The sequence below is a fragment of the Citrobacter sp. S-77 genome (assembly GCF_963864895.1).
Lineage (GTDB): Bacteria > Pseudomonadota > Gammaproteobacteria > Enterobacterales > Enterobacteriaceae > Citrobacter > Citrobacter murliniae.
On the sequence record NZ_CAWLWU010000002.1, the window covers coordinates 4,719,376 to 4,834,718 of the forward strand.

At 51.0% G+C, this 115,343-nt stretch carries 98 protein-coding genes, 1 tRNA gene, 2 pseudogenes and 1 other annotated feature (2 of these 102 only partly in view); of the genes and pseudogenes, 41 read left to right on the forward strand and 60 right to left on the reverse strand.

All coding sequences use genetic code 11. The features are described 5' to 3' along the window. The 3 genes in view from spoT to recG are tightly spaced (at most 5 nt apart) and all read left to right on the forward strand, a layout consistent with a single transcriptional unit that may run on beyond the window. A protein-coding gene (gene spoT, locus AACS05_RS23105) for a bifunctional GTP diphosphokinase/guanosine-3',5'-bis pyrophosphate 3'-pyrophosphohydrolase (protein ID WP_045448838.1) crosses the window boundary here: on the forward strand, positions 1-824 show its end. It extends 1,288 nt beyond the left edge of the window; only the last 824 of its 2,112 coding nucleotides appear in the window; its start codon lies off the left edge, out of view; its stop codon occupies positions 822-824. Positions 825-828: 4 nt separating this feature from the next. Beyond that, complete coding sequence (trmH, locus tag AACS05_RS23110) at positions 829-1,518, forward strand: tRNA (guanosine(18)-2'-O)-methyltransferase TrmH (RefSeq protein WP_045448840.1); 690 nt, start codon at positions 829-831, stop codon at positions 1,516-1,518. A gap of 5 nt (positions 1,519-1,523) precedes the next feature. Continuing rightward, positions 1,524-3,605: an ATP-dependent DNA helicase RecG gene (recG, locus tag AACS05_RS23115; RefSeq protein ID WP_045448841.1), complete on the forward strand. Its 2,082-nt coding sequence runs from the start codon at positions 1,524-1,526 to the stop codon at positions 3,603-3,605. Positions 3,606-3,653: 48 nt separating this feature from the next. On the opposite strand, the gene gltS is transcribed toward recG, so the two are convergent. Next, positions 3,654-4,859: a sodium/glutamate symporter gene (gene gltS / locus AACS05_RS23120; RefSeq protein WP_045448843.1), complete on the reverse strand. Its 1,206-nt coding sequence runs from the start codon at positions 4,857-4,859 to the stop codon at positions 3,654-3,656. Positions 4,860-5,084: 225 nt separating this feature from the next. On the opposite strand from gltS, the gene xanP reads away from it, so the two are divergent. Both xanP and AACS05_RS23130 read left to right on the forward strand, forming a co-directional pair. After that, a complete protein-coding gene (gene xanP / locus AACS05_RS23125) occupies positions 5,085-6,476 on the forward strand; it encodes a xanthine/proton symporter XanP (RefSeq protein WP_045448845.1) in 1,392 nt (463 codons plus the stop codon). Positions 6,477-6,597: 121 nt separating this feature from the next. Then, entirely contained in the window at positions 6,598-8,307 is a 1,710-nt protein-coding gene (locus AACS05_RS23130; protein WP_045448846.1) for an AsmA family protein, read from the forward strand. A gap of 92 nt (positions 8,308-8,399) precedes the next feature. Here AACS05_RS23130 and AACS05_RS23135 read toward each other — a convergent pair whose 3' ends face one another. The 9 genes from AACS05_RS23135 to AACS05_RS23175 all read right to left on the reverse strand — a co-directional run bounded on the left by AACS05_RS23135 (position 8,400) and on the right by AACS05_RS23175 (position 18,412). Beyond that, entirely contained in the window at positions 8,400-9,083 is a 684-nt protein-coding gene (locus tag AACS05_RS23135; protein ID WP_045448848.1) for a D-lyxose/D-mannose family sugar isomerase, read from the reverse strand. A 49-nt stretch (positions 9,084-9,132) separates the two neighbouring features. After that, entirely contained in the window at positions 9,133-9,993 is an 861-nt protein-coding gene (locus AACS05_RS23140) for a ketose-bisphosphate aldolase (protein ID WP_045448850.1), read from the reverse strand. Between the two features lie 80 nt (positions 9,994-10,073). Then, a complete protein-coding gene (locus AACS05_RS23145; protein WP_045448851.1) occupies positions 10,074-10,925 on the reverse strand; it encodes a class II fructose-bisphosphate aldolase in 852 nt (283 codons plus the stop codon). 11 nt (positions 10,926-10,936) lie between these two features. Then, positions 10,937-12,028 carry a PTS fructose transporter subunit IIC gene (locus tag AACS05_RS23150; protein WP_045448853.1) on the reverse strand — a complete coding sequence of 364 codons (1,092 nt, stop codon included), beginning with the start codon at positions 12,026-12,028 and terminating at the stop codon, positions 10,937-10,939. Between the two features lie 26 nt (positions 12,029-12,054). Beyond that, positions 12,055-12,375 (reverse strand): PTS fructose transporter subunit IIB, encoded by a 321-nt coding sequence (locus AACS05_RS23155; protein ID WP_045448856.1) that lies wholly within the window; start codon positions 12,373-12,375, stop codon positions 12,055-12,057. A 19-nt stretch (positions 12,376-12,394) separates the two neighbouring features. After that, on the reverse strand, positions 12,395-12,865 hold the full coding sequence (locus AACS05_RS23160) for a PTS sugar transporter subunit IIA (RefSeq protein ID WP_045448857.1): 471 nt from the start codon (positions 12,863-12,865) through the stop codon (positions 12,395-12,397). A 26-nt stretch (positions 12,866-12,891) separates the two neighbouring features. After that, the gene (locus AACS05_RS23165; RefSeq protein ID WP_045448858.1) at positions 12,892-14,445 is read right to left on the reverse strand and encodes a BglG family transcription antiterminator; all 1,554 of its coding nucleotides are present in this window, start codon (positions 14,443-14,445) and stop codon (positions 12,892-12,894) included. A 254-nt stretch (positions 14,446-14,699) separates the two neighbouring features. Then, on the reverse strand, positions 14,700-17,018 hold the full coding sequence (gene yicI / locus AACS05_RS23170; protein ID WP_045448859.1) for an alpha-xylosidase: 2,319 nt from the start codon (positions 17,016-17,018) through the stop codon (positions 14,700-14,702). A gap of 11 nt (positions 17,019-17,029) precedes the next feature. Beyond that, the gene (locus tag AACS05_RS23175; protein WP_045448861.1) at positions 17,030-18,412 is read right to left on the reverse strand and encodes a glycoside-pentoside-hexuronide family transporter; all 1,383 of its coding nucleotides are present in this window, start codon (positions 18,410-18,412) and stop codon (positions 17,030-17,032) included. Positions 18,413-18,701: 289 nt separating this feature from the next. On the opposite strand from AACS05_RS23175, the gene AACS05_RS23180 reads away from it, so the two are divergent. Then, positions 18,702-18,796, forward strand: a tRNA-Sec gene (locus AACS05_RS23180). A gap of 694 nt (positions 18,797-19,490) precedes the next feature. Here the strand turns inward: AACS05_RS23180 and AACS05_RS23185 are convergent. Together AACS05_RS23185 and AACS05_RS23190 are read right to left on the reverse strand one after the other, a co-directional pair. Continuing rightward, positions 19,491-20,108 (reverse strand): helix-turn-helix domain-containing protein, encoded by a 618-nt coding sequence (locus tag AACS05_RS23185; protein WP_045448863.1) that lies wholly within the window; start codon positions 20,106-20,108, stop codon positions 19,491-19,493. A 222-nt stretch (positions 20,109-20,330) separates the two neighbouring features. Continuing rightward, a complete protein-coding gene (locus AACS05_RS23190) occupies positions 20,331-26,054 on the reverse strand; it encodes an Ig-like domain-containing protein (protein WP_081918227.1) in 5,724 nt (1,907 codons plus the stop codon). A 1,521-nt stretch (positions 26,055-27,575) separates the two neighbouring features. Between AACS05_RS23190 and AACS05_RS23195 the strand changes: the two genes are divergently transcribed. The 3 genes from AACS05_RS23195 (at position 27,576) to AACS05_RS23205 (ending at position 32,902) form a co-directional block, all read left to right on the forward strand. Beyond that, on the forward strand, positions 27,576-30,308 hold the full coding sequence (locus AACS05_RS23195; protein WP_045448865.1) for an autotransporter outer membrane beta-barrel domain-containing protein: 2,733 nt from the start codon (positions 27,576-27,578) through the stop codon (positions 30,306-30,308). 224 nt (positions 30,309-30,532) lie between these two features. Next, entirely contained in the window at positions 30,533-30,910 is a 378-nt protein-coding gene (locus AACS05_RS23200; protein WP_052369297.1) for a hypothetical protein, read from the forward strand. A 495-nt stretch (positions 30,911-31,405) separates the two neighbouring features. Continuing rightward, on the forward strand, positions 31,406-32,902 hold the full coding sequence (locus AACS05_RS23205; protein ID WP_045448866.1) for a C69 family dipeptidase: 1,497 nt from the start codon (positions 31,406-31,408) through the stop codon (positions 32,900-32,902). A 60-nt stretch (positions 32,903-32,962) separates the two neighbouring features. Here AACS05_RS23205 and AACS05_RS23210 read toward each other — a convergent pair whose 3' ends face one another. After that, positions 32,963-33,865, reverse strand: a complete 903-nt coding sequence (locus AACS05_RS23210) for a LysR family transcriptional regulator (protein WP_045448868.1) — start codon at positions 33,863-33,865, stop codon at positions 32,963-32,965. Between the two features lie 237 nt (positions 33,866-34,102). Here AACS05_RS23210 and AACS05_RS23215 point away from each other — a divergent pair, with 237 nt between their 5' ends. From AACS05_RS23215 to AACS05_RS23225, 3 genes are all read left to right on the forward strand, one after another. Continuing rightward, positions 34,103-35,110: a zinc-binding alcohol dehydrogenase family protein gene (locus AACS05_RS23215; protein WP_045448870.1), complete on the forward strand. Its 1,008-nt coding sequence runs from the start codon at positions 34,103-34,105 to the stop codon at positions 35,108-35,110. After that, positions 35,111-35,416, forward strand: coding sequence for a putative quinol monooxygenase (locus AACS05_RS23220; RefSeq protein WP_045448872.1), 306 nt, complete (start codon positions 35,111-35,113; stop codon positions 35,414-35,416). Between the two features lie 127 nt (positions 35,417-35,543). After that, on the forward strand, positions 35,544-36,446 hold the full coding sequence (locus AACS05_RS23225; RefSeq protein ID WP_045448874.1) for a carboxylate/amino acid/amine transporter: 903 nt from the start codon (positions 35,544-35,546) through the stop codon (positions 36,444-36,446). A 28-nt stretch (positions 36,447-36,474) separates the two neighbouring features. On the opposite strand, the gene nlpA is transcribed toward AACS05_RS23225, so the two are convergent. Further along, a complete protein-coding gene (gene nlpA / locus AACS05_RS23230) occupies positions 36,475-37,293 on the reverse strand; it encodes a lipoprotein NlpA (RefSeq protein WP_045448875.1) in 819 nt (272 codons plus the stop codon). A 207-nt stretch (positions 37,294-37,500) separates the two neighbouring features. Next, positions 37,501-37,917 carry a GNAT family N-acetyltransferase gene (locus AACS05_RS23235; protein WP_045448877.1) on the reverse strand — a complete coding sequence of 139 codons (417 nt, stop codon included), beginning with the start codon at positions 37,915-37,917 and terminating at the stop codon, positions 37,501-37,503. Between the two features lie 129 nt (positions 37,918-38,046). On the opposite strand from AACS05_RS23235, the gene AACS05_RS23240 reads away from it, so the two are divergent. Next, on the forward strand, positions 38,047-38,340 hold the full coding sequence (locus tag AACS05_RS23240) for a YicS family protein (protein WP_045448878.1): 294 nt from the start codon (positions 38,047-38,049) through the stop codon (positions 38,338-38,340). 36 nt (positions 38,341-38,376) lie between these two features. On the opposite strand, the gene AACS05_RS23245 is transcribed toward AACS05_RS23240, so the two are convergent. Then, complete coding sequence (locus tag AACS05_RS23245) at positions 38,377-39,324, reverse strand: LacI family DNA-binding transcriptional regulator (RefSeq protein WP_045448881.1); 948 nt, start codon at positions 39,322-39,324, stop codon at positions 38,377-38,379. A gap of 292 nt (positions 39,325-39,616) precedes the next feature. Here AACS05_RS23245 and AACS05_RS23250 point away from each other — a divergent pair, with 292 nt between their 5' ends. The 5 genes from AACS05_RS23250 (at position 39,617) to AACS05_RS23270 (ending at position 44,578) form a co-directional block, all read left to right on the forward strand. Then, positions 39,617-39,931 (forward strand): PTS sugar transporter subunit IIB, encoded by a 315-nt coding sequence (locus AACS05_RS23250; RefSeq protein ID WP_045448882.1) that lies wholly within the window; start codon positions 39,617-39,619, stop codon positions 39,929-39,931. Positions 39,932-39,943: 12 nt separating this feature from the next. Further along, positions 39,944-41,275 carry a PTS sugar transporter subunit IIC gene (locus tag AACS05_RS23255; RefSeq protein WP_045448884.1) on the forward strand — a complete coding sequence of 444 codons (1,332 nt, stop codon included), beginning with the start codon at positions 39,944-39,946 and terminating at the stop codon, positions 41,273-41,275. A gap of 20 nt (positions 41,276-41,295) precedes the next feature. Continuing rightward, entirely contained in the window at positions 41,296-42,678 is a 1,383-nt protein-coding gene (locus AACS05_RS23260; RefSeq protein WP_045448886.1) for a glycoside hydrolase family 1 protein, read from the forward strand. Positions 42,679-42,690: 12 nt separating this feature from the next. Next, positions 42,691-42,993 carry a PTS lactose/cellobiose transporter subunit IIA gene (locus tag AACS05_RS23265; RefSeq protein WP_008786514.1) on the forward strand — a complete coding sequence of 101 codons (303 nt, stop codon included), beginning with the start codon at positions 42,691-42,693 and terminating at the stop codon, positions 42,991-42,993. Between the two features lie 205 nt (positions 42,994-43,198). Continuing rightward, positions 43,199-44,578: a carbohydrate porin gene (locus AACS05_RS23270; protein WP_045448888.1), complete on the forward strand. Its 1,380-nt coding sequence runs from the start codon at positions 43,199-43,201 to the stop codon at positions 44,576-44,578. Positions 44,579-44,684: 106 nt separating this feature from the next. Here AACS05_RS23270 and nepI read toward each other — a convergent pair whose 3' ends face one another. After that, the gene (nepI, locus tag AACS05_RS23275) at positions 44,685-45,878 is read right to left on the reverse strand and encodes a purine ribonucleoside efflux pump NepI (RefSeq protein WP_045449839.1); all 1,194 of its coding nucleotides are present in this window, start codon (positions 45,876-45,878) and stop codon (positions 44,685-44,687) included. Positions 45,879-46,016: 138 nt separating this feature from the next. Between nepI and AACS05_RS23280 the strand changes: the two are divergent. Beyond that, a pseudogene (locus AACS05_RS23280) lies at positions 46,017-46,172 on the forward strand (hypothetical protein); the annotation flags it as partial. 126 nt (positions 46,173-46,298) lie between these two features. On the opposite strand, the gene AACS05_RS23290 reads toward AACS05_RS23280, so the two are convergent. Beyond that, complete coding sequence (locus AACS05_RS23290) at positions 46,299-46,751, reverse strand: DUF1198 family protein (RefSeq protein WP_045448890.1); 453 nt, start codon at positions 46,749-46,751, stop codon at positions 46,299-46,301. Positions 46,752-46,803: 52 nt separating this feature from the next. Further along, positions 46,804-48,138, reverse strand: a complete 1,335-nt coding sequence (locus AACS05_RS23295) for an NCS2 family permease (RefSeq protein WP_045448892.1) — start codon at positions 48,136-48,138, stop codon at positions 46,804-46,806. A 176-nt stretch (positions 48,139-48,314) separates the two neighbouring features. Between AACS05_RS23295 and adeD the strand changes: the two genes are divergently transcribed. Continuing rightward, the gene (gene adeD, locus AACS05_RS23300; protein WP_045448894.1) at positions 48,315-50,087 is read left to right on the forward strand and encodes an adenine deaminase; all 1,773 of its coding nucleotides are present in this window, start codon (positions 48,315-48,317) and stop codon (positions 50,085-50,087) included. Positions 50,088-50,300: 213 nt separating this feature from the next. On the opposite strand, the gene uhpT is transcribed toward adeD, so the two are convergent. From uhpT to rbsK, 7 genes are all read right to left on the reverse strand, one after another. Next, a complete protein-coding gene (gene uhpT / locus AACS05_RS23305; protein WP_045448895.1) occupies positions 50,301-51,692 on the reverse strand; it encodes a hexose-6-phosphate:phosphate antiporter in 1,392 nt (463 codons plus the stop codon). Positions 51,693-51,834: 142 nt separating this feature from the next. Then, complete coding sequence (locus AACS05_RS23310; RefSeq protein WP_045448900.1) at positions 51,835-53,163, reverse strand: MFS transporter; 1,329 nt, start codon at positions 53,161-53,163, stop codon at positions 51,835-51,837. A 9-nt stretch (positions 53,164-53,172) separates the two neighbouring features. Then, complete coding sequence (gene uhpB / locus AACS05_RS23315) at positions 53,173-54,675, reverse strand: signal transduction histidine-protein kinase/phosphatase UhpB (RefSeq protein ID WP_045448902.1); 1,503 nt, start codon at positions 54,673-54,675, stop codon at positions 53,173-53,175. After that, the gene (uhpA, locus tag AACS05_RS23320; RefSeq protein WP_045448904.1) at positions 54,672-55,265 is read right to left on the reverse strand and encodes a transcriptional regulator UhpA; all 594 of its coding nucleotides are present in this window, start codon (positions 55,263-55,265) and stop codon (positions 54,672-54,674) included. Before uhpA ends, uhpB begins: the two co-directional genes overlap by 4 nt. A gap of 183 nt (positions 55,266-55,448) precedes the next feature. Continuing rightward, positions 55,449-56,462: an aldose 1-epimerase family protein gene (locus AACS05_RS23325; RefSeq protein WP_045448905.1), complete on the reverse strand. Its 1,014-nt coding sequence runs from the start codon at positions 56,460-56,462 to the stop codon at positions 55,449-55,451. 11 nt (positions 56,463-56,473) lie between these two features. Further along, positions 56,474-57,787, reverse strand: a complete 1,314-nt coding sequence (gene fucP / locus AACS05_RS23330; protein WP_045448907.1) for an L-fucose:H+ symporter permease — start codon at positions 57,785-57,787, stop codon at positions 56,474-56,476. A 27-nt stretch (positions 57,788-57,814) separates the two neighbouring features. Then, entirely contained in the window at positions 57,815-58,735 is a 921-nt protein-coding gene (gene rbsK, locus AACS05_RS23335; protein WP_045448909.1) for a ribokinase, read from the reverse strand. 326 nt (positions 58,736-59,061) lie between these two features. On the opposite strand from rbsK, the gene AACS05_RS23340 reads away from it, so the two are divergent. Further along, a complete protein-coding gene (locus AACS05_RS23340; protein WP_045448915.1) occupies positions 59,062-59,847 on the forward strand; it encodes a DeoR family transcriptional regulator in 786 nt (261 codons plus the stop codon). Between the two features lies 1 nt (position 59,848). Here AACS05_RS23340 and ilvN read toward each other — a convergent pair whose 3' ends face one another. The 3 genes from ilvN to ivbL form a co-directional block, all read right to left on the reverse strand. Further along, a complete protein-coding gene (gene ilvN / locus AACS05_RS23345) occupies positions 59,849-60,139 on the reverse strand; it encodes an acetolactate synthase small subunit (protein WP_045448917.1) in 291 nt (96 codons plus the stop codon). A gap of 3 nt (positions 60,140-60,142) precedes the next feature. After that, the gene (gene ilvB / locus AACS05_RS23350) at positions 60,143-61,831 is read right to left on the reverse strand and encodes an acetolactate synthase large subunit (protein ID WP_045448919.1); all 1,689 of its coding nucleotides are present in this window, start codon (positions 61,829-61,831) and stop codon (positions 60,143-60,145) included. Between the two features lie 231 nt (positions 61,832-62,062). After that, on the reverse strand, positions 62,063-62,161 hold the full coding sequence (gene ivbL / locus AACS05_RS23355) for an ilvB operon leader peptide IvbL (RefSeq protein WP_003827118.1): 99 nt from the start codon (positions 62,159-62,161) through the stop codon (positions 62,063-62,065). A 522-nt stretch (positions 62,162-62,683) separates the two neighbouring features. Here ivbL and tisB point away from each other — a divergent pair. From tisB to emrD, 3 genes are all read left to right on the forward strand, one after another. Beyond that, positions 62,684-62,773 carry a type I toxin-antitoxin system toxin TisB gene (gene tisB / locus AACS05_RS23360; RefSeq protein WP_003840643.1) on the forward strand — a complete coding sequence of 30 codons (90 nt, stop codon included), beginning with the start codon at positions 62,684-62,686 and terminating at the stop codon, positions 62,771-62,773. A 118-nt stretch (positions 62,774-62,891) separates the two neighbouring features. Further along, the gene (locus AACS05_RS23365) at positions 62,892-63,725 is read left to right on the forward strand and encodes a DMT family transporter (protein ID WP_045448924.1); all 834 of its coding nucleotides are present in this window, start codon (positions 62,892-62,894) and stop codon (positions 63,723-63,725) included. A gap of 224 nt (positions 63,726-63,949) precedes the next feature. Then, positions 63,950-65,134, forward strand: coding sequence for a multidrug efflux MFS transporter EmrD (gene emrD / locus AACS05_RS23370; protein ID WP_045448926.1), 1,185 nt, complete (start codon positions 63,950-63,952; stop codon positions 65,132-65,134). Here the strand turns inward: emrD and AACS05_RS23375 are convergent. Next, entirely contained in the window at positions 65,061-66,122 is a 1,062-nt protein-coding gene (locus tag AACS05_RS23375; RefSeq protein ID WP_045448928.1) for a cellulase family glycosylhydrolase, read from the reverse strand. The genes emrD and AACS05_RS23375 overlap by 74 nt on opposite strands. Before the next feature lie 89 nt (positions 66,123-66,211). Continuing rightward, positions 66,212-67,135 (reverse strand): DNA-binding transcriptional regulator DsdC, encoded by a 924-nt coding sequence (gene dsdC / locus AACS05_RS23380; RefSeq protein ID WP_045448930.1) that lies wholly within the window; start codon positions 67,133-67,135, stop codon positions 66,212-66,214. Between the two features lie 229 nt (positions 67,136-67,364). Between dsdC and dsdX the strand changes: the two genes are divergently transcribed. After that, entirely contained in the window at positions 67,365-68,702 is a 1,338-nt protein-coding gene (gene dsdX / locus AACS05_RS23385; RefSeq protein ID WP_045448933.1) for a D-serine transporter DsdX, read from the forward strand. 17 nt (positions 68,703-68,719) lie between these two features. Continuing rightward, positions 68,720-70,042, forward strand: a complete 1,323-nt coding sequence (gene dsdA / locus AACS05_RS23390) for a D-serine ammonia-lyase (RefSeq protein WP_045448935.1) — start codon at positions 68,720-68,722, stop codon at positions 70,040-70,042. Positions 70,043-70,054: 12 nt separating this feature from the next. On the opposite strand, the gene AACS05_RS23395 is transcribed toward dsdA, so the two are convergent. The 6 genes from AACS05_RS23395 to ibpA all read right to left on the reverse strand — a co-directional run bounded on the left by AACS05_RS23395 (position 70,055) and on the right by ibpA (position 74,187). Then, positions 70,055-70,585: a radical SAM protein gene (locus AACS05_RS23395; RefSeq protein ID WP_045448936.1), complete on the reverse strand. Its 531-nt coding sequence runs from the start codon at positions 70,583-70,585 to the stop codon at positions 70,055-70,057. Then, on the reverse strand, positions 70,582-70,944 hold the full coding sequence (locus tag AACS05_RS23400) for a DUF202 domain-containing protein (RefSeq protein WP_045448937.1): 363 nt from the start codon (positions 70,942-70,944) through the stop codon (positions 70,582-70,584). The genes AACS05_RS23395 and AACS05_RS23400 overlap by 4 nt, the downstream gene beginning before the upstream one ends. Next, on the reverse strand, positions 70,934-71,281 hold the full coding sequence (locus AACS05_RS23405; protein WP_045448938.1) for a YidH family protein: 348 nt from the start codon (positions 71,279-71,281) through the stop codon (positions 70,934-70,936). Before AACS05_RS23405 ends, AACS05_RS23400 begins: the two co-directional genes overlap by 11 nt. 166 nt (positions 71,282-71,447) lie before the next feature. Continuing rightward, positions 71,448-73,109, reverse strand: coding sequence for a putative transporter (locus AACS05_RS23410; protein WP_045448941.1), 1,662 nt, complete (start codon positions 73,107-73,109; stop codon positions 71,448-71,450). A gap of 125 nt (positions 73,110-73,234) precedes the next feature. After that, positions 73,235-73,663, reverse strand: a complete 429-nt coding sequence (ibpB, locus tag AACS05_RS23415; RefSeq protein ID WP_045448943.1) for a small heat shock chaperone IbpB — start codon at positions 73,661-73,663, stop codon at positions 73,235-73,237. Positions 73,664-73,773: 110 nt separating this feature from the next. Further along, complete coding sequence (ibpA, locus tag AACS05_RS23420) at positions 73,774-74,187, reverse strand: small heat shock chaperone IbpA (protein WP_045448945.1); 414 nt, start codon at positions 74,185-74,187, stop codon at positions 73,774-73,776. Continuing rightward, positions 74,181-74,253: a sequence feature (ROSE (Repression Of Heat Shock gene Expression) occurs in the 5'-region of heat shock genes and acts as an RNA thermometer to modulate expression.), on the reverse strand. Its footprint overlaps the gene before it by 7 nt. 240 nt (positions 74,254-74,493) lie before the next feature. Between ibpA and AACS05_RS23425 the strand changes: the two genes are divergently transcribed. Beyond that, a complete protein-coding gene (locus tag AACS05_RS23425; RefSeq protein ID WP_190284582.1) occupies positions 74,494-74,826 on the forward strand; it encodes a YceK/YidQ family lipoprotein in 333 nt (110 codons plus the stop codon). Between the two features lies 1 nt (position 74,827). Here AACS05_RS23425 and AACS05_RS23430 read toward each other — a convergent pair whose 3' ends face one another. After that, positions 74,828-76,054: a DUF3748 domain-containing protein gene (locus AACS05_RS23430; RefSeq protein WP_045448949.1), complete on the reverse strand. Its 1,227-nt coding sequence runs from the start codon at positions 76,052-76,054 to the stop codon at positions 74,828-74,830. A gap of 99 nt (positions 76,055-76,153) precedes the next feature. Between AACS05_RS23430 and cbrA the strand changes: the two genes are divergently transcribed. Beyond that, positions 76,154-77,260, forward strand: a complete 1,107-nt coding sequence (gene cbrA, locus AACS05_RS23435) for a colicin M resistance lipid reductase CbrA (protein ID WP_045448951.1) — start codon at positions 76,154-76,156, stop codon at positions 77,258-77,260. Here cbrA and AACS05_RS23440 read toward each other — a convergent pair. The 6 genes and pseudogenes from AACS05_RS23440 to dnaA form a co-directional block, all read right to left on the reverse strand. Further along, a pseudogene (locus tag AACS05_RS23440) lies at positions 77,257-77,343 on the reverse strand (hypothetical protein); the annotation flags it as partial. The gene cbrA and the pseudogene AACS05_RS23440 sit on opposite strands and share 4 nt — an antisense overlap. 21 nt (positions 77,344-77,364) lie before the next feature. After that, positions 77,365-78,177 carry a sugar-phosphatase gene (yidA, locus tag AACS05_RS23445; RefSeq protein ID WP_045448953.1) on the reverse strand — a complete coding sequence of 271 codons (813 nt, stop codon included), beginning with the start codon at positions 78,175-78,177 and terminating at the stop codon, positions 77,365-77,367. A 160-nt stretch (positions 78,178-78,337) separates the two neighbouring features. Then, positions 78,338-80,752, reverse strand: coding sequence for a DNA topoisomerase (ATP-hydrolyzing) subunit B (gene gyrB, locus AACS05_RS23450; RefSeq protein ID WP_045448955.1), 2,415 nt, complete (start codon positions 80,750-80,752; stop codon positions 78,338-78,340). A gap of 28 nt (positions 80,753-80,780) precedes the next feature. Then, complete coding sequence (gene recF / locus AACS05_RS23455; protein ID WP_045448956.1) at positions 80,781-81,854, reverse strand: DNA replication/repair protein RecF; 1,074 nt, start codon at positions 81,852-81,854, stop codon at positions 80,781-80,783. A gap of 145 nt (positions 81,855-81,999) precedes the next feature. Further along, positions 82,000-83,100: a DNA polymerase III subunit beta gene (gene dnaN / locus AACS05_RS23460; protein ID WP_045448958.1), complete on the reverse strand. Its 1,101-nt coding sequence runs from the start codon at positions 83,098-83,100 to the stop codon at positions 82,000-82,002. A gap of 4 nt (positions 83,101-83,104) precedes the next feature. After that, on the reverse strand, positions 83,105-84,508 hold the full coding sequence (dnaA, locus tag AACS05_RS23465) for a chromosomal replication initiator protein DnaA (RefSeq protein ID WP_045448960.1): 1,404 nt from the start codon (positions 84,506-84,508) through the stop codon (positions 83,105-83,107). A 297-nt stretch (positions 84,509-84,805) separates the two neighbouring features. Between dnaA and AACS05_RS25040 the strand changes: the two genes are divergently transcribed. The 6 genes from AACS05_RS25040 (at position 84,806) to mnmE (ending at position 88,939) form a co-directional block, all read left to right on the forward strand. Further along, positions 84,806-84,886: a hypothetical protein gene (locus AACS05_RS25040; RefSeq protein WP_442854990.1), complete on the forward strand. Its 81-nt coding sequence runs from the start codon at positions 84,806-84,808 to the stop codon at positions 84,884-84,886. A 228-nt stretch (positions 84,887-85,114) separates the two neighbouring features. Continuing rightward, complete coding sequence (gene rpmH, locus AACS05_RS23470; RefSeq protein ID WP_003023858.1) at positions 85,115-85,255, forward strand: 50S ribosomal protein L34; 141 nt, start codon at positions 85,115-85,117, stop codon at positions 85,253-85,255. Between the two features lie 17 nt (positions 85,256-85,272). Next, positions 85,273-85,632 carry a ribonuclease P protein component gene (gene rnpA / locus AACS05_RS23475; RefSeq protein WP_045448963.1) on the forward strand — a complete coding sequence of 120 codons (360 nt, stop codon included), beginning with the start codon at positions 85,273-85,275 and terminating at the stop codon, positions 85,630-85,632. Continuing rightward, positions 85,596-85,853 carry a membrane protein insertion efficiency factor YidD gene (gene yidD, locus AACS05_RS23480; protein WP_003023846.1) on the forward strand — a complete coding sequence of 86 codons (258 nt, stop codon included), beginning with the start codon at positions 85,596-85,598 and terminating at the stop codon, positions 85,851-85,853. Before rnpA ends, yidD begins: the two co-directional genes overlap by 37 nt. Before the next feature lie 2 nt (positions 85,854-85,855). Next, positions 85,856-87,502, forward strand: coding sequence for a membrane protein insertase YidC (gene yidC, locus AACS05_RS23485; protein ID WP_045448966.1), 1,647 nt, complete (start codon positions 85,856-85,858; stop codon positions 87,500-87,502). 72 nt (positions 87,503-87,574) lie between these two features. Next, positions 87,575-88,939, forward strand: coding sequence for a tRNA uridine-5-carboxymethylaminomethyl(34) synthesis GTPase MnmE (gene mnmE / locus AACS05_RS23490; protein WP_045448968.1), 1,365 nt, complete (start codon positions 87,575-87,577; stop codon positions 88,937-88,939). A gap of 110 nt (positions 88,940-89,049) precedes the next feature. On the opposite strand, the gene AACS05_RS23495 is transcribed toward mnmE, so the two are convergent. Next, a complete protein-coding gene (locus AACS05_RS23495; RefSeq protein WP_045448970.1) occupies positions 89,050-89,316 on the reverse strand; it encodes a hypothetical protein in 267 nt (88 codons plus the stop codon). A gap of 23 nt (positions 89,317-89,339) precedes the next feature. Next, on the reverse strand, positions 89,340-89,663 hold the full coding sequence (locus tag AACS05_RS23500; protein ID WP_052369298.1) for a hypothetical protein: 324 nt from the start codon (positions 89,661-89,663) through the stop codon (positions 89,340-89,342). 348 nt (positions 89,664-90,011) lie between these two features. Between AACS05_RS23500 and AACS05_RS23505 the strand changes: the two genes are divergently transcribed. The 6 genes from AACS05_RS23505 to AACS05_RS23530 all read left to right on the forward strand — a co-directional run bounded on the left by AACS05_RS23505 (position 90,012) and on the right by AACS05_RS23530 (position 97,098). Continuing rightward, positions 90,012-91,649: a hypothetical protein gene (locus AACS05_RS23505; protein WP_045448972.1), complete on the forward strand. Its 1,638-nt coding sequence runs from the start codon at positions 90,012-90,014 to the stop codon at positions 91,647-91,649. A 111-nt stretch (positions 91,650-91,760) separates the two neighbouring features. Continuing rightward, entirely contained in the window at positions 91,761-92,942 is a 1,182-nt protein-coding gene (locus tag AACS05_RS23510; RefSeq protein ID WP_045448974.1) for an MFS transporter, read from the forward strand. Continuing rightward, entirely contained in the window at positions 92,911-93,870 is a 960-nt protein-coding gene (gene yidZ / locus AACS05_RS23515) for an HTH-type transcriptional regulator YidZ (RefSeq protein WP_045448976.1), read from the forward strand. Before AACS05_RS23510 ends, yidZ begins: the two co-directional genes overlap by 32 nt. A 167-nt stretch (positions 93,871-94,037) precedes the next feature. Further along, positions 94,038-94,787, forward strand: a complete 750-nt coding sequence (locus tag AACS05_RS23520) for a 4'-phosphopantetheinyl transferase family protein (RefSeq protein ID WP_045448977.1) — start codon at positions 94,038-94,040, stop codon at positions 94,785-94,787. A gap of 30 nt (positions 94,788-94,817) precedes the next feature. Further along, the gene (locus AACS05_RS23525; protein WP_045448979.1) at positions 94,818-95,384 is read left to right on the forward strand and encodes an NADPH-dependent FMN reductase; all 567 of its coding nucleotides are present in this window, start codon (positions 94,818-94,820) and stop codon (positions 95,382-95,384) included. Positions 95,385-95,685: 301 nt separating this feature from the next. Further along, positions 95,686-97,098, forward strand: coding sequence for a helix-turn-helix domain-containing protein (locus AACS05_RS23530; protein WP_045448980.1), 1,413 nt, complete (start codon positions 95,686-95,688; stop codon positions 97,096-97,098). 42 nt (positions 97,099-97,140) lie between these two features. On the opposite strand, the gene phsC is transcribed toward AACS05_RS23530, so the two are convergent. The 5 genes from phsC to adeP form a co-directional block, all read right to left on the reverse strand. Next, a complete protein-coding gene (phsC, locus tag AACS05_RS23535; RefSeq protein WP_052369299.1) occupies positions 97,141-98,748 on the reverse strand; it encodes a thiosulfate reductase cytochrome B subunit in 1,608 nt (535 codons plus the stop codon). A gap of 8 nt (positions 98,749-98,756) precedes the next feature. After that, the gene (locus AACS05_RS23540) at positions 98,757-99,158 is read right to left on the reverse strand and encodes a cytochrome c3 family protein (protein WP_223307020.1); all 402 of its coding nucleotides are present in this window, start codon (positions 99,156-99,158) and stop codon (positions 98,757-98,759) included. 16 nt (positions 99,159-99,174) lie between these two features. Further along, a complete protein-coding gene (locus AACS05_RS23545; protein ID WP_223307021.1) occupies positions 99,175-100,755 on the reverse strand; it encodes a flavocytochrome c in 1,581 nt (526 codons plus the stop codon). Further along, positions 100,752-102,455 carry an HAL/PAL/TAL family ammonia-lyase gene (locus AACS05_RS23550; protein ID WP_045448982.1) on the reverse strand — a complete coding sequence of 568 codons (1,704 nt, stop codon included), beginning with the start codon at positions 102,453-102,455 and terminating at the stop codon, positions 100,752-100,754. Before AACS05_RS23550 ends, AACS05_RS23545 begins: the two co-directional genes overlap by 4 nt. Positions 102,456-102,863: 408 nt before the next feature. Then, entirely contained in the window at positions 102,864-104,201 is a 1,338-nt protein-coding gene (gene adeP / locus AACS05_RS23555; RefSeq protein ID WP_045448984.1) for an adenine permease AdeP, read from the reverse strand. Between the two features lie 167 nt (positions 104,202-104,368). On the opposite strand from adeP, the gene yieH reads away from it, so the two are divergent. After that, positions 104,369-105,034 (forward strand): 6-phosphogluconate phosphatase, encoded by a 666-nt coding sequence (yieH, locus tag AACS05_RS23560; protein ID WP_045448986.1) that lies wholly within the window; start codon positions 104,369-104,371, stop codon positions 105,032-105,034. A 103-nt stretch (positions 105,035-105,137) separates the two neighbouring features. On the opposite strand, the gene phoU is transcribed toward yieH, so the two are convergent. The 9 genes from phoU to atpD form a co-directional block, all read right to left on the reverse strand. After that, entirely contained in the window at positions 105,138-105,863 is a 726-nt protein-coding gene (gene phoU, locus AACS05_RS23565) for a phosphate signaling complex protein PhoU (protein WP_003023824.1), read from the reverse strand. 137 nt (positions 105,864-106,000) lie between these two features. After that, entirely contained in the window at positions 106,001-106,774 is a 774-nt protein-coding gene (gene pstB, locus AACS05_RS23570; RefSeq protein WP_045448988.1) for a phosphate ABC transporter ATP-binding protein PstB, read from the reverse strand. Positions 106,775-106,825: 51 nt separating this feature from the next. Continuing rightward, a complete protein-coding gene (gene pstA, locus AACS05_RS23575) occupies positions 106,826-107,716 on the reverse strand; it encodes a phosphate ABC transporter permease PstA (protein ID WP_045448990.1) in 891 nt (296 codons plus the stop codon). Next, entirely contained in the window at positions 107,716-108,675 is a 960-nt protein-coding gene (pstC, locus tag AACS05_RS23580) for a phosphate ABC transporter permease PstC (RefSeq protein ID WP_045448992.1), read from the reverse strand. The genes pstA and pstC overlap by 1 nt, the downstream gene beginning before the upstream one ends. Positions 108,676-108,820: 145 nt before the next feature. Next, the gene (gene pstS / locus AACS05_RS23585) at positions 108,821-109,861 is read right to left on the reverse strand and encodes a phosphate ABC transporter substrate-binding protein PstS (RefSeq protein ID WP_045449847.1); all 1,041 of its coding nucleotides are present in this window, start codon (positions 109,859-109,861) and stop codon (positions 108,821-108,823) included. A 327-nt stretch (positions 109,862-110,188) separates the two neighbouring features. Beyond that, positions 110,189-112,018 (reverse strand): glutamine--fructose-6-phosphate transaminase (isomerizing), encoded by a 1,830-nt coding sequence (glmS, locus tag AACS05_RS23590; protein WP_045448994.1) that lies wholly within the window; start codon positions 112,016-112,018, stop codon positions 110,189-110,191. Between the two features lie 322 nt (positions 112,019-112,340). Then, entirely contained in the window at positions 112,341-113,711 is a 1,371-nt protein-coding gene (gene glmU, locus AACS05_RS23595; protein ID WP_045448996.1) for a bifunctional UDP-N-acetylglucosamine diphosphorylase/glucosamine-1-phosphate N-acetyltransferase GlmU, read from the reverse strand. A 714-nt stretch (positions 113,712-114,425) separates the two neighbouring features. Continuing rightward, positions 114,426-114,845, reverse strand: coding sequence for a F0F1 ATP synthase subunit epsilon (locus AACS05_RS23600; protein WP_005121460.1), 420 nt, complete (start codon positions 114,843-114,845; stop codon positions 114,426-114,428). Positions 114,846-114,865: 20 nt separating this feature from the next. Further along, on the reverse strand, positions 114,866-115,343 hold the end of the coding sequence (gene atpD / locus AACS05_RS23605; RefSeq protein WP_045448998.1) for a F0F1 ATP synthase subunit beta. The gene runs 905 nt beyond the window's last position; only the last 478 of its 1,383 coding nucleotides appear in the window; the start codon falls outside the window, past its right edge; it ends in the stop codon at positions 114,866-114,868.

Genomic DNA, 115,343 nt, shown 5'->3' on the forward strand with positions numbered 1-115,343 from the left:
CATACCCGCTTTCACAGCCACTCTTTAGCGGTCAGACCGTTGAAATCATCACTGCACCGGGCGCACGTCCCAATGCGGCGTGGCTCAACTTTGTTGTCAGTTCGAAAGCACGCGCCAAAATTCGCCAGTTGCTGAAAAACCTCAAACGCGATGATTCCGTCAGTCTTGGGCGTCGTCTGCTCAACCATGCCTTAGGCGGTAGCCGTAAGCTGGCTGAGATCCCGCAAGAAAGTATCCAGCGTGAGCTTGAGCGTATGAAGCTCGCCACACTTGACGATCTGTTAGCGGAAATCGGACTGGGGAACGCCATGAGCGTTGTGGTGGCAAAAAACCTTCAGCAAGGTGAAGTACCGGCGAACGCTCCCGCACAATCCGGTCATGGGCATCTGCCAATTAAAGGCGCAGATGGCGTGCTGATTACCTTCGCGAAATGCTGTCGCCCGATTCCTGGCGATCCGATCATTGCCCACGTCAGCCCGGGTAAAGGTCTGGTTATCCACCATGAATCCTGCCGTAACATCCGTGGCTACCAGAAAGAGCCAGAGAAGTTTATGGCGGTGGAATGGGATAAAGAGACAGAGCAGGAATTCATCACCGAAATTAAGGTGGACATGTTTAACCACCAGGGTGCACTGGCTAACCTGACGGCGGCAATCAACACAACCACCTCTAATATTCAGAGTCTGAATACCGAAGAGAAAGATGGTCGCGTCTACAGCGCCTTTATTCGCCTGACCGCACGCGATCGTGTGCACCTGGCAAATATCATGCGCAAAATCCGTGTTATGCCGGACGTGATAAAAGTCACCCGTAACCGAAACTAGTTTTATGAATAAACAACGTTATGCTCGAATCTGCGAGATGCTCGCCAGGCGTCAGCCTGATCTGACCGTCTGCATGGAGCAGGTCCATAAACCTCATAACGTTTCTGCGATCATTCGAACCGCAGATGCAGTCGGCGTACATGAAGTTCACGCTGTTTGGCCAGGGAGCCGTATGCGCACCATGGCCTCTTCTGCCGCAGGTAGCAACAGTTGGGTACAGGTTAAGACCCACCGCACGATTGGCGATGCGGTAACGCATTTAAAAAGCCAGGGCATGCAGGTTCTGGCGACGCACCTCTCTGATAAAGCCGTCGATTTCCGCGAGATTGATTACACGCGTCCTACCTGCATCCTGATGGGTCAGGAGAAAACCGGTATTACTCAGGAAGCGCTGGCTCTGGCGGATCAGGACATCATCATTCCTATGACCGGCATGGTACAGTCGCTGAATGTCTCAGTCGCCTCCGCGCTTATTCTGTACGAAGCACAGCGCCAGCGACAAAACGCCGGGATGTACCTGCGAGAGAACAGCATGCTGCCGGAAGATGAACAGCAGCGGTTGCTGTTTGAAGGCGGCTATCCGGTGCTGGCAAACGTTGCTAAGCGCAAAGGTCTTCCCTATCCCCACGTCAATTCGCAGGGCGAAATTGAAGCCGATGCAACGTGGTGGGCCACTATGCAATCTGCGAGATAAACGCGATGAAAGGCCGTTTACTGGATGCTATTCCACTCAACTCTCTGACGGGCGTTGGCGCAGCGCAAAGCAGTAAACTGGCGAAAATCGGCCTGCACACCGTGCAGGATCTTCTCTTACACCTTCCCCTGCGCTACGAAGACCGCACGCATCTGCATCCAATTGGCGAACTGCTGCCTGGCGTATATGCGACCGTAGAAGGCGAAGTGCTGAACTGCAACATCACCTTTGGCGGCCGCCGAATGATGACCTGCCAGATAAGCGATGGCTCCGGCATTCTGACAATGCGCTTTTTCAACTTCAGCGCAGCAATGAAAAACAGCCTTGCGACAGGAAGACGGGTGCTGGCCTATGGCGAAGCCAGGCGCGGGAAATACGGCGCAGAGATGATCCACCCGGAATATCGCGTGCAGGGAGATCTCAGCACACCGGAACTCCAGGAAACACTCACGCCTGTTTATCCGACCACTGAAGGTGTAAAACAGGCAACACTGCGCAAACTGACCGATCAGGCTCTGGATTTGCTTGATACCTGTGCCATTGCCGAACTGCTGCCGCCAGATTTATTACAGGGTTTGATGAGCCTGCCAGAAGCTTTACGCACGCTGCACCGCCCGCCGCCATCACTACAGCTCAGCGACCTTGAAACGGGGCAACACCCGGCGCAGCGACGTCTGATCCTTGAAGAGCTACTAGCGCATAACCTCAGCATGCTGGCATTACGCGCAGGCGCTCAGCGCTTTCATGCTCAGCCTCTCAGTGCCAATGATACCCTGAAAAACCAGCTACTGGCCGCGCTGCCATTTAAACCTACCGGCGCACAGGCTCGCGTAGTGGCTGAGATCGAACGCGACATGGCGCTGGATGTCCCGATGATGCGTCTGGTTCAGGGCGATGTCGGTTCCGGTAAAACTCTTGTCGCCGCACTCGCGGCGCTAAGGGCTATCGCACATGGCAAGCAGGTAGCGCTCATGGCACCAACCGAACTTCTGGCCGAACAGCACGCGAATAACTTCCGTAACTGGTTTGCGCCATTGGGTGTTGAGGTGGGCTGGCTGGCGGGTAAGCAGAAAGGTAAAGCGCGTCTTGCGCAACAGGAAGCTATCGCCAGCGGACAGGTGCAGATGATTGTCGGCACTCATGCGATTTTCCAGGAGCAGGTGCAGTTCAACGGTCTGGCGCTGGTTATCATCGACGAACAACACCGCTTTGGCGTTCACCAGCGTCTGGCGCTGTGGGAAAAAGGTCAACAGCAGGGTTTTCACCCGCACCAGTTGATCATGACCGCTACCCCGATCCCCCGTACGCTGGCAATGACCGCCTATGCCGATCTCGATACCTCGGTGATTGACGAACTGCCTCCGGGCCGTACACCAGTCACTACTGTCGCCATCCCGGATACCCGTCGCAGCGACATTATTGACCGCGTGCGTAACGCCTGCACTCACGAAGGGCGTCAGGCATACTGGGTCTGCACGCTCATTGAAGAGTCTGATTTACTGGAAGCACAGGCTGCGGAAGCCACGTGGGAAGAACTTAAACTCGCCCTGCCAGAACTCAATATTGGCCTGGTGCATGGGCGAATGAAACCTGCAGAGAAACAATCGGTGATGGCCGCCTTCAAACAGGGTGAACTGCATCTGCTGGTCGCCACCACGGTGATTGAAGTTGGCGTGGACGTGCCAAACGCCAGCCTGATGATTATCGAAAACCCGGAGCGCTTAGGCCTGGCCCAGTTGCACCAGCTTCGTGGCCGCGTAGGCCGTGGCGCGGTGGCCTCTCACTGTGTGCTGCTCTACAAATTGCCGCTTTCAAAAACTGCTCAGAAGCGTCTGCAAGTGTTGCGGGACAGCAACGACGGATTCGTTATTGCGCAAAAAGATTTGGAGATCCGCGGCCCGGGCGAATTGTTAGGTACGCGTCAGACCGGAACTGCAGAATTCAAAGTGGCGGATTTGCTGCGCGATCAGGCGATTATTCCGGAAGTTCAGCGCATTGCCCGTCACATTCATGAACGTTACCCACAACAGGCGATGGCGCTGATAGAGCGCTGGATGCCGGAAACAGAGCGCTACTCCAACGCATAACAGATCAAGATCAATAGCGGCGGCGGTTATCACACCGCCGCACAGCCTTTATTGCGCAAAAATCGGCAACAGTAGATACAGCTTAATCACCAGCGCGTTGACAATATCGATAAAGAACGCCCCCACCATTGGCACCACCAAAAATGCCATATGCGACGGACCAAAACGCTCAGTAATTGCCTGCATATTAGCAATCGCCGTCGGCGTCGCGCCAAGACCAAAACCACAGTGTCCTGCCGCCAGCACCGCTGCATCATAGTTCTTACCCATCATGCGCCAGGTCACGAATACAGCGTACAGCGCCATGAAAATGGTCTGTACAACGAGGATAGCCAGCATCGGCAGTGCCAGTGAAGCCAGCTCCCACAGTTTCAGGCTCATCAACGCCATCGCGAGGAATAGCGACAGGCTAACGTTACCCAACACCGAAACCGCACGCTCAAATACCCGATAAAAGCCCATTAACGCCAGGCCATTGCTGAGGATCACCCCCACAAACAGCACGCAAACAAAAGTCGGAAGTTCCAGTACCGTTCCCACCAGCAATTGCGCAACGATTTTTCCGACCGTCAGACAGATAGCAATCAGCGCGATGGTTTCAATCAGCACCAGAGAGGTGATTATGCGCCCGACATCCGGTTTTTCAAACGCGGTCGGAACCGCCTGATCGTCCGGCATACCGTCCGGCGTCGTGGAGTGCTTTACCAGATAGCGCGCCACCGGACCACCAATCAGTCCGCCCAACACCAGGCCAAACGTTGCGCACGCCATCGCCACTTCGGTGGCATTGGTGAAACCATAGCGTTCAATAAACAGTTTGCTCCACGCAGCTCCGGTGCCGTGGCCGCCAGAGAGCGTTATCGAACCGGCAATCAGCCCCATCAGCGGGTCAAGGCCGAGCAGACTTGCCATCCCAATACCAATGGCGTTCTGCATCAATAGCAAACCTACCACCACAATCAGAAATATTCCCACCACGCGCCCACCGGCTCGCAGGCTGGCGATATTGGCGTTCAGGCCGATAGTCGCAAAGAACGCCAGCATCAGCGGATCGCGCAGCGTCATATCAAAATTGACTTCCCAGCCCATACTTTTTTTCAGTACCAACAGCGCGATCGCCACCAGCAATCCACCCGCTACAGGTTCGGGAATGGTGTATTTCTTCAGGAAGGGAACAGACTGGACGAGCTTGCGCCCCAGCAGCAACACCAGGGTTGCAGCAACCAGTGTTGATAAAGTATCGAGGTAAAACATATACAGCTCCATTAGTGCGTTTAGCACAGTCACGCACGATGCATTCCAGATCGATTTTTAGCTCTTAATGAGTTATCGGGGTGGATTTTAAGCAGAAAATGATGAAAAGTTATATAAAAATGTTTGTTTATCCGTTTTAAATATTAGCAATAGTTACTGGCAAACGTTTGCTTTTACGCCCTGGTCAGATAAAATCACCGCTTTTCCACCATGGGATTGCCTCTGATGTCCGTTAACGCCGTAGAGTCAGCAAATGCGCAACCGGTTGCGCAGACTCACAACAGTGAACTGATTTACCGTCTTGAAGATCGCCCTCCGCTAGCCCAGACCCTGTTTGCCGCCTGTCAGCACCTGCTGGCGATGTTCGTCGCGGTTATCACGCCTGCCCTGCTCATCTGCCAGGCGCTCGGTTTACCGGCTCAGGATACTCAACACATTATCAGTATGTCGCTGTTCGCATCCGGCGTAGCTTCCATCATTCAGATTAAAGCCTGGGGGCCAGTTGGCTCGGGGCTGTTATCCATTCAGGGCACCAGCTTTAACTTTGTTGCGCCGCTGATTATGGGCGGCACGGCGCTGAAAACCGGTGGTGCCGATGTCCCTACTATGATGGCTGCGCTGTTTGGCACTTTAATGCTGGCAAGCTGCACTGAAATGGTTATCTCTCGTGTACTGCATCTGGCGCGCCGTATTATTACCCCGCTGGTCTCAGGCGTGGTGGTGATGATCATCGGCTTGTCGCTGATTCAGGTCGGCCTGACATCGATTGGTGGCGGCTACGCGGCGATGAGTGATAACACCTTTGGCGCACCGAAGAATTTGATGCTGGCAGGTGTCGTACTGGCACTCATTATCATTCTGAATCGCCAGCGCAACCCATACCTGCGCGTTGCGTCACTGGTGATTGCGATGGCCGCGGGCTACCTGCTGGCCTGGTTTATGGACATGCTGCCGCAAAATACCGCACCGGTAAGCCAGGACCTCATCATGGTGCCAACACCGCTGTACTATGGTCTGGGTATCGACTGGAACCTACTGCTGCCGCTGATGCTGGTCTTTATGATCACTTCGCTGGAAACCATCGGTGATATTACGGCCACGTCCGATGTCTCCGAACAACCCGTCTCCGGCCCGCTGTATATGAAGCGTCTGAAAGGTGGCGTACTGGCTAACGGTCTGAACTCATTTGTCTCCGCCGTATTCAACACCTTCCCGAACTCCTGCTTCGGGCAGAACAACGGGGTCATCCAGTTAACCGGCGTCGCCAGCCGCTATGTCGGCTTTGTAGTCGCGCTGATGCTGATCGCACTGGGCCTGTTCCCGGCGGTAAGTGGTTTTGTGCAGCACATTCCAGAACCCGTTTTGGGCGGCGCTACGCTGGTCATGTTTGGTACCATCGCAGCATCCGGGGTACGCATTGTTTCACGCGAGCCGTTGAATCGCCGCGCCATTCTGATTATCGCGTTGTCGCTGGCGGTCGGTCTTGGCGTCTCCCAGCAGCCGCTGATCCTGCAGTTTGCTCCTGACTGGGTGAAAAACTTACTCTCCTCCGGCATTGCCGCTGGCGGTATTACCGCTATCGTCCTGAACCTGATTTTCCCGCCAGAGAAAGCCTAAGCGAAGTGCGGCGTTGATTCAGAATCAACGCCGCTGTAACGCTCTTTCACCATTCCCGCCTTGAGCATTGCGCATAAATCGTGCATAACTTGACTATGTGCACTTCGCGGGATGGAAGACCATGAAATTTATTGGAAAGCTGCTTCTTTACGTGCTGATCGCTTTTGCAGTGGTGATCCTCGGCCTTTATTTTCTACTGCAAACCCGCTGGGGCGCAGAGCATGTCAGCGCCTGGGTATCGGAGAATAGCAGCTACCACCTGACTTTTGATGCCATCGATCACCGGTTTTCCGCACCCTCCCACATTCTGTTGGAAAACGTCACCTTTGGCCGGGACGGGCAGCCTTCCACTCTGGTCGCAAAAATGGTCGATATTGGGCTGAGTAGCCGTCAAATCACCGATCCATTGCACGTTGACACCATTCTTTTGCAAAACGGTACGCTCAATCTTTCCCAGCAAACTGCGCCGCTTCCATTTCAGGCCGATCGCCTGCAATTGCAGGATATGGCGCTTAACAGCCCCGGCAGTGCGTGGAACCTGAGCGCCCAGCGCGTGAACGGTGGCGTTATCCCCTGGAGTCCTGAGGCAGGTAAAATTCTCGGCAACAAGGCGCAAATCCAGCTCAGCGCCAGCTCGTTGACGCTGAACGATGTTCCCACCACTAACGTGCTGATTGAAGGCAGTATCGACCATGAACGGGTGACGTTAAGCAACATTGGTGCAGATGTGGCACGCGGTGCATTAACCGGTGTGGCACAGCGGAATGCCGACGGCAGTTGGGTAGTGGAGAATCTGCGTCTGAATGATATCCGACTACAGAGCGATAAATCACTGGCCGATTTTTTCGCGCCGTTAACCACCATTCCTTCTCTGCAAATAGGTCGCCTTGAGGTGACGGATGCCCGTCTGCAGGGCCCTGACTGGGCGGTAACGGATCTCGACCTTAGCTTGCGCAACATGACCTTCAGCAAGGACGACTGGCAGACACAGGAAGGTAAACTGTCGATGAACGCCAGTGAGTTCATCTACGGTTCACTGCACTTCTACGATCCTATTCTGAACGCCGAGTTCTCACCGCAAGGCATTGCACTTCGCCAGTTCACAACCCGCTGGGAAGGCGGCATGGTCAGAACGTCCGGCAACTGGCTGCGCAACAACAAAGCGCTGATCCTCGACGATGCCGCGATTGCCGGGCTGGAATACACGCTTCCGGAAAACTGGAAGCAGCAGTGGATGAAGCCGCTGCCAGCCTGGTTGAACAGCCTGACCCTGAAGAAATTCAGCGCCAGCCGTAACCTCGTGATTGATATCGATCCAGCGTTCCCGTGGCAACTTACCGCGCTGGATGGCTACGGCGCTAACCTGGGGCTGGTGCAAAACAATCAATGGGGGATCTGGAGCGGTAATGCCACGCTCAATGCCGCTGCTGCTACATTCAACCGCACCGACGTTCGCCGTCCTTCGCTGGCACTCACAGCGAACAGCAGCACGGTTAACATCAGCGAGCTAAGCGCGTATACCGAGAAAGGGCTGCTGGAAGCCACCGCCAGCATCTCGCAGCTACCACAGCGCCAGACAAAAGTCAGCCTGAACGGGCGCGGTGTGCCAATGACTATCCTGCAACAGTGGGGTTGGCCTGCACTGCCGCTTTCCGGTGACGGCAACATCCAGCTTATCGCCAGCGGTAACATTCTGGCAGATGCACCGTTGAAGCCAACAGTGAACGGTCAGTTGCATGCGGTGAATGCGCAACAACAACAGATGACGCAAACCATGCAGGCAGGCGTCGTGTCTGGCGGGGAAGTCACGTCCCCGTCGCCTGCGCAATAAAACCAGATTGCCCGGTGGCGTTTGCGCTTACCGGGCCTGCGATTTTGCCTCCTTGCCAGCCGAATAAGACCAAGCCACCATCCGGTGACGGGCTATTCCCGTAAACCATCATATTCACTGCATAACAACCATTTTACTGGCTCATCCTCAGCTATCGCCGGGAAGCGCCCGCCTGGCTCAAGGAAGTGGTTATCCTGCAGGTCGTCATTCACCATCGAAATTTCCCAACCCAGCACAAACGCTTTCTCAGCCCAGAAGCGATGGTACAAACGCGGCGGCAGGCAGACACTCTGCCCCGGCTTCAGCACCAGAGTGTCGCCGGGCTTGAAAGTACGCCGTTGACCATCCACGCTGACATCAACTATTCGCTGACCGTCGTACTGTGCATCGGGCGTAGCCCACGCCAGCTGCATGCATAAATCACCACCGCCGCGATTCACGATATCTTCCATTTTATGCGTATGAAAATGCCACGGAGTTTGCTGATCCTGCTGAATTTGCAGCATCTTTTCGGCATACGGTTTGGGGTAGTTGGCTGAACCCAGCAAGCCATTGCGCAACGTCAACAACGTCAGCCCCGTTTGCGAAAAATCCCCGCGACCAAAGTCGGTAATATCCCAGCCCAACCTGAGATCGAGTACTTCACACCACTCCGCTCTATCCTGCTGTCGCCAGACATCGGCGGTAAAATAGGCAAAATCAGGCAGACACACCCGAAAGGTCTCGGCGATGGCATGCGCTTTATCAACGGCATAATTTATTTGAGAACGCTTCATTCCACTTTTCCTTGTTGCGAAAGAGGCGGGTCACCCCGCCTGCATGCGGTTAGTAAAGTGACGCTTTTCCGGTGGAGCCGAACAGTTTCATTTTGTGACGGATCACATCCCGTGCGGCGCTGATCGCTTCCGGATAGATTACATTTGGGTCCCACCAGGTCTCTTTTGCCAGGATTTCACGGACTTTCTGGAAATAGGCGTATTTCATATCACTGGAAATATTGATTTTTCCGACCCCCAGCGTGACGGATTCGGCAATTTCCGCATCCGGATTCGCTGAGCCGCCGTGCAGAACCAGCGGAATATCCAGCCGTCCAGCGATGTCGCGCAGGATGTTCATTTGCAGTTCAGGCTGCATACCTTTCGGGTAGATCCCGTGTGCGGTACCAATCGCCACCGCCAGCGTGTCGGCACCCGTACGGGCAATAAAATCCTCTGCCTGAGCAGGATCGGTATAGGTAACTTGCGAGACACCGCCTTCTACTGACGTCCCGGTCTGACCAATCGTTCCCAACTCACCTTCAACAGAAACACCTACCGCGTGCGCCAGTCTGACCACTTCCTTCGTCAGTGCCACATTCTCCTCATACGGCAGCAGCGAGCCGTCAATCATCACGGAGGTAAACCCGCATTGAATTGCGCGCAGGACATGCTCTACCGAGGCACCGTGATCCAGATGCAGAGTGAACGGTACCGGGCTGCGCATCGTGATATCACGAACATAGCTAAAAAACTCATCACCGAGGAAATCATGCTCGCTAGGGTGGATGGAGATAATCGCAGGTGTGTTGGTCGCTTCCGCTTCTTCCACCACAGCACGCACAAAACAGCTATCTGCAACGTTAAAGGCGCCAATGGCAAAACCGTGCTGACGGGTAGGTTGCAGTAATTCTTTCATCGAAACTAACATGGTAATTCTCCAGTTTCAGGGTGTAGAAAGCCCTGCCAGTGCGTTATCGCAGAGGCATAGAGGGCGTTACAGAAAACGAATCAGGCTTTGTCGATAGCGCCGCTGGCCTGCAGGTACGGAATTATGGCTTCCTCGCTGGCCTGCTCCATCACCGCCAGAGCATCAACCAGTTCACAGGATTTGTCCCGACAGAGGGTATGCAGCAATGCCGCTTTTCCTGCCTCAAAGACAGCCGCCCCAACGTTGATCTTGGCAACGCCAAAGGCCGGGCAACGCTGGAGCTGGTCAAACGGCGTACCGCTACCGCCATGCAGAGCAAGCGGCACGGTCGACATACGGGCGATCTCCTCAAGACGCTGGAAATCAATGGCAGGGGTAATGCCAGGCGCGTACATGCCGTGCGCCGTTCCGACTGAAACGGCCAGTAAGTCGATACCTGTCTGCTGGATAAACGGCGCAACATCTGCGACCTGAGTCATCAAATCGACGTTCGTCGCATGGTCATAGCGCGGCGCATCGGCCAGATGGCCCAGTTCCCCCTCAACGCAAAGTTTTGCGCTGGCGGCCAGTTCCACCACTGCCCTGGTCTGGCGAATATTCTCTTCCAGCGCAAACGCAGAGGCGTCGATCATCAAACCGCTAAATCCGGCGCGGAAAGCCTGGCGAATGCGTACAGGATCCTTTCCATGGTCAAGTGCTAACGCGACAGGTACAGAGGCCTCTTCTGCCAGTGTTTTAACGACCGCTGCCGCCAGTGAGGCAGGGAAATGATCCAGATGTCCCTGGTACAGATTCAGAATGATGGGCGCACGGTGTTTCTCAGCAACCCGCACCGCAGCTCTGGCACTTTCCAGGTTCATACAATTGATCGCCAGCAGTGCGTACTGTCCACGCCAGGCTTTCGTCACCATGCTTTTCATATCGGCAAACATACGGCCTCCGGTTATTCCAGGGTGAAGGTGATATCTTCGTCTTTCAGTTTTTGATCGCTAAGTTCGTCAAACTCTTCGTCACGCTCGGTCACTGGTTTCTTCCACAGCGACAGCATGACGCCACAGATAACCGTCCCGATGCCCAACGCCAGGCAAAACAGCAGTGGATGTGTGAAGAGTGGGACAACAAACATGCCGCCGTGCGGGACAGGACTTTCTACGCCCCACACCATAATCAGGCCGCCCGCCACCGCGGAGGCCACCACACAGGACCCCACCACGCGCAGCAGGTCGCGCGCCGCAATCGGAATGACCCCTTCGGTGATCATGCAAATCCCCATCGGGAACGCCGCTTTCAGCGCTTCGCGTTCAGCACGGGTGTACTTGTGACGCGTCAGCAGGAAGGAGAGCGTAATGCCGAACGGCGGGATAATCGAACCGACAAACTTCACGGCTTCCGGGCCGTATACGCCACTTACCAGCATGCCATCGGCGAACAGTGACATGGTTTTATTCACCGGGCCGCCAAAGTCGAATGTCGCCATTGCGCCGAGGATTGCGCCCATCAGAAAGCGCGAGCCGCCCTGCATAGACTCCAGCAAATGAATCAGCGCTTCCTGAAGCCAGGCAATTGGCTTGCCAATCAGCGTCATCATCAACAGACCGCCAATCACGGTGCTCAATACCGGCAACACCATAATGGGCATCAACCCCTGCATCGACTGCGGCAACCGGATATAACGCTTAAGCAGCAACACGGTGTAGCCGACAAGAAATCCGCCCAGCATCCCGCCAATAAAACCGGTATGAATTTCACCGCAGACAAAACCGACAATCAGACCCGGCGCGAATCCGGGGCGGTCGGCGATAGAGTAAGCAATTGCCGCACTAATCAGCGGAACAATTAATCCCATCCCCCAACCGCCAATCTGGTTAAGCATCCACGGTATTGTCCCGGTTTTTTCACCAACATTTGTGCCACCGAGTATTTGCCCAAGGGCAATACAAATCCCTGCGGCAACAATTAGCGGGATCATCCACGAAATTCCCGTTAATAAATGTTTTTTTATTTCCTGAGATAGCGGTATTTTATTTTCATTCATGTGAGATCCCTCCAGAATGAGGATCGCTACTGGTTCAAATTAACCAATGATTTTTCGACCTTTTCAAGAAACTGAATTGGCGACTTTATCACTATTTCTGTTTTCACTCGCACAATACGTTTATTTATAAAGCGTTCCTCCCCTTTTATTTTGACATCCACAGCCAGAATGACGACATCAGCGGCAGAAATATCACCTGCCAACAGTTCGTTTTCCGTGCCGATGGTGCCCTGGGTTTCAACTTTGATATTATGGCCAAGCGCTTTTGCGCCTTTTATTAACTTTTCACGGGCGATATAAGTGTGCGCAATACCCGCCGTACAAGCGGCAACACAAACAATATTCATAAGATGCTCCACATTTTATTTAGCAGACATTCGACTCAGCATATTGGCTAAACAACTCAATAATTTTTTGTGGACTGCGCTCGATCAGCAACTGCTCAATAATCTCGTCATCTGCTAACGCCCCGGCAACCTGAGAGAGCAGACGAATATGTGTTGTGTTTTGATCTTCAAGACGAACGGCAAATAAAATAATGCACCGCACGTTGCTGCCATCAAGCGTTTCCCACGGAATATCATGACGAGTACGCCCGATAGCCAGAGTAGTATTGACCACCGCCGAAGATTTACCATGCGGGATAGCAATATGATTTTCAAAACCAGTCGAGCCTTCAGACTCACGCTGCCAGACGTCCTGAATAAACGTATCCCGGCAGCTAATCGCACCATCTTTTTGCAGCAGGTCAGTCAGTTCCTCAATGGCCTCCGTTTTATTTGTAGCCTTCATGTCCAAAATAACGCGATTTGTATTGAGTATTTTCGTTATGTCCATCAATCATACCTCATGGAGTTCAGACATTAATTTTCAACGACCAGCGACGTCGCACGATGTAATTTTTCAGTAATAACCGTTTCAGTAACTCGTTTAATATCAGCATCATTGAAGAACGCGGTAACATACACGACAGGCATCGCAATGGTGGGTAAATTTATTGTTGAAACCACCAGTTCAATATCTTCCGTCAGTACGGAGGGCAAACTTCCTGCCGACACCACACCCACTATGGTCCAGTCCGGAAAGGCGCGTAAAATGCGGCTTTTGAGTAAGTGAGATGTACCGATACCCGTTGAGCAGACCAGTAGCACCCGCTTGCGGGCAATCTGGCGTTCCATTGCGGCCTGAAAATGCACAGTTAAGTACCCGACTTCATCTTCCGATACAGCCCGGTCGCCCCAGCCGCTAAACACCCGATTCACCGCGCACTGTGTTAAACGCCAGACATCCTCCAGCTCTCCTTTGATGTCATCCAACAGCGGGTTACGAATACGAATATGGTAGTTCAGCCGGTTAATCAACGGCTTAATATGAATCAGTAACCCGTCATACAGCGCAACGTCCTGACTGAGGTCGCTGTCGACCATCTCCGCAAATGTCGCTATCAGCCGCCAGGTAATCAACCGCGCCTCATCGCTGGAGTGCATATGGCCAATTACGCTCACATCGTTATGTTCTTCAATCATCACGCCAGAAGAGATAATGTACTGATAAATAAACCAGACTTCGTCTTGCGGCAGCGGGTGCGCAATACGTTTTTCGATATGCTGGATCATGCGGCTGGCAATGGAAAAGATGCTCTCGTCAAATGAGGTAATATTTTCATCTTTTCTCGGTAACGCATTCCCCCGTGTGATGCGGTACATCATGATCAGAATATGAGTAAAAATATTGACGTAATAAGGCTCACCCAACGACCAACACAGATCATTCTCCATTTCCTGCAAAAGCGTTTGTACAAATAAAACGTCTTCTTCACCGAAGTAATGCACTAGCGCTTTATAGCTACCTGAATCAAGGCGAGAATAAACGACGCTACCGGGTTCATTATGGTTAATCACACCGTTAATCAGCGAGGCCATCGCCTGACGCACACCACTCTCGCTGCCTTCAATGTGCGTTCCGCTTTGGCTACGAATCAAAGATAATCCCAGCGGGGTTATCCATGATTCAATGACTTTCAGATCGTTAACAATCGATGCGCTACTGATAAAATAACGTTCAGATAATTTGCTGATAGATGTTTCATGCGGCGTTTCGCTTAATAATTGTGATGCTATCTTTACGCGCCGTGAATTATTCATCATTCCATCAACATCATCGCCCTCGGCACCTAATAACTGATCCAAATATAAAATATCAGTAATATTATCGGCAATCAGCATCACGCCTGCGCCAGTACGTTTATCAATGGATATTTTCCATTCCGATAACCACTGCTCCAGCATCCGCAGATCGCGTTGCACAGTTTTTTCTGAAACAGCTAAGTATTCAGCGATTTTCAGCAGCGTGACATATTCCTTCCGGGGCAGAAGAAATTTTAATAATCTGTTTTGTCGCGAGGTAATCATTTGCATTATTTACCCTTATCACACACCAGATTAAATATCTAACGAAGCACTGACGCTCCACTTGCAATCCGTGATGATAAATATAAAAGGCCTACGATGTTGCAACAATACTAAATCGTGTCCTGTATTCCGGACAGAAATAAGACAAAAAAGGGAAATAGTGAGATATTTACAGCGCAGATCACATTTTTTGCCAGAGTTATAGTGATAACGCTCGCAAAAACCCTCCCTCTTTATCAGAGAGAGGGAGGATAAAAAATTTATAACGTGATGGTTAATTCATTGCTGTCAGGCGTCACAACCACGCCCCATTCGCTGCCCGCAGATGAACCGCCCTTCACGCCACTAATCTGCAGGATATTTCGCAGGCACAGCGTCCAGTTACGCGCTTCGCCGACACCTTGCACAGTAATGGTGTTAGCCGCGCGCGTGGCCTTCAGCGTGAAGATAACCGAGCCGTCAGCCGCCGGGACTTCACAGATGGCTTCCCGGCCCTCCTCCAGTTGGAATAACTGGAATGCCGTCCCTTCGTGCCAGGCATAGTCAGGCTTCTGGCTATTGCAGCCTAGCGCCAGCAGGGTGTTGTCTCGCACATAGACCGGCAGGCTCAGGAAGCCATGCTGTTGCTTATGCCACCGGTTGCCCTGCACGTCGTCATTATGCCACAGGTGTGTCCAGCGTCCTTCCGGCAGGTAAAACTGTACATCCCCTGCCTGCGAGAACACCGGTGCGACCATGATGCTATCGCCCAGCATGTACTGACGGTCGAGATAATCACACGCCGGATCGTCCGGGAACTCCAGCATCATCGCGCGCATCATCGGCGTACCCTGTTCACTGGCGCGGGCCGCTTCACGGTACAGATACGGCATCATGCGGCATTTCTGTTCGGTGAAGTAACGCACCACATCACAGGACTCGTCGTCATATGCCCACGGCACACGGTAGGATTTACTGCCGTGCAGGCGGCTGTGGCTGGAAAGCAGTCCAAACGCGCACCAGCGTTTATAGACGTGCGCGGGCGCTGTATTTTCGAAACCGCCGATATCGTGGCTCCAGAAACCAAAGCCGGAAAGGCCGATAGACAATCCACCGCGCAGGCTTTCCGCCATGGATTCGTAGTTGGCGTAGCAGTCACCCCCCCAGTGCACCGGGAATTGTTGCGCGCCCACGGAGGCGGAACGGGCAAACAGCACCGCTTCTTTCTCACCCACGGTTTCTTTCAGCACGTTCCACACCAGTTCGTTGTAGATGAAAGCGTAGTGATTGTGCATTTTCTGCGGATCGGCACCGTCGAACCACTGTACATCCGTGGGGATCCGTTCGCCAAAATCGGTCTTGAAGCAATCCACACCAATATCCACCAGACCTTTTAGCTTGCTGGCGTACCACTCGCAGGCTGCGGGATTGGTAAAATCATAAATCGCCAGGCCGGGCTGCCATTTATCCCACTGCCACAGAGAACCGTCAGGCCGCTTGAGCAGATAACCTTTCTCTTTCAGCTCATTGAAGAGAGGGGATTTTTGACCAATGTACGGGTTAATCCATACGCAGACCTTCAACCCTTTTTCTTTCAGGCGGCGGATCATCCCTTCCGGGTCCGGGAACGTCACCGGGTCCCATTCGAAATCACACCACTGGAATGCTTTCATCCAGAAACAGTCGAAGTGGAAAACGTGCAGTGGCAGGTTACGCTCCGCCATACCGTCAATAAAGCTGTTTACTGTCGCTTCATCATAGTTGGTCGTGAACGAGGTGGTGAGCCACAGGCCGAATGACCAGGCTGGAGGCAGCGCCGGACGGCCAGTAAAGCGGGTATATCGCTCCAGTACCGCTTTAGGCGTTGGCCCGTCGATCACAAAGTATTCCAGATACTCACTCTCCACGCTGAACTGCACTTTTGAGACTTTCTCGGAGCCGATTTCAAACGATACGCACTGCGGATGGTTCACCAGTACGCCGTAGCCACGGTTGGTGATATAAAACGGGATGTTCTTATAAGACTGCTCAGTGCTGGTACCGCCATCGCGGTTCCAGGTATCTACAGTCTGACCATTACGCACCAGCGCGGTAAAGCGCTCGCCCAACCCGTAGACCGTTTCACCGACGCCCAGATCCAGACGCTCAAACATATAGTTGCGCCCGCTGTTGGTATCCTGCACATAGCCATTATTTTTCAACTGGCTGCCGGTAATACGCACGCCGTTACGTAAAAAATCGAGTGACCAGAACTCCCCTTTGGTAACGCGCACGCTCAAATTACCGCTCTTCAGTTCGGCAAATTCGGCATTGTTCTGCATTACTACCGGCACATCCTGCTGCACATGCAACGGATAATGCGGACCTTTATCCAGCGCGCCCTGGAAGTGCTCCATACGCACGCCTACAACCCCTTCCTGCGGCGAGAAGAAGCGCAGGGTAAACAGTGGAGTATCGAGTTGCCAGGTGCGCTCACGTACATCGCGCGGCGCAACGTAGACCACCATCTCACTTCCCTGCTGCTCAACGTCGAATACCTGAATCGGGTTTATCAAATTTAGCCCAGGCTGAATCAGCCAGTTTCCATCGCTAATTTTCATCGTCTGTTCCTTTAGTTCTGAAATTCTTTGGTCGTAAAGTCCTGCTGATTGCGACGTGCCCCCTGAGCCAACTGGCTCATAATTTCAGTCAGATACGGGGTTTTCAGGGTATAGAAGCGTTTGGCAATGACGGCACTCAACAGGTAGCAGATCGCTGGGGCGATGGTGAACAACGCAATAATGATGCTGATGGTGGCGCTGTTCTGGGTTTTCGCTGCGGCATCGTAGCCACCGCCAGCCAGCATCCAGCCAATAAGCGCCCCACCGAGTGCGAGGCCCAGCTTGAGCACAAACAACGTCCCTGCGAAGCTGATACCCGTCAGGCGCTTACCGTTGCACCACTCGCCGTAGTCAACGGTGTCAGACATCATTACCCACTGGATAGGCGTCACCAACTGGTGCAACACACCAATCGCAAAGATAAAGATGAACATGGTGATAGTGGCGTGCATCGGCACAAAGAACATCGCCAGGCTGATAACCGCCAACAGGGCGTTGGTCCACCAGAAGACGCTCACTTTGCATTTCCAGTCGGTAAGTGGTTTTGCCAGCGCAGAGCCGATCAGATTTCCGACACAATAGGTGGTGAGGAAGGCGACAAACACCTCCGGCGTGCCCAGGATCCAGGTGACGTAATACATCATTGCCCCGCCACGTACGCAGACAGCCAGGATATTGAGAATGGTGAGCAATCCGACGATGCGCCATTGATCGTTCTTCCAGATATCGCGCAGATCTTCCCGCATTGAGTTATTACCCGGAGGTGCTGCAACACGTTCTTTGGTAGTAAAGAAGCAAAAGGTCAGCATCAGGAATGCAATGACCGAGAGCACAGCAATCCCGCCCTGGAAACCCAATGCTTTGTTTTCGCCGCCAATCAGGTTTACCAACGGCATCATCAGCACCGTGGAGAGCATGCCGCCCGCCGTCGCCAGCACAAAGCGCCAGGACTGCAGTGAGATACGTTGAGTCGGGTCTTTGGTAATAACGCCGCCCAGCGCGCAGTAAGGGATGTTAACCACGGTGTAGAGCAGGGTCAGCAGCGTATAGGTGACGGCGGCGTAAATCATTTTGCCATTCAGACTGAAGTCCGGCGTGGTGTATGCCAGCACGCAAACGAGGCCAAACGGAATCGCGCCAAACAGGATCCACGGGCGGAACTTACCCCAGCGCGATTGGGTACGGTCGGCAATCAGTCCCATGCACGGGTCTGAGATAGCATCCAGTGCGCGCGCCAGCAAAAACATAGTGCCGACAAAACCGGCGGGGATACCGAAGATATCAGTGTAAAAAAACATCATATACAACATAACGTTATCAAAAATAATATGACTGGCGGCATCACCCATTCCATAGCCAATCTTCTCTGTGACGGACAATATCTCGCTCTTCATTGTTTTATCCTTTAACACCGTAAGGTAGCTGAAACCGGTTACAGACGTTGTAAACCATCCTTGTGAGCGCGAACATTCCGATATTTTGTAATCAATTTACGATTCTTGCTTTCTGTGATCGGAGTAGCGTCGAAAAAATATGTCTAAATGTAAGTATTGGATTTTGTAGAGGTTTATTTGAAAACGGTCATGGTAAAGAGAAAGGGAAGTTAAAAAAGTGAGTGGGGGGGTGTGGAAACTCCTGGAAGTAGCTATAATGCGCCCCGCCTCCATGTAGCAATCGAGGCGCGGAAGATCGTCATCTCCGGTGAGGTGGCTGGACTTCAAATCCAGTTGGGGCCGCCAGCGGTCCCGGGCAGGTTCGACTCCTGTGATCTTCCGCCAAAATGCCTCAAGTAAGCACGTCTTTAATCACATCTCTTTTAAGCTGTCTTTATCCCGTATTGAACTCTGGCCAACCTGTAAGTCTTACTTACAAGTTCCACAGGAAGGGAATTGTCAGGTAATCCGTAATATTCGCGCCAGCCAGCCGGAATACAGTCAGTTTGCCGGGCAACAATGACGCTTAAAAGAAGCCGAAGGCGAGTAGGATATTGCCGGTTTACTACAGTGGAAAAAAGAGCCGAAAAAGTAGCTCAGAATGCCCCCACATCCCACAAGCAGAATCATTTGAGGGGGATTATGGGGGTTACTCATTTATCCAATACAAAACATCAATATTAAATCAAAAGACCAGAGGTATTTCATCCACGCTGTGCACAATCATTAATTACGTCATTTTGTGCCATTGTTTATCTGTAAGAAGTGAAGTACAACAGATTGCAGAGTGATATAAATTTATAATATTCCGTTTTCAACTGGCTATGCACCATCCTCAACGAATTCCACCATGTCCGTAGTCTTCCATTCCTGATACAAAATGCGCCTACCACCCCTTCAGTTGTGATGATCGGCTAAAAAACAACGTTTCTTTAACAGTTGATAATTTCTCTTTCAACTGCTTATCACTGACTGTGTCAATGCTAATTCCATTTACCTAACACATATTTATCTAATAATTCACTCTCCAGTACTGAATTTAAAAACTTTCTGGTAAGAATTTTATACTCTTAAGATGCCCTTTACTGATATCTATGTACTCTCCTTTTTTTAACTCACTAATGATTAATGAAATCATGCTTTTAGACAGCTTTGTATGCTTATGCAGATAATACAACGCACTCAATCTCTCTTTTACTTCCGGGCATTCAGAATTCAGAATATTGAGATAGTGACAGATAATCTTGTACGCATTACTGGACGATAGCAGCACCTCACGCGCCAACAACCTTCGGATAATATAGCTCAGGATAACAGAGACGTCGTACCACAAGTCATTCTCAGAGATGAGCTGACCCACTTTCTCGGCAGAAAGATAGAACCCTGATGTTTCCGTCTCCGTAAAAAAACGCCCGGCGTATTCATTCGGATAGTAATAATCTACAAAGCCTAAGACCATGGGCGCTCTGACGGAAGACAACCAATAATCATCAGATAACTCATAACGCACCTGTCCCTTTACAAGATAAAAGAATAAAGGTTCGCCATCTGGTGATGTTCTTATTAATTCATTGCCTTCTGCAAGATGGAATGAATAACCATATTGAATAATCATATCGCCAAGTCGTTTAATTGACTCACGAGGGATTTCTAACATAAAGCACGTTACTCCGGTTATTAGCTAATTAAAATAAACAAAGTTAAGGCGCCGACAGCCTCACTGCGACAAATCGGCTGTAAAGTGTTTCAGTTTTGCCATTTCCAGTGTGGTAGTAATACTATGTCGTCTGTCTGCGTGCTGATATACTAATACCCGCAACAATAGTCCCTCCATACTCCTGTTCTTACCACTACCAGGCATCACTGACTGCTGCGGTATCTAATCTGCAACAAATTCTATCTGCTTTGTCTGGCTACTGTTACCGACCGTAGCCGTTACCTGCACTGGTTCCGCAACGGTATCAGCGATATATACAGTGAATGTTCCTCCATTATTAGTTGTGAACTGCTCCTCACTTGCCGCTGCTGTCGATGCGAATCCGTCGCCTCCCATTGCAAATGTCACTGTACTCTTATCTGCGCTCATGGTGACCACGGCTCCGCCTACCGGGTTACTGTTGGCATCTACCACGGTGACTATCGCTCCTACCGTAGTCTTACCAGCCACACCACTGCTATTACTGATCTCCATCTCTACCCTGGCCGTAGCGATATCACCCACAAATCTCGACGGACTGGTCTGGCTGGAACCACCCAGCGTGGCGGTGATTTGAACCGTTTGCGCCACCGTGTCGGTGAAGGTCACACTCACATGTCCATTCGCATCCGTGGTACCTTGCGTGCCAAAATTTACCGTACCTTTGTCTGCACTCCAGGTCACCACAGCCCCGGAGACCGGGTGATTGTTTGCATCCAGCACCGTGGCTGTTGCGACATTCGCGGTTGAACCATTCGCCGCGCTGCCGTCAGTATCGATGGTCAGTGTGCTAACGACTGCCGATGTGATGTCTCCGTTAAATCTTGACGGACTGGTCTGGCTGGAACCGCCCAGCGTGGCGGTAATCTGTGCCGTTTCCGCCACCGTGTCGGTGAAGGTCACACTCACATGCCCGTTCGCATCCGTGGTGCCTTGCGTGCCGAAATTTACCGTGCCTTTGTCTGCACTCCAGGTGACCGTCACCCCAGCCACCGGATTGTTGTGTGTATCCAGCACAGTCGCCGTAGCACTATTGGCCGCAACTCCGTTCGCCACACTGCCGTTCTTATCGATGGTCAACGAACTCACCGTCGCGGTCGTCGGATCTCCTACAAACACTACTGTTGCATTCATACGGCTGCCATTCTCCAGAACAGCTCCAACGGGAGAACTCCGGGACATCGTATCAGTGATTCTGACTGTCAGCTTTCCATCAATTCCGGTATATCCGGAGGCCTGACTGAAATGCATCGTTCCATCGAATGCAGGAGTCCAGCTCACATTTATTCCTGAGACTGGGTTGTTGTGCGCATCCAGCACTGTGGCCGTTGCAACATTGGCGGTTACACCATCCGCCACGCTGCCGTTCGGATCGATGACCAACGAACTGACCACCGCCGTTGCCGCATCCGCTATAAAGAGCGACGGTTCGGTCTGGCTGCTGCCGCCCAGCGTGGCGGTAATCTGTGCCGTTTCCGCCACCGTGTCGGTGAAAGTTACACTCACATGCCCGTTCGCATCCGTCGTGCCTTGCGTGCCGAACCTTACCGTGCCTTTGTCTGCGCTCCAGGCCACCGCGGCTCCGGCGACCGGGTTATTGTTCGCGTCCAGCACTGTGGCTGTCGCCGTGTTCGCCGTCGAACCATTCGCCACACTATTGTTAGTATTGATGGTCAGCGTACTGACCACCGCCGTTGCCGCATCTGCCACAAATTTCGACGGTTCGGTCTGGCTGCTGCCGCCCAGTGTGGCGGTAATCTGTGCTGTTTCCGCCACCGTGTCGGTGAAAGTGGCGCTCGCCACACCACTCTGATTAGTGCTGGTAAATTTCGAGGAGAATTCCACCGTATTACTACTCGCACTGAGAGCAACTCTTAATCCACCAACCGGATTACCATTCGCATCCACTACCGTCACAGCAACACCATTTTTCGAAGCGCCATTAGCTGGACTATTATCGGGATCAATAACAATAGAGCCGATCCTGGCGGTACTTGCATCTGCAACAAATGTGCTGCCCTGCACCTTACTACTGCCGTTTTCCAGAGTAGCCGTGATCTCTACATGCTCTGCTACAGTGTCCGTATAGGTCAGGCTCGTCTTACCACTACTATCGGTCACTCCTGAAGAGACACTGAGTTTCGCCGTGCTCTTATCTACCGTCCACGTCACAATCGCCCCGGCAATTGGGTTATTGAGAGCATCGACGACCATTGCCGTTACACCATTAGTAGCAATGCCATCTGCAATACTACCGCTATGATCGGGTAGCAAAGTGAGTGTTGCCGTCGCCGCATCCCCCACAAATTTCGACGGTTCAGTCTGACTGCTGCCGCCCAGCGTGGCGGTAATCTGTGCTGTTTCCGCGACGGTGTCGGTGAAGGTCACGCTCACATGCCCGTTCGCATCCGTGGTACCTTGCGTGCCAAAATTTACCGTGCCTTTGTCTGCGCTCCAGACCACCGCGGCTCCGGCGACCGGATTATTGTTCGCGTCCAGCACCGTGGCTGTCGCCGTATTCGCCGCCGAACCGTTCGCCACGCTGCCGTCCTGGTTGATAACCAGCGTACTGACCACTGCCGTTGTCGCATCCGCCACAAATTTCGATGGTTCAGTCTGACTGCTGCCGCCCAGTGTGGCGGTAATCTGTGCCGTTTCCGCCACCGTGTCGGTGAAGGTCACACTCACATGACCATTTGCATCCGTGGTGTCCTGCGTGCCGAAATTTACCGTGCCTTTGTCTGCGCTCCAGACCACCGCAGCTCCGGCGACCGGGTTATTGTTCGCGTCCAGCACCGTGGCTGTCGCCGTGTTCGCCGCCGAACCGTTCGCCACGCTGCCGTCCTGGTTGATGACCAGCGTACTGACCACCGCCGTTGCCGCATCCGCCACAAATTTCGACGGTTCAGTCTGACTGCTGCTGCCCAGTGTGGCGGTAATCTGTGCCGTTTCCGCCACCGTGTCGGTGAAGGTCACACTCACATGACCATTTGCATCCGTGGTGTCCTGCGTGCCGAACCTTACTGTGCCTTTGTCTGCGCTCCAGACCACCGCAGCTCCGGCGACCGGGTTATTGTTCGCGTCCAGCACCGTGGCTGTCGCCGTGTTCGCCGCCGAACCGTTCGCCACGCTGCCGTCCTGATTGATGACCAGCGTACTGACCACCGCTGTATCCGTATCGGCAACAAAGGTGGTGGTTTTTGTTTGCGTCGCACCACTGACACTTACCGTCACTGTTACGTTCACCGTTTCGGCTTTCGCATCCGTCAGCGTCATCACCGCCTGGCCCGAAGTATCCGTCGTGGATGTTGGCCCCGCCAGGGAGGCTGTTCCATCCACCGTCCAGTTCACTACAACATTCGCCTGCGGGGTATTTGCGGCATCTACGACAATAACCGTGGCGGTACTGACGGTACGCCCGTCGGCTTTTATCTGTTGCGCGACATCAAAACGGCTGATCTTCAAAGCGGTCAGATCAACAGAGAAATGACTGGGCTGCGACTGGCTGCTACCGTTCGCCAGTACCGCAGTGATGTTGGTACTTTCAGCCACAGTATCTGTAAATTGCACACTGACTTTGCCGTCTGCCCCGGTATTGCTCGAGCCGGAACTGAATTTCACCGTTCCTTTATCCGCCTGCCATGCCACAGCAATCCCCGGTACCGGATGCCCCTGCGCGTCTAGTACTGTCACCGTCGCCGTATTGGTTGTCTTACCATCTGCCGGGCTGCTGTCCTGGTCCACCGTCAGGCTACTGATAAACGCCGTCGCCACATCCGCTGTAAACGTTGTATTTACACTACGGGACACATTATTCGCCGTCGCGGTCACGACAGTCGTGCCCATAGAAAGATTCGTCAGCGTGGTCGACGCCAGCCCTTTGGCATCCGTTACTACCGAGGTATTTTCCAGCACCGCACCGTTCCCGGCACTGAATGCCACTGTGATCCCCGCTACCGCATTGCCCCGCGCATCGGTCACGCTGGCCTGTACCACGTTAGTCGCTTTCCCATCTGCCGCGGCATTGTCTTTCGTTATTTTTAGATCGCTGAGGGTGGCTGCCTCATCTGGCAAAAACGTGACGCTGACATCTGCCGCATTGCCGTTCTCCAGCGTCGCGGTGATTTTCGCTTCTCCGGCAACCACACTGGTGATCTCCGTGGTCGCCATTCCCTGTGCATCCGTCGTCGCACTTGCCGCCAACAGAGTTCCGGCACTGGTTGCAAATTTGACCGCCAACCCAGGTACCGGCTGGTTTGTCTGCGTATCAATTACCGTCAGACGTACCGTGTTTCGGGTATTACCGTCCGCCAGTGCGTTATCGTTTACCACCACAAATGACGAGATGTCGTTTCGCGCTTTGTGAACCATTACCACCGTTTCCGCGCTGTTTGATTTGTTATGGCGAGAGTCATACGCCACTGCGCTAATACGATAGGTATTCACACTGGCCTGCTCCGCTTTCCAGGCCGGCAGTGTGATAAGCAGTGATTCACGGGATTGTTGTGTAACGCTGCCTCCCGCATTGACAATACTGCTGTAGTCCCAGTCCACACTCTCTGTACCGTATTTTGCCCGCACGTCCGCGGTTAGCGACACGGTACTGTTCGCATCCGCAGATACTGTCGCTGGCAGCGACAAGGTAATAAGATCCTGTTTTTTATACTGCATAACGATGGTGTTATTACGTTCAACCATATCGTAACGACTGCCTGCCAGCGTCCGGGCCAACCCGACCATATCCGGATCGGTCTGATCGGCCATTGATACGCCCAGACGATAGTTGAAGTTCAAAAACACTCGTGAATCATTCGTATTGCTGCCGCTACGATGCTCCGCTCCTAACGTAACCAGCGGGATCGGCGTGTAGTTCAACCCAACCGTCACCGCCGAAGGTGAGTCCGCCAGATCCGTGTGGTCATCAAGAGCGACATTCTTGCCAAAATATTTCTCATACGTTGCGTTCATGCCAACATTTGGATATGAAGGCAACCAGCCGGCCAGACGCACGTCATATCCGTTGGCTGGCCGCTCATCGTAATCTTCCATATCTTCAACGCCAGACTGGTGCCAGTCGGTAATGCGCTGGTAAAGGTTGGCGGACAGTTTGAGGTAATCCGTCCAGGCTTCAGTGCCAATACCGTAGCGACTGTTTTCTCCGGTGATGTCGTAGTCATAGAAACTGTTCACGCCAAGCATCCAGTTACCCGTGAAGCCGCGCACTCCAAGGCCGATATTGGAGGTCGTGCGTTTATCATCCGTATCCCGGCGGATCCCGCCCTGGGTAAAAATCAGGTAATCAGCGGTATCAAGCATCGGGAATAACAGATCGAGATCGCCACCGCCCGGAAAGGATAAATTTACCCGCGCATGCCCGTACTGATTCAGCCAGGTTTCCATACGCTGGTTGGCAATCCCGGCGGCAATTCCGGCGGCGGCACTACGTCCCTGAGCTGCAGGATCATCACTGCCCAAAACCTGCCACAGGCGCGTAGCTGCGGTCTTACCTGAATCAATCATCTGCAACTCAGGATCGGCGACAGAGGAGGTTTTCCCCGCTTCTGGTTCTGAAGCTAAGGCAGGCAATTCCGCAGATTTAGTCGGCTGTGAGGAGAAAAAACCGGATGATTCCTGAGACGTCTTTTTGACATTTAGCTCAACAGAAGAGGAAGACCATATTTTATCTTTCTCTTCCGGAGGGGAGTCGGGGACAGCAGAGAGAAGCGCTGAGTTACGCATGGTGGTCATGGACTGACTGAATTGCTGTTCTGACGGTGAAGCGGCCACAGCCACAGAAACCCATGAGAATGAAAGCAGGACAGGCATGACAATTTGCAGAAATATATTCAGTAACGCAATTGTCTGAATTAAACGTGCGCTAAAGCGCCTGTCCGGCCTGGCATGCATGTTATTAGATACTCGGTAGATTTAGCATTAATAATTCGCCCTATAATATTTTATTTTTAAGGCAAGAAAAATTACTGTGTTAGTCCAAAAATGGAATATTCTATTTATGCAATGGAAAACAGGTATCTATTATTATATTTACAGGGAATCGATAATAAAAATCATTTACTAAAATAAGGCCGCCATTATCTAAAACGGTTCATAGTTTATGCTGTTCACCTGCATTTTTATTAATTATTGCCTTCCTGATGCTCCTTAGGAGGTAATCGCTTCGTTTGTTCTGGCAAAACTTTGAGCGATATCCTCACCTTGCAAAGATGATCGAGTAAGCCAAATCTGGCAATGTAATAAGATGTAACATTGGTTTGCTATAACTATGGGCAATAAAATCCTATTCAGCAAGCATCTTTATAAAATTTTTCTGACTTTTTAATTCACACATAACTCATTGGAAAAAGACACTATTAGCCTGGACTTCACTCAGCGAGGGCGAAGTTTCAATAAAAAAGAAAGAAAGAAACGGTGCCGAGGTGATCACCTTATATTGGTAATTGACATTTTATGCATTTTAATCATCTTTGCCGCGTTGAACAGCGCGAGAAAAACACGCCATGCCAGCCCTTCACTACTGTCAGTACATTTCTGGAGGAGTAAAAGAACAGTTCTGACTAAAAACCGCCCCTCCGGCTCTCTGGCAAACCAGCTCCCTTATCGATAAGGGATCGATAAAAAAGTATTGCCCGAGTGGTTATTTTTCCATTCGAAACAAGAAAAAACCATCTTTTTTAAGTTGTTACCTCAGCAAAATCCAGCAGACAGTGTTCGTTTGGTGTGCCTACGGTGAGAACGATCAAGTGCATTAAGTACATTAACCACTTCCTGGCAAAAAACATCACCCATCTTTCGTGATCCGTTTAGTAATCCGAACACGACGTCCATTTTTGGTAAATTGCAACATTTCATTTACAAGCAAGATATATAAAACAAACCAGGAGAAACAAATAAGGAGTATTTATTATAATAACAGCACCACTTTTAATTTGCAGAATAATAATAACAAGAGTAACTAATTCGGTATATTTTTACCAACCAGGAGATGATAATCAATGTGACACCAGTAATATATCACTTCACAGAAACTTATTTCACGGCATTTATTAACGGTTAAAAATAAATACAAAAATCATATCAATCAAGAACTTATAATAATACCGCAAAAAATAAAAAACCCTCATTTAAATCACCAAAATTCCAATAATGGATTAAATAACAAAACAAATTGAACTCAAAATATAGAAATGATTATTCTATTTGCGAGATTTCGTGAGACTGCACAAGCACCAGAAGAAGTATGTCGTATATCTGTGCACGCGGAATTTTAAATAACTACGGTGACTACATGATGTTTATCTGAAGAGATAGATAGGGGATTTTACTATCCGTCCTCTCTGCCCTCTGAATTATATCTCGAATATATAGTGTTGCCGAGAGCATTCTTTTTTGCATAACAGGAGTTTTAGATTGAAAAGTTGTGGCAAGTTCCATAAAACACGAATCGCCCTCGCGTGCTCTTTAGCTGTAGCATTTCAAGCTTCGGCAACAGACATTTCGAATGGCGTATGGGATACCTTCATTTACGATGGTACTTCAGGCGTAACTTATCAGGGATATGCGGACTGGAACGGCGCAGATGCCAATATTTACCCTGTCATCAATAACTCCGTCGTAAACGGTGTTATTTCGACAAATTACCTTGATGCAGATACAGCCAATCCAAATTCACTCTCCATCAGCAATACGACTGTACATGGAATGGTGACGTCTGCTTGCATGACTTCAGGTTGCACTGACGTCGAGCAGAACTATAACGATCCGCTGACATTGACCGTTAATAATTCAACTATTGATGACAGCTTTGAGCATTTTGATTATTACAACACCGATGGTACCTCTGCGGGTTCTTTACCAATCTATAATCTGGGTACAGCAATTACGCTTGATCAAGAAAGCAATATTGCCATTGAAAACAACTCTCACGTTGCTGGTATTACATTAGGCCAGGAAATTCAGGATTACGCCGACAGCGGTAGCACTGACAGCTTTGTAGACAATATTGTTGTCAATGATTCTTCCGTTACCTCTGGAGCCTGGACTGAGCTGGATACGTCAGGTTTCTACGGTCAGTCAGAAAAACCTTCTGATTACACCGGCGCACTGACAATGCAGGCTGATTTCGATGTAAATGGCGATGGTGTCATTAATAGCAATGATCAAACCATCAACATGAATGATGTTGCGATTGCGGCTATCGATAATCCGGATTCAACTGAATCCATGAAAACCAATGCAACATTTAACAATTCAACCTTAACGGGCGATGTGTTGTTCGTCAGTCGTTTCAATAACGGTTTTGCACCTGCAGGTGTTGATACCAATGCAGACGGCGTGATCGATTCTAACCTGGGTTATGCTGATGACAGCCTGAACCAGGACGAAATGAACCTGACGCTTGATAATGGAAGCAAGTGGGTCGGTGCGGCAATCTCTGACGTTGATGCAACAGCAACACTGTACGATATTGCAGCAAACAGCCTGATTCCTTCCTCAACTTATAACGCCGACACGGGATATGTTGATGGTGCAGCCGTCTTCCAGAGTGGGATCTTTAACGTAACGCTGGATCATGGTTCTGAGTGGGATACCCGTAAAGCTTCCGATGTAGATACCTTAACCGTATCTAATGGCTCGCAGGTGAACGTAGAAAGTTCTGCGCTGCTGGCCGATACCATCAACCTGAATAGCTCTTCATCCATGAACATCGGTGATGATGGCCAGGTAGATACTAATGCCATGAATATTGATGGTAATAGTACGGTGAATCTGACAGAGGAAACGGCAAATTTATATGCTAATACCATTACTGTCAGCAATGGCGCAGCACTAAATATTGGCACGGGTGAAGTCGACACGCATAACCTTGTCCTGACCTCAGGTGGTCAGCTTGATGTGGGTAGCCGCGAATATGTCCTGAACAGTGACATGAACACGGGTTATACCAATGGTAATACCGATAACGCATCTGACTATGGTGTAGTCGATGTGAATTCCGATGGTCATCTGGCAGTCAATGGCGATGTCGCAGGTAACTATAAAGTTAGCGTGAATAATGCCACCGGCAAAGGCTCTGTTGCTGATTATAAAGGTCATGAACTGATTCGCGTTTATGATGATAACACCGATACGCAGGCTTCCTTTACCGCAGCAAACAAAGCCGATCTGGGCGCTTATCAGTATGAAGCTCAGCAGAGCGGTGATTCTGTTGTACTGAAACAGGATGGCTTAACCGATTATGCCAATATTGCGCTGAGCATCCCATCTGCTAACACCAATATCTGGAATCTGGAACAAGATGCACTGGCAAATCGTTTGGATAATGGCCGTGTTAATCAAAACAGTCAGGATACTGGCGGTGCATGGGCGACTTACATCGGCGGTCACTTCCAGGGAGATACAGATACACTAAGCTATGATCAAGATACCAGCGGCATCATGGTTGGTTTTGATAAAGCGATTGAAGGTAATGGTGCGAACTGGATTGTCGGTGCCGCTGCCAGCTTCATGAAAGGTGATATCGATGATCAAACCGGCCATGTCGATCAGGATAGCCAGTCTGCTCGTGTTTATACCTCTACGCGCTTTAACAACAATGTCTTCGTTAATAGCACATTGAGCTACAGCCACTTTGATAATGACCTGTCTGCGAGCATGAGCAATGGTAATTCAGTAAGCGGCAACGGTATCTCTTCTGACGCCTGGGGTCTGAATCTGAAAGCTGGTTATGACTGGAAATACAATCAGAATGGCTACGTTACTCCATACGCAAGCATTTCTGGTCTGTTCCAGGATGGTGACGGATACCAGCTCAGCAACAATATGAATGTTGATAGCCAGTCTTATGACAGCATGCGTTATGAAGCAGGCGTCAATACCGGCTATACCTTTAGCTTCGGCGAACAGTCATTCGTTCCGTATGCAAAAATCGCATATGTGTATGATGATTCAGATAATAACAGCGCAGATGTTAATGGCGATGATATTGATAATGGTGTGGGTGGTTCAGCAGTACGCGCCGGGTTGGGTGGTCAATTCAACTTTACTAAAAACTTTAGTGCATATGCCGGCGGTGATTATCTTGGCGGAGCTGATGTCGATCAAGACTGGTCAGCAAATGCTGGTGTGAAATATACCTGGTAATAAGTTAATGCAAAGGCCTGCTACTGCAGGCCTTTAATTATTAGGGGAGCGCTATTCCAATTGCATTAGTAAGATATTAAAAATCTCTTCAAGTATATTTTTGCACATCCCAATAATGCACCAAAATGCCTCCCATCATTAACTTCCGCCAAAAAATCAAGATATTAAAATCAATTCCAGACCATTAAATATCATCATATCAATTAACATCATGGATATTTATTATGAACAAGCAGTGGATGTGCTATTTTGTTGCTCTTATTATTCTCAGTGGTTGTGTTGATGCAACGCATCCAACAAACGATGTGACTAAAAATAAAGCTTCAACGGATGACTCACTTTTCTCAGACAGCGAGTGTATTAATAACTTCAACGTACTACGAAAAGTTGATCCTGATAAGTTTATGCTTTATCAAAAGCAGTTCACTGAAATCAATAAAAGCTATGATTTTTATGATAAAAACTCAACCATTCTGGATAAAGACCATAAAGAATTGATCGCTATGGAGGCCAATTCAAAGCTGCATTTAATCTGCGCTCGAGTTAAAAATGCCGCCTATGCCGGTATCGAAAAAAAAATGTACGCAATCAGCCAATTGTGATTTGAGTATCGACTACCAGCAAGTTCACTGAGTGTGTAATAAATGGCATTTACAGCTTCATTCTTCGCCGGATAACGCTTATACGTGTCCGGCCAACAAAGAACATAATGTCCAATCAACTTTCCAATACCACCCTTAATATTTCCAGTAGCCTGACATCTTTCATCGCAACCAACAGCATCTGTTATTTTTCGACACAATTATCGCCGTCAACTTACGCGACACACGTCACTGAATTTGTCGATGTGCCATTGCTATTCTTTCCCCCGAATCAGGAAACATCCTGAATACCTCGATATTCATTGCGTAATAATTGAGCGAAACGGGCACTTTATTTTGTCCAGAAGACTTCAACCTACCAATGGATATTTGGAGAAAACGTGGGCAGGGGCGTTTATCTCTCTGGCGAGCAATGTCTGAGCGTTCGGACGTTATCGCATTTCAGCAAACGGTGTGTTTCCGGTGTATTTATGGCGTACTTATGAGGGATATTTAATGTTTACGTTTAAAAAGTGCCTGATTGCACTTTCTATAAATTTGGCTGTTGTTTCATCAGGCTTTGCTTGTACGACCCTGCTGGTCGGCAATGAAGCGTCGGCGGACGGATCCATGTTGGTAGCCCGCAGTGCAGACAGCGATGCCCTGAAAGCACAGCATTTTGTCATTCATCCGGCAAAACAGAATCAGACCGGTGTGTACAGCACCAAAGCGCATAATGGCGCGAATGATTTTACCTGGCCGCTGCCAAAAAATTCCCTGCGTTACACCACCGTTCCAAACTGGAAAACGCAACTGCATGGCGCAACCGGTTTTAACGAACTGGGCGTCGGCGTGAGCGGTACAGAATCTATTTTTGCTTCGCCAAAAGCGCTGGCCGTCGACCCATATGTTGAAGACAAAGGCATCACCGAAGACGATATTCCGGATATCCTGCTGTCACAGAGCAAAACAGCCCGTGAAGCGGTGGCGTTGCTTGGACATATCGTTGAAACCGCCGGAGCTGGCGAAGGCTTTGGCGTTGCCGTGGTGGACGATAACGAAATCTGGTATCTGGAAACCGGTAGCGGCCACCAGTGGATGGCACAGCGTTTACCGAATAATCAATATTTTGCCACTGGTAATCAGGGACGCTTACAGGATTACGATCCTAAGAACCCTAATATGATGGCGTCAAAAAACCTGGTTGAGTTCGCGACCGAAAAAGGTCTTTACGATCAGGCAAAAGATGGCAAATTCAACTTTTCCAAAGTCTATACTCGTGACGATGAGCGTGACCGCACATATAACGATCCCCGCGTCTGGACTATTCAGAAAGAGTTCAATCCTTCCGTAAAACAGGATATGGCCGCAGGTCGTGAATTCCCGGTATTCATGACGCCAGAGAAGAAAATGACGCTGGACGATGTGAAATCTGTGTTGCGTAACCACTATGAAGGCACCAAACATGACCCTTACACCAACGGCCTGAACGGTAAAGAGCCGTGGCGTCCGGTCAGTGTCTTCCGTACCTACGAAGCGCACGTTATGCAGGTACGTCCGTGGTTGCCAAAAGAGATTGGTGAAACAACCTATATTGGTCTGGGTATGGCCGATCTTACCGCCTTTGTTCCCTACTATAGCGGCCTGAAAACGTATCCGGCCAACTATACGATAGGTACGAACAACGCTGACGATCAATCCATTTACTGGAAGTATCGCAAATTACAGACGCTGACCATGACGGACTATCCGAAGCTCGCCCCTATCGTCAAAAAAGCCTACAAAGCGTGGGAAGACAAAGTGGCGAAGGAGCAAAAAGAGGTTGAGGCAGAATATCTGAAGATGGCAAAAACCGATAAACCCGCCGCCGATAAGATGCTGAATGACTTCAACCTGCGCATCATGGCCGATGCCGAGAAGCTGACCGAAGACCTGACTAATCAGTTGTTCACCATCCGCACCAAAGACATTCAGTCTGATATTTACTTTGCTAACGCCAGCAAAAAAGACTGAGTGACCGCAGAGTAGAAAGCCAGGTTAAAGACCTGATGATTCTGGTGCAGAGCAAAAACGTTAGCTCTGCGCCAGCATTTCACACCGCGCCTTCACGGCATCGTGCAATAACCGTACCGCCGTTGAAAGCTGTTTACGGTGTGGGCAAATCATATTTAACGGAACTTTTTCCCCCAGATACCCCGGCATCAGCAACTGCAAACGACCGTCACGCACATCTTCGCTCACATCCAGCCACGACTTATACGCAATCCCCTCACCGGCAATCGCCAGACGCCTTATCACTTCGGCATCATCGCTCATAATGGTGCTGTTGACCTGCACGCTACTGACTTCACCATTACGCGTAAACGTCCAGCGATCATGAAGCCGCCCGCGTAATACAAAGGTCATGGCGTTCAGCTGCGCTAAATCGCCAGGGTGTTGCGGCTCACCGTATTGCGCAATCCAGTCCGGAGAAGCCACCAGCACGCGGCGATTACCTGGCGCGACGGGCAACGCGATATAAGACGCGTCTTCGGTATTACCATACCGAAACGCGACATCGACGGGATCTTTAAATACATCGGTCACCTGGTCGGAGAAAAAGACCCGCAGGCGCAGCGCAGGATAGCGACGACGAAACGATTGAAAGACCGGCAACAACAGATTCCGTCCGAGATCGGACGGCACCGCAATTTGCAGCATGCCTGAAATCTCATCTTCCGGCGTCTGGATTTTTTGCAATCCGGCGTGCATTACATCCAGCATCTGACGGGCATAGGGCAACCAGATCTCACCTTCCGGTGTGAGCCGCAGGCTACGTGTGGAGCGAGCGAACAGGCGAATCGTCAGCGTAGACTCCAGACGCTTGATAGCTGAACTGACCTGGGCGGGCTGGACGCCGACTTCGCGCGCCGCATCACTAAAACTGTTCAGCGCCGCGGCGCGGACAAACAACGTGAGATCTTCAAGCCGGAACATTTTCACTCCTCGAGTATAAGTCCTGTCGCCGTGAGGCTATTTTTCCCGTTCTGATGCCGGTTTACCATCGAATTATTCAACAGATATACCCTAAATAATTCGAGTTGCATGAAGGCGGCAAGGGAGTGAATCTCCTGGAACATAGCGAACTATGTGACTGGAGTGAGCGAGCGTAGCCAACGCACATGCAGCTTGAAGTATGACGGGTATAAATAGATTCCTGTAACCGGAGAGACTATGAAAGCTATCGCCATTACCCACGCCGCAACCAACGGCAGCAATATTGAATTTTTACAAGAAATTGACCTGCCGGTTCCGATCGCTACCGGACATGACCTTTTAGTTGAAGTGAAAGCTATTTCCGTCAACCCCGTCGATACCAAAGTACGCGAAGGTTTCAATGCCGACGTGCCGCGCGTGCTGGGCTGGGATGCGGTTGGCGTGGTGAAATCCGTGGGCGATGCGGTGACGCTGTTCGCGCCTGGCGACGAAGTCTGGTACGCCGGTGCGCTGGGTCGTGCTGGCAGTAACAGTGAATTTCAGCTGGTTGATGAACGCATTGTTGCGCTGAAGCCACAATCACTGGATAACGCTTCAGCGGCAGCCCTGCCGCTGACCGCCATCACTGCGTGGGAAATGCTGTTCGACCGCCTGGGCGTTGAGGAAAATGGCAATGAGAATGATGTTTTATTGATTGTCGGCGCTGCAGGCGGCGTTGGTTCTATCCTGACCCAACTAGCCAGTAAGCTGACCAAAATGACCGTTATCGGTACGGCATCGCGTCCGGAAAGCCAGAAATGGGTACGTGAAGCGGGCGCTCATCATGTGATTGATCACAGTAAACCGCTGACAGAAGAACTGGCACGAACAGGCATTAAACAGGTGACCCATGTCGCCAGCCTGAACAATACCGAGCAGCACTATCAGCAGATTATTGCCGCGCTGGCGCCACAGGGAAAACTGGCGCTAATTGACGATCCGCAATCCCTTGATGCGCGTCCGCTGAAAACTAAAAGCATTTCTCTGCACTGGGAATTTATGTTTACACGCTCGATGTTTGAAACACGCGACATCATTGCCCAGCATCAGCTACTGACCCGCGTGGCGCAACTGATTGACAGCAAGGTTATCCATACCACGCTGGGCGAACATTTTGGTGCCATCACCGCGGCTAATTTGCAAAAAGCCCATGCCCAAATTGAAACCGGTCGTTCAGTGGGCAAGATTGTTCTGGAGGGATTTTAAATGCCTGACTCTACGGTGATTTCAATCATAGCGGTGCTAAAAGCCAAACCAGGGAAAATCAACGCACTGAAACAAGCGCTGCAAGCCCTTTTGCTACCCACTCGCCGGGAGCCGGGCAATATTGAGTACGCGCTGTTTCAGTTACGCGATACGCCGGATGTATTTTACGTGCGTGAATCCTGGCGCGGCCAGGCAGGTCTGGACGAACATATCGCCTTACCGCATTTCCAGACGTTTATTCTGCAAATGAACGACCTGCTGGCCGAGCCGCTGCGTCTGGATTATCTGACACCGATAGACGCTTAACATTATCCCAGAGCTCCCTGCCTGGCGGGGGGAGCTAAAGACAGTGCATGAGGTATTCCTGCTGTCAGAGTCATCTCTGCTATGATGTCTGCACACAAATAAGACAATACATTATGCAGAGGGAAAGATGAGTTCCACCAGAAGAGGGATGATGAACGTCCTGATAGCCGCCGTATTATGGGGAAGTTCAGGCGTTTGCGCGCAGTACATCATGGAGCAAAGTCAGATGTCGTCGCAGTTTCTGACCATGACACGTCTGATTTTCGCCGGGCTCATTCTGCTGATGCTCTCTTTTGTGCACGGTGACAAAGTCTTCTCCGTTATCAAAAACCGCAAAGACGCCATCAGCCTGCTGATTTTTTCTGTGGTCGGGGCGCTCACCGTACAACTGACCTTTCTGCTTACCATTGAAAAATCCAATGCCGCCACCGCAACGGTACTGCAATTTTTGTCACCGACAATTATCGTGGCGTGGTTTTCGGTGGTACGCAAAGCGCGACCGGGAATATTAGTGCTGACGGCGATCTTCACCTCGCTAATCGGCACATTCCTGCTGGTCACCCACGGCAACCCGACGTCGTTATCCATCTCGCCTGCCGCGCTGTTCTGGGGGATCGCTTCGGCATTTGCTGCCGCGTTCTATACGACATATCCCTCTGTGCTTATCGCGCGTTACGGTACGCTACCGATTGTCGGCTGGAGCATGTTGATAGGCGGCCTGATCCTGCTCCCATTCTATGCCGGGCAGGGAACGAACTTTGTGGTCAATGGCAGTTTGATTCTGGCATTTTTCTATCTGGTGGTGATCGGTACATCACTGACGTTTAGCCTGTACCTGAAAGGTGCGCAGATGATTGGTGGGCCGAAAGCGAGCATTTTGAGCTGTGCAGAGCCACTGAGCAGTGCCTTACTGTCCCTGCTCCTGTTAGGCATTACGTTCACTTTACCGGACTGGCTCGGTACGCTGCTGATCCTCTCTTCAGTGGTGCTGATTTCAATGGATTCCCGCCGCCGCGCCAGAACGGCATAACGCCAACCGGCGCGGTGACGGGCGAATATTACCAGCCCGGTACCGCGCCGCCGTTAAAGATTTTCTCGGCTGCTTTCGCCACTTCCGGTGACTGATAAGATTGCAGGAACTCTTTTACGTTCTCTGCATCTTTGTTGTCTTCTCGCGCCACCAGAATATTCACGTACGGTGAGTTTTTGTCTTCAATAAATACGCTGTCATGTACCGGGGAAAGCCCGGTTTGCTGAATGTAGGTGGTACTGATAATTGCCACATCCACTTTCTGATCGTCCAGTACACGCGGCAATTGCGCGCCTTCCAGCTCCATAATATTCAGATGGTGTGGGTTATCAGTAATATCCAGCGCCGTCGGCAACAGACCAGTGCCCTCTTTCAAGGTAATCAGTTTTTCTTTTTGCAACAGCAATAGCGCACGTCCGAGATTAGTTGGATCGTTAGGAATCGCAATTGTCGCGCCGTCTTTCAGCTCGGCAACGGTTTTGATTTTTTTCGAATAACCCGCCATCGGGAAGACAAAGGTATTGCCCACCGCCACCAGCTTAAAGTTATGCGCTTTATTATCCTGCTCCAGGAAAGGACGATGCTGGAAGACATTGGCATCCAGTTCACCATGATTGGTTGCATCGTTGGGTAGTAACGAACCGCTGAACCCTACCAGCTCAACATCCAAACCGTACTTCTCTTTGGCCACTTTCTTCGCAACCTCCGCCACATCCTGCTCTGCGCCGTTAATCACGCCGACTTTGATATGTTTCGCATCACTGCTTTGCTGATCGCAACCTGCCAGTAATATTCCCGCCAGCAATAATGCCGCCCCGGCCCCGAAATGAGGTATGTTCAGTTTCACGTTTTTATCCTTTTGAAATAACCGCCTGATGAGTAATGAATTGACTATAGCGGGAAGGCTGCTGCGGTTTAAAAAACGAAAAAGTATCAGCAAGAAGAAAAAAGCATAACGAAGGAATATACAAAAAAATGCCCGGTGGCACGACGCTACCGGGCGACACGATTTCTCAACTCTCGGTGGATATTCAGCAAGCCATCCTTCCGGTCATCAAAATGATTTTGATAAATAATGGCGTGCTGCCCCTTTTTCCGGGAAGTCTTCGAGGGTCATTTGTAACTGGTAACCGTTCTTTTGATAAAACGGCAACGCCTGGAAACTCATGGTATCAACCAGCGCATGCAAACACCCTCTCTCGCGCGCAGTCTGTTCTGCCGCCTGCATCAGCTTTGTGCCATAACCGCCTTTACGCAGGGATTCATGCATCCATAAAAACTCAATACACAGCCACTCACCTTTGATTTTACCGATCAGCCCACCCAGTATCTCTTTATGCTCATCGCGCCAGTAGACCGCCAGATCGCCAAAATTGGACGTTTTCAGGAACTGGAGATTGTAAGCACGCAGGCCAGTGAGCAGCGCATTCTGATCATCTTCTGTAACCGTATCCGTAATCTGTATCTGCATTCTATCCTCCTGAAAAACTACAACTTCTGGCTGATTAATTTTTCTACACTAACACAGGCTGATGAGTGAGCCGTATGCCGACTACACTTACTCTTGAAATTATGCGCGTCGACAACAAGGATTATTAACATGAAACGAGCCGTTTTTCCGATCATTGCCATTCTTTTCACGCTGCCGGGTCTGGCGCAGGCCGACTCGGCTTACGGTTCGCTACAGTCAGTTCACGAAAAAAACACTGTGCTGAAGGATTTACGTAAGATTTGTACCCCACAGGGGTCGCCATCGGATGAGGTGTGGGAAAAAACGATTATGGCTGATTCACGTAATCAGCAGCATATTCGCGAAGCCATTTTGGCAATACAAAGAAGTCATCAGGACAACTACTGGGAAGCACTTAGTAAGGTTGAATGTCCGGATATCTAGGCGCGAAGCAGAGTGCTTAACGCCTGATTGATACCGTTACCGCTGAGGAATAATTAAATCTCCGCGCAGCACGTACGAACTCAGCACACTCTGCGTTTTTTCATTTAACCAGCTGACTATACGTGCGGCCATGGCATCCATTGAATATTCAATAGCCGGGATTGTCGGGATACCGGGCAGGTGCAGTGTACCGGCCAGGCTAAAGACCATAATGTCTTCCGGTACGGATTTATTAAATGCCTGCAACTGCGGGATCACACGCTGGGCCTGCTGTTCATCCGCCACCAGCAGCGCGTTAAAATTGAGCGTTGACGCGTTATTTAGCAATTCCTGCAAGGCCACTGATGATGAAGTCGCTTCCATAAACACCAGATTGCGGTTAAAGGGCAGGAAATTTTTTTCCAATGCATGTTTGTAACCCAGGAGTACCTGGTCGGAGAAACCCATACCATCCGGGTGGATCAACGCAATCTGGCGGCGATGCTGGCTAATCAGGTAGTTACATGCCGTTTCGGTAGCGAATGCGTGATCGAACTGGATGCTGTTGACGTCATCGCCAGACTCCAGGCAATCCACCAGAATGACATTATCCTGACTAATACTTAACGGGAAACGTGCGCCAATAATCAACACGTCATCGCACAAACCGCAGCTTAGCTCATCAAGGGCGCTCATCACTTCCGCTTTGGTATTGGCAAAGCGAAGGAGGAGGTGTTTTTGATGCTGGCTAAGATGCTTTTCCAGCGCGTAGAGATAGCCCGTTGTCTGATTGATGTTGTCCTGTGCGCATATCACGCCAATGCAGCCTGTAGACTGGCTCAGCAGCGACTGTGCAATCACATTCGGACGATAATTGAGTTCATCCACCGCCTTCAACACGGCGAGACGGCTGGCCTCTTTTACGCCACGCGATCCGCTCAACACGCGCGACACAGTAGCTTTAGATACGCCAGCCAAACGCGATACATCGTTGATAGTAGACATCATTCTCCCCTGACAGGACCCGCCTGGCCCTTTCCTTCCTGTATTTAACATTGGCTTAAATAATCGCCACTCGCAGTATATCTGTTTCCGTTTTTCATGGAAACCGATTTTCCATTTGCACTCAAAAAGAGTTCAAACCACCAAATTTCGTGAGCTGGATTCAAATAATCAGCCTTATACGCATCAGATCTTGATGGCCATCACAGTTCCGTTTGCTACGAATGGAAACCGGTTTCCGTATGATATCAAATCAAACTCGCAATATGTTTTTACATTTAAAGGATGGCTAACAATGTTCAGGATTATGCTGTGCTGCTCTGCAGGAATGTCCACCAGTTTACTAGTTCGCAAAATGGTTGAAGAGGCGGACATTCGTGGACTACCGGTGAAGATTGAGGCATACGGTGTTGCCGAATTTGACACACAGTTTCCAAATTACCAGGTGGTGCTACTTGGCCCCCAGGTAAAATATATGCTTAACACACTCTCAGAAAAGGCTGCCACCCAGGGTATACCCGTAAAAGCCATAGATATGATGGATTACGGTATGCAACGTGGTGACAAAGTGCTGGATTATGCTCTGTCGCTGATTGAAGCGGCACACTAGAAAGGTGTCAATATGAGTTCGTTATATCAGTCAATGGTTGCCGTCATTGAACAATCCATCACCCCCCTCGCCGGAAAGCTGGGACAGCAAAAGTATGTGATTGCGATTCGTGACGGTTTTACGGCGGCGCTGCCGTTTATGATCATCGGCTCCTTCATGCTGGTGTTTATTTTTCCTCCGTTCTCTGCCGAAACCACCAACAGCTTTGCCCGTGGCTGGCTTGATTTCTCTGCCACCTATCGCGAACAGTTGATGCTGCCGTTTAACCTCAGCATGGGTGTTATGACGTTCTTCATCTCCGTCGGCATTGGCGCCAGTCTGGGCCGACAGTTTAACCTCGACCCGGTAATGTCCGGTCTGCTGGCCTTTATGGCGTTTTTACTGGTTGCAGCCCCCTATGCCGACGGGAAAATCTCTACGCAATATCTCTCCGGTCAGGGGATCTTTACCGCGCTGATCACTGCTATCTATTCCACCCGCATGTATGCGTGGCTGAAGCAGAATAACGTGACCATTCGCCTGCCTAAAGAGGTGCCGACCGGCGTCGCCCGCTCATTTGAAATCCTGATTCCGGTTCTGGTCGTGATTGCGACCCTGCATCCGCTAAACCTGTTTATCGAAGCACAAACCGGAATGATCATTCCGCAGGCAATAATGCACCTGCTGGAACCGCTGGTTTCCGCTTCTGATTCCCTGCCCGCAATCCTGCTTTCCGTCCTGCTGTGCCAGATTTTCTGGTTCGCCGGGATCCACGGTTCACTGATTGTCACTGGCATTATGAATCCATTCTGGATGGCCAACTTATCTGCCAACCAGGCGGCTCTTGCCGCTGGCGCTGCATTACCACATGTTTATCTACAGGGCTTCTGGGATCACTACCTGCTCATTGGCGGCGTGGGATCGACATTACCACTGGCATTCCTGCTGCTGCGCAGCCGCGTCGCACACCTGCGGACCATCGGCAAAATGGGAATTGTGCCTAGTTTCTTTAACATCAATGAGCCTATTCTGTTTGGTGCGCCGATCATCATGAACCCGATGCTATTCATTCCGTTCGTCTGCGTACCGCTGGTTAACGCTGTGCTGGCATATAGCGCCACAAAACTTGGCTGGCTGGCGCAGGTTGTTTCACTGACACCGTGGACCACACCAGCACCAATTGGTGCTTCCTGGGCCGCGAACTGGGCATTAAGCCCGGTGGTGATGTGCTTTATCTGTATGGCGATGTCAGCGCTGATGTACCTCCCTTTCCTGCGCGCATACGAACGCTCTTTGATGAAAACTGAAGAGCAAAAGGCCCAGGATGCCGTCTCCGTGGCGAACGCTGCCCGTAGCAACTCATAATCGATCAAGGAGTCAGAACAATGGGATACCGTTTTCCTGAAAACTTCTGGTGGGGCAGTGCCTGTTCAGCGCTGCAAACCGAAGGGGATAGCCTGAACGGTGGCAAAAGCCAGACCACATGGGACGTATGGTTCGACCGTCAGCCAGGCCGTTTCCATCAGGGGGTTGGCCCGGCGAACACCTCGACATTTTATCAGCACTGGAAGCAAGACATCTCGCTGCTGAAGCAACTGAAGCACAACAGCTTCCGAACTTCCCTGAGCTGGTCGCGCCTGATCCCTGACGGCACGGGTGAAGTAAATCCTGAAGCCGTCAATTTCTATAACAATGTGATCAATGAGCTGCTGGCACAGGGCATCACGCCATTTATCACCCTGTTCCACTTTGACATGCCAATGGTGATGCAGGAAAAAGGCGGCTGGGAAAACCGGGAAGTGGTCGAGGCATTTGGTCGCTACGCACAAACATGCTTCGACTTGTTCGGCAATCGGGTTAAGCACTGGTTCACCTTTAATGAACCGATTGTCCCGGTCGAAGGCGGCTATCTGTATGACTTCCATTATCCAAACGTGGTGGATTTCAAACGTGCCGTAACCGTGGCGTACCACACTGTACTGGCACATTCGACGGCTGTTCGCGCGTATCGCACCGGGAACTATGACGGTGAAATTGGCGTAGTGTTAAATTTAACGCCTTCCTATCCACGCTCACAAAATCCGGCGGATGTGAAAGCCGCACACCATGCGGATCTGCTCTTCAACCGCAGTTTTCTCGACCCGGTACTGAAAGGTGAATATCCTGCGGACCTGGTGGAACTGCTGAAAGAGTACGATCAGCTGCCCACGTGTAAGCCTGGCGATAGCCAGCTGATATCCGATGGCAAAATCGACCTGTTGGGCATTAACTATTACCAGCCCCGACGGGTGAAATGTCGTGATAGCGCGGTCAATCCTGATGCACCGTTTATGCCTGAATGGTTGTTCGATTATTACGAAATGCCGGGACGCAAAATGAACCCTTACCGTGGCTGGGAAATTTATGAGCCAGGTATTTACGATATTATTACCAACCTGCGAGATAATTACGGTAACCCACGCTGTTTTATTTCTGAAAATGGAATGGGGGTAGAAAACGAACAGCGATTCATTCAGCAGGATCAAATCAACGATGACTACCGTATTGAATTCGTTTCTGCACATCTTAAATGGCTGCATAAGGGAATAAGCGAAGGCTGTAATTGTCTTGGCTACCACATGTGGACCTTTATTGATAACTGGTCATGGCTCAACGGATATAAAAACCGCTATGGCTTTGTTCAGTTAGATTTAGAAACGCAAAAACGTACGGTGAAAAAGAGTGGCGAGTGGTTTGCCGATACCGCCGAAAACAATGGTTTTAATTGAGAACAGAAGATCATGATTGCATTAGAAGAAGCAGTAATGGAAATCATCGTTAATGCCGGCCAGTCCCGAAGCCTGTGCTTCGAAGCACTCCACGCTGCACGCGCCGGGAACATTGATGAAGCGAAAAGCCTGCTTCGTGAGGCTGATGGCTACGCACGTCAAGCTCACCACATGCAAACAAAATTAATCGAACAGGACGCCGGGGAAGCCCGGCAGCCTATGACATTAATTATGGTGCATGCGCAGGACCACTTAATGACATCGCTATTAGCCCGCGAACTGTCAGAAGAAATTATTCATCTGTATCAGCGCTAATATGAACTTACACTTTACGAACGGAGAGTTTATTACGATTAAATAAAATATTTCTGTACCCGTTAACAAAATAAACAGATCAACTTGTTTTGGTGATAGCAAATTAACCCAAGACGGGATGGTTATTATCTTAAAATAAATTAATACACACGCTTATTCGGAATGCCTATGGCAACCTGAAGGGTAAAGTGTAAATGAGATAACCATGAATTTAACTAAGAAACTTCCACTAGCCATGGCGGTCGTGGCCGCGCTTTGCCCAGTTTCTGTCCTCGCACAGGAATTTACTCAGGAACAAATCGACGCCATCGTCGCCAAAGCCGTAGATAAAGCACTTACGGAACGTCAGGCGAAAATGGACGCTGCTGTGGCGAAAAAAGCCGATGTGATTAATGAACCACAAAGTGCAGCACAATCCCCGGATATGGCGATTCCGTTCGGCGTGAAATTCAGCGGATATGCGCGCTACGGCGCACATTTCCAGAGCGGTGATCAGAAATACGTCGGCGTTGATGGTTCCTATAACGGTGCATCGGCCATTGGCCGTCTGGGTAACGAAGGCAACGGCGGCGAATTCCAGCTCTCCAAAGCGTTCAAAAGCGACAACGGCGCCATCTGGGACATCAACGTGATGATCGACCACTGGGGCGACGAAGTTAACCTCAAAAAAGCCTACGCCGGCGTAACTAACGTGCTGGAATCCAATCCTAACGCTTATATCTGGGCGGGCCGCGACTTCCATCAGCGTCCACAACAAGGCATCAACGACTACTTCTGGATGAACCATGACGGTCAGGGAGCCGGGGTTAAAAACTTCGACATTGGCGGCGTGCAGTTTGATGTCGCCACTGTCGCCGCGGTTGAATCGTGCAGCCCGGAAGTGATGGAAGACGAAGCCAACCCATCACGCATTACCTGTACCGGCGGTTCTGGTACGGGCGATAAGGGTAACTACGCAATAACGTCCAAAATCCACAATATGAAGGTCGGTCCGCTGGATCTGGAGATTTACGCCAACTATGGCTTTGACTCTAAAGCCGTCGAGAGCGATGACCGCCTGAAAGCCTGGCAGGGTGCATTTGTGCTGAGCCACACTAACGACAGTGGTGTGAACAAGGTTATCGCCCGTTATTCTGATAATTCAGATAACAGCGTCTATAACAAAACCGACGATCTGACAGCGATATACGCCAGTTTTGAGGGGAGCCATAAGTTCACCCAACAGGCGCAGGTCGAATACCTGCTGGCGTTCCATGATTACGACAACAGCACAGACAAGAGCGACAACCGTAAGAACTACGGCGCGATTATACGTCCGATGTATTTCTGGAACGATGTTCACTCCACCTGGCTGGAAGCAGGCTATCAGCGGGTTGATTATGATAACGGCGGGGATAACAACGGCTGGAAGTTAACGCTGTCGCAGAACATGTCGATCGCTATGGGTCCAGAATTCCGCCCAATGCTGCGCTTCTATGTCACCGGCGGCAAAGTTGATAATGACCGCACTGCTCGCGTCAACGGTACGAAGGATGAAACGCTGGATGACTTTAACCTCGGCGCAATGTGGGAGGCGTGGTTCTGATTAGTGAAAGGTGTAATGCCTGATGGCACTGCGTTTATCCGGCCTGTATTGCGATTGTAGGCCGGATGACGCATTTACAACACCATACGGCAAATAGAACTGGCGATCACTGCATACCCTTTATGCGTACTTTCGCTGCCACCAGAAGCGCCGTCAGCAGCATCAGGCTGCCGGAAAGCATCAGGGGCGACAGCAGTCCGAGGTTATCGAGTGCATAGCCTCCAACCGCAGCCCCACAGGTATTGGCAAGCTGGATCACGGCGACCTGGACGGATCCGGCTTTTTCTGCCTGATCCGCAAGCGAGCGGGTGATCCACGTCGACCAGCCTACCGGTACCAGAGCGAACGCCAGTCCCCAGATAATCGCAATGCCTGCCGCCACAACTTTGTCACTCCCCCACAGGATCAATACCAGCGCACTGAGCGTCAGCACCAGCGGCGCACCTGCCAGTGCCAGTTTGACCGAACGTTTCAGAATCACAGAAGAGAGCGACGTGCCAACAAAGCTGGCAATACCAAAACTCAGCAGTACCAGCGTCAGGCCATCAACATCAAATCCCGCCAGATTCATATACACCGGGCGAATATAGGTAAAGAAGGCGAACTGCCCGGCAAAAGACATAAAGATGGCGATCATGCCGGCCATCACACCAGGACGTTGCAACAGGCTGAACATATTTTGTTTTTGGTGCGATGGCTCGCCAGGCAACGAAGGCAGCGATTTAACAACCCAAATAATACACAGCACCCCCATTACCGCTGCCGCGTTAAAAACGTTGCGCCAGCCGATGATACCGCCAAGGAAGCTGCCCAACGGAGCGGCGATCACCAGCGCGATAGAAACTGCGCCAAAGATAACCGACAGTGCTTTCGGTACCGTGCGGGCGGGCACCAGACGCATGGTCAGCGAGGCCGACATCGCCCAGAAACCACCGAGCGCCAGCCCAAGGCAGGCACGACCAATCAGCAGCAGCGTAAAAGAGTTAGCAAATGAAACCAGCAGGCAGGAGAGCGTCAGCAGCACGGAGAACAGGATGACGATATAGCGGCGGTCGGTCGCCTGAATAATTTGGGTAATAAACAGGCTGGCAAACATGGCGACAAATGCCGTCACGGTCACCGATTGTCCGGCCACACCTTCTGAAATCCCCAGGTCCTGCGCCATAGGCGTCAACAAACTGACGGGCAGAAACTCAACGGTTATCAGGCAGGCAACACAGAACGCCACGGCGAATACCGCCGACCAGTTTGGTCGGGCATTTACCTCAGCGCGGGATTTTTGTTCAATAACGTCACTCATTTTGTAACCTGCGTGGTATTTCTGTAGAAAAGTCACGCAGTGTAACATTAAAAATGTGACGGATTTAACGTTTAGGCAACTTTCCAGGATTTGCAATAGCGCTGCGCGGCAGATCGCATAATAAAAACGACGCATTGATACGCCAAACAGGATATGACCAACATCAACAACCATGAACCCGCTGGATTTCGCGAGTTAGCCAGGCATTATGCGCTTCTCAACGACGATAAGATTACTGCGCTTGTGAGGCAAAATTATCGGTCGTACCTGGCAGATAGGTTTCCGGCCAGATAATCGCACTGTGTTGAGTCGCTTGTTTCATGATGCACCTCGTCGTGTAAGTGTAACGAGGGCCCCTGTGCGGGAGATAGATATAAATATTATGACGATTAAAAATAATCGTCATAAACAAGCATGATATCAGTGCAGCCAGTGCACCCCATCTTCAGGTTGAAAAAAGGCGTTATAGCGCATCTGAAACGCATTTATTTCCTGCATATCTGGCTCCATTTCTCGCAGAAAACCCAGCGCCAGGCGCACCTGTGCATCGGTAACCGGCGCTGCCAGGCGGACTTTTTGCAACAATCGATGCCACTGCAGCAAGTTCTGTTCACTACCGTCAACAATGACGATTTGCCAGATCAACAGCACCTGGGCGGCATTTTGCAAATGCGATTCGTCAGGCCGATGAAGATACTGTAAAAACGCTTCTCCCTGCACTTTTCCCATCTGATCGATCATCGATTCTACCGGCACGACGTCAATGCTCAACCGTTCGCTCAGGCGACGAATCGCGCGTCGTGATCCAGACGTCAGCACCCGAAAACCCACTACAAAAACAACAACCAACGTGGCCAGCATTATCCAGATCATGAGTTCTCCTGCGTTATCCGCGCTCATGATATCTGGAAACAGACTGCGAATACTAATCCACCAGGATGATTTTCAACGCAAACAGCAATGCCACGGCGACCACACAAAGATTCAGCTCACGCCAGCGCCCGGTAAACACTTTCATGATGCAATACGACATGAAACCCAGCGCAATTCCTTCGGTAATAGAAAAACTAAAGGGCATCATCACCGTCGTGATAAAGGCAGGCACTGACTCGGTTAAATCGTCCCAGCTAACGCGCGCCAGGCTTGAGGTCATCAGCACACCCACAAAAATAAGCGCACCAGCTGTCGCATAGGCAGGCACCATACTGACCAGAGGTGAAAAAAACATCACCAGCAAGAATAGCGCACCAACCACCACGGCAGTCAGCCCCGAGCGTCCACCGACCGCCACGCCGGCCGTACTTTCAATGTACGCCGTTACGGAAGATGTGCCGATAAATGCCCCTGCAACAGAGCTGACACTATCCACGTACAATGCCTTATTCATATTGGGAAATTTACCGTCACGATCGATTAATCCGGCTTTATCTGTTACGCCAATTAATGTTCCTGATGAGTCAAAGAGATTAATTAACATAAACGAGAAGATAATACCGGCCAGATTCAACGACAACGCACCGCGTAAATCAACCTCACCAATCACTGCACTGATGTTAGGTGGTGCAGAATATATACCGAGGAACTGAACATCACCAAAAAACAATCCACAACATGACGTCACAACAATAGAAATCAATACTGCCGCATGGAAATTACGCGATGACAGGACCGTAATAATAAAGAACCCAAGAATACCTAACAATACGCTATGTGAGCTTAAATCACCGATCGCTACCAGCGTATCTTTATTGGCAATAATAACGCCTGAATTTTTTAAACCCATCAACGCAATAAATAAACCGATACCGCTGGTAATGCCAATACGTAAGCTAGCGGGTATGTTTGAAATCATCCAGTAACGAATACGAAAAAGGGTAAGCAGAAATAATCCGACGGCACCCCAAAATATCGCCCCCATCCCCGTTTGCCAACTCACCCCCATCGCCCCCACGACGACAAAAGCAAAAAAGGCATTCAGCCCCATAGCAGGAGCCAGGGCTACCGGCAGATTGGCAATCAGTCCCATCGCAATACTGCCGATGCCCGCAATCAGGCACGTGGTCACAAACACCACCTTCGGGTCCATTTGCGCAGCGCCCAGTATTTGCGGATTCACAAAAACGATATACACCATCGTTAAAAATGTCGTCATTCCCGCAATCATTTCTGTACGTACTGTGGTCTCGTGCTGTTGCAACTTAAATAATCTCGCAAGCCACCCTGAGCTCTCGTTTACATCATCACTGATTTCATTATTCATTTTTTTCATCCATTGATGAGAGTATAAATTCAGTATCTTTTTAAAACAGATGGCATACTTAATTCAGTGATAGTTATCACATTGCAAACGCACGTTAATCGATAAACTTTAAATAATCACAGCTATTCTTAAATGATAAATAACAATCAAATTGATAAAATCAAAATGAGAAAAATATGAATAATACGATTAACGATAAATTTCATTACATTAGCCGTCAGCAAAGGCAAAATTTGCTGGCTGTTTCTCGCGGTGACGCACCTGCCGATTATATTATTGATAATGTCAAAATTCTCGATCTGATCAACGGTGGAGAAATGCCAGGGCCAATCTTGATTAAAGAACGGCATATCGCCGGTATCGGTCCGGAATATTCTCATGCCAGTGCATTACGGCGTATTGATGCTCACGGCGCAACAGCAGTTCCCGGTTTTATCGACGCTCACCTGCATATTGAATCCAGCATGATGACACCTGTGGCCTTTGAAACCGCGACGCTTCCTCGCGGGCTCACTACCGTCATCTGCGACCCGCACGAAATCGTCAACGTGATGGGGGAAACTGGCCTTGCCTGGTTTATCCGCTGCGCCGAACAGGCAACACAAAATCAATATATTCAAATCAGTTCCTGCGTCCCGGCGCTGGCTGGCTGCGATATCAACGGTGCCAGCTTTACACTTGAACAAATGCTCACCTGGCGGGATCATCCACACGTTGCCGGTCTGGCGGAGGTAATGGATTACCCTGGCGTCATTGCCGGGCAGGACGCACTTCTTGATAAAATGGATGCCTTTCGACATCTGACGCTGGACGGTCACAGCCCCGGCCTGCAAGGCAAAGCGTTGAACGCTTACATTGCCGCCGGAATTGAAAATTGCCATGAAAGCTACCTGCCAGAAGAAGGACGACGAAAGCTGCAGCTTGGAATGGCGTTGATGATTCGCGAAGGTTCTGCCGCCCGCAACCTCGACGCGCTGGCTCCGCTCATTAACGCGCTAAACAGCCCACAATGCATGCTGTGTACCGACGATCGTAACCCCTGGGAGATCGCCCACGAAGGGCATATTGACGCACTGATTAGACGCCTCATTACACAGCACCACGTACCGCTTCACATCGCTTACCGCGTCGCCAGCTGGTCTGCTGCGCAACATTTTGGCCTGCGCCATCTCGGCCTGCTGGCTCCTGGAAAACAGGCGGATATTGTCCTGCTCAGCGATGCCCACAACGTCACGGTGCAACAGGTCTTTATTAAAGGTGAACCACTCAATGCCGATGCGCTGAAAGCTGACGAATCGTCCAGGCTGGCGCGCACAGCGCCTCCATACGGCAACACCGTGGCGCGGCAACTGGTCCGTGCCACGGATTTTCGGTTTCATTTCACCCCAGGAAAATGCTATCGGGTGATTGAAGTCATCCCCAACGAATTAATCACCCCCGCCAGCAAATGCTGTTACACGGAAGACGGCTTTGATCGTGATGATATTTGTTTTATCGCTGTTCTTGAGCGCTATGGCTATCAGCACCCACCTGCCTGTGGTTTATTAGGCGGGTTTGGGCTGAAGGAGGGGGCGCTGGCAGCAACCGTCAGCCACGACAGCCATAACATCGTGGTCATCGGTCACAGCGCTGAAGAGATGACGGTGGCGGTTAATCAGGTGATCGCCGACGGCGGTGGCTTATGCGTGGTTCGTCATGGGGAAGTTCAATGCCATTTAGCGCTACCAGTCGCCGGACTGATGAGCACTGATACGGCAGAATCGCTGGCCGAACAAATCGATTCACTGAAAGCAGCAGGCCGGGCGTGCGGCACGCTCCCCGATGAGCCCTTTATTCAGATGGCATTTCTCTCTTTGCCGGTGATCCCCGCGCTAAAGCTCACCAGCCAGGGATTATTTGATGGCGAAGCATTTACGTTTACATCGCTGGAGATTGCTGACTCGCCGTAAGGAACAGCGAATCCGAAGCATAAAAAAAGCCCGCTATGAGAACTTTATTCATTGGGCGTTATCGGCGCAGACAGTTTGAACACGGACAGCGCGCAGAAACCGGAATGTACAGATAGTACCTGAGGATTTCGAGCACTGCCCTGGTTCAAAATGACAAGCAAGATAGCCCTGATGAATAAGATTCAGAGGCGGGCAAAAGTTACCAATACACACTTAAGCGGTTTTTAACTGCTGGATCTTTTTCTCACGGCGAATTTTACGTTCTTCAAATACGGCGACGATAGCCATCAGGCAGATACAGCCGATAGCGGCGGTATCCAGCGCGGCGAAAGTCCCCGCCCAGCCGGTCAGACCAAAGACTGGCGTACCATCGGCAATCATCCCCAGACCCAGCTTGGCAAAGCTGTCGCCAATCAGATAAGCGAAAGTACCTTTAATCCCATCGGCAGCACCGATCGCTTTTTTCGGTACGAAACCAACTGCCGCCACACCGATTAACAATTGCGGGCCAAACACCAGGAAGCCAAGGGCAAACAACGACGCCAGGTAAACGTACTGGTTGCTGGCGTGCTGGTAGACACCCAGCGTGGCAATGATTAATGCCAACGCGACACAGGCCACCAGCGCACGACGGCCGTTTGCCAGGTCAGAGAGCCAACCCCACAGCAGCGTACCGACCAGCGCCCCGACTTCAAACAGGGTAAAGCCCTGAATCGCGACTTCTTTGGAGAGTTTCAGCTCCTGGAAGGCGTAGACAGTGGACCACTGATCGATACCGATGCGCACCACGTACAGGAAGATGTTGGAGAAGCACAGCAGCCAGATCACTTTGTTTTTCAGCACGTACTCAACAAAGATCTGCCACTTGGTCATGTCATTTTCTTCAGTCTCTTTGTCCTCTTCGCTGATCTCTTCCCCAAACAACTCTTCGGCTTTACCCAGACCATAAGATTCCGGGGAGTCGCTGCCATAGCGCAAGCCAATAAAGCCCACAATCAGGGCGATAATCGACGGGAAGATAAACATGCCGATCACGTGACCATCGAACAGCACATTAGCACCAAACAACGCCACACCTGCCGCACCTGCACCACCGAGGTTGTGGGAGATATTCCACATCCCGAGATAAGAGCCACGTTTACGGCGCGGTGTCCATTTGGTGATCGTCGAATAGCTGCACGAGCCACCAGTACTCTGGAAGAAACCACTCAGCGCGTAGAAGGCAATCATCAGGAACAAGCTGGTTGAGCCTGCGCCCATGCTGGCGCTGAAGCCGAGCATACAGATAGCCGAGAGGATCAGCATAAACGGCAGGAACTGCTTGGTGTTTTTGCCATCCGCGTAATAGGAAACCAGCGTTTTACCTACACCGTAGGTGATGGAGAAGCCCAGGCCAATCATCCCCAGCTGCGTCATGCTCAGCCCGTAGGTGGAGATCATGTCGTTCTGCGCGATGTTAAAGTTTTTGCGGATCAGGTACATGGTCAGGTAGCCGATGAAAACCACCAGGTAGGACTGCATGAATGGTTTGAACCACATTTTACGCCGCACATCGAGCGGCAAATCCAGGGTCGGCTTGCGCACCTGGTTTAGAAAGGCCAGCATAGGACACTCCCGAGCTAATTTTTATACCTGCGAATGGCAGGCATTGTAAAAATCAGCCGGGAGGCACGCCTGAGACAGCGTCCAGGTGAAACCGGGAAAATTTCTTAGTTTTGCCCCACTCGGGGCAAAAAAGTGAGGTGCATCACGCTTCACTAACTTCGCGCGGAGCCTGAGCATTCAAAAACGGCAGCAACAGCAGAGCAGAAATCCCTGCGGCAATGGCGATCACCACAAAAAAACCGGTCCAGTGCCAGACCTCCATCACCTTCGCCAACGGCCAGCCGGAAAGCGACGCGCCCAGATAAGCGAACAGCCCAACAAACCCGGTTGCCGCGCCCGCAGCATCTTTATGCGAACACTCCGCCGCCGCCATACCGATCAGCATCTGCGGGCCGAAGACAAAGAATCCGGTAGTGAAGAAGCACGCCGCCTGCATCACGTAACTGGCAAACGGCATCAGCCACAATGAACCCACAGAGAGTAATATTCCGGCGGCAAAAATCAGGTTCATCGGGCCACGGTTCCCGTTAAACAGTTTGTCCGAGCCCCACCCCGCAACCAGTGCACCGATAAACCCGCCCAGCTCGAACATGGTCACTGCGGTATTAGCGGTGACCAGATCAACACCCAGCGTCTCGGACATATACAGATTGCCCCAGTCATTAATCGCAGCACGCACCACGTACACCAGCACATAACACAACGACAACAGCCAGATATACGGATTCAGCAGCACATATTTGGTGAGGATCTCTTTTCGGCTAAGCCCCGCACCTTCCTGCTGTTGGTCTATTTCCAGCTCATCGTGCCGCCAGTCGCCAATCGGCGGCAGACCAATCGCCTGTGGCCTGTCACGCAGTCGCCAGCAGAGGATCACGCCTACGACAATCGCCATCAGCCCGGCAATCATCATTCCCGCACGCCAACCATAGTGCAACGCGGTAGCCGCCATAACGATTGGGATCAGCGCCCCGCCGACGTTATGTGCGGTATTCCACAGCGCCCACCAGCCGCCGCGCTCGGTACGCGAATACCATGCGGTCAGTAATCGGGCGCATACGGGCGAACCCCATCCCTGAAAGAAGGCGTTCAGCGCCCACAGCACGGCAAACGCCCATAGCGAAGTAGAAAAACCAAACAGAATGTTCACTACTCCGGTGGCAATCAGCCCGATGCCCATAAAATAACGAGCATTAGAGCGGTCGCTGACGACACCGGAGACAAACTTTGACAACCCGTAGGTGATATAAAACAGCGTCGCCAGCAGGCCAATATCGCTGCGGGTCAGCACACCGCTGGCAAGGATTTCCGGCACGGCGGCGTTGAAGCTTTTGCGGGTGAAATAGAACAGCGCATAACCAAACCAGATGGTCAGCAGAATATGCCGCCGCCAGTAGCGGTAACGGGTATCGATCTCGTGTTTATCGGTAAGGCGCGGCGCGTTCGCCGGGGCTTTTAAAAACTGAAACATTGTCGCTCCTTACGCATAACGCTGAGGCAAAGACACGCTAACTCGCGTACCGTGCGTACAGGAAATAGCAAGCGAACCTCCAAGGGCAGTGATGCGCTCTCGCATCCCGGTCAGGCCAAATCCCTGCTGATTCACGCCCGCCGGCAAGCCGCTGCCATCGTCCTCAATCACCAGCATTAATCGCTCGTCCTGAAGCCACCCCTGCAGCGTTACCGCGCTGGCGTTAGCGTGCTTCACTATATTATTCAGACCTTCCTGACAGACGCGAAACAGCGTCACCCGCTGACTTTCGCTGAGCACGGCTTCATCTATCCGCCAGTCAAGATGACTGACGATACCGCGACTCTCCAGTTCCATTTCTCGCATCAAGGAGCGGATAGCCTGTTCCAGCGTCAAATCATCCAGTTGACGTGGACGTAAGCGCCCAAGCAGGCGGCGTACCGAATCATAGACACCCAGAGAGAGCTGCTCGATATGCGCCCCGCTCTGCTTAACGCCCGCATTTTCCGGGGCCAGTCGCTGTACGATGCCCGCCTGAGTGCGAATGGCGGTAATAGTCTGGCCGATGTCATCGTGTAGCTCACGCGCTACGTCGCGACGCACGCTCTCTTCGGTTTCCAGCAGGCGTTCTGCCAGGCGATGATTACGCGCCAGTTCGTTTTGCAACGACTGGTTTAATTCACGCAAACGCTGAATGCCTGCACCGAGCAGCAGTCCGGTCAGACTTTGCGCCAACAGTGAGAGCAGCAAATCAACCGGATGATCGTGCCAGGTCTGGCTGGCAATGAGTGCGATAGCGTTCATCAGCGTCGCAATCAACGCCCCCTGCCAGCCGTAGTGCCAGGCGAGCGCTATAATCGGCAGCGCCAGGCAGAACGGCGTAAAACGTGACAACTCATCCGGCAACCCCAACTGGAGCCACAGGCTGACGCTGAACAGCAGCAGATACCACACCAGGTGCCGCCCGCGCCAGTTCACCGGCTGGGAAATCACCGCCGGACCAAGCGGCAGCCAGGTGGTACTGGTGAGATAGTGCCAGAACACCAGGCAGACAGGAGCCAGCGTCAATCCACCGGTTAACGTCAGCAGCAGGGCGTTCCACGCCTTGCCACCTTGCCCCAGCCACGGAGCTGACTGCAGCAGCGCCGCCGCGGTCAGCGCCGCGCCCTGTAACAGCAGAGTGCGCCAGTCGCGCTGATGGCGATAGCGAGAGATCAGTGCCACAGGGAGCAGCGTCAACAGGCTACCGATCATCAAAAGGGGTAGATGTGCCAGCGCAACTTCCTGCACCAGCCAGAACAGGAGCAGCCATTCCGCCCCCAACAACACAGGCCAGTAGCCACGCGGACATTGCAGCATCAGTCCCAGACGCAAGCCGAACGGAAATAACAGTACAGCCAACTCAGGACGCTCAACGAGGTGCAGGCTGACACTCCACAAACAGAACCATGCGGCGGAGAAGATAAAGAAACAGGCGACAACAGTGATTAAGCGGGAGAAAAAGGTGTTCATTGCCAGCCGTCAAACATCCGTCTCGCCAGTTCAACATCGTTACTGACGCCCAGCTTTTCCATCAGGTTAGCGCGATGTACGTGTACCGTTTTTGGCGACAGGCCCAGTTCGGCGGCAATCTCTTTCACCGCCATGCCCTGCGCCAGTTTTTCCGCCACCTGTCGTTCACGTTTGGTCAGTGGATCCTGACGCCCGGCAGCCAGCTTAACCGCAATATCCGGCGTTAAATAACAACCGCCCGTTGCGACGGTATGGACCGCTGCAATCAACTCGTCGGGACTACAGCGTTTGGAGAGAAAACCTCGCGCACCAGCGTTCAGCGCCTGTTCCACCAGCGCCGGACTGTCGTGAACGGAGAGCATGATGATCGCCATCCCTTTCGGCAACTGACTGAGTAACTCCAGCCCGGAAATATCCGGCATTGAGATATCACAGATGCACACCTGCACACCGCGTCCCGGCAACCCTGCCAGCGCCTCTCGCCCGGAGCCAAATTCGGCAACAACCTGCAAATCGGGTTCAAGCCCCAGCAACTGAGCAAAGCCGGAGCGGACGATAAGGTGATCGTCAATGAGGGCAACGGTGATCATGGTTTTGTCCTGGCGGGTATAAAAAACGCGCTTACCTTAACGATATACACTTCATCCTTCAAGCTGCGTCTTTTCACCCCAGGAGCTTACTGAAGAAAGCGCCTGGGGATTCTCAGTCTTACCGCCTTGATGCAACTTGAATAATTTTGTGTACCAGCGCGTTGCTATTCAAACCTTGAGCGCTCAGACGATACCAGTAGTGACCGTAAATGACCGGGTTTGCTGCGGTTGTACCTCAAGCAAAGTACCGTTTCGCCTGGCAGCCAGGAACCCTTCCGGCCGACAAGTCGCAGGCAGGGCGAATGCTGCCACCTGCTGATCGCCGTTATAAAGGATCCAGCGAGTCACGTAGTTGAGTTCGGAACTGGCAAAACAGGTAACAAACGTGGTGCCATCCGGGGCGATCATCCGGAATTCGGGTTTATCCGTGTATCTGTCCAGCTTGTCAGCAAAGAAGACGATTTCCGGATCGTAAAAGTCAGGTTCATTGAGCGTTGTCAGTGACGCTTCACCTTGTAAGATCCGTTGATTAAACGCCAGCCACTGTTCGGTGGGTTTCACATGTGCCGGAACAGATTCACGCAACTTCAGCGCTTCATCCGGGATATTCTGGCTAAAGGTAGCCTCCGGTACGTACGCATAATTCATGTGGCACATATACTGAAGTGGCATCGCGACAGATGCCAGGTTAGTGACGGCCATCTGAATGTCAAAAAGCGCACTTGCTTTACGCATCACCACCGCAGGCTGCGCCTGATAATGATGACCGAATCCCATCACATACTCACAGCGTCCGGTCACACGCAGGCTATCGCCTTCCAGTTCCAGCCAGGCCTCGTCCATCGCGGCACAGGCCATTTCACCGTGCAACGGGTGAACATCTTCTGGTGACGGACAGCCATTCGCCAGTAAACCGGAATGGAAGGCAAAACAGCCATAAGTCGCGACCACTTCCGTTGCAGGTTTCGGCTGGCTGAACATGTTGTGCATGGTCAGATCGTGACCATCAAACTGAGCATCCCAGATCATCTGCCCCATCCAGGGCAGAATAACCAGGTATCCACGACTGTTCTGGACCTTCAGCCCTTCCACACCGCTGGCATAGCGAAATGCGGTGACAGTGAAATCGCTGTTCTGCATTAGGGTTCGTGGATGTTCGCTAAAGAGCTCCCGCCACAGCGTGATTCGTGTTGTCATGATCGTTCTCCTCAGGATGCAGTTGCTTCAGCCAGACTGCGCACTTTGCTTTCGCGCCAGAAGTAGATCCCCACGTAAACAAAGCACAGCATGGAGACAAGGAAAGAGAGTTGCAGCGAGTGGAACATATCCGCGACATAGCCCTGAATCGCCGGTATCACGGCCGCGCCAACAATGGCCATCACAATCACCGCGCCAGCCATTTCAGTATGTTCGTTATCTACGGTATCCAGCGTGCCGGCATAGATAGTCGCCCAGCAGGGTCCAAACAGCACGCTCACCAGCACCGCAACGTAAACGGCACTAAAGCTCGGTGCCAGGGAGACATAGGCAAGGAACAATGCGCCGATGATAGAGTAAAGAATCAGCACCTTTTCCGGGTTAAAGCGGGTCATCAGAATATTGGCGATAAACTTGCCGATGAAGAAGCAGGCAAAACTGTAGACCATAAAGTTAGAGGCATCACGTTCGTTGATATCGCCCAACTCCAGCGCCAGACGAATAGTGAATGACCACACGGCTACCTGCATCCCCACATACAGGAACTGCGCCACAATGCCACGCCGGAAGCGGGCATTGCTCGCCAGATAGCGCAGCGTGTCCATCGCCGACGGGCGTTTATGGTTCGCGGTTTGCGCCACTTTGCAGGTCGGGAAACGGGTAAGTAGAAACAGCACCATCACGACCACCAGAACCATAATCATATACTTATACGGCTCAAGGGTGTTTTCCAGCATCAGCACTTTGAAGTTATGGATCTGCTCGGCATTCATCCCCGCCATCTGTTTTTCCAGACTATCGCCTTCGGAAAAGACCAGGTATTTACCCAACAAAATGCCGGATGCTGCACCAATCGGGTAAAAGGTCTGGCTGATATTCAGTCGCAACGTGGCATAGGCTTTTGGCCCAATCATCGAACTGTAGGTATTCGCTGCGGTTTCCAGGAAACTCAAACCGATCGCAATCGCGAAGATTGCCGCAAGGAACATGGTGTAGGTTGCCATGTGCGATGCCGGGAAAAAGAGCGTACAGCCAACAATGTACAGCGTCAGGCCAATTAATATCGCCACTTTATAGCTGGTCTTTTTAATCACCAGAGACGCTGGAATCGCAATTAAAAAATAGCCGCCATAAAAGGCGCTCTGAACTAATGCCGAGGCAAAGTTACTGAGTGAAAATACGCTTTTAAATTGCGTAATCAGAATATCATTTAATGCGGCTGCGCATCCCCATAACGGGAATAAACAGGATAACAAAATAAACTGGAACAGAGGGGTCTTATTCAGATACCCATCGGGCATCTGAATGATGTTTTTATCGTTCATAGTGCTACCTTTTACAATGCAGGAGTGTTATTCGTTTAGGGTAAGAAACTCATTAAATTGTTCGATACTCGGATAAGAAGATTGCGTACCTTTTCCGGTGACGCTAAACGCAGCAAAAAGGGCGGCTTTCTTCATGGCGGCTTCGACATCACCACTCTGGACATAATAATGGGCAAAACAACCAATAAAGGCGTCGCCTGCGCCGCTGGTATCGACGGCATTGACGCGAAACGCCGGGACATGTACTTCCTGGTCACGCGTCATCCATAGCGCGCCTTTTTCACCCATTGTCACAATAATATTGTTAAGTCCTTTATCCACCAGGGAACGGGCAGCTGCGCGAATATGGTCATAAGTATCAACCGGCATCCCCGTTAATATTTCAAGTTCGGTTTCATTCGGCACAAAGAAATCACATTTACAAGCGTAGGACATATCTAATTCACGTAATGCTGGTGCGGGATTTAATAACACTTCAATGCCATGCTTTTTACCAAATTCAATCGCGTGATAAACTGTTTCCAGTTGGACTTCCAGTTGCAGGACAATAAGCTGGCATTTTTTTAAATCTTCCGCTGCACGATCGATATCTTCCGGAGAGAGAAATTTGTTCGCCCCTTTAATAATAAGAATGCTGTTACTTGAGTTGGCATTCACAAAGATCGGTGCGACGCCGCTGCTGGTACACGGAACTTTTTCTACATAGGTGGTGTTAATACCCCAGGATTCGAGGTTACGAATGGTGTTATCGGCAAAAATATCATCACCGACTTTCGTCAGCATCAGCACTTTAGAATTGAGTTTCGCGGCCGCAACGGCCTGATTCGCCCCTTTGCCACCACAGCCGATTTTAAACGCCGGTGCTTCCAGGGTTTCCCCTTCTTTCGGCATCTGGTTGGTGTAGGTGATGAGATCCACCATGTTAGAGCCAATAACAGCGATATCCATTTTACTACCTCTCAGAAACAATCACACAACAATGATATTAAAATAACATTATCATGTTACTTTCGTATCATTTGTGATTACGATCGCGATTGGAGGATCATTTTTCTGTTTATTTATTAAACACAAGATTGGCAGTTGATTAATCCCCCCCTTCTCACAACAATTACAATATACTGAAATTAAACTGTTTATAATCAAAAAAACGCGAATAAACGCGCTTTTAATTCCCGCCCGTCGGACGTATAGTAATGCAGCAATGTGATGTTCCTTACGACACAAAAATGTTACTAACGGAACATGCACAATATGAATCGCGGAGAAGGTGAATGGAAACCAAGCAAAAAGAACGTATTCGACGCCTGATGGAACTGTTGAAGAAGACCGACCGCATCCATCTGAAAGACGCCGCGCGGATGCTGGAGGTTTCCGTGATGACCATTCGCCGGGATCTCAGCCAGGATGACGAACCGTTACCCCTGACGCTGCTCGGCGGCTATATTGTGATGGTGAACAAACCCGCCACCATCGTTAACGCTCCGCTCCCCGCGCAAAAACCTTATCATCGCGACGATCTACCGGTTGCCATTCTGGCCGCAGGACTGGTGAGTGAAAACGATCTGGTCTTTTTTGATAATGGTGTGGAAATGCCGTTGGTGGTCAGCATGATCCCTGACGATATAACCTTTACCGGGATTTGCTACTCGCACCGGGTGTTTGTGGCGCTGAATGAAAAGCCTAATGCCACAGCGATCCTCTGCGGGGGGACCTATCGGGCGAAAAGTGACGCCTTCTACGACACCAGTAATCCTTCGCCGCTGGAATCACTGAATCCTCGAAAAGTCTTTATCTCCGCCAGCGGTGTACACGAGCACTTCGGCGTCAGTTGGTTTAACCCGGACGACCTCGCCACCAAACGCAAAGCAATGGAGCGCGGGCTCCGTAAAATTTTGCTGACCCGTCACGCCCTTTTTGATGAGGTCGCACCTGCCAGCATTGGTCCGCTTTCCACCTTTGATGTGCTGATCAGCGACCGTCCGTTACCGGCAGATTACGCCACCCACTGCCGGAACGGTTCCGTCAAAGTGATCACCCCCGATTCAGACGGCGACTAAGCTACTCAAAAAAGACGGTAATTTTATTAAACATTGAGGGATCGGACTGGTTACGTGCAACTTTCACAACATCTTCCAGCTTATCTATCTGGCTTATCATCTGTTCCAGACGCTGGTCGTCGTTGACCAATAGCCAGATACGACTCTGATCGCTGCCCTGAATCGGTAGACAGAGAATACCTTCCACGTTAAATGCCCGACGGGCGAACAGGCCGCAAACGTGGGTCATTACGCCGGGGTGGTTACGTACGGTGAGTTCCAGAATTACGTTGTCATGAGTCTGCTGTTGCATGGCTTATTCCCCCACCATTTCTGTGTTTGCCGCACCCGGCGGCACCATCGGGTACACTTTCTCTTCGGCGTCAATGCGCACGTGGATCAGTGCAGGTCCTGGACGATTGATAATCTCCTGCAGCGCCGCCTGTGGGTCTGCTTCGTTGTTCAAATCGCAGGTGTCGAGACCAAAACCGGCGGCAATCTGCATAAAGTTAATCATTCCAGGATAGGTAGCGGCAAAAACCCCCTGTTTGTAGAACAGACTTTGTTGCTGATACACCAGCCCCAGCGCTTCGTTGTTCATCAGGATAATTTTAATATCCAGCTGATTTTCACTGGCGGTGGCCATTTCCTGAATATTCATCATCAGGCTGCCATCACCAGAGAAACACAGCACTTTTTTATCCGGATTCGCCAGTGCAGCACCAATTGCCGCTGGCAGTCCAAAGCCCATAGTCCCCAGGCCACCGGATGTCAGCCACTGACGCGGACGGTTCAGTGGGTAAGCCTGCGCCGCCCACATCTGATGCTGACCCACATCGGTGGTGATGATCGCGCTGTCGTCCACACAGGCAGCAACGGCGTTAATCAGCCCGTAATGGGTGAGTGGGTCGCTTTCCTGCGGAATAGAGCAAGGGAATTCGCGCTGTAAATCGGCCACCATTTGATGCCACTCTTCACGCGGCCGCGCCTCAATCAGAGGGATCAGTTGCTCCAGCACCTCATCGACATCAGCCTGAATCGCCACGTGCGGTTGTTTAATTTTACCCAATTCGGCACGGTCGATATCCACATGAATAATTTTGGCATTCGGACAGAACTGTTCGGTTTTGCCAATCGCCCGGTCATCAAAACGTGCACCAAGAACAATCAACAAATCCGCTTCTTGCAGAATAAAGTTGGTACTGCGCGCACCGTGCATCCCCAGCATACCTAACGACAACGGATGCGCTTTTGGCAGCATGCCGAGCGCCATTAAGGTCATGGTGGTTGGCAACGTCGCTTTTTCTGCCAGCTCGCGCACCCGCGCAGGCGCATTGATGACGCCGCCCCCGAGGTATAACACAGGCCGCTTCGCCGCATTAATCATTGCTGCGGCATCACGGATGCTGTCCGCGTTAAAAGTAGGCGTGGACATTTTTTCGGCCGGTTCAGGCATCTCGTCCAGCTCAATCGTTGCTGTTTGTATGTCCTTAGGAATGTCTATCCACACCGGCCCCGGTCGTCCTGACTGCGCAATGCGGAATGCATCGCTCATAACCTGCGGTAGTTCATTGATATGTCGGACCAGATAGTTGTGTTTAGTGATGGGGATAGAGATGCCGTAGGTGTCGACTTCCTGAAAGGCGTCGGTACCGATCATTGAGGCCGGAACCTGCCCGGTGATACACACCAGCGGGATGGAATCCAGACGCGCATCGGCAATAGCGGTCACCAGGTTGGTTGCGCCTGGCCCACTACAGGCCATACACACAGCGGGTTTACCATCGGTTCTCGCCATTCCCTGGGCGATAAACCCCGCACCCTGCTCGTGGCGCGCCAGGATATGACGGATTTGCGTGCTTTGGCTTAAGGCGTCGTAGACGGGGAGAATCGAACCGCCAGGAATACCGGTGACCACCTTGATACCCTGGCGCTCCAGAAAATGAACGATAAATTCTGCGCCCGTAAAACGCGTACGTTTGGATGTTATGCCCGAACTTGCCATGCTCCAGTCCTTTTTATTCTGGGCCGACTTTACGCGTCGTATTTCAAGTTGCTGGTGCGTTGGCTGCTCGCGTTCCCCTCAGTCACGTACCGATGTACGCTCCTGGAGATTCGCTCACTTGCCGCCTTCCTGCAACCCGAATTACTTAGCGTATCCGGGGAGGTCTCTTAAACGAAAAACCCCGCCCGGTTTGCGCCGGCGGGGTTTTGGAATCGTGTGTTGTTCCGGACCCTACGGCGCATTGCCGACGACCACCACCACACGCACGACGACCGCTGCGCGAGATGGCGCAGTTTTTAGTAGGGTCGCAGTCAGCATGGAAGGGTTCATTAGGGACCTTGTCTGTTTGTTGGTTAACAGGATTCATACAAACACAGCTTTTTCGGCGTGACAATGGAAAATTTTTCATCTGCACAAAAATGCGTCAAAGATCACACTTCACTATATGTGACGCAAAAAACAAAAAACCCCGCCGGAGCGAGGTTTTTTCAGCGTTGTGCGGTTGGTGGCCGCAAAGCACACTGTGTTATGTCAACGGTAAAAGTATACGCGTTCCGCGAAGAACACGCAATTTCGGCACGAATTTTGATGTTTTTGAGTATGGCTTAACGATGGCAGAACGTCCATATAATACTGTTAATTTATACAGTATTTATCTATAATGTCACCGTACGCAATGTGTTATGCGGGGGCCGCATCGTAAACCGGCGCAACAAAGTCCTGGCTGAAACGGGTGGTGCCGTCAGCGCCTGAACCCCGTGTGAGCACACTGTGTTATGTCAACAAAGGTGCTGGTAACAGGCAGCGGCAAGGTACGCCAGCACCGTGCTCCTTGTACCAAAAGGAGAGCGTATGAGCCTCGTGGATATCGCTATTCTTATCCTCAAACTCATTGTTGCAGCACTGCAACTACTTGATGCCGTTCTGAAATACATTAAGTGATTCAGATTCAAGTCGCACCTAAGAGGAGCGGGAAACCGCTCCTCTTTCACTTCTCCCTGGTGCTTGCACCGCGCCAATATGTTACGTTTTTATGACATTCTCAGGGAAGAATACCGCCATGACCCTTTCTGTTTTCTGCATTTTGCTGTTTGCCGCGCTGCTTCATGCCAGCTGGAATGCCATTGTAAAAGCAGGAAACGACAAACTTTACTCAGCCATCAGCGTAAGTGGCTCGGCGGCTGTTATGGCGCTGGTATGTTTACCTTTTGCATCACATCCCTCTGTCGCCAGCCTGCCATATTTAGCGATCTCAACCGCGTTACAGGTGGTGTATACCGTACTGGTTGCTAAAACTTATCAGGTCTCGGACATGAGCCAGACCTATCCCTTAATGCGCGGCACAGCCCCACTGCTGGTCGCTATCATTAGCGTCCTGTTTCTCGGCGATAGCCTGTCGATGCTTGCGTGGGTAGGTATTGCTACGATCTGTCTGGCAATCCTCGGGATGGCATTTAACGGTCGCAGCAGTTCGCAGCGTGGAATTATCCTGGCATTAATCAATGCCTGCTTTATTGCCGGATATACACTGGTGGATGGCACCGGTGTGAGATTATCAGATACCGCGCTGGGCTATACGCTTTGGACGTTCTTTCTGAACGGCTCATGCCTGCTGAGCTGGGCGATGATTGCCCGACGCCGGGAAGCATCGCGCTATCTGGTACAACAGTGGAAAAAAGGGATTCTGGGCGGTATTGGCACCATGGGCTCTTACGGACTGGCGCTGTGGGCGATGACGCAGGCCCCGCTGGCGGTCGTCGCCGCGCTGCGCGAAACGTCTATTCTGTTTGGCGCCCTGCTCGCCTGGCTACTGCTTAAGGAAAAAGTCGCCGGAATACGTCTTATCGCCGCGGGGGGAATTGCTTTGGGGGCAATTTTATTGCGTTTATCCTGATTGCCGGATGCCGGCTACGCCTTACCTATCCTGTCATCGCCATCACCATTCATTCCGGCAACATTTATTGCCGCTTTTTGTTTACATTTCCTGCCGTTCACCTCCCGATCATTGCAGTTCTGAATATGGTCTTCTTTTTTTAATGTGGTAGATTCCACGCGCATTTACGGGAATTAGCAGCACCTTATTCTTATTTTTTCTATTTTTGAAAAGTAATCAGCGAAATGAAAAGGCATAGAAGCGTCAATTTGTTGTTGATGTTGGTACTACTGGTGGCGGTCGGACAAATGGCGCAAACCATTTATATCCCCGCTATTGCCGATATGGCGCGTGAACTGAACGTTCGTGAAGGGGCAGTGCAAAGCGTAATGGCCGCTTACCTGCTGACCTACGGCGTGTCACAGCTGTTTTACGGCCCTCTTTCTGACCGCGTAGGGCGTCGCCCGGTTATCCTCACTGGGATGTCCATTTTTATGCTGGCAACGCTGGTAGCCATTACAACCCACAGCCTGACGATACTGATTATCGCCAGCGCTATACAGGGAATGGGAACAGGGGTCGGCGGTGTAATGGCGCGAACTTTACCGCGAGATCTGTATGAAGGCACTCAGTTGCGTCATGCCAACAGCTTGTTAAATATGGGGATCCTCGTCAGCCCACTGTTGGCACCGCTGATTGGCGGCATGTTGGATACCCTGTGGAACTGGCGCGCCTGCTATATTTTCCTGTTGATTCTGTGCGCGGGCGTTACCTTTAGCATGGCACGCTGGATGCCTGAAACGCGACCTGCGGGTGCACCTCGCCCACGGCTTATCGCCAGCTACAAAACCTTGTTTGGCAACGGTGCATTCACTTGTTACGTGCTGATGCTGATTGGCGGTCTGGCGGGCGTTGCGGTCTTCGAAGCCTGCTCCGGGGTATTAATGGGCGCTGTTTTAGGCTTAAGCAGCATGGCGGTCAGTATTCTGTTTATTCTGCCTATTCCTGCGGCGTTTTTCGGCGCGTGGTTCGCCGGTCGCCCAAACAAGCGCTTCTCGACGCTGATGTGGCAGTCCGTTACCTGCTGTCTGGTAGCCGGGCTGATGATGTGGATCCCTGGCCTGTTTGACGTGATGAACGTCTGGACACTGCTGGTTCCCGCCGCATTGTTTTTCTTTGGTGCCGGAATGCTGTTCCCGCTGGCAACCAGCGGCGCAATGGAGCCTTTCCCGTTTCTGGCAGGTACAGCCGGAGCGCTGGTCGGCGGTTTACAAAACATTGGTTCCGGCGTGCTGGCATGGCTCTCCGCGATGCTGCCGCAAACCGGACAGGCCAGTCTTGGCCTGCTGATGACCCTTATGGGGCTACTGATTTTTGTGTGCTGGTTGCCGCTGGCATCACGTGTGTCTCATCAGGGGCAGGCGGTTTAAGCGAATGATGGCCCGGTTTATCGCCGGGCTTTTCACACTCCGGCATGATCATCATCTTCATTAACGGTTCCAGCGCCGGACGCCAGGCTCCTTCCTCGCCATCATAAAACTGTGTATTGGTATTGATGGCATAGGGAATTTTCGCTTTCTTCAATTCACATGCCATAAATCTGGCAAACGCGTACTGCGCAGCGGAAGGCGTGTTTTTGATCGTTTCACCGGGTGCCCAGCCACCGACCCAACTGACATGACCCGTTTTCTGCTGCCAGTGAATAGCACTGTTAATTCGGGCACGAATGGCAGCCTTTTCCGCCGTTGTACCCGATGTCCACGGGTATTTCCCGTTATTTTTTAGCGGCCCCCACGGAAAAATATGCCATTCAGCCAGAACGTAACTCTGACTTTGCGGCGGTAGCTTCAGGTTTGGTAAATCTTCCGGCGCGGCGCGCAGGCGTGGTGCGACAAAAATCATACGCTGCGGGTCGATGGCATGAATCATGCGAATCGTTTTGTCATACACCCGATTGAGGGATACCTGATTATGATTAAGTTTATCGGCAGGTTCATAGATCAGGTCAAAACCCAATAGCGGTGAGCTTTGACCAAAGTAATGCGCCACAGCCACCCACCAGTTAACGACCTCTTTTTCATTTCCGGTAGAAGGGTCTTTTTTGTACTCATCCGCCTGATAAGCAATTATCGGGATCACGCCATATTGCTCACAGGCTTCCACCAGCTTACGCAGATGGATAAGCCTGGCCTCTGTTGGCTCGCCCGCAACGCGAATCCGCACATGAGTTAGCCCCTGCGCCCGAAAATCCCGCACTACCAGCGGATCGAACTCACGGATCCCCCTTTCAGTGCGCGCCCAGTCGACGTCCATTCCTACTCCAAGCTGTTGCGCGTAGTGTTCAGCCGTTAACGGCGGTTCAGCCGCATACACAGCGGCACTGGACAGCAACATGAGAGAAATGAGCGGCTTTAACACGGTTGTCCTCAGGCATTAACCGGGAGTGATATCACGTATTTAGCACAATCTCTGGTATCAGGTGTAGAGCGAAAACGTAATAATTATCATCATACCTGTTCTTGCAGCCAGCCGATAAACGCCTCGATTTTTGGCCACTGTCTGCCTGGCAGCGTGGTGATGTAATAATGCTGGTGACATTTCAGCGCCATATCACCAAAAGGGGCGATCAGCTCACCGCTGTCGAGACGTTTTTGCACCAGCCTCTTTCTCCCCATTGCCACACCAATGTGGTTCATTGCCGCAATCACCGCTAAATCAGAACGATCAAAGCCAATACCAGACGATGTCGGCAAATTCACTGAAAAATGCTGCGCCCAACTGTGCCACTCATCGGTACCCGAGTCGTTGCTCCACGCCTGCCTGTCGTGCAGCAGCGTGCAATGTGGCAGGTTCACCAAAGACCCTGCCAGCTCATAGCGGCGAGCATAGTCCGGGCTGCATACCGGTACTATTGCTTCATCCATCAGAAAATGGTGAGTGAGTTGCGCGGAAGGTGCATCGTCAAAATAGATGGCCAGATCGATCCCGGCTCGTTGCAAATTGACGTTGTCATTCCCGGTCAATATCGTCAGTGAAATCGATGGATAGCGGCGGGTAAAGTCACCGAGAGCCGGAACCAGCCAACACTGGGCAATGGAGGGGCGTGAATAAACGGTGAGCGTCCCTGACAGCTCCTGATTCTTGATATCGAGAATTTCCTGATTGAGTGTATCCAGCGATGATTTCAGCGCCCAGAACACTCGCTTACCTTCATGAGTGAGTTCCACTTTGCGATGTGAACGAACAAACAACTGGATGCCCAACTCCTCTTCGAGCTGATTAATACGATGGCTGACGGCGCTCGGGCTTAACGACAGTTCGTCTGCCGCCAGCGCAAAAGACTGATGTCTGGCCGCCACCTCAAAGGTATAGAGTTTTGATAGCTGCCAGCCATTGAGCAGACGATTTCTGACATCACGCAGGGGATCCATATTTACCTCCGTCATCCTGAATTTTTAGCCGGAGTGTAAAAAAATGCGATGAAAAAATCAGCACAAAGATGATTCAAAGTGAAGCATGTCGCATAAACTATCCATAATAAGACCTAAATCACCCATTTGATTCAATTTGGCTCATGTGAAAGGCCAATTTTATCGTTTGTCAGCCCATGCCGTTTTTTTGTCCAATGTAACCTATGTTAATCACAGGGCAAGGTGAGATATGCACTCTCAAATCTGGGTTGTGAGCACGCTGCTGATAAGCATCGTGTTGATCGTTTTGACCATCGTGAAGTTTAAATTCCATCCGTTTCTGGCGCTGCTGTTAGCCAGTTTCTTCGTGGGTACGATGATGGGCATGGGGCCGCTGGATATGGTCAATGCCATTGAGAGTGGCATCGGCGGCACACTGGGATTCCTCGCCGCGGTTATCGGTCTGGGAACCATTCTTGGTAAAATGATGGAGGTTTCTGGCGCAGCGGAACGCATCGGCCTGACGCTTCAACGCTGCCGCTGGCTTTCTGCTGACGTCATTATGGTGCTGGTTGGGCTGATTTGCGGTATTACGCTGTTTGTTGAAGTCGGCGTGGTGCTTCTGATTCCCCTGGCATTTTCAATTGCCAAAAAAACGAATACCTCATTACTGAAGCTGGCTATTCCGCTGTGTACTGCACTGATGGCGGTGCATTGTGTAGTACCGCCACACCCGGCAGCCTTGTTTGTGGCGAATAAACTGGGCGCGGATCTAGGTACTGTTATCGTTTATGGTTTACTTGTTGGACTGATGGCATCCCTGATTGGTGGGCCGCTGTACCTCAAATTCCTCGGTAACCGCCTGCCGTTTAAACCAGTACCAGCCGAGTTTTCCGACCTCAAGGTACGCGACGAAAACACGCTGCCATCACTGGGTGCAACGCTGTTTACCGTACTGCTGCCAATTGGTCTGATGCTGGTGAAAACAGTCGCTGAACTGAACATGGCGAAAGGCAGTACGGTATATACGCTGCTGGAGTTTATCGGTAATCCGATCACAGCAATGTTTATCGCCGTCTTCGTGGCCTATTACATTCTCGGCCTGCGCCAGCATATCGGCATGAGCACACTGCTGACCCATACTGAGAACGGGTTTGGCTCAATTGCTAACATTCTGCTGATTATCGGTGCCGGTGGCGCATTCAACGCTATCCTCAAAAGCAGCGGCCTGGCGGATACCCTGGCACTGATCCTCTCCAACATGCATATGCACCCGATTCTGCTGGCCTGGCTGGTGGCATTGATCCTGCATGCCGCAGTGGGTTCAGCTACGGTAGCGATGATGGGCGCAACGGCGATTGTTGCTCCGATGCTACCGCTCTACCCCAACGTCAGCCCGGAGATCATCACTATTGCCATCGGTTCTGGCGCAATTGGCTGCACAATCGTCACAGATTCTCTCTTCTGGCTGGTGAAGCAGTACTGCGGCGCTACCCTGAATGAGACGTTTAAATACTATACGACCGCGACATTTATCGCGTCGGTGATTGCACTAGCGTGCACATTCCTGCTTTCCTTTATCATCTAAGCGCAAAGAGACGTACTATGGAAAACATGCAAAAACTCATCGCCCAGTATCCTTTAGTGGAGGATCTGGTCGCACTCAAAGAAACGACCTGGTTTAACCCGGGCACCACCTCTCTTGCGGAAGGTTTACCCTACGTGGGTCTGACGGAGCACGATGTGCAGGATGCTCACGCCCGTCTGGCTCGTTTTGCACCGTATTTGGCGAAAGCATTCCCGGAAACCGCTGCAACCGGCGGCATCATCGAATCTGAGCTAGCCGCTATTCCTGCGATGCAAAAACGGCTGGAAAAAGAGTACGGCCAGAGTATTTGCGGCGAAATACTGCTGAAAAAAGACAGCCACCTGCCAATTTCCGGCTCGATTAAAGCCCGTGGCGGTATTTATGAAGTGCTGACTCACGCCGAAAAACTGGCGCTGGAAGCCGGTCTGCTAACCACCGACGATGATTACAGCATCCTGCTATCTCCTGAGTTCAAACAGTTTTTCAGCCAGTACAGCATCGCGGTAGGCTCAACCGGTAACCTGGGAATGTCGATCGGCATTATGAGCGCCTGCATTGGCTTTAAGGTAACTGTACATATGTCTGCTGACGCCCGTGCATGGAAAAAAGCCAAACTGCGCAGCCACGGAGTAACGGTAGTTGAGTACGAAGAAGATTACGGCGTGGCTGTTGAACAGGGTCGCAAGGCGGCAGAATCCGATCCCAACTGCTTCTTTATCGATGACGAAAACTCCCGCACATTGTTCCTGGGCTATGCGGTTGCCGGACAACGTCTGAAGGCACAGTTTGCACAGCAAGGTCGCGTGGTGGATGCCGAACATCCGTTATTTGTCTATCTACCGTGCGGTGTGGGCGGCGGACCTGGCGGCGTGGCGTTTGGCCTGAAATTAGCGTTCGGCGATAACGTGCACTGCTTCTTTGCTGAGCCAACCCATTCACCGTGCATGCTGCTGGGAGTTTACACCGGGTTGCACGATACGATTTCCGTTCAGGAGATTGGTATCGACAACCTGACCGCGGCAGATGGTCTGGCAGTCGGTCGCGCTTCGGGTTTTGTAGGCCGCGCAATGGAGCGTCTGCTTGATGGCCTGTACACTCTTGATGACCAGACTATGTACGATATGCTGGGCTGGCTGGCACAGGAGGAAGGTATTCGCCTGGAGCCTTCAGCTCTGGCGGGCATGGCCGGTCCTCAGCGCGTATGCAATTCTGCTGACTATCAGCAGATGCACGGATTCAGCGCAGAGCAGCTCAATAACGCCACCCATCTGGTCTGGGCCACCGGCGGCGGTATGGTGCCGGATGAAGAAATGGCGCAGTACCTCGCTAAAGGACGTTAAACGCCGTTGACCTTAACGCAGCATCGCCATCAGTTCCATCGGTGAGCGATGCTGTTTAAGCAAGTCGCGCATGACGCGCATATGCGGGGCGGTGTGGTCAAAGAACGCTTGATAACCTGCGCACAGTCCCCCCTTCCCATCATCACAATATGCCGGGCAATCGCCACGATAGAATTGCAGCAAGGAACATGACTGACAGCGCGTACTCAGCAGTGAAATCGTCTGTCGATCGGCTTGTCCCGTCCGACCACACCACCGATTCAGCGTGTTATCGAACAGTGGAATGGATATTCGAGTAATATCCTCACGAACCCAGATATCAAATACCGTATTTAAAAACCGTCCCCAGTCTTCTGAAGAAACAGATTCAGCTGTCAGGTTGCCTTTTTCATCACGTTCAACCAGGGGAATAAACTGCACAGAACGAACGCCGTCTTTCTGTAAATTTCGATATAAATCAACAGGGTACTGACATTTCTGGTGATCCACCACCACCATCTTAATCCCCCCCTCACTAACATCCATGTCCTCACACCCCGTCATGCAAAATCCCCGATAAATACGATAAGTTGGCGAACGTGTGTTACAGCAAACAGTATTGCGAGAGATAACACCGCGAGAGAGATCATAAATTTGTCACGCACCGCACGAGATTCAGAAAAATCGTTATGTGCAACGTCCATCAGATTACGACTGCGGGTATAGCGCCAGAGAATTATCGCCACGATCGCCAGTACACCGAGAGAAACCCAGAAGAGAAATCCCACCTGATGCCAGTTATGCTTCAACGCCAGCGCCATTAATGCGCCGTAGCCAAGAAGAGTTCGAAGCCAGGCAAGCGATGTACGCTCCGGTTGCAGCCCGGGATCGGCAATACGCCGCGATTTACGGCTATCCGGCATACAATACCAGCCCCATCACAATCACCGCGACAAACATCAAAATCAGGCTGATTATCAAAAGGCTATGGGTGTACGGCAAGTCCTCTTTCAGACGCATTGCCTTTTCATTACGCAGCCAGCGCAAGTAACCATAAATCGCCAGACCGCCCGCAAACAAGCACAGCAGCAGAGCCAACAGTTCTCGAATGACCGGCGTGGCGAAATCCGGTGCCAGTTGGTCCAGGCCGACACCCGCGGCCAGAAACCCCAGCGCGGTACGGATCCACGCCAGAAAAGTACGCTCATTTGCCAGCGAGAAACGGTAATCTGGCGCTTCTCCGAGGAGGGAAATCTTCATCACAACTCCTTCAATGTTGTTATCTGGTCGTTATACCGGAACAGTAAAGGAGTATGAACCCGATTATCAAACGTTAGGCTGCGTAATGTGATTCAGACAAAGGAAAGGCCTACAAAATAGATCTTGTAGGCCTGATAAGAGCAATATCTTCAGTGAGTTAAAAGACTTATCCCATTCCCCAGAAAATCACTGCCAGCAGCTGTGGAGTAATAATACGCAGGAACATCACCAGTGGATAAACCGTGGCATAAGAGAGCGCTGCCGCACCGCTGGTAGCATGGAGGTTGTTGGCAAACGCCAGCGCAGGTGGATCGGTCATGGAACCAGCCAACATTCCGCACAGCGTCAGGTAGTTCATTTTGGCAAAGATACGCGCCAGTATCCCGACGGTAATCAGCGGAATAGCGGTGATAAAGATGCCATAGCCAACCCAACTCAGACCATCTCCCTGCATCAACGTATCGACAAAATCACCACCTGACTTCAGGCCAACTACCGCCAGAAAGAGCACAATACCTAACTCACGCAGCGCCAGGTTGGCGCTCGGCGGCATAAACCAGTACAGCTTGCCGATGCTGCCAATACGTCCAAGTATCAGCGCCATAATTAGCGGACCACCGGCCAGCCCCAGCTTTAACGCCACCGGGAAGCCTGGGATAAACAACGGAATGGACCCCAACAAAACCCCAAGCCCGATGCCGATAAACACTGGCAACATCTGCACCTGTTGCAGTTTTTGCTGCGCGTTGCCCACGACATTGGCAACGGCATCGATGGACGAGGGGCGTCCAACCAGATTGAGAATATCCCCAAACTGCAAGCTGGCATCACTGCTGGCGACCAACTCAACGCCCGCACGGTTCAGTCGAGAGATCACCACGTCGTAGCGCTCTTTAAAGTGCAGGTCACGGATCCGTTTACCAAGTACCTGCTCGTTAGTCACCACCACGCGCTCAACGCGCAAATCCGTTCCCCGCGTCGACAGAGAGGTATCCACTTCCTGCCCAATCACGACCTGCGCGTTGTGCAGGTCGGCAGGCTGCCCAACCAGATGTAACAAGTCGCCCAATTGGATAATCGTCCCCGGCGACGGCACCATCAACGTCTCTTCACGTTTCAGGCGAGAGCAGATGATTTTATCGCTATTCAGAATAGGCACATCCTGAATCGCCATATTGTTGAGGTTCGGGTTCTCAACACGAATGTTCATCGTCTGAATCAGCGCATGTCCGTTAGTAAGCGTTGATTCATGCTGCTTAGCCTCTGCCTCAACATTGACGCGAAAAATAAGACGCATCAACCACATAGTGAGCAAGATACCGCAAATACCGAAAGGATAAGCCATGGCATAGCTCATCCCCATCTGATCTACGATATCAACAGGTGTACCCAAATCGCGCAGAATTTGCTGCCCCGCGCCCAGCGCCGGGGTATTGGTGACCGCACCGGAGAATATTCCCAGCACGACAGGAAGAGGAATGGCAAAAATCTTATGCAGAAGAGCGGTGACCAGCCCCCCCATAATGACGATCAGGACGGCGAAAAGATTCAGGCGTAAGCCCGAAACCCGCAGAGAAGCAAAGAAGCCCGGCCCCACCTGAATTCCGATGGTATACACAAACAGTATCAGGCCAAACTCCTGAATAAAATGCAGCATGTCACCGCTCAGAGTCATCCCTGCCTGATCGACAAAATGCCCGACAATGATACCGCCGAACAGCACGCCCCCGATGCCAAAACCAACGCCGCGTATTTTGATGTTGCCGATCCATAACCCGACAACCGCCACCAATGCCAGAACGCTGACCGTCAATGCTATATCACTCATTATCCTGTTCCCTGTGAATAACATCATTAAGTAAATGGATTCTGGCAGAGTACAGGCGCAAAGTATGGGTGGTAAAGCACAAAAAAAGCCCCGTCATTTATGGCGGGGCAAAGGCAAGGAGCTAATTAGCTATTTAATGCGGGACGTTCGCTAATGGCAATCCGCTGCGGCGGAATAGTTTCTGGCTCATTGCGAATTAAATCGATGTGCAGCAAGCCATTAGTGAAGCTTGCGCCGGAGACTTCCATATTTTCTGCCAGAGTAAAACTCAGGCTAAAGGACTGAGTTACCAGCCCCTGGTGCAGCCATTTGGTCTCTTTATCCGGCTGCTGCGGCGTGCCTTTCACGGTCAGGCGAGTGCCTTCCAGTTGAATATCCAGATCTTCCTGGCGGAAACCAGCTAACGCAAGGGTAATGCGGTAGTGGTTATCATCGCTCTTTTCGATGTTATAGGGTGGGAAGCTCTGGCTTTCACCGCTGTTTTGCAAAGCATTGGCCAGTTTGTCAAAACCAATCCATTGACGCAGCAGTGGGGATAAGTCGTAATTACGCATAGTCATTTCTCCTTCTAAGAAGCGAGTAAGTACCTGCGAATCCAAGGATTCGCATATGCTCCCTGACGGCGAGCATGGGATAGCAGGCCGCCTGACGCGGCCCAACAGAATTAGTTGATTTCGATACGGCGCGGTTTGTTCGCTTCCGGGATCACGCGCTCAAGCTCGATATACAGCAGACCGTTCACCAGGTTTGCACCACGAACATGAATGTTCTCAGCCAACTGGAACTTGCGTTCAAAGTTGCGCTCGGCAATACCCTGATACAGGTAAGTACGTTCTTTTTGCTCGTCCGCATGAGCGCCTTTTACCACCAGCAAATTATCCTGGGCGGTAATCTCCAGCTCGCTTTCAGCAAAGCCCGCAACGGCAATCGCAATGCGATAATGGTTTTCGTCTACCAGCTCAACGTTATACGGAGGGTAGCCACCATTGCTCTGGCTCTGATTGCTTTCCAGAAGGTTAAACAGACGATCAAAACCAATTGCAGAACGGTACAGTGGGGATAAGTCAAAGTTACGCATAATCAATAGCTCCTGAAATCAGCGAGAATGTTAGACCTTCCATCATGGACAGGTCAGGTAGCCAGGACACCCATCAGGCGTGCCCTTCATGTGTCTACATCCTAAAAATGGGTCTTAATACAAACTTTTCAAGCGTATTCATCTGACTTTTTTTGCAGTTTGTTGTCTATTGCATACACTGGGTGGACAGTCGTTGTCGTTAGAGTGCGATAGCCGCCGTAGTGCGACATGATGGTGACGTTATTTTTCGCAATGGATCGCGATAACTCATCAGGCAAATACCGATGATTAACAGATGAATAAATGATGATAAAAAAAATGTTGTTAACAGTGATAATGTACAGCGCGATGGTCTTAGTGAGTGGCTGCTCCAGCGTAATGTCGCATACCGGGGGCAAAGAGGGGACCTATCCTGGCACTCGCGCCAGCGCTACGATGATAAGCGAAAGCGATACAAACTGGGGAACAAAGTCGCTGGCCATTCTGGATATGCCATTTACCGCTGTCCTGGATACGATACTACTCCCGTGGGATCTTTTCCGTTCAGATAACTCAGTCAGATCCCGCGTAGAAAGGAGTGAGGAGAGAACGCAAGTCACCAACTCCGTTATCCCCCCGGCGAGTATGCCCGCCCCTTAAGTTACCGCCCGGTTTCCGCCACCCATAGCTGACGGAAACCCTCGACATCCTCCATCCACGCGACCTGTTGACCATCAGGTGAGAACACGATCGCATCTGCGGAAGGTGGATTACCGTGACGCTCGGTTAAATAATCAATTTTTCCGGTCTGCGCATCACAGCAGACAATTCGGTTTTCCAGCACAAATCCCAGCCATTTTCCCGACGGATGCCAGTTGAACGCTGACTGAATATCCGTAGTACATCGCGTAAGCTGACGAGGTACACCGCCCTGTGGTGAGATCAGCCACAGCTGCACAACACCGCTATCATCACGCATCAGAAACGCAATTTCAGACGCCTTTGGATTACTGCGCACCCAATGGCGGGGCTGATTCACCAGCCCTGGAAAGGCGCGGTTATGTGTAAACGTCAGGCGACGCTGAGCCACACCAGATGGCGGTGCTGGCATTGTCGATTCAGTCCCTTCCAGAGGCGCATAACCTGGCTGTTTCCAGCCGCCTTCATTCCTCGGTGTATCAACGATGAACAGCTCCGGAACTTTCTCGCCATTTACAGACAGCGTGTCACCAATAAACGCCAGCGTATGATTTCCCACCCAACCTTCTTCGTAGGCGCGGTTTATCTCATCGCTGCCCGGCCGTGGCGCAGGCGTAGTCTGGCTCACCAGTACGCACCAGTAGCTACCGCTGTACTCACGCGGGTGCTGTGCGGACACGTTCACCGGCCCATAAGGTGCAGCCACCCCGACGTTACGTAAATCCAGCGCCGGATCGCGTTCATGCAATACATGGTCGTTGTAGGTGAAGCTGACAAACTCTCCGTTCGGGCTGAAGACATGGACATGACTACCGCCGCGCAACGCTCCTGGCGTGTACGGCGAGGTAATATCCATAGCATCCAGATTAACCACCCCACGCGGTCCAGCAATCACGCCACGGCGATGATGGAAATCGTAACGCCAGTGTTCATCTGGATTCTCAGGCCCATGAATAAAAACATATTTTTCCGATTTTGGATGAACGGTCACTACGCCGACATGCGCCCCCTGCGTAGCGCGATAAACCACCTCAAGCTCGCCGGTATGAATATTAACGCGTTCAATCGTCTCACCGGTAAACGATGCGCCGGAAGGACGAACATCAAAAACCAGCCACTGGCTGTCCGGGGTCCAGGTGTTGATATTGGTAAGCTGATGATTACGCGGCGTAAAGGTGATTTGCTTCATGAAGAGCCCTGATACAAGACGATTTAAGCAATCATACTTCACAAGGACTTCACTTTCAGGCTTTAGCGTATCGCTATCTTAATTATTGCGGACAGAAAGATGGAACATTTTGACGTAGCGATTATCGGCTTAGGCCCGGCAGGTGCAGCGCTGGCGCGACAGTTGAGCGGAAAAATGCGTGTGATTGCACTGGATAAAAAACGCCAGTGTGGAAATGAAGGATTTACCAAACCCTGCGGTGGTTTGCTTGCTCCTGATGCCCAGAGATCGTTTATCCGCGACGGAATTACGCTACCCGTTGATGTCATCGCCAACCCGCAGATTTTTAGTGTTAAAACGATCGATACAGCGGCATCACTAACGCGCAATTACCAGCGTAGCTACATCAACATTAACCGACATGCTTTTGATTTATGGCTGAAATCTCTTATTCCTGATGATGTGAGAATTTACCACGACAGCCTGTGTCGAAAAATCTGGCACGAGGACGGTAAATGGCATGTGATATTCCGCGCAGACGGTTGGGAACAGCAGATTACAGCCCGTTATCTGGTCGGTGCCGACGGAGCGAATTCACTGGTGCGCCGTCATCTCTACCCACAACATCAAATCCGTAAATATGTCGCCATTCAGCAGTGGTTTGCTGAACAACATCCCGTACCGTTTTACTCGTGTATTTTTGATAACGATGCTACGGACTGTTACTCCTGGAGTATCAGCAAAGACGGATTTTTTATCTTCGGTGGCGCATACCCAATGAAGGATGGTCAGGCACGCTTTGAAGCGCTGAAAACAAAGATGGAGACGTTCCATTTTCAGTTCGGTAAACCGGTAAAAAGCGAGAAATGCACGGTGCTGTTCCCATCACGCTGGTCGGACTTTGTCTGCGGTGAAAAAAACGCATTTCTGATTGGTGAAGCTGCCGGATTTATCAGCGCCAGCTCGCTGGAGGGAATTAGCTATGCGCTGGACAGCGCGGAGATCCTGAAATGCGTACTCCTGCAGGGAGCGCCAGATATCAATAACGCTTACCGCAAAGCCACCCGCAAACTGCGTATCAAGCTGTATGGCAAGATCCTTAAGAGTCGGGCATTAACATCAGCACAAGCACGTAAATGGATAATGCAAAGCGGCGTTGCACATATCCCGTCAGGTCAGGAAGAGCAGCCCACCGTGACACCCGGCGGGCTGATTGAAGAGCATTAACCTACGCGTTTCACATCACCAACCAGCAGGATGTATGACATCGCGCCAATCAGGGCAACAGCGGAGATATAGACCAGCGCGGGCTGTAAATAAAAGTGGCTGACTTATTTCAGCGCAAACTTCTCAATGGCATACGCCACGCCGTCTTCAAGGTTGGATTTCGTCACGAAGTTGGCAATCTCTTTCACAGACGGAATGGCGTTGTCCATTGCAACACCCATACCTGCGTACTCGAGCATCGCGATGTCATTTTCCTGATCGCCTATCGCCATGACCTCTTCGGCTTTGATTCCCAGCGCATCCGCCAGTGATTTTACACCGGTGCCTTTATTGACACGTTTATCCAGAATTTCGAGGAAGTACGGCGCACTTTTCAGCACGGTATACTTTTCTTTCACTTCAGCCGGAATACGCGCTATCGCTTTATCGAGGATCTCTGGCTCGTCAATCATCATCACTTTCAGGAACTGGGTTGCCGGATCCATCTTCTCTGCTTCGCAGAACACCAGCGGAATGGTCGCGACAAAAGATTCATGCACCGTATAGTAACTAATATCGCGGTTAGCCGTATAAAGCGTGTTGCGATCGAGTGCGTGGAAGTGTGAACCCACTTCACGAGACAGCTGTTCCAGGTAACGATAATCATCATAGCTCAGCGCAGTTTGTGCAACGGTACTGCCATCCCCCGCTTTCTGCACCAGCGCACCGTTGTAGGTAATGCAGTAGTCACCGGGTTGTTCCATGTGAAGTTCTTTCAGGTAGCTATGGACGCCGGCATACGGGCGACCCGTGGTCAGCACCACGTTTATACCACGCGCGCGCGCCGCGGCAATCGCCGTTTTGACCGCAGGTGAAATGGTGTGATCGGGCAGCAGAAGTGTGCCATCCATATCGATAGCAATAAGTTTGATAGCCATGAGTTCCCCGGATTAAATGAGTCCATCCTCATGCTAACGCGATTCCGCTCAAAAAACAGCAACGAAAAAGGGATAGGAAGAGGAACCAGGATTCCCCTTTTGTGGGCAAAAAAATACCCGGTTGCACAACACAACCGGGTAGATTCATCCAGGATAACGATTAGATATCGATGTTTGCCGCTTTCAGGGCGTTCTCTTCGATAAACGCACGACGCGGTTCAACGGCGTCACCCATCAACGTAGTGAACAACTGGTCAGCAGCAATCGCGTCTTTCACCGTCACGCGCAGCATGCGGCGGCTTTCCGGATCCATGGTGGTTTCCCACAGCTGTTCCGGGTTCATTTCACCCAGACCTTTATAACGCTGAATAGACAAACCACGACGGGACTCTTTCACCAGCCAATCCAGTGCCTGCTCGAAGCTGGCAACAGGCTGACGACGCTCACCACGTTCGATAAACGCATCGTCTTCGATCAGGCCGCGCAGTTTCTCACCCAACGTGCAAAGACGACGGTATTCACCACCAGTCACAAACTCATGCTCCAGCGGGTAATCGGTATCAACACCGTGAGTACGTACGCGGATCACCGGTTCGAACAGGTTCAGTTCAGCGTCCTTACGCACGATGCTATTCCAGGTGCTACCGTGCATTTCATTTTCATTCAGCACGTTAACCAGCTGAGAAACCCAGGCCGTTACTTTAGCTTCATCAGCCAGATCGGCTTCAGCCAGCGTCGGTTGGTACACCAGTTCCTTCAGCAGTGAGCGAGGATAGCGACGCTCCATGCGACCAATCATTTTCTGCGTAGCATTGTACTCAGAGACCAGTTTTTCCAGTGCTTCACCTGCCAACGCCGGAGCGTGGGCATTTGTATGCAACGTAGCACCATCAAGGGCGATAGAGATCTGGTATTGATCCATCGCTTCATCATCTTTGATGTACTGTTCCTGCTTCCCTTTCTTCACTTTGTACAGCGGCGGCTGGGCAATGTAGACGTGGCCACGCTCTACGATTTCCGGCATCTGACGATAGAAGAAGGTCAACAGCAGCGTACGGATGTGCGAGCCGTCGACGTCCGCATCGGTCATGATGATAATGCTGTGGTAGCGCAGTTTATCCGGGTTGTACTCGTCGCGACCGATGCCGCAACCGAGCGCAGTAATCAGCGTCGCCACTTCCTGAGAAGAGAGCATCTTGTCGAAGCGTGCCTTCTCAACGTTGAGGATTTTACCTTTCAGCGGCAGAATCGCCTGGTTCTTACGGTTACGCCCCTGCTTCGCAGAGCCGCCCGCGGAGTCCCCTTCCACCAGGTACAGTTCAGAGTGGGCCGGGTCACGCTCCTGACAGTCTGCCAGTTTGCCCGGCAGACCCGCTAAGTCCAGCGCGCCTTTACGGCGAGTCATTTCACGAGCACGACGTGCAGCTTCGCGCGCGCGCGCAGCGTCGATGATTTTGCCAACGACGATTTTCGCGTCCGACGGATTTTCCAGCAGGTATTCGCTCAGCAGTTCGTTCATCTGCTGTTCTACCGCTGATTTAACCTCGGAGGAGACCAGCTTGTCTTTGGTCTGCGAAGAGAATTTCGGATCCGGCACTTTTACGGAAACAACGGCAATCAAACCTTCACGGGCATCGTCACCAGTGGCACTGACTTTCGCTTTTTTGCTGTAGCCTTCTTTGTCCATGTAGGCGTTCAGAGTACGGGTCATCGCCGCACGGAAGCCTGCAAGGTGAGTACCGCCATCACGCTGCGGAATGTTGTTGGTGAAGCAGTAGATGTTTTCCTGGAAACCATCATTCCACTGCAGCGCAACTTCAACGCCGATACCGTCTTTTTCAGTAGAGAAGTAGAAGATATTCGGGTGGATCGGCGTTTTATTTTTGTTGAGGTATTCAACAAACGCCTTAATGCCGCCTTCGTAGTGGAAATGGTCTTCTTTGCCGTCGCGCTTATCACGCAGGCGGATGGATACGCCGGAGTTCAGGAATGACAGCTCGCGCAGGCGTTTCGCCAGAATATCGTATTCAAATTCAACGACATTGGTGAAGGTTTCATGGCTTGGCCAGAAACGTACCTGGGTACCCGTAGCTTCGGTCTCACCGGTTACCGCCAGCGGCGCTTGCGGCACGCCGTGCACGTAAGTTTGCTGATGCACTTTGCCTTCACGACGAATCACCAGCTCCAGTTTCTGCGACAGGGCGTTAACCACGGAAACACCTACGCCGTGCAGACCGCCGGACACTTTATAAGAGTTATCATCGAATTTACCGCCTGCGTGCAGAACGGTCATGATAACTTCTGCCGCCGAAACGCCCTCTTCAGGGTGAATCCCGGTTGGGATACCACGGCCATCATCGGTAACGGACACGGAGTTGTCAGCGTGAATCGTCACGACGATATCTTTACAGTGACCCGCGAGCGCTTCGTCGATAGCGTTATCTACCACCTCGAATACCATGTGGTGCAGACCGGTGCCGTCATCCGTGTCGCCGATATACATACCCGGGCGCTTACGCACCGCATCCAGTCCTTTCAGGACTTTGATACTGGAGGAGTCATAAGAATTCGACATCAACGTTTCTCGCTCATTTTATCTTGGGTTAATCCGTTATTTTACCCTTTTCCACGGTGAACATCTTCGAATTTTTGTCCGACATGTCCAGAACGTGTTCAGCGCTAATTGCGCTGACAAAGACCTGAGATTGCGTGGCTTTTAAGCGACTGGCAAGCAGTCCGCGACGCGCATCATCCAGTTCAGAGGCAAAATCATCTATCAGGTACAGGCAGCGCCGTCCGCTTTCACGGGTCAGGAACTCCCCTTGCGCCAGACGCAAGGCGCACATCAGCAGCTTTAACTGTCCACGAGACAACGTATCTTCCACCGGCGCACCGTCAGCGCGTATACGGAAATCCGCTTTATGCGGACCGTGCGCGGTGTAAGTCAACATGCGGTCACGTTCAAAACTGCGTTCCAGCACCTCTGCGTAATCAGTCTCTTTCTCCCAGCCACGCTGGAAAGAGAAAGAGAGAGAGAACTCGGGAAGAAACTGCTGGCAGGTATCCGCCATATCCTGCGCGATACCGGCGCTGTACTCCGCGCGCCAGGTACTGATTTGTTCCGCCAGCGGGATCAGTTCTTTATCCCACGGACGTAGTTGCTCATAACGACTCACCTGGCGCAGCGCCGCATTGCGCTGCTTGAGCAGACGCTTCAGGTTGCTCCAGGCGGTGAAAAATCCGGCTTCATTGTGAAAGCACCCCCAGTCAAGGAATGCTCTCCTGTATTTGGGGCCGCCGTTGAGTAAAGTAAACCCCTCAGGCGTGATCAACTGCATCGGCATCAAGTGCGCCAGTTCAGCAACCTTGTGACCGTCGGTGCCGTCAATACGCACTTTGCTGTCACCCAGCTTATCTTTTGTCAGGCCAATCGACGTTTCACGCTCCGTACCCTGCAAACGCCCGTGTAATACAAACGACTCCTGCTCGTGACGAATGACACGACCAATCTGCAAACTGCGAAACGCCCGACCGTGGCCCAGCGTATAGATAGCTTCCAGCACGCTGGTTTTGCCGCTGCCGTTAGCTCCTACCAGGAAGTTAAAGCCAGGAGATAAAGCAAGATCCGCGCTTTCAATATTGCGGAAATCTTTAATGAGAAGGCGCGTTAGTGACATATCAGGGTTTCTTCAGGCCAGGGCGATCGGCGCAGCCAGCTTCAACGCGGCCTGCGCACAGCCCCTGGAGCGTACACGAAGTACGTGACAGGGGCGAGCACAGCCCAGGTTGAAAATGGCAAGTAAGATAGCCCGCTATTTTCCACTACAGTCTCATTGGCATAACAACATAGGCAGCCGACTGTGATGCGGCATCTTCAATCTGCACGCTGGAAACAGAGTCGGTCAGCATAATACGGACGTTTTCGCACTTCAGCGCGTTCAGTACATCCAGCACGTAGCTAACGTTGAAGCCGATTTCCATTTCAGTCCCTGGGTAGGTGACGTCGAGGATCTCTTCCGCTTCTTCCTGTTCCGGGTTGTTCGCCGTGATTTTGAGCTGATTCTCACTGACGTACAGACGCACGCCGCGGAACTTCTCATTAGAGAGGATCGCCGCACGGGCAAATGCCTGCTTGAGAATATCGCAGCCTGCTTCCAGGTGTTTGTCCGGGTTCTTCGGTAGCACGCGGCGATAATCCGGGAAACGACCGTCAACCAGCTTGGAAGTGAAAATAAAGTCACCGACGTGTGCTCGGATGTTGTTGCTGCCAATTTGCACTCGCAGCGGGTTGTCGCCGCCGTCAAGCATACGCATCAGCTCAATAACACCTTTACGCGGCACAATCACCGAATGGTTGGGCAGAGATTGTCCAACCGGCATAGAGCAGACTGCCAGACGGTGACCATCGGTCGCCACGGTACGCAACTCTTCACCTTCGGTTTCAAACAGCATGCCGTTTAAGTAATAGCGCACGTCCTGATGAGCCATTGAAAACTGCGTGGCCTCAATCAGGCGCTTCATTGTGGCCTGCGGTAGGGTGAATTCAACTTCGCTCTGCCAGTCATCCAGATTCGGAAAGTCGGCGGCAGGTAGCGTGGAAAGTGAGAAACGGCTGCGGCCAGAACGCACCAGCATGCGGTCGCCTTCCAGTTGAACGGCGATTTCAGCCCCTTCCGGCAGCCCACGACAAATGTCGAAAAATTTACGTGCCGGAACGGTAGTCGCACCTGGTTCATGAGGCTGAATCAGCGCAACGCGTGCCACCATTTCCATTTCAAGATCGGTACCGGTCAGAGAAAGCGTACCATCCGCAACCTGTAGCAACAGATTTCCGAGAATCGGCAGTGTAGGACGACCACCCAGCGGGCCGCTGACCTGCTGAAGCGGTTTTAATAAATGTTCACGTTCAACGGTAAATTTCATAGCGTCACGAAGATAATGTTCTGATTAAATTGGAGAAATCTTCTTTAATATCATGGCTTTCTTCACGCAACTGCTCAATCTTGCGGCAGGCATGAAGCACGGTAGTATGGTCACGCCCACCAAACGCGTCGCCAATTTCCGGCAGACTGTGGTTGGTGAGCTCTTTTGCCAGCGCCATCGCCATCTGACGCGGGCGAGCTACCGAGCGAGATCGACGCTTAGAAAGCAGATCCGCAATTTTGATTTTGTAGTACTCCGCCACCGTCTTTTGGATATTGTCGATGGTGACCAGTTTTTCCTGCAATGCCAGCAGATCGCGCAGCGCTTCACGCACAAAGTCGATAGTGATCGCCCGGCCGGTAAAGTTGGCGTTGGCAATCACTCGGTTCAGTGCGCCTTCCAGTTCACGCACGTTAGAGCGTAGACGCTTGGCAATAAAGAACGCCACCTCGCCCGGCAGACGAATGTCGTTTTCGTCCGCTTTCTTCATCAGGATCGCCACTCGCGTTTCCAGCTCTGGCGGTTCGATCGCGACAGTCAATCCCCAGCCGAAGCGGGATTTCAGACGATCTTCAACACCGTTGATCTCTTTCGGATAGCGATCCGATGTCAGGATGATCTGCTGATTACCTTCCAGTAGGGCATTGAAGGTGTGGAAAAACTCTTCCTGAGATCGTTCTTTGTTGGCAAAGAATTGAATATCGTCAATCAGCAACGCATCAACAGAACGGTAGTAGCGTTTAAACTCTTCGATCGCATTGTTTTGCAGGGCCTTAACCATGTCCTGGACAAAACGCTCGGAGTGCATATACACCACTTTCGCATTCGGCTTGCGTGCCATGATCCCGTTACCGACGGCATGCAACAGGTGGGTTTTACCCAAGCCAGTACCGCCATACAGGAATAAAGGATTGTAGGCACCGCCAGGATTGTCCGCCACCTGACGTGCCGCCGCGCGCGCCAGTTGGTTAGATTTACCTTCAACGAAGTTATCAAACGTGTGTTTGACGTTAACGTTAGAGCGATAGGTGTGTTCTGCCGGAGCGGGAACGTTATCCCAGCCCGGGCGCGCCGCCGGTGCGGCACGTTGCGGCTGTACTTGTTGCGCGACATACGCAGGCGCCACAACGTTATTAACCGGCGTCTTCAGCGTTTGCGTGACGGGTTTTGTACCGACTTCAAAACGCAGCTGCGGGGCATCCGCACCACAGAAGCTATTCAGTAATCCATTGATGTTGTTAAGGTATTTATCCCTTACCCAATCGAGCACAAAACGGTTTGGCGCATACAAAGCCAGCGTGTTATCGCTCAGTTCCGCCTGCAACGGGCGTATCCACATACTGAATTCTGTGGCTGGTAACTCATCCTGCAATCGGGCAAGACACTGCTGCCAAAGCGAAAGTGACACGGCGGACTCCACTCGAACAAAAGTCGATAAATGACAAAGGCTGAAACATTCATGATTGTTGGCGCACGTCGAAAAGACCCTGCAAGAGGGTGACGCACGAACCGCTGTCTGCGGTTATATGCCCGATCAGGATCCAATGAAACGATCAGGACCGCGGATCATAGCCTAAACTGCGCGAGAGATCTTCTGTTTCTCACAGATTCTTCCCGATTTATCCACAGGATGATCCAGAATCGGCTAAGTGTAAACGATCCTGGAGAAGTGCTGCAGGTTTTCGCGCGCATATTGAAAAAATTAATGAGCAAAGCGGCTTTTTTGCTTAAACGATCTAATAAAGATCCCGGGCGATCCTTGCGCTTTATCCGCCAGCCCGTATAATTCTTACCCCCAGCGAGTAACGGTCGCCTCACGGCGTCAACGCTGCCTGTTTTTTACGCGAAACCATGCGGAAAAAAGCGGGAAATAAGGAAAGAGAATTGACTCCGGAGTGTACAATTATTACAATCCGGCCTCTTTAATCACCCACACTGTGGCGTAAGTCGTTCGATATTCGTTCGGGTATACGCAAAAGTCAGTGAATTTATTCAAGTTTAGGTAGAAATCGCCATGAAACGCACTTTTCAACCGTCTGTACTGAAGCGCAACCGTTCTCACGGCTTCCGTGCTCGTATGGCTAATAAAAATGGTCGTCAGGTTCTGGCACGTCGTCGTGCTAAAGGCCGTTCTCGTCTGACCGTTTCTAAGTAATAAAAGCTAGCCCCTGAGTGGTTAAGCTCGCATTTCCCAGGGAGTTACGTTTGTTAACTCCCACTCATTTCACATTCGTCTTCCAGCAGCCACAACGGGCTGGCACGCCGCAAATCACCATCCTCGGCCGCCTGAATTCGCTGGGGCATCCCCGTATCGGTCTTACAGTCGCCAAGAAAAACGTTCGACGCGCACATGAACGCAATCGGATTAAACGTCTGACGCGTGAAAGTTTTCGTCTTCGTCAGCACGAACTTCCAGCAATGGATTTCGTGGTGGTGGCTAAAAAAGGGGTTGCTGACCTCGATAACCGTGCTCTCTCGGAAGCGTTGGAAAAATTATGGCGTCGCCATTGTCGCCTGGCTCGCGGGTCCTGATAGCCCTCATTCGGGTCTATCAACGCCTTATCAGTCCGCTGCTTGGGCCGCATTGCCGTTTCACTCCAACCTGTTCGAGCTACGGAATTGAGGCATTGCGCAGGTTTGGAGTGATAAAAGGCAGTTGGTTGACGGTGAAACGCGTATTAAAATGCCACCCTTTACACCCTGGTGGTGACGATCCCGTCCCGCCCGGACCATTTGATACCAGAGAACACTAACGATGGATTCGCAACGCAATCTTTTAGTCATCGCTTTGCTGTTCGTGTCTTTCATGATCTGGCAAGCCTGGGAGCAGGATAAAAATCCTCAACCTCAAGCTCAACAGACCACGCAGACAACGACCACCGCAGCGGGTAGCGCCGCCGACCAGGGCGTACCGGCCAGTGGCCAGGGGAAACTGATTACGGTTAAGACTGACGTGCTTGATCTGACCATCAACACCCGTGGTGGTGATGTGGAACAGGCCTCGCTGCCAGCTTACCCGAAAGAACTCGGTTCTACCGAGCCGTTCCAGTTACTGGAAACCACGCCACAGTTCATCTATCAGGCGCAAAGTGGCCTGACAGGTCGCGATGGCCCGGATAACCCGGCTAACGGCCCGCGTCCGCTGTACAACGTCGAAAAAGACGCCTTTGTACTGGCTGACGGTCAGAACGAACTGCAGATCCCGATGACCTATACTGACGCAGCGGGCAACACATTCACTAAAACGTTTGTCCTCAAGCGTGGTGAATATGCTGTCAACGTTAACTACAGCGTGCAGAACGCCAGCGAGAAACCGCTGGAAGTCTCCACCTTTGGTCAGCTGAAGCAATCCATCAATCTGCCATCTCATCGTGACACTGGTAGCAGCAACTTTGCGCTGCACACCTTCCGTGGCGCAGCGTACTCCACGCCTGATGAGAAGTATGAAAAATACAAGTTCGACACCATTGCTGAAAACGAAAACCTGAACGTCAATGCTAAAGACGGCTGGGTAGCAATGCTGCAACAGTATTTTGCAACGGCATGGGTTCCGCGTAACGACGGCACCAATAACTTCTACACCGCTAATCTGGGTAACGGCATTGCCGCTATCGGCTATAAATCTCAGCCGGTACTGGTACAGCCTGGCCAGACTGGTGCGATGACCAGCACCCTGTGGGTTGGTCCGGAAATTCAGGATAAAATGGCGGCAGTTGCTCCGCACCTGGATCTGACCGTGGATTACGGCTGGCTGTGGTTCATCTCCCAACCTCTGTTCAAACTGCTGAAGTTCATCCACAGCTTCCTGGGTAACTGGGGCTTCTCCATCATCGTTATCACCTTTATCGTTCGTGGCATCATGTACCCGCTGACCAAAGCGCAGTACACCTCCATGGCGAAGATGCGTATGCTGCAGCCGAAGATTCAGGCAATGCGTGAGCGTCTGGGCGATGACAAACAGCGTCAGAGCCAGGAAATGATGGCACTGTACAAAGCTGAGAAGGTTAACCCACTGGGTGGCTGTTTCCCTCTGATCATCCAGATGCCAATCTTCCTGGCGTTGTACTACATGCTGATGGGATCCATTGAACTGCGTCATGCGCCGTTCGCTCTGTGGATCCATGACCTGTCTGCACAGGACCCGTACTACATCCTGCCGATCCTGATGGGCGTGACGATGTTCTTCATTCAGAAGATGTCTCCGACCACAGTGACCGACCCGATGCAGCAGAAGATCATGACCTTTATGCCGGTCATCTTCACCGTGTTCTTCCTGTGGTTCCCGTCAGGTCTGGTGCTGTACTATATCGTCAGCAACCTGGTAACCATTATTCAGCAGCAGTTGATTTACCGTGGTCTGGAGAAGCGTGGCCTGCATAGCCGCGAGAAGAAAAACTCCTGATTCGGTGAGTTAACGCTAAAATAAGGGCGGTCAGATGACCGCCTTTTTTATTTGTATTCAGCGAGACATATCATGAGCCATAACGACACCATCGTCGCTCAGGCAACCCCACCGGGACGTGGTGGTGTGGGTATTCTGCGTATCTCCGGCCTTAAAGCGCGCGAAGTCGCCGAAACCGTACTGGGCAAACTGCCAAAACCGCGTTATGCAGACTATCTGCCATTTAAAGACGCAGATGGCAGTGCGCTGGATCAGGGGATTGCCCTGTGGTTTCCCGGACCGAACTCCTTTACTGGTGAAGATGTTTTAGAGCTTCAGGGTCACGGCGGACCGGTCATTCTCGATCTGCTGTTAAAACGCATTCTGACGATTCCAGGCCTGCGCATTGCCAGACCCGGCGAGTTCTCTGAGCGTGCATTTCTTAACGATAAGCTCGATTTAGCTCAGGCAGAGGCCATTGCCGACCTGATTGATGCCAGCTCGGAACAAGCTGCACGCTCGGCGCTAAACTCGTTGCAAGGTGCATTTTCTTCCCGCGTGAACCACCTTGTGGAAGCACTCACTCACCTGCGCATCTATGTGGAAGCAGCGATTGATTTCCCGGACGAGGAAATAGACTTTCTTTCCGACGGCAAAATTGAAGCGCAGCTCAATAGCGTCATCAGTGATCTTGATGCTGTTCGTGCCGAAGCGCGTCAGGGCAGCCTGTTGCGTGAAGGGATGAAAGTAGTCATTGCCGGACGTCCTAACGCAGGCAAATCAAGCCTGTTGAACGCACTGGCGGGGCGTGAAGCAGCGATCGTGACCGATATTGCCGGAACCACCCGCGACGTACTGCGCGAGCACATTCATATCGACGGTATGCCGCTGCATATCATCGATACCGCCGGTCTGCGCGACGCAAACGATGAAGTTGAGCGTATTGGTATCGAACGCGCCTGGCAGGAGATAGAACAAGCCGACCGCGTGCTGTTTATGGTTGATGGCACCACCACGAACGCAGTAGATCCAGCAGAAATATGGCCTGACTTTATTGCACGTCTGCCTGCGAAGCTACCGATTACGGTCGTGCGTAACAAAGCGGATATCACTGGCGAAACACTGGGTCTTAGCGAAGTAAATGGCCACTCACTGGTTCGCCTCTCTGCGCGTACCGGCGAAGGCGTGGACGTACTGCGCAACCATCTCAAGCAGAGCATGGGTTTTGAAACAAATATGGAAGGCGGCTTCCTGGCGCGTCGTCGTCATCTGCAAGCCCTGGCTGAAGCGGCAGAGCATCTCCAGCAAGGGAAAGCTCAGTTGCTGGGTGCGTGGGCTGGAGAGTTGCTGGCGGAAGAACTGCGACTGGCGCAACAAAACCTCAGTGAGATAACCGGAGAGTTTACTTCCGACGATCTGCTGGGCAGGATTTTCTCCAGTTTCTGTATTGGCAAGTAAGCGCTAATTTTGGCTTTTAATTTGAGAGAGTGCTTTTGTCGAGAAATTGAAAGCTAGGCGCAAGAAGGTGGAGAACCCATGCTTACCGGGTTCTCCGCCGATCCAAATTATCAGCATTCCATGGCGTCGGGTTCACACTCGTCAGTGAGAGCACGAATTTTATGCTCAGAAATTAACGAGCGCTCACCTGCCAGAAACGATAATTTTTTGTATGACTCAACATCTACTGCAGTTAACGGTGACGGCAATTCAACATTGCGCTCATTCAAGTCATCATTAATTGCACTGGCGATAGTGCCGTCGCTAAAGCCAGCGTGAGTTAATCGGTTGATTTTTTGATAGTTCCACTCACGTAAACCTGCCGCAACAATACCCATAATTAATGCCTCCAAATAATGTGTTAATAAGTTGATGAAGATTTGGCAATACTGCCGGATGTACTGCCGCCAATCACAGCCCCCACAGTTGTTACAACAGCCTTCCCTCCAGCCATACCTAGTCCACCAGAAGCCAAGCTCCCTCCTCCCAACGCAGCGAGCCCCGCTGAAGAGGCTGCGGCACCGCTTAAGGTCCCCCCGGCCACGCCCAATCCCGCAGCACTGACCGCTGCGCCAATAGCCGGGGCCATGGCCGCCGCCGCCCCGCCTGTCGCGAGAGTTGCCGCTACGACAGCAAGAGATTTGAAAGGATTTTCACTAATATAATCAAAGAGATCGCTAAACATACTTATCACCTTTATCAACGTAACAGGCACATGCCTCGTTGAAATCAATGATATTCAACACATTAAATAAATCAAAATATTAAAAAAAATACATAAATTGATAAAAAAAATAAAATATTATGAAAATAAATCATGACTAAAATCTACTTGATATTTAATCTTCAATTAATATTTTTTGAAGTGGATTTTATTTGATATTTTGATGCATACAAAAGACATAGAAGACTTTTCAATCAGTTCCGGAAAATATCATGATTGAGCTTACCGGGTTCTTTCATTTCCCGGCATGACATTTATAAAATTTCGCAGGTTGATTTTGTGATAAAAATCACAAAAAATGGAGAATCAATGGCCCTTTCCGATCATCAAAAACAGGTTTTCCGCACTTTTCTCTCTGGCGAACGCCACCCGTTCCCGGATATATACGATGCGATAAGCGAGCAAATACTCCTTCTTATTTTTAAAGCTCGCCACCTTTATACGCTTCCCGAATGCCGCCATTGGTTTGAAGAACAACATCGCGTCATCACTGCGCTGCAAGATCAAAGCGCTAAAATCAGTGAGATTTATAAATCAGATAACTATGCCGTGGGTGCTGAAGAAGAAAAAGAGGATCCTCTTCTGAACACTCTCGCGTTTATGAGAACACTGTATGAAGGGTTCGATAAAGGTAACGTAAGCCTGAAAACTTGGGGGGAGATGAATCATCCGCCTGAACAACGCCGAGGGCGCTACCAACATCTGATGTCCCTTCATGAGGAATTTATTCGCGACGATCTGTTTGCCATTTTAACTAGCAGTCAAACAGGTTGCCCAGCTATTCCCGTAGAAAAACGGAAAGGCTACTGCCATCAGGATCTTTCAATAGCACATTCACATGGCGACCTGCTATTAGAAAAATTAGATAAGTATTTTTCTATCAATAGATTAGATATTTTATCCGAGACAGTGTTCCATCTCATCGCGGATTATCGGCAAAAACACAGTGCACTCCCCCAATGGCTGACACCATTCGCGGATACCTTCAGCGGATTCGCCATCAGAGGAATACGTGAAAGTCATGATTTTAAAGCCATCAAGGAAGATCTTGAAAAACAAGGTTGCGAACAACTAATTGACAGCGTGATCACTCAAGGGTCAGAGCACGATGCTCAGCGTATCCTGAACGTTTATATCGGCGTTTATGCTACTGATATTCACCACTGGCTTTTTGACATCCTGCGTTATCTGAAGACACCTCAATCAACGCCCTATCGCTGGAAATTTACAACAATCTCACCTGATAGAACCCAAAAAAACGAAGAAAAAAAAGAACACGAATCTATCAGTTGGGATAGCGAATTTTGCCAAATAACCATAGATCGCAATAACCTATTGGAACTCATTCAAACACACACCCTTTATGATGCGGTGCTCACGCTTGCCGATCGGCTGCTGCATATCTATCGCCCAGCTGCAGAGCAAGAATTACAGAAAAAAGATAGCGTGGCCTCCCTCGCTGAGAATGAACAAAAAATCCACAACTCCAATAGTTTTCTGTTTCCTAAATCAAATAGACGTTCGTATGAAGAAAACGTGGGTAATGTGCAAATGTTTGAGGCCTGGCATCAACGAAATACAGTGCTGCTGATCAGCAAAAATATCAAGCGAACGGAAAAAATCACCGTTGCCGAGCGGATTGCAGGACTAAAGAGCTATGATCTCAAAATTGGCGTCCCCTCCGGCAGCAAAATGAAGGTCAAAGACGGTGTTTACGATAAAGTCAAAAGTTACAGCTTTCTGAAATTACCCGATAAATTAAGCCAGGTTTCACTACAGCGATATCACTCCAAAGCGAAAGCTATCATCAATGCGGAGATCGATATGCTATTGCACGCTCAACAAAATAAAAACGCAGAATTTCCCTTCAACGGTGCGACGCATGCCATTAAACCCCTTTGGGCAAAATGCGATTACGCCAATAATACCGAGAAGAGTGAATTGTAATTGAATCGACAACGGTGTTTTCCTATCAGGAAATCACTGTTGTCCAAATGGCAACTCGCACTACTGACTCTCTCCCCGTATTCTTAGCGCCACATTCCTCATGAGGTCGCTATGACACGCTTTCTAATCTGCAGCTTTGCCCTTGTTTTACTCTATCCGGCCGGAATTGATATGTATCTGGTGGGATTACCGCGAATTGCCGCCGATCTGAATGCCAGCGAGGCGCAACTGCACATCGCATTCTCCGTTTATCTTGCCGGGATGGCGACAGCAATGTTATTCGCGGGTAAGGTAGCGGACCAGTCAGGGCGAAAACCAGTGGCTATAGTCGGTGCCCTGATATTCATTTTCGCCTCTGCCCTGTGCTCCTTTGCCGAAAGTGGCACGCCATTCCTGGTAGGGCGTTTCATTCAGGGCGTTGGTGCGGGCTGCTGCTATGTAGTGGCGTTTGCGATACTGCGCGATACGCTGGACGATCGCCGTCGGGCGAAGGTGCTGTCATTGTTGAACGGTATCACCTGTATCGTGCCAGTTCTGGCTCCGGTGATGGGGCACCTGATCATGCTCAAATACCCCTGGCAGAGCCTGTTCTATACGATGATGGGCATGGGCGTAGTCGTTTGTCTGCTCTCAGTGTTTATCCTGCGGGAATCGCGCCCGGCAACGCATTCAACATCTGCGGAAACCAACCAAATCGCAGAGTCGCTAGTGAACCGCTTTTTCCTCAGCCGACTGGCTATTACCACCCTCAGCGTATCTGTGATCCTGACCTTTGTGAATACTTCTCCGGTGCTACTGATGGAAGTAATGGGCTTCGACCGTGGTGAATACGCCACCACGATGGCAATGACTGCGGGTATCAGTATGGCAGTATCGTTCTCCACACCGTTCGCCCTGAGCCTGTTTAAACCTCGAACTCTGATGCTAACCTCGCAAGGGCTCTTTCTCGCTGCAGGCATCGTGTTAACGCTCGCCAATACGCATGCGCTCACTCTGTTTGGGCTGACTTTAATCTGTGCGGGATTCTCGGTGGGCTTCGGTGTCGCCATGAGCCAGGCGCTGGGGCCATTCTCGCTGCGTGCAGGCGTGGCCAGCTCGACATTAGGCATTGCCCAGGTTTGTGGTTCATCAGTGTGGATTTGGCTGGCCGCTATCCTCGGCCTCGATGCGCTGAATATGCTGATCGGGATTCTGATTGGTTGTAGCATAGTAAGTATCATGCTGATTATCACTGTTGCTCCAGACCGGTCCGCGCCAACTCATGAAGAAATCCCTCAGCAGTCTCGATCTTAATTTACTGCTCTGTCTGCAGCTCCTGATGCAGGAGCGCAGCGTTACCAAAACCGCTAAGCGGATGAGCGTCACGCCCTCGGCGGTCAGTAAATCGTTGTCGAAACTGAGAGCCTGGTTTGACGATCCGTTGTTTGTAAACACCCCACTGGGGCTGACGCCAACGCCGCTGATGGTCAGCATGGAGCAAAACCTGGCGGAGTGGATGCAGATGAGTAACCAACTGCTTGATAAGCCAAACCACGAATCGCCGCGCGGATTGAAGTTTGATCTGGTGGCCGAAACACCGCTGGTGATGATCATGTTCAACACGCTCTCACAGCAGATCTATCAGCGTTATCCACAGGCGACGATCAAAGTGCGCAACTGGGACTACGATTCGCTGGACGCGATTATTCGTGGCGAGGTAGATATCGGTTTTACCGGCCGCGAAAGCCACCCGCGATCGCGCGAACTACTCAGCCTGCTTCCTTTGTCGATCGATTATGAGGTGTTGTTTTCCGATCTCCCGTGCGTCTGGTTGCGCGAGGATCATCCGGCATTGCGGGAAGAGTGGAATCTGGAAACTTTTCTGCGCTATCCCCATATCAGCATTAGCTGGGAGCAGAGCGATACCTGGGCGCTGGACGATGTGCTCCAGGAGATGGGACGCGAACGAAATATCGCATTGTGTCTGCCTGGTTTTGAGCAGTCACTGTTTATGGCCGCGCAACCGGATCACGCGTTGATAGCTACGGCCCCAGTCTACTGTAAGCGCTATAACCAACTTCACCAGCTGCCGCTTGTGGCGCGTCCGATGCCTTTTGATGCTGCGCAGCTTGAGAAGATGCGCGTACCGTTCACCCTCCTTTGGCATAAACGCAACAGCCACAACCCTAAGATCGTCTGGTTAAAAGAGACGATCAAGGCTCTTTATCGCGATATGACCTGACGATCCGCCTCCGATGTTGTTGCAAAATTAACCACGCTGGCTACAGAAATGTAAATGTCGCGTAATGTATTTCGTTTCCGTCTACTTTTTGGGCAGCAAAGCCTGCCTATAAGCCGTGTAAATGTTACTCTGGTAATAATCACGGACCATTAATCACGGAGCGAAAAATGGCGACACATTTTGCCAGAGGGATTCTTACGGAGGGACACCTGGTTTCAGTTCGTCTCCCTTCTCCATGCCACATCGAAGCAAGTAATTTACCGACTCACCGCCGGACACGCTTTCTGGCCTCCAGAAGCCTGCTCGCCGAACTGATGTTTATGCTTTACGGCACAAGCACACTGCCCGACATTGTTATTGAAGCCAAAGGTAAGCCCGTCTTTCGCGATAAAAATCTGCCTGGCTTTTCAATTTCTTATGCCGGAAATATGGTTGGTGTCGCACTGACAACAGAAGGTGCATGTGGTCTGGATATGGAGCTTCAGCGGACGAACAGAGGGTTTAATAATCCACATTCAACCGAAACCTACCATTTCTCCAGTAACGAAAACCTGTGGATCAACAACCAAAGCGATCCGAATGAAGCACGCGCACAACTTATTACTCTGCGCCAGAGCGTACTCAAACTCACCGGTGATGTGTGCAATGACGACCCGCGTGAGCTCCAGCTATTACCCGGTGCCGGGCGTCTGAAATGTGCCCATGCTGCGCAGATCGAAGCCATCTGCGATGCGGAAGATGTATTGGTATGGTCAGTCGCGGTCACGCCAGCCATTGAAAAACTCAAGGTTTGGGAGTTTGATGGTAAACAGGATTGGAAATGTTTGCCTGATATCCAGACTCGCGCTAATGAGCCGACGGGTCGCCTGATCCGGTTTTCACAATTATCCGCAGCAAAGAGCTATACGCTTAACTGATTTAACCTTCATGATGAAACAGGAGTAACCATGTCTGAAACATTGAATGTTGTTACGTTACTGGGGAGCCTGCGCAAAGGTTCATTTAATGGAATGGTTGCCCGTACGCTGCCAAAAATTGCTCCTGCGGGGATGGAAATCAACGCATTACCCTCTATCGGTGATTTTCCTCTGTATGACGCCGATCTGCAGCAAGAAGAGGGTTTTCCAGCAAGCGTAGAAGCACTGGCAGAACAAATCAGGAAAGCCGATGGCGTGGTTATTGTTACGCCGGAATATAACTATTCTGTTCCGGGCGGACTGAAAAATGCCATCGACTGGCTGTCTCGCCTGCCCGATCAACCTCTGGCGGGGAAACCGGTTCTGATTCAGACCAGTTCAATGGGCGGCATCGGCGGTGCTCGCTGTCAGTACCATCTGCGCCAGATTCTGGTATTTCTCGACGCCATGGTTATGAACAAGCCGGAATTTATGGGTGGCGTCATTCAGAACAAAGTTGATCCACAAACCGGAGAAGTGGTTGATCAAAGTACGTTGGATCATCTCACCGGCCAGCTGACTGCTTTTAGCGAATATATTCAGAGAGTTAAAGCATAAAAGAGTTCGCATAATATTCGCAGATGATTGTAAATAATCCAGAAAGAGCCTAATCTTTCTGGATTATCTTATTTCCTGTTATTTATGACTCTGCTCCAGAATTATCCCCTCCTCTGTTTTCTCTCCTGGCAATTTATGGCATAGTTATACCAACTGTTACGGTTGTAATAATATTATTTATAAATATATCTACTCTTTTTTTCCCGACATCTTGTCACTCGTGAACAATGGATATGCCATGGACAGGACTTTGTCACATTTGCGGACAGCAGTATGTAGCAGTACACAGCTGGAGAAATCCATGTATGCCTGCCTGCAGGCGATACCAGATTCTATAGAATGTGATGGTATTTTTTTTAACTACTATCGTAGTGACATCCGCTGTATTCAGTTTTTAGCACTGGCGACACATAAAACGGCACGACTGAAACGGGATGTCATCCCTATTCCTGAAAACATTGCCCGACAATTCGATTATTCGGATAATTTCTCCACTCAACTTATTGATAATCTGAGTCAGTGCCCGCTGACTCAATATGTTGTAAATACCTGCTTTCGTAATATCAAATCCCTTATACTGATGCGCATGCATCTGGACGGCGTGCGTTTGGGTGCAATGGGGGTGTTTAGTTACCATACAAATGCCTTTACACCGCAGCATACGGCGTTGTTTGAATCAGTACGAGGAGAGCTCTCCTTGCTTGCCTTCATTGCCCTGTCACGGCATAACCTCTTACTGAAAAATATCCCCCCTCTTATACCAGGACTTCCTGCATCAGAAGAAGATGAGCAATTCGTTGTCAGCCCGTCCAATATCCCACTGTACCAGCTTTATAATTCGTTAGATGAACTGGCAAATAGTAAACAACCCATTCTGATGTTGGGTGAAGAGGGCGTCGGAAAAAAAACCTTTGTAGCTGCTTTACGACAGCGCAATTCTAACGGCATTCATTATTATGGAATACTTGATGCCTCCGTCCGGCAATTGATAATCATAAAAAATGGAAAAGTGGACAAAACGGTGGTTATCGATTTTGCTCTGCCACCGAACATTGCTTTATTTCTGGAATTGCATCAGGGGTCTTTGCAGATAAATGAAATAAGGTTATTACCCGAGCGCTGGCAAAATTTTCTGCTGGGGTTGCATTCAAACTACCGAGAATATTGCCAGATACAGGTTATAGCCATTCAGACCCTACCATTTTCAGCTACTCAAATACCCAGTAACAGTGAAAATCACAGCATTCATCAGCATAATATAACAAGCCAACGGTACGCCAACATTCTCTGTCAGGTTATTACGCTACCTCCGCTCCGTTATCGACATAACGATATTCCGCTTCTGTTGATACACTATCTGAGATACCTGTCGAAACAGCATAAACAGGCCTCCTTACCTGTTTTAGGCGAAGACTCTCTTCGCCTGCTTTGGGAGTACAACTGGCCAGGCAATATTACTGAATTAATTGGTTTGTTAGAAAACGCCTTTTTTCGCGGCACTCTCAATGAGCTCAACATCATGCTGCCTGGCGAGATGAATACCAATGCCATTGCGCCACTTGATGAAGCGATGCGTCAACATATTCAACTGGCGCTGCGCCAGACGCGGGGGAAAATTTCAGGGAAAGGTGGGGCAGCGGAACTGCTTGGTGTGAATAGCAATACCCTGTACAGCAAAATAAAGAAACTCGGTATTGCAGTGAAAGATAAATAGTAGCACTCCCCTTTCATTATGAGGGAAAGGGGAGCAACGCCTTTATTTACGCGTCCTGGTACGATGAAAACCGTCAATCATTCCTTTAATCAGCGCACCTGGCGTATCACCAGTACTGCACAAATACAGATGTATGATGATAAATGCCACCATCGTGACAGCAAGACCATAGTGGAGATATGCAACGACTTGCTTACCCGGCAATGTGAAGAGGGTTTTCGGCGTATAACCGGGGTACATCATCAATAACCCGGTGATAATCAGTAGCGGTAACAACAGAAACATCACGACGATATAACCCAGTTGTTGCAGGATATTAAATTTAGCCGCAGACGAAGCATGTTCCGGGTGAGGTTCTCCGCGGAAAATACCATACAAATAATAACGAGTCTGACGTACCAGGCGCCCAATAATTCCCTGCCAACGAACCCGATAGTGATGCCCGTTACCGCAGCAGGCCAACAGAATAAAGCCCAACCAGATAACACACAAAAGCACGCCAGTAATATTATGTACATCGACCCAAAGAGAGAATCGAGAACTTACCCAGTGCAATGCGCAACCACTGATAATAAGTACGGCAAAACAAAGTGCATTTAGCCAGTGCCAGCAGCGAACGGGCAACGTATAGAGATAACGTTTTTCTATCTTTCCGCCTGTTGCCTGATGAGATATCACAAGTCGCCCCAAACCATGGCAAATAAGCAGAATAACGAATCCACACAGAACGTATGCAAACAAACGATCAACTCGCCCACTCCCGTTATTGCCGATCATATAGGTATCGGTAAACAGGGCACCATCAACCTGACGAACAACAGGGGCTGAGACCGCGACCGCCGCCAGTTTATTTCTGAGCGCAAGGTCGTCAAATAATCCTTTCCCCAACTTACTGCCAGCAATGGTGTTTTCATCAGGGGCAAACGTTTTGTGGCGAGCACTAAGCAGCGATCCGTCACCATGACACTGCTCACATCCGATCGTTTGTGAGGCCGGTAATATCCGGTGCAACGTTGTATCCGTGGCATCAGCATGACAATCAATACACCGCAGGCTACTGAGGTGTTGTGTGGCATAAGGTAGCGCTGAATGCGCCATATCCTGAGATTTAGAAGCCTTTCCCCCGGATAACTGCGAAAATACACCTGCCCGCGAATGGCAATTGGTGCACATCAGATTACCATCTGCGATTTGTTTTTTATCTGGATGATTAATCTCCCCGGCCGTCATCGTGTGCGCATTATGGCAGGAGGTACAGGAAAGCAGCCCTTTCGCAATCTTTTGATTATGTACGCTTTGCTGCATGGCATGCACGGTATCGCGCATCACAACGCCGTGGCAGCTCTCACAAACCTTATCGCCAATGGGTTTTAGCACATGCGGGGTGGCTGAAAACCCCTCACTTTCCGGCTGACTCTGATGGCAAGCGATACATGGCACATTGCCATGTACGCTGTCGTGATATTTATCCATTGAGACGAATAAATTAGCCTGCACTTTATCGGTTGATATTCCCTGAATGTCACTGTCAGCATGGCATTCCTGGCAGGGTTGATTGAGCTGCGCTGTCGGGATCGGAGCGGAATACCCCGACAGCGATATCAATCCTGAAACCAGACAAAACAAACCTCTCTTTAAGAGCCCACACATAATATCCCTCATGGCTTCATATCTGGATATTTAAAGAGGTGGCAGTTGTTGCAGTAGATAACCGAAGGTTTGTGCTCGTTATGGCAGGCAGTGCAGGGAACATCTTTGCCGTAATGCATCGAATCATGCGGATTAGGCTCGGCATTCTTTTTATGTGGATCTGGCTGCGTTAATCCCGCAATCTGATCCCGCGTTCCATGACAACTCAGGCATGCTTTATCATTTGGAGCGGCGACTGGCGTGCTGGCGCCATGACACAATTGGCATGATGTATCGCGCCCGGTGGCTTCCAGAGAATGATGATAAGGCTTAACAGCCATCGTATTCAGTTGCTGGTGAAAGGCGGCTTCGTTATCTGCTGCAACACCAAGTTGAGAAAAACTGCCAGTCAACAGCAGTAACAAGGCCATGCAAAATTTCGCCATGTTAAATTCCCCCAACATCAAATGAATCATCCGCCGCGGTTGCAGAGGCGGCGCTGAGACCGGCTATACGACCGAAGACCAGACAGTCTGCAACGGCGCAACTACCGAGGCGGCTACCACCATGTGACCCCGCGGTTGCTTCTCCGGCAGCATATAACCCAGCGATCGGTTGACTATCCGCCGCATTGAGTACCTCCGCGCGCATGCTGATTTGTACCCCACCCATGACATAGTGCACTTTGGGCCACACGCGCACCGCGACAAACGGCCCCTTCTCCAGCGGCACAGCACGACTGACATCTTTCTTCATCCGATCACCGCCTTTACGTGCAACAGCGGCATTGTAGGCATCTACCTCATCCTGCAGCGTGGCGTAAGGGATACCAAAATGAGCCGCCAGTTGTTCCAGCGAGTCAAACTGCCAGGCTACGCCATAGTGCAATGCATGCCCCAGACTCTGGGCCAGTTTTGCACCTTCCAGCGTCGTGAAGCAGATGGGATAAAGTGGATTACCTTTTTCATCTACCTGCGCCAGAATGCCCTCTTCACGCTCTTTGCGATCGGCAAGTTCGTTTGTGAAACGGTGACCTGTACGCGGGTTGACCATGATCCCGTTGGGAAAACCGGAGATAGTATTGAACTGCGACACATAGCCGAAGCCTCGTTCGTCCGGCGATGACCAGGGACCTAGCTGGATTAGATCTAGCTGTACGGGTGTTGCGCCAATACGCAGCATGTGTACCAGGCATTCCGCCGTGGCACCAGGATGGTTGGTGGAGTCTACTCGCTCATCCAGCATGGGGTTTTGCAGTTTGCGGAAACGCAAATCATTAGAAAAACCACCAGAACACATCACTACGCCATAACGTGCGCCGTAATGACGAATCTGCCCGGTTTGTTCGTCAGGGAATTGATAGCCATCGCGAACCGTCAGACCAATCACACGCCCTTGCGCGTTTTGCAGGAAAGATTCCAGCTTGCATTGAGAACGGAAAACCACGCCCATTTTCGCGGCGGATTCTTTCAATGGACGGGTGATCCCCGCACCGGAACTCTCCACGGTTTGCAGCGTACGAGGGACTGAATGGCCGCCAAAGTGTTGTACAAACGGTTTGTACTTTACGCCGTGTTTAAGCGTGAATTCATACGCCGCGTTCGTATTCTCAACCAGAATTTTCAGCTGCTCTTTATCATTCAGGCCGCGTCCGGCCTTAAGCATGTCCTTGTACATCAGCTCAGGTGAATCGACGATCCCCTCTTTTCGCTGCGGGGGAGAATCGGCAACGGCGACCGCACCGCCGTTAATCGCCGAGTTACCGCCAAAAACAGGCATTTTATCAATAACCAGAACACTGCGACCGGCCTGCACCGCTTCAAGTGCGGCGGCCAAACCGGCAAAACCACTCCCGACCACGATCACATCGTAAATTTTATGGTAGCGAACACCCTGAACCTGGGCGCAGCTCTCCTGCGCCCATGCCGTTCCCGTTAGCGTCGCCAGTGCGCCGCCTGTCGCCAGGATTGTGCTTTGGGTTAGAAAAGCTCGCCGCGACACATCGCTGTTTTTTTTCATTGCCGTCATTTGCTCCCTGTCTTCATGCTGACCAGTGAGCTGGCAGGGAATGACGCCACCATCGCAGAAGAGTCCGCAATGTTGTCACTGAAAATCCGATCCTGGGTAACAAACGGAACCTTTTCACGATAAGTAGCAAAGAGTTTTCCTGTCAGTTCGCCCAGCTTCAGATCTGGGTTTTTCTGCTTGCGTAAATCGATAGCCTGACTGGCGTGCAACAGCTCCAGACCATAGATATTGCACATATCATCAGCAATTTGACTCAGTCGTTTGGAGGCTCGCAGGTTATTGGTATAAGTATCCTCAATGGTTCCCGCCATCGGTTGACCATCGAGAGAGACCGGGTTAACCAAATCGCGAATATCCGCCAGTAACGCTACCTGAGGTTTCTGGATAGCACCGAAAGCGTGTCCTTTCTGATTGGTATCAGACGCGAGAAAGCGGCTTAGACCGGTGAAATGGTCATCGGACAGGTGTAACGTGCGTTGAACGCTGTTATGCGCCAGATGCCCCATTGCTAAAGACAAGTTCTGAATCGCCAGCGCCAGCGGGAGGGGTTCAAAATTAGAGGTAGGGAAAATCGCGCCGCTTATGGTTTCACCGTTAGCATCTTTCGCACTAACAAAGTACTGCTCAACCTGACTGTTCTCCGCCAACGAGTGGTCTGCATCCACAATCACCGCAGGATTATCGTCGGAGCTGTTTAGTTGAATTTCCAGCATCTGCCAGGCTTCGTTCCATTCACGACGCGCTTCATTCAGCACAAATACCGTCGTACGGAAAGAAAGGGGATCCTGCAAAGGGCGCCCGTCCTGATGCTGCCAGAGATAAGATCCGCTTAGCGCATTACGAATGCTTCCCCCGGTATCCTGCACACCGGGGAAAGGTCGCACACTTAAGCTTTGGTACAAGAATGGTGCAACGTTGCCATCCAGCGCTTCCAGAGACAAACCAAACACCGCTGGCGTAATGTTGATAATCTGCCTGGACTCCAGCAACGCTTTGGCTGAATACGCGGCGGAAATTGCATTTGAAGAGAGGATAGAGAGCGCGTCCTTACCGAGCGGTTCGAGTTTCGCGATGCCGGCTTGTTGTAGCGCTTTTGCGGAAGCCATCTCGGTGCCGTTCACACGCACACGCCATTCACCAATCATTACATCGCCAATATGGGACGCGAGGGTAATATCAGCTTCACCAACAGAACCGCGCGACGGTATCACAGGGGTGATATGTTTGTTGAGTAGCTGCTGGTACATCCTGGCAACCTGCGGTTGAGCGCCAGTATTCCCCGTCAGCATCGTGTTAAGACGGATCACCATCGCCAGACGCACCAGTTCGTCAGGCATATCAGGACCAACACCTGCAGCATGTGCATGCAGTGCATTGATATTAAATTCACGCGACGCCTGGATAACTTCCGGAGTTAATTTCCCGTGCGCATCAAACAGTGATTTGTCTTTGTTCAAACCAACACCAACGGTTAGCCCATAAACCGGGACACCTTTTCCCGCAGCGATCATCAATAGTTTGTTGGCTTTATCGACGCGATTCATGGCGGTTGACGCAATATCGACTTGTTTTTGTCCCTGTGCGATAGCCCAGGCTTCATCCAGCGTTAACGAGTGCCCATCCAGCGTTACGCTGGATGCCGACGCGAACAATGGAAAAAGCAGAGAAACACAAAGTATCCCAGTGGTCGTCTTTTTCATTTCTGAATTCCTTTTTATAGAGATAAGAAACAGTAACGAAAAAAACGCATGCGAAACTTGAAATGCACCCTGCATTTATCAAGGCTATTTTTGATATTTCAAAAATAATGAAATTTAAACATTTCAATTTATTAACAGAGTGTTTAACTAATTGAAACCGCAACCGAGGCCAGCACCACTGCGTCATAGGATGAACCGTGACGATTTCTGGGAAACGGGTGTGCAATTTTGCTATTTACCTTGTTATGACCAAACAGATATTTAGCCTTGGTTATTATTCATAATTATTTTTAATCAATTACAGTCTATTTTTATTCAGAAAAAGATAATTAGCAGGGGGAGGAATAATGCAGGATAACCAGAGGAGCCGCTTCAGCTTCATAATGTGAAGCTGAAGCGGCTGGTAAATCAATGTGCGTCAATAAACACAATCTTTAATACAAACAGCAGCGCGACAACAATGACGCACGGGCTGAGGTCACGGAAGCGCCCGGTACCGATTTTCATTACGCAGTAGGAAATAAAGCCCAGCGCAATACCTTCGGTAATGGAGAAGCTAAACGGCATCATTACCGCAGTAATAAACGCCGGAACGGCTTCTGTCAGGTCATCCCACTTCACACGTGACAGGCTGGACGTCATCAGTACACCAACGTAAATCAGCGCACCGGCTGCCGCATATCCCGGAACCATTCCCGCCAACGGCGAAAGGAAGATAACCAGCAGGAACAGCAAACCAACAACAACCGCTGTCAGGCCGGTACGCCCACCGACCGAAACCCCGGAAGAGGATTCAATATACGCGGTTACAGAAGATGTACCGATAAACGCACCGGTAACAGACGAAACGCTATCCACAAACAGCGCCTGCTTCATGCGCGGGAACTTACCCTTTGCGTCCGCCAGGCCGGCTTTATCCGTGACGCCAATCAGCGTACCAGAGGAGTCAAACAGGTTGACCAGCATGAAAGAGAAAATAACGCCCGCCAGACCAATGTTAAATGAACCGGCCAGATCAACATGCCCGATGACGGACATAACGCTCGGCGGCGCAGATACAATACCGTTGTAGTGGACATCGCCCAGCAACCAGCCCAACAGAGTGGTAACAATGATCGAGACCAGTACCGCCGCATGAATGTTGCGTGATGCCAGAATCGCGATAATAAAGAAGCCAAGAACGCCCAGCAGCACGCTGTGGGAAGTCAGGTTGCCGATAGAAACCAGCGTATCTTTATTCGCCACGATAACGCCGGCATTTTTCAGCCCCATCATGCCGATAAACAGGCCGATACCGCTGGTGATCCCCACGCGCAGGCTGACCGGAATATTGGCGATCATCCAGTAACGCACACGGAAAATTGTCAGCAGCAGCAGACCAACCGCGCCCCAGAAGATAGCGCCCATACCAATCTGCCATGACAGCCCCATCGCACCGACGACTACAAAGGCAAAAAATGCGTTCAGCCCCATCGCAGGTGCAAGCGCTACCGGCAGGTTGGCAAACAGTCCCATCAGGATGCTACCAAATGCAGCAATCAGACAGGTGGTGACAAAGACTGCACTGGTATCCATACCCGCAACGCCAAGAATTTGCGGGTTAACAAAAACGATATACACCATCGTCAGGAAAGTAGTGAAACCGGCGATCACTTCGGTCCGCGCCGTCGTGCCATGTTCGCGCAGCTTGAACACGCGTTCCAGCATCCCCTGGCCAGAAGCCTGGGTTGTGTGTTGTTGACTCATTATCAATTTCCGAACAAGGAGGGAAAATTCGTCGCTATCCTATACCAAAATGCGACAATAGGGTTGGGTTATGAGCAACTTTTTTCATTGAATTTGCTTATACGGCAACGATTGCGTCACCCCATTATGCATTACGTAAACGTTAAACTTGTTAAAATGGAAATGACATGTCCCAGATAGAAGCCGTATTTTTTGACTGTGACGGTACCCTTGTCGACAGTGAAGTAATTTGTTCTCGCGCGTATGTCAGCATGTTCCAGGCGTTCGGCATTACGCTCGATCTTGAAGAGATTTTTAAGCGCTTCAAGGGGGTAAAGCTCTACGAGATCATCGACATTATCAACGAAGAACACGGTGTCGAACTGGCGAAAGCCGATTTAGAACCCGTTTACCGCGCTGAGGTCGCACGCCTGTTCGATACCGAACTGGAGGTGATTGCAGGGGCTAATTCATTGCTGGACAGCATGGCTGTGCCCATATGCGTGGTGTCTAACGGTCCGGTCAGCAAAATGCAGCATTCTCTGGGTAAGCTGGGTATGTTGCATCATTTCCCTGATTTATTGTTCAGTGGCTATGATATTCAGCGCTGGAAGCCCGATCCGGCCCTGATGTTTCATGCGGCAAAAGCAATGAACGTCAACGCAGAAAACTGCATTCTGGTGGATGATTCCAGTGCAGGTGCGCAGTCGGGAATCGATGCGGGAATGGAGGTTTTCTACTTCTGTGCCGATCCACACAACAAGCCGATCGATCATCCAAAAGTAACGACCTTTACCGATCTGGCGCAGTTACCTGAGTTGTGGAAGGCTCGTGGGTGGAATTTGACGCGCTAATGATGTCGGAATGGTTATTGTATTGTAGGCCGGATAAGCATTAGCGCCATCCGGCGAACTGCCCGGAGGCGCAAGCTTACCGGGCCTGCGGATCACACAACTATTACTCTTTCGGATCTTTACCCGCCAGCAGCTTATCCAGCTCATCGCCGCCCACGTGACGGAAATCCTGCCCCTTCACGAAGTAGAAGATGTATTCGCAAATATTCTGGCAACGGTCACCGATACGCTCGATAGAGCGCGCACAGAACAGCGCGGTAAGTACGCTTGGAATAGTGCGCGGGTCTTCCATCATGTAAGTCATCAGTTGACGCACGATACCTTCATATTCCTGGTCAACTTTCTTGTCTTCACGGTAGATACGTACCGCTTCGTCCAGATCCATACGCGCAAAGGCATCCAGCACATCATGCAGCATTTGCACGGTGTGGCGACCCAGTGATTCCAGGCTTACCAGCAGCGGCTGATGCTGCTGAGAGAATTTTTCCAGCGCGGTGCGGCAAATTTTGTCGGCCACATCACCAATACGTTCCAGTTCAGCGATGGTTTTGATAATCGCCATAACCAGTCGCAGGTCGCTCGCCGTCGGCTGACGCTTGGCGATGATACGCACACAAGCTTCATCAATCGCCACCTCCATCATGTTGACGTTCTTGTCGCCTTCAATGACGCGCTTCGCCAGCTCGCTGTCTTGATTATGCATGGCGGTAATCGCATCAGAAAGCTGCTGCTCTACCATGCCGCCCATGGTCATCACCTGGGTACGAATACTCTCCAGTTCTGCATTGAACTGGCCGGAAATATGTTTATTAAGATTTAAATTGTCCATCATTTCTCCAGATGTCCAAAAGATTTCGAGCGAGAACAAGGCGGCAACTGCGCGAGTCCCCGGGAGCGTAGCCTACTACGTGACTGGGGTGAGCAAAGGCAGCCAACGCGGTTATCGCTTGAAAGCTGAAGGGCATATCAACCGTAGCGGCCGGTAATGTAGTCTTCAGTTTGTTTCTTCGCGGGCTTGGTGAACAGATCGTCCGTGTTGCTGAACTCAATCAATTCGCCCAGGTACATAAACGCCGTGTGGTCTGAACAACGTGCAGCCTGCTGCATGTTGTGGGTGACGATAACAACGGTGTAATCCTCTTTAAGCTCGGTGATCAGCTCTTCGATACGCCCGGTGGAGATCGGGTCGAGCGCTGAGCATGGCTCATCCAGCAGCAGTACTTCCGGGCGAATGGCGATACCACGCGCAATACATAAACGCTGCTGCTGACCACCGGAGAGAGAGTACCCGCTCTGGTGCAGTTTATCTTTGGTTTCGTTCCATAATGCGGCCTTGGTCAACGCCCACTGCACACGCTCATCCATATCCGCACGGGAGAGCTTTTCAAACAGGCGTACACCAAATGCGATGTTGTCATAAATGGACATCGGGAACGGCGTCGGTTTCTGGAACACCATCCCCACTTTGGCACGAAGCAGTGCGATATCCTGGGTGTTGGTAAGTATATTGTCGCCATCCAGCAGGATTTCACCTTCTGCACGCTGCTCCGGGTACAATTCAAACATTTTGTTAAAAGTACGCAGCAACGTTGATTTACCGCAACCTGACGGACCGATAAACGCAGTTACCTGGTTTTTAGCGATATCCAGGTTGATGTTCTTCAGGGCATGGAATTTGCCGTAGTAGAAGTTCAGGTCACGTACTGAAATTTTACCCGGAGTCGTGTTAACCATACTCATCTCAATCTCTTCCTCATTCAGCGCCGCCGTCGTTGGCCGCGCCGTAAATAATTAACCGTGTTTCTTCTTCGCGAAAATCACGCGCGCCAGAATATTCAGCAACAGTACGCACAGGGTAATAATCAACACCCCGGCCCAGGCCAGTTGCTGCCATTCAGCAAATGGACTCATCGCAAACTTAAATATCGTTACCGGCAGGTTGGCAATGGGTTGCATCATGTCGGTGCTCCAGAACTGATTGGAGAGCGACGTAAACAACAGCGGGGCGGTTTCACCCGCAATACGCGCAATCGCCAGCAGAACGCCTGTAATAATGCCGGAGACAGACGCTTTCAGGGTGATAGCAGAAATCATCTTCCACTTCGGCGTACCCAGCGCATATGCCGCTTCACGCAGGCTGTCCGGCACCAGTTTGAGCATGTTCTCGGTGGTGCGGATAACGATAGGCACCTGCAGCAGTGCCAGCGCGATAACACCCGCCCAGCCGGAGAAGTGCTCCATCTTCGCCACCACAATGGTGTAAACAAACAGACCAACAACAATTGATGGTGCAGAAAGCAGAATATCGTTGATAAAACGGATCACCTCAGCCAGCCAGGACTTACGCCCGTACTCGGCCAGATAGATGCCCGCCATAATACCGAGCGGTGTACCAAACACGGTCGCCCACAGAATCAACAGTCCGCTACCGGCCAGAGCGTTCGCCAGACCACCACCAGCGGTATTTGGCGGAGGCGTCATTTCGGTGAACAGTGCCAGCGACATGCCATCAATACCACGGGTAACCGTGGACATCAGGATCCAGATAAGCCAGAACAGACCGAATGCCATCGTCGCCATAGAGAGCGTCAGCGCGATGCGGTTTTTCATACGGCGACGCGCCTGCATCTTACGGCGGGATTCCGCCAGCGCGGCTGTGTTTTGCATTTCAAGCGTAGCCATTAGCGTGCCCCCTCGTTTTTCGCAAGGCGCATGATCATGAACTTAGATGCCGCCAGCACGATGAAGGTGATCACAAACAGGATCAGCCCCAGTTCCATCAGAGCAGCAACATGCAAGCCAGATTCCGCTTCGGCAAACTCATTCGCCAGCGCAGAGGTAATGCTGTTGCCCGGCATGTACAGCGACGCACTGTCGAGCTGGTAGGTGTTACCGATAATAAAGGTTACCGCCATGGTTTCACCCAACGCGCGCCCAAGACCCAGCATCACGCCACCAATCACACCATTTTTGGTGAACGGCAGGACGATACGCCAGATAACTTCCCAGGTAGTGCAACCGATACCATAGGCTGACTCTTTCATCAGCACCGGCGTTTGTTCGAACACATCGCGCATAACGGCTGCAATGTACGGGATGATCATGATGGCAAGGATCACGCCAGCGGCCAGAATACCAATGCCAAATGCCGGACCGGAGAACAGGGCACCAACAAACGGGATATTGGAAAGAATGTTACCGACTGGCTCCTGGAAGTAGGTTGCGAACAGCGGAGCAAAGATAAACAAGCCCCACATGCCGTAAACGATACTCGGGATCGCCGCCAGCAGTTCGATAGCGATACCCAGCGGGCGACGCAGCCAGCCAGGCGCTAATTCCGTCAGAAACAACGCAATGCCGAAGCTCACCGGAACGGCAATCAGCAGTGCAATAAGAGAGGTGACCAACGTACCGTAAATTGGTACCAGCGCACCGTAGATATCGTTTGGCGCATCCCATTCTTTGGTCCACAGGAACGAGAAACCAAATTTCTGGATGCTTGGCCAGGAGGAGATGACCAGAGAGACAATAATGCCACCCAACATCAATAGCACAATCAGCGCAGCCAGTTTTACCAGCGCACTGAATATCATGTCACCCTTTTTACCCGGAGGGTTAAAAGCAGGCTTGGTTGCAGCCATAAATTACTCTTTCCATTAAACACGTTTTACGAAGTTGCCCAAACCGGATGGCGCTACGCTTATCCGGTCTATACATTGGGCCTACAGTCTGAACCGTAGGGCGGATAAGCGTAGCGCCATCCGCCAATTCGTCAAAGATATTCTGTTAATACAGCGCTTTACCACTGCTGTCTTTCACGTTGGTCTTCCATGCAGCACGAATCTGCTCAACCACGCTGTCCGGCAGGCTGGCGTAATCCAGGTCATTGGCCTGCTTGCCGCCATTTTTGTATGCCCAGTCAAAGAATTTCAGCACCTCAGCGCCTTGCTCAGGTTTCTTCTGCTCTTTATGAACCAGAATGAAGGTTGTAGACGTGATTGGCCACGCCTCGTCACCTTTCTGGTTAGTCAGATCCTGGGCAAAAGTTTTGCTCCAGTCAGCGCCTTTAGCCGCATTAGCGAAACTTTCTTCGGTCGGACTTACCGGTTTGCCGTCAGCAGTAACCAGTTTGGTATAGGCCAGGTTGTTCTGCTTAGCATAAGCATATTCAACGTAGCCGATAGAGCCTGGCAGACGCTGTACGAACGCGGCGATACCGTCGTTACCTTTACCACCCAGACCGGTTGGCCAGTTAACGGTAGAGCCTGAACCAATTTTAGATTTCCACTCTTCATTCACTTTTGCCAGATAGCTGGTGAATACGAAGGAAGTACCGGAACCATCAGCACGACGAACAACGGCGATATTCTGAGAAGGCAGTTTCAGACCCGGGTTCAGTTTGGTGATGGCTTCATCATCCCACTTCTTAATTTTGCCGAGATAGATGTCACCTAGCGTTTTACCGTCAAGCACCAGCTCACCGGATTTCAGGCCTGGGATATTCACCGCCAGCACCACACCGCCGATCACTGTTGGGAACTGGAAAAGACCTTCCTGTGCCAGTTTCTCATCAGACAATGGTGCATCAGATGCACCGAAATCAACGGTATTTGCAGTAATTTGCTTTACACCACCGGAGGAGCCGATACCCTGGTAGTTTACTTTGCTACCGGTCTCTTTCTGATAGGTATCAGCCCATTTGGCATACACCGGCGCAGGAAAAGTTGCACCTGCACCTGTCAGGCTTGCTGCTGCGAATACAGAGAAAGCACTCATCGATAAGGTCGCGGCGACAACAGTTGCGACAGTGGTACGCATAACTTTCATAATGTCTCCTGCACGATTTTCGTAAATCATTGTTAAGTGGCTACGATGAGCAAAATAGGATAAACAGGTGACAGTTAAATGTACGAAATATGACAGTTTTATGACAACGAAATAAATCAGACAAAACAAATAAAAAAAACCAATAAAAATAATCAGTTGAAATGACACGTGACGGTAATATTTCGCAAAAAATTTCTTTTTATGACACTGAAAACAGTAGCTGAAGATGACGGTTTGTCACATAAAAAAAGCGGGATAGTTGATTAAAAACAGAACAACGAATAAAAAATGCCCCGCCAAAAGCGGGGCATTTTCACTATAACCGACTTACTCTACAGTAACCGATTTAGCCAGGTTACGCGGCTGATCCACATCGGTGCCTTTAATCAGCGCCACGTGATAAGCCAGCAACTGCAGCGGAACAGTGTAGAAGATCGGTGCAATGACCTCTTCCACATGCGGCATCTCAATGATGTGCATGTTTTCGCTGCTAGTGAACCCAGCATCCTGATCGGCGAAGACGTATAACTGGCCGCCGCGGGCACGAACTTCTTCAATGTTGGATTTCAGTTTTTCCAACAGTTCGTTGTTCGGTGCAACCACGATAACCGGCATATCGGCATCAATCAGCGCCAGCGGGCCGTGTTTCAGTTCGCCAGCGGCATAAGCTTCAGCGTGAATATAAGAGATCTCTTTTAACTTCAGCGCGCCTTCCAGCGCAATCGGATACTGATCGCCACGGCCAAGGAACAGCGCATGATGTTTGTCAGAGAAATCTTCCGCCAGAGCTGCGATACGTTTGTCCTGAGACAGCATCTGTTCAATGCGGCTCGGCAATGCCTGCAGACCGTGAACGATCTCCTGTTCGATTGACGCATCCAGGCCTTTCAGACGAGACAGTTTCGCCACCAGCATCAACAGAACTGTCAACTGAGTGGTAAATGCTTTCGTCGAAGCCACGCCTATTTCAGTCCCGGCATTGGTCATTATCGCCAGGTCTGATTCACGCACCAGAGAAGATCCCGGTACGTTACAGATAGCCAGCGATCCCAGATAGCCCAGATCTTTAGACAAGCGCAGACCCGCCAGGGTATCCGCCGTTTCACCAGACTGGGAAAGAGTGATCATCAGGCTGTTACGACGCACAGCTGATTTGCGATAGCGGAACTCGGAAGCGATTTCCACATCACAGGAAATACCTGCCAGCGACTCGAACCAGTAGCGGGATACCATACCTGAGTTGTACGAGGTACCACAGGCGATAATCTGGATATGCTCCACCTGAGACAGCAGCTCGTTGGCATTCGGACCCAGCTCGCTTAAATCCACTTCACCATGGCTGATACGCCCGGTAAGGGTGTTTTTAATCGCGTTCGGCTGTTCGTAAATCTCTTTCTGCATGTAGTGGCGGTAAATACCTTTTTCGCCAGCATCATATTGCAGACTGGATTCGATATCCTGACGTGTCACTTCTTCGCCAGACTTATCGAAAATAGAGACCGAACGGCGGGTCACTTCCGCAATATCGCCTTCTTCAAGGAAGATAAAGCGACGGGTAACCGGCAGCAGCGCCAGCTGATCGGAAGCGATAAAGTTCTCACCCATCCCCAAGCCAATAACCAGCGGGCTACCAGAACGTGCCGCCAGCAGGACTTCCGGGTTACGGGTGTCCATGATCACCGTGCCGTATGCACCGCGCAGTTGCGGGATAGTCCGCAGCACAGCTTCACGTAGGGTTCCGCCCTGTTCCAGCTCCCAATGCACCAGGTGAGCAATCACTTCGGTATCGGTTTCAGAAACGAAGGTGTAACCACGCGCTTTCAGCATTTCGCGCAGTGGTTCATGGTTTTCGATGATGCCGTTATGCACCACCACAATATGTTCAGAAACATGCGGATGCGCGTTCGCTTCTGAAGGTTCACCATGGGTCGCCCAACGGGTATGAGCAATACCTGTGCCGCCATGCAACGGATGTTCTTCCGCAGCAGCGGTAAGCATCTGTACTTTACCCAGACGACGCAGACGGGTCATGTTGCCTTCAGCATCGACAACTGCCAGACCGGCAGAGTCATAGCCACGATATTCCAGACGACGTAAACCTTCGAGAAGGATTTCAGCTACATCACGCTGCGCGATAGCGCCAACAATTCCACACATATTTTATGATTCCGAATTTAGGCATTATGCCTGTCGTTGTCGGTCAACCTGTTTACCCTTCGTCTTTCACGCCGTTGCTGCGTTGGCTGCACTTGTTCACTCCGGTCACTTACCTCAGTAAGCTCCCGAAGATTCCCAGGTTTGCCGCCTTGCTAAGGCGCGAAATACTTTGGGCAATGCCCGTATTCCGGGCTCCCCGAGCCTTGTAGAGAGTGGGGTTATTTTTATAGTTACTGCTATTGGGAGGGAGATATATATTTACCTCCTCATCCCTCTGTCTGCCTGATGATGGCTACGCCTTATCAGGCCTACAAAACTAAAATTATTTTTTCTTCACCGGACGTTTCCAGCCCTGCTTATGGACCTGCGGCACGCGGCTTAAAACCAGTTCATTATCGGCGATATTTCGCGTAACGGTAGTTCCGGCTGCGATAGTCGCGCCCTTACCCACGGTAACAGGAGCCACCAGCTGAGTGTCTGAACCAACAAAAACATCGTCGCCAATAATGGTTTTAAACTTATTGGCACCATCGTAGTTACAGGTGATCGTACCCGCACCGATATTCACATTATCGCCAATTTCCGCATCGCCCAGATAAGTCAAATGACCGGCTTTAGAGCCTTTACCCAGACGCGCTTTTTTCATTTCGACGAAGTTCCCTACGTGCGCGCCTTCCTGCAGTTCGGCTCCCGGGCGCAGACGCGCGAAAGGTCCGATAGTGCAAGCAGCGTCCAGGCGTGCATCTTCAACCACACTGTACGGACTAAGCTCACAGTCATCACCAATCACGCTGTTTTTGATGATGCACCCTGCGCTTATCTTCACGCGGTTCCCGAGCGTTACGTTACCTTCAATGATAACGTTAGTATCAATTTCAACATCGCGCCCGTGAATAAGCGTACCGCGCAGATCAAAACGAGCCGGATCGCGCAGCATAACCCCCGCCAACAGCAGTTTTTCAGCCTGTTCAGACTGGTACACGCGCTCCAGACGGGATAGTTGTAAGCGGTTATTCACGCCTTCCACTTCACTGAGTCTGTCAGGATGAACGGCAGTGATCTCACGACCTTCCTGCCAGGCAAGCGCTATGATATCGGTGATGTAGTATTCACCCTGCGCATTGTTGTTAGTCAATTTTGACAGCCAGCGCTTCATGTCCGCGCCGTTGGCAATCAGAATACCGGTGTTGATTTCCTGGATCTGACGCTGCTCGTCGGTAGCATCTTTATGCTCTACGATACCGGTGACTTTACCGTCATCACGCGTAATGCGCCCATAACCGGTTGGGTCGTCCAGTTTTACCGTTAATAAGCCGATACCACCCTGCGGTTTTGCATCACGCAAGCGTTGTAACGTAGTAGTGGAGATTAGCGGGACATCGCCATAGAGCATTAAAATGTCTTCGTCATCACCAAAGAATGGCGCTGCCTGCTGCATCGCATGGCCGGTTCCCAACTGCTCTGCCTGCAAAACCCAGTTAAGGTTGCCTTCTTTCAGTGTCTGCTTAAGCAAATCACCACCGTGTCCATAGACCAGGTGTACATGAGTTGCCCCTAATTCATTAGCAGCATCAATGACATGCTGGACCATCGCCTTTCCCGCGAGAGTGTGCAGCACTTTAGGGAGATCGGAATACATGCGTGTACCTTTGCCAGCGGCAAGGATCACGACGCTCATAGCACTATTCAACATACACGTCCTGACTTAAATTTGAGAACGAATTTATACCGTTTCACATTGAAATTACTACATTTTTTTCATCGTGAAATGGGCCGAAGATAAAACGTTCAATAGGAGAAAATACCTACCTGTTAATCAACTATTTTCATCTATATCGGCGTCTTTTGTCTCCCCGAAACCAGGAGTCTGTACCTATTAAAGCCTTAGGTTAATGTTTTTGCTATTTTTTTGCCTAATGAATAAAGAATTTAGTACATAGCACGCGATTTTATCGCTCAAATTCAGCCGGCAGCAGCAAAATACCTGCGAGTCATGATTTCAGACTATGCAGACAAAAATAGATAAGACAACTTGCTGTATTTAAGGGGAAAAGTACGAGAACAGGGAGTGAGACGACTGACGGCGCTTGCTTACAAACCACATTAAGCACAGCGCCACATTGCAGGCAGGGTATTACAGATTGAACATGCCGAAAGAAACGTTCATGTTGCTGAAAAGGGCGATGATTTTGTTGATCAATTTCATGTTGGTATCCTGTTTTTATCTGAGTTAATTATGTGACACTCATCACAAAAACAAGTCTACGCTTCATTTTTTAATCGATCAATATTTACGTGATACAGATCACATAAATATTAAAATAGCTTTTCAGCTTATATAACTTAAACCACAGGCATAAAAAAACCAGCCTGAAATCAGACTGGTTTTTGTGTTTTCAAGCCGGTGTTACATCGCTTTTTTGGTCAACTCGATAACGCGCAATTTCGCGATCGCTTTGGCCAGTTCCGCAGATGCCTGAGCGTAATCCACGTCACCGTGAGAGCTCTTAATGTGCTCTTCAGCCTTACGTTTCGCTTCCAGGGCTCTCGCTTCATCGAGATCCTGCCCGCGAATCGCGGTATCAGCCAGTACGGTCACGTTGCCAGGCTGCACTTCAAGAATGCCGCCGGACAGGTAGATAAACTCTTCATGACCGAACTGTTTAACGATGCGGATCATACCAGGCTTAATGGCGGTGAGCAGTGGGGCATGCCCTGGGAAAATACCCAGTTCACCTTCACTACCCGTTACCTGGATTTTTTCGACCAGACCAGAGAACATTTGTTGCTCTGCGCTGACGACGTCCAGGTGGTAAGTCATTGCCATATCACCCTCCGATTAAGGCGTTAAAGTTTTTTGGCTTTTTCCACGGCTTCGTCGATAGAACCAACCATGTAGAACGCCTGCTCTGGCAGGTGATCGTATTCGCCTTCCATGATGCCTTTAAAGCCACGGATGGTGTCTTTCAGGGAAACATATTTACCTGGGGAACCGGTAAATACTTCCGCGACGAAGAACGGCTGGGACAGGAAGCGCTGGATCTTACGCGCACGTGCTACCACCAGTTTATCTTCTTCAGACAATTCATCCATACCCAGGATGGCGATGATGTCTTTCAGTTCCTGATAACGCTGCAGCAGGGACTGTACGCCACGCGCAGTGTCGTAGTGTTCCTGACCAACAACCAGCGGATCCAACTGACGGCTGGTGGAATCCAGCGGGTCAACTGCCGGGTAGATACCCAGAGATGCGATCTGACGGCTCAGTACCACGGTTGCATCCAAGTGAGCAAAGGTGGTTGCTGGGGATGGGTCAGTCAAGTCA

Bases quoted from the DNA above. Each gene is read 5' to 3' on its own strand.
- AACS05_RS23510 (WP_045448974.1), top strand. From the start codon at position 91,761: ATGACACGCTTTCTAATCTGCAGCTTTGCCCTTGTTTTACTCTATCCG.
- AACS05_RS23395 (WP_045448936.1), bottom strand. From the start codon at position 70,585: ATGACGGGGTGTGAGGACATGGATGTTAGTGAGGGGGGGATTAAGATG.
- gltS (WP_045448843.1), bottom strand. From the start codon at position 4,859: ATGTTTTACCTCGATACTTTATCAACACTGGTTGCTGCAACCCTGGTG.
- AACS05_RS23240 (WP_045448878.1), top strand. From the start codon at position 38,047: ATGAAACGAGCCGTTTTTCCGATCATTGCCATTCTTTTCACGCTGCCG.
- AACS05_RS23210 (WP_045448868.1), bottom strand. From the start codon at position 33,865: ATGTTCCGGCTTGAAGATCTCACGTTGTTTGTCCGCGCCGCGGCGCTG.
- AACS05_RS23425 (WP_190284582.1), top strand. From the start codon at position 74,494: ATGATAAAAAAAATGTTGTTAACAGTGATAATGTACAGCGCGATGGTC.
- AACS05_RS23250 (WP_045448882.1), top strand. From the start codon at position 39,617: ATGTTCAGGATTATGCTGTGCTGCTCTGCAGGAATGTCCACCAGTTTA.
- AACS05_RS23290 (WP_045448890.1), bottom strand. From the start codon at position 46,751: ATGATCTGGATAATGCTGGCCACGTTGGTTGTTGTTTTTGTAGTGGGT.
- AACS05_RS23160 (WP_045448857.1), bottom strand. From the start codon at position 12,865: ATGGACATAACGAAAATACTCAATACAAATCGCGTTATTTTGGACATG.
- AACS05_RS23200 (WP_052369297.1), top strand. From the start codon at position 30,533: ATGAACAAGCAGTGGATGTGCTATTTTGTTGCTCTTATTATTCTCAGT.
- AACS05_RS23185 (WP_045448863.1), bottom strand. From the start codon at position 20,108: ATGTTAGAAATCCCTCGTGAGTCAATTAAACGACTTGGCGATATGATT.
- pstS (WP_045449847.1), bottom strand. From the start codon at position 109,861: ATGAAAGTTATGCGTACCACTGTCGCAACTGTTGTCGCCGCGACCTTA.
- AACS05_RS23245 (WP_045448881.1), bottom strand. From the start codon at position 39,324: ATGTCTACTATCAACGATGTATCGCGTTTGGCTGGCGTATCTAAAGCT.
- AACS05_RS23145 (WP_045448851.1), bottom strand. From the start codon at position 10,925: ATGTTTGCCGATATGAAAAGCATGGTGACGAAAGCCTGGCGTGGACAG.
- rbsK (WP_045448909.1), bottom strand. From the start codon at position 58,735: ATGGATATCGCTGTTATTGGCTCTAACATGGTGGATCTCATCACCTAC.
- AACS05_RS23175 (WP_045448861.1), bottom strand. From the start codon at position 18,412: ATGAAGAGCGAGATATTGTCCGTCACAGAGAAGATTGGCTATGGAATG.
- uhpT (WP_045448895.1), bottom strand. From the start codon at position 51,692: ATGCTGGCCTTTCTAAACCAGGTGCGCAAGCCGACCCTGGATTTGCCG.
- ibpB (WP_045448943.1), bottom strand. From the start codon at position 73,663: ATGCGTAATTACGACTTATCCCCACTGCTGCGTCAATGGATTGGTTTT.
- yidC (WP_045448966.1), top strand. From the start codon at position 85,856: ATGGATTCGCAACGCAATCTTTTAGTCATCGCTTTGCTGTTCGTGTCT.
- AACS05_RS23235 (WP_045448877.1), bottom strand. From the start codon at position 37,917: ATGCAGATACAGATTACGGATACGGTTACAGAAGATGATCAGAATGCG.
- AACS05_RS23525 (WP_045448979.1), top strand. From the start codon at position 94,818: ATGTCTGAAACATTGAATGTTGTTACGTTACTGGGGAGCCTGCGCAAA.
- AACS05_RS23500 (WP_052369298.1), bottom strand. From the start codon at position 89,663: ATGTTTAGCGATCTCTTTGATTATATTAGTGAAAATCCTTTCAAATCT.
- yicI (WP_045448859.1), bottom strand. From the start codon at position 17,018: ATGAAAATTAGCGATGGAAACTGGCTGATTCAGCCTGGGCTAAATTTG.
- pstA (WP_045448990.1), bottom strand. From the start codon at position 107,716: ATGGCTACGCTTGAAATGCAAAACACAGCCGCGCTGGCGGAATCCCGC.
- yidZ (WP_045448976.1), top strand. From the start codon at position 92,911: ATGAAGAAATCCCTCAGCAGTCTCGATCTTAATTTACTGCTCTGTCTG.
- glmS (WP_045448994.1), bottom strand. From the start codon at position 112,018: ATGTGTGGAATTGTTGGCGCTATCGCGCAGCGTGATGTAGCTGAAATC.
- AACS05_RS23325 (WP_045448905.1), bottom strand. From the start codon at position 56,462: ATGACAACACGAATCACGCTGTGGCGGGAGCTCTTTAGCGAACATCCA.
- AACS05_RS23505 (WP_045448972.1), top strand. From the start codon at position 90,012: ATGGCCCTTTCCGATCATCAAAAACAGGTTTTCCGCACTTTTCTCTCT.
- AACS05_RS23545 (WP_223307021.1), bottom strand. From the start codon at position 100,755: ATGACGGCAATGAAAAAAAACAGCGATGTGTCGCGGCGAGCTTTTCTA.
- dsdC (WP_045448930.1), bottom strand. From the start codon at position 67,135: ATGGATCCCCTGCGTGATGTCAGAAATCGTCTGCTCAATGGCTGGCAG.
- AACS05_RS23530 (WP_045448980.1), top strand. From the start codon at position 95,686: ATGTATGCCTGCCTGCAGGCGATACCAGATTCTATAGAATGTGATGGT.
- nepI (WP_045449839.1), bottom strand. From the start codon at position 45,878: ATGAGTGACGTTATTGAACAAAAATCCCGCGCTGAGGTAAATGCCCGA.
- AACS05_RS23410 (WP_045448941.1), bottom strand. From the start codon at position 73,109: ATGAGTGATATAGCATTGACGGTCAGCGTTCTGGCATTGGTGGCGGTT.
- AACS05_RS23550 (WP_045448982.1), bottom strand. From the start codon at position 102,455: ATGAAAAAGACGACCACTGGGATACTTTGTGTTTCTCTGCTTTTTCCA.
- AACS05_RS23205 (WP_045448866.1), top strand. From the start codon at position 31,406: ATGTTTACGTTTAAAAAGTGCCTGATTGCACTTTCTATAAATTTGGCT.
- AACS05_RS23165 (WP_045448858.1), bottom strand. From the start codon at position 14,445: ATGCAAATGATTACCTCGCGACAAAACAGATTATTAAAATTTCTTCTG.
- AACS05_RS23150 (WP_045448853.1), bottom strand. From the start codon at position 12,028: ATGAATGAAAATAAAATACCGCTATCTCAGGAAATAAAAAAACATTTA.
- ilvN (WP_045448917.1), bottom strand. From the start codon at position 60,139: ATGCAACAGCAGACTCATGACAACGTAATTCTGGAACTCACCGTACGT.
- AACS05_RS23405 (WP_045448938.1), bottom strand. From the start codon at position 71,281: ATGAAGATTTCCCTCCTCGGAGAAGCGCCAGATTACCGTTTCTCGCTG.
- dnaN (WP_045448958.1), bottom strand. From the start codon at position 83,100: ATGAAATTTACCGTTGAACGTGAACATTTATTAAAACCGCTTCAGCAG.
- adeP (WP_045448984.1), bottom strand. From the start codon at position 104,201: ATGAGTCAACAACACACAACCCAGGCTTCTGGCCAGGGGATGCTGGAA.
- dsdA (WP_045448935.1), top strand. From the start codon at position 68,720: ATGGAAAACATGCAAAAACTCATCGCCCAGTATCCTTTAGTGGAGGAT.
- phoU (WP_003023824.1), bottom strand. From the start codon at position 105,863: ATGGACAATTTAAATCTTAATAAACATATTTCCGGCCAGTTCAATGCA.
- AACS05_RS23295 (WP_045448892.1), bottom strand. From the start codon at position 48,138: ATGAATAATGAAATCAGTGATGATGTAAACGAGAGCTCAGGGTGGCTT.
- AACS05_RS23190 (WP_081918227.1), bottom strand. From the start codon at position 26,054: ATGCATGCCAGGCCGGACAGGCGCTTTAGCGCACGTTTAATTCAGACA.
- AACS05_RS23520 (WP_045448977.1), top strand. From the start codon at position 94,038: ATGGCGACACATTTTGCCAGAGGGATTCTTACGGAGGGACACCTGGTT.
- AACS05_RS23340 (WP_045448915.1), top strand. From the start codon at position 59,062: ATGGAAACCAAGCAAAAAGAACGTATTCGACGCCTGATGGAACTGTTG.
- AACS05_RS23430 (WP_045448949.1), bottom strand. From the start codon at position 76,054: ATGAAGCAAATCACCTTTACGCCGCGTAATCATCAGCTTACCAATATC.
- AACS05_RS23310 (WP_045448900.1), bottom strand. From the start codon at position 53,163: ATGTTTCAGTTTTTAAAAGCCCCGGCGAACGCGCCGCGCCTTACCGAT.
- rpmH (WP_003023858.1), top strand. From the start codon at position 85,115: ATGAAACGCACTTTTCAACCGTCTGTACTGAAGCGCAACCGTTCTCAC.
- phsC (WP_052369299.1), bottom strand. From the start codon at position 98,748: ATGTGTGGGCTCTTAAAGAGAGGTTTGTTTTGTCTGGTTTCAGGATTG.
- AACS05_RS23220 (WP_045448872.1), top strand. From the start codon at position 35,111: ATGCCTGACTCTACGGTGATTTCAATCATAGCGGTGCTAAAAGCCAAA.
- AACS05_RS23265 (WP_008786514.1), top strand. From the start codon at position 42,691: ATGATTGCATTAGAAGAAGCAGTAATGGAAATCATCGTTAATGCCGGC.
- glmU (WP_045448996.1), bottom strand. From the start codon at position 113,711: ATGTTGAATAGTGCTATGAGCGTCGTGATCCTTGCCGCTGGCAAAGGT.
- recG (WP_045448841.1), top strand. From the start codon at position 1,524: ATGAAAGGCCGTTTACTGGATGCTATTCCACTCAACTCTCTGACGGGC.
- AACS05_RS23140 (WP_045448850.1), bottom strand. From the start codon at position 9,993: ATGTTAGTTTCGATGAAAGAATTACTGCAACCTACCCGTCAGCACGGT.
- adeD (WP_045448894.1), top strand. From the start codon at position 48,315: ATGAATAATACGATTAACGATAAATTTCATTACATTAGCCGTCAGCAA.
- AACS05_RS23600 (WP_005121460.1), bottom strand. From the start codon at position 114,845: ATGGCAATGACTTACCACCTGGACGTCGTCAGCGCAGAGCAACAAATG.
- AACS05_RS23365 (WP_045448924.1), top strand. From the start codon at position 62,892: ATGACCCTTTCTGTTTTCTGCATTTTGCTGTTTGCCGCGCTGCTTCAT.
- AACS05_RS23155 (WP_045448856.1), bottom strand. From the start codon at position 12,375: ATGAATATTGTTTGTGTTGCCGCTTGTACGGCGGGTATTGCGCACACT.
- AACS05_RS23130 (WP_045448846.1), top strand. From the start codon at position 6,598: ATGAAATTTATTGGAAAGCTGCTTCTTTACGTGCTGATCGCTTTTGCA.
- gyrB (WP_045448955.1), bottom strand. From the start codon at position 80,752: ATGTCGAATTCTTATGACTCCTCCAGTATCAAAGTCCTGAAAGGACTG.
- AACS05_RS23135 (WP_045448848.1), bottom strand. From the start codon at position 9,083: ATGAAGCGTTCTCAAATAAATTATGCCGTTGATAAAGCGCATGCCATC.
- AACS05_RS23260 (WP_045448886.1), top strand. From the start codon at position 41,296: ATGGGATACCGTTTTCCTGAAAACTTCTGGTGGGGCAGTGCCTGTTCA.
- pstC (WP_045448992.1), bottom strand. From the start codon at position 108,675: ATGGCTGCAACCAAGCCTGCTTTTAACCCTCCGGGTAAAAAGGGTGAC.
- yidD (WP_003023846.1), top strand. From the start codon at position 85,596: ATGGCGTCGCCATTGTCGCCTGGCTCGCGGGTCCTGATAGCCCTCATT.
- yieH (WP_045448986.1), top strand. From the start codon at position 104,369: ATGTCCCAGATAGAAGCCGTATTTTTTGACTGTGACGGTACCCTTGTC.
- fucP (WP_045448907.1), bottom strand. From the start codon at position 57,787: ATGAACGATAAAAACATCATTCAGATGCCCGATGGGTATCTGAATAAG.
- recF (WP_045448956.1), bottom strand. From the start codon at position 81,854: ATGTCACTAACGCGCCTTCTCATTAAAGATTTCCGCAATATTGAAAGC.
- AACS05_RS23495 (WP_045448970.1), bottom strand. From the start codon at position 89,316: ATGGGTATTGTTGCGGCAGGTTTACGTGAGTGGAACTATCAAAAAATC.
- yidA (WP_045448953.1), bottom strand. From the start codon at position 78,177: ATGGCTATCAAACTTATTGCTATCGATATGGATGGCACACTTCTGCTG.
- AACS05_RS23255 (WP_045448884.1), top strand. From the start codon at position 39,944: ATGAGTTCGTTATATCAGTCAATGGTTGCCGTCATTGAACAATCCATC.
- AACS05_RS23400 (WP_045448937.1), bottom strand. From the start codon at position 70,944: ATGCCGGATAGCCGTAAATCGCGGCGTATTGCCGATCCCGGGCTGCAA.
- uhpB (WP_045448902.1), bottom strand. From the start codon at position 54,675: ATGAACACCTTTTTCTCCCGCTTAATCACTGTTGTCGCCTGTTTCTTT.
- ivbL (WP_003827118.1), bottom strand. From the start codon at position 62,161: ATGAACCCTTCCATGCTGACTGCGACCCTACTAAAAACTGCGCCATCT.
- dsdX (WP_045448933.1), top strand. From the start codon at position 67,365: ATGCACTCTCAAATCTGGGTTGTGAGCACGCTGCTGATAAGCATCGTG.
- AACS05_RS23215 (WP_045448870.1), top strand. From the start codon at position 34,103: ATGAAAGCTATCGCCATTACCCACGCCGCAACCAACGGCAGCAATATT.
- ibpA (WP_045448945.1), bottom strand. From the start codon at position 74,187: ATGCGTAACTTTGACTTATCCCCACTGTACCGTTCTGCAATTGGTTTT.
- tisB (WP_003840643.1), top strand. From the start codon at position 62,684: ATGAGCCTCGTGGATATCGCTATTCTTATCCTCAAACTCATTGTTGCA.
- xanP (WP_045448845.1), top strand. From the start codon at position 5,085: ATGTCCGTTAACGCCGTAGAGTCAGCAAATGCGCAACCGGTTGCGCAG.
- trmH (WP_045448840.1), top strand. From the start codon at position 829: ATGAATAAACAACGTTATGCTCGAATCTGCGAGATGCTCGCCAGGCGT.
- AACS05_RS23225 (WP_045448874.1), top strand. From the start codon at position 35,544: ATGAGTTCCACCAGAAGAGGGATGATGAACGTCCTGATAGCCGCCGTA.
- ilvB (WP_045448919.1), bottom strand. From the start codon at position 61,831: ATGGCAAGTTCGGGCATAACATCCAAACGTACGCGTTTTACGGGCGCA.
- AACS05_RS23540 (WP_223307020.1), bottom strand. From the start codon at position 99,158: ATGGCCTTGTTACTGCTGTTGACTGGCAGTTTTTCTCAACTTGGTGTT.
- mnmE (WP_045448968.1), top strand. From the start codon at position 87,575: ATGAGCCATAACGACACCATCGTCGCTCAGGCAACCCCACCGGGACGT.
- AACS05_RS23270 (WP_045448888.1), top strand. From the start codon at position 43,199: ATGAATTTAACTAAGAAACTTCCACTAGCCATGGCGGTCGTGGCCGCG.
- cbrA (WP_045448951.1), top strand. From the start codon at position 76,154: ATGGAACATTTTGACGTAGCGATTATCGGCTTAGGCCCGGCAGGTGCA.
- AACS05_RS25040 (WP_442854990.1), top strand. From the start codon at position 84,806: ATGAGCAAAGCGGCTTTTTTGCTTAAACGATCTAATAAAGATCCCGGG.
- uhpA (WP_045448904.1), bottom strand. From the start codon at position 55,265: ATGATCACCGTTGCCCTCATTGACGATCACCTTATCGTCCGCTCCGGC.
- pstB (WP_045448988.1), bottom strand. From the start codon at position 106,774: ATGAGTATGGTTAACACGACTCCGGGTAAAATTTCAGTACGTGACCTG.
- emrD (WP_045448926.1), top strand. From the start codon at position 63,950: ATGAAAAGGCATAGAAGCGTCAATTTGTTGTTGATGTTGGTACTACTG.